This is a genomic window from Streptomyces sp. NPDC043878 (assembly GCF_056435735.1).
Genome location: NZ_JBWKDW010000010.1, coordinates 177,099 through 266,668, shown reverse-complemented (window position 1 = coordinate 266,668; position 89,570 = coordinate 177,099). Strand labels below are relative to the sequence as shown.

Sequence of the window (89,570 nt, the reverse complement as noted above, 5' to 3'; positions counted from 1 at the left end):
CCTCCCCCTCCCCCTCGCTTTCTTGCCCCTTCCTCCCCTACAAGAGAAGGAGAAGGCTGGCTGGTGAACCCTCCGGCCCCCCCCCCCCCCCCCCCGGGGGCGGGGCCCCCCCCCCCCCCCCCCGCCCCCCCCCCCCCCCCCCCCCCCCCCCCCCCCGCTGCCGCCCATGCACCGCGCACTCGCCGGCGTACTCTCCCGGCTCCCCGAACTCCCGCAGTCCGCAGGCGACTTCGCCACGCGGAGCTGGTGGGCCCCGCCGAGCGGCCCGTCGCCCGGCTCGGCGAGGCACCGGCTCCCGCCGCTCCGCCCGCCCGGGGAACCGGCGCCGAGTCCCACCCCGGCCTCCTGCGGCGGCCCCCCGCGTGCGGCGTCCAGCACCGGGCGGCCGTCCGCCGCGGACGTGGAGCGGGTGCTCGACGCCCTCACCGCGACGGGACCGCTGTGCGCGCCGCCGCCCCGGCCACCGTCGCCGCCCGCCCGTGCGGGACCCCGCGAGCACCCGGGCCGGATGCCGTCCCGTCCGGTCTCACCGGTAGCCGGTCACGTCCGCCGGCCTGCCCGCGTCCTGGACCTCGACCATGTAGCGCCAGGCGTCGGGGCGGCTGCCGTCGAGGTCCGTGAAGCCGTACTCCCGGGCCAGTGAGCCGCTGGAGAGGGACGCGCCGTTCCAGCGGGCCCGGTCGGGGTCGGCGGCCAGGGCGGCGACGGCCCGGCCGACGTAGCGCGGTGTCTCGGAGATCGCGAAGTGCGGGACGCGTCCGAGCGCGTCGCGCCAGTTGTCCTCGCGCACCCCGAACGTGTCGAGCATCATCTCCGAGCGCAGCCAGCCCGGGGTGAGCGCGACCGCGGTGGCCCCGCGCGGTCCGAGTTCGTGGCCCAGGGCGAAGGCCATGCGCAGGACGGACGCCTTGGCGAGGTCGTAGAAGAAGGACACGCGGTAGGTGTCGCGGTTGTACTCGGCGGTTCCGTCGGTCATCTCGACCACCAGGCCGCCGGGCCGGCGCAGGAGCAGGGGCAGGGCGTGGTGGCTGGTGATCGCGTGCGTCTCGACCGCGAGCCGCAGCAGCCGGAGCCCCTTGTCGAGGTCGTGCTCCCACACCGTGCTGTCCCACTCGAAGAGGGTCTCGCCGCCCCAGATGTCGTTGACGAGGACGTCCAGGCGGCCCTGCTCCGCGGCGACGCGGTCCACCAGGGTGCGGACCTGGGCCGGGTCGAGGTGGTCGGTGGGGACGGCGATGCCGTGGCCGCCGGCCTCGGTGACCAGGTCGGCGGTGTCCTCGACGGTCTCGGGGCGGTCGTACTCCGAGCGCCGGGCGCGGGTGGAGCGTCCGGTGACGTAGACGGTGGCGCCGGCCGCCCCCAGCTCCACGGCGATGCCCCGGCCGGCTCCCCGGGTGGCCCCGGCCACCAGGGCGACCCTGTCCTCGAACGATGGTGACATGTCCGGCCTCCCGGCCCTCGGCTGCGCTGTCCCTGAGAGGGTGACGGGCGAACCGGACATCTCCTGTCGTGTTTTCGCGTCGGCCCTCGCGCTTCCGCGGAGGATCACCCGGCCGGGCGACAAGCCCCGCTGCCGCCGGCGCCCCGGGCTCAGTGGCCGCGGGCGATCCACTCCTCCAGGTGCGGTGCCTCTGCGCCGATGGTGGTCGGCTCGCCGTGCCCGGTGAGCACCTTCGTCTCCGCCGGGAGCGTCAGCAGGCGCTCGCGGATCGACCCGACGATCGTCGGGAAGTGGGAGAAGGAGCGGCCGGTGGCGCCCGGGCCGCCCTGGAAGAGGGTGTCGCCGGTGAAGACGGTCCCGAGCCCCGGGTCGTACAGGCAGACCGCGCCGGGCGCGTGTCCGGGGGTGTGCAGGACCCGCAGGTCGGCGCCGGCGGCCTCGATGACCTGGCCGTCGAGCAGCCAGGCGTCGGGCTCGCGGTCCGGGTGGGTCTGCTTCCACAGCGGCAGGTCGTCCTGGTGCAGCCAGATGGTGGCCCCGGTGCGGTCGGCGAGGGCGGGGGCCGCGTCGACGTGGTCGTTGTGGGCGTGGGTGCACACGATGGCCGTCAGCCGGCGCTCCCCCACCGCCTCGGCGATGGCGTCGGCGTCGTGCGCGGCGTCGATCACCACCACCTCGTGGTCGTCGCCCACCAGCCAGACGTTGTTGTCGACGTCCCAGGTGCCGCCGTCGAGCGTGAACTGGCCGGAGGTGACGAGGCGTTCGATGCGTGCGGCCATCACAGCACCACCACCGAGCGCAGTACGTCACCGTGGTGCATCCGCTCGAACGCCTGCTCCACCTGGTCGAGTCGGATCGTCTCGGTGACGAACGCCCCGAGGTCCAGGCGCCCCTGGAGGTGCAGGTCGATCAGCATCGGGAAGTCCCGGCTGGGCAGACAGTCGCCGTACCAGGACGACTTCAGTGACCCGCCCCGTCCGAACACGTCGAGGAGCGGGAGCTCCAGCTTCATCTCCGGGGTGGGCACCCCGACCAGGACGACGGTGCCGGCCAGGTCACGGGCGTAGAACGCCTGCCGGTAGGTCTCGGGGCGGCCGACCGCCTCGATCACCACGTCGGCGCCGAAGCCGCCGGTCAGTTCCCGGATGGCCGCGACCGGGTCGCTCTCGCGCGAGTTGACGGTGTGGGTGGCGCCCATGGTGCGGGCGGTGGCGAGTTTACGGTCGTCGATGTCGACGGCGATGACCTTCGCGGCGCCGGCCAGGGCCGACCCGGCGATCGCGGCGTCGCCCACACCGCCGCAGCCGATGACCGCGACCGTGTCGCCCCGGCCCACGTTGCCGGTGTTGACGGCGGCCCCGATGCCCGCCATCACGCCGCAGCCCAGGAGCCCCGCCACCTGCGGTGCCACCGACGCGTCGACCTTGGTGCACTGGCCGGCGGCGACCAGGGTCTTCTCCGCGAACGCGCCGATCCCGAGGGCCGGGGACAGCTCGGTGCCGTCGGTCAGGGTCATCCGCTGCGAGGCGTTGTGGGTGTCGAAGCAGTACCACGGGCGTCCTCGCCGACAGGCCCGGCAACGCCCGCACACCGCACGCCAGTTGAGGATCACGAAGTCGCCCGGGGCCACGTCCGTGACGCCCTCGCCGACCGACTCCACGACGCCCGCCGCCTCGTGGCCGAGCAGGAAGGGGAACTCGTCGTTGATGCCGCCCTGCTTGTAGTGCAGATCGGTATGACAGACCCCGCAGGCCTGCACCTTCACCACGGCCTCACCGGGTCCCGGATCGGGCACGACGATCGTCTCGATCCGGACCGGCTCGTCCTTACCCGGTGCGATCACGCCGCGTACTTCCTGCGCCATCGTGCTGAACCCTTTCGTCGGCCGAAGTCCCTCGTGGCGACCCTACGCGTGACTGATCGGTAAGGGCACGGAACGCACCCGCGGCCGGCCTCCTCGTGTCACCCGGTCAGGACGCGGGCCGAGGGGTGGGGAAGAGCCGTACCGGCCCGTGTCCGGGCGAGTGCGGCGACGTAGCCTGGGGGCTCCGCCCGACCCGTGGTCCGAAGGAGCGTCGTGAGCATCGCAGAGACGGAGACCGGGCCGCCCCCCTGGCGGCTGCTCCTCGGCTACGTACGACCGCACCGCTGGGCCCTGCTCACCGGTGCCCTGCTCTCGCTCGTCACCGGGGCCACCGGACTGCTGCTGCCGCTGGTGGCACGGGAGTTGATCGACGACCTGTCACACGACCGCGCCATCACGGGCGCGTTGGTCCTCATGTCGGGCCTGGTGATCACCAACGCGGCGCTGGGCGGCGTCGGTTCGTACGTGCTGCGGCGCACCGCGGAGTCGGTGGTGCTCGGCGCGCGGCGCGCCCTGTCCTCGTACCTGCTGCGGCTGCGCGTCCCGGCCGTGGACCAGAGCGAGCCGGGCGACCTGATGGCGCGCATCACCTCCGACACCACCCTGCTGCGCGAGGTCACCACCGACTCGCTGGTCGGCCTCGGCACCGGCGGCCTCACGCTCGTGGCGACGGTGGTCATGATGGGGCTGGTCGACCCGGTGCTGCTCGGAGTCACGCTGGCGGTGATCCTGGGCGCGGGGACGGTGCTCGGCGTGATCGTGCCGCGCATCAACCGGGCGAGCCGGCGGGCGCAGGACGCGGTCGGGGTGATGGGCGCCTCGCTGGAGCGGATACTCGGCGCGCTGCGCACGGTGAAGGCGTCCGGGGCCGAGCACCGGGAGGAGCGCACCCTGCACGCGGCCGCCGAGGAGTCGTGGCGGCAGAGCGTGCGCGCCGCCAAGTGGTCGGCGGCGGCGGGCAACACGGCGGGACTGGCGATGCAGATCGCGTTCATCACGGTGCTCGCGGTGGGCGGGGCGCGGGTCGCGACCGGCGCGATCGAGGTGGGCACGCTGGTCGCGTTCCTGCTGTACGTCTTCTACCTGATGTCGCCGATCCAGCAGGTCGTCGGAGCGATCACGCAGTACCAGACGGGCTCGGCGGCCCTCTCCCGCATCCAGGAGGCGCTGCGTCTGCCCGCCGAACCGGCGGGCGAGCCCGCGCCGTTGCCCGCCCCCGGCGCGCTGCCCGCCGCCGTCGCCTTCACCGACGTCCGCTTCCGGTACGCCGAGGACCTGCCGTACGTCCACCACGGCGTGACGTTCGAGGTGCCGGCGCGGGGCATGACGGCCTTCGTCGGCCCGTCCGGCGCGGGCAAGACCACCGTCTTCTCCCTCATCGAGCGGTTCTACGAACCGGAGTCCGGGACGATCACCCTTGACGGGCGTGACGTCGTGGACTGGGACCTGCCGGCCCTGCGGGCGGCGATCGGGTACGTGGAGCAGGACGCGCCGGTCCTGTCGGGCTCGCTGCGGGACAACCTGCTGCTGGGCAACCCGGACGCGGACGAGGACGCCCTCGCCGAGGTGCTCAAGACGACCCGCCTCGACGGTCTGGTGGCCCGGCTGCCCGCCGGCCTCGGCACCCTCGTCGGGCACCGCGGCACCAAGCTGTCGGGGGGTGAGCGCCAGCGCGTGGCCATCGCCCGCGCCCTGCTGCGCCGCCCGCGGCTGCTGCTCCTCGACGAGGCCACCTCGCAGCTGGACGCGGTGAACGAGGCGGCGCTGCGCGACACCGTCGCCGACGTGGCGCGGACGACCACCGTCCTGGTCGTCGCCCACCGGCTGTCCACGGTGACCATGGCCGACCGGATCGTCGTGATGGACGCGGGGCGCGTCCGCGCGGTCGGCACCCATCGCGAACTGGTGGCCGCCGACCCGCTGTACGCGGAACTGGCGGCGACGCAGTTCCTGGCCACGGCCGGCTGAGGGGCCGCGGCGCTCACACGTGCGAGGGCCGCCCCGACTCGCTGGTCGGGGCGGCCCTCGGTACGCGTGACGGCACGCGGCTAGCCGACGGCGGGAAGGACCCCGGTGACCGGCGCGACCAGGTCCGTGAGCTGGTGCAGCGCGCTCAGGTCCCTGAGGCCGTCGACCTGGTTGAGCTGGGCGAGCTGCTGGGACACCCGGGGGACCGCGGCCCGGTGCTCGGCCGGGATGTCGCTCACGGCGAGCGAGTCGAGCGTGGCGATCGGGTTCAGCTGCCCGGCGGCGGGAGCCGGGACGGCGGCGTTCGCGAGCGGCGCGGCGAGAGCGGTGACACCGGCGGCGAGACCGACGGCTGCGACGATACGGCGAGTTGAGATCATGCACTGAGCAACGCGAGCGGGCCGCGCGTGGACACGGGCAGCGCCTGCCGCTCACCCGTCAGGCGGAGGGGACCGGCTGCGCTTGCCGACCCGTCCGGGGCGGAGGAGTCTCGGAGGAGGGGTCCTTCGCGGCCCGACTCCTCAGCGGGCCGCGGCCCCTCGAAGGAGGTCAACATGGGTACCGCGGCAGGCCCCGGGTTCGACAGCGAAGCCCTGCGCCGGGGCATCGAAGGACACACTGCGGCGACACTTCTGTCGCTCTACGCGGACGACGCGGAGATCCGTGTCGTGGACCGCAACACCCAGCCGAGCCGGCCCATGGTGCTGCACGGCCGTGCCGAGATCGGCAGGATGCTGGAGGACGTCTACGGACGCGACATGTCGCACAAGATGGAGCAGTGCGTCGTGCAGGGCGACAGTGCCGCCTTCAGCGAGTCCTGTCTGTACCCGGACGGGGTCCGTGTGCTGTCCGAGTCGATGATGTCCCTGCGCGACGGCAAGATCGTCCAGCAGACCATGATCCAGGCATGGGACGAGTAGGGAGGAGGCCGCCGAGTGCGGATCACGTCGGCTTCGGCTCGGCCGTCGAGCGGGCCTCGCTGATCACCCCGGTGCCGGGCGGCGGCGGCCCGATGACGGTCGCCGTCCTGGAGCAGACCGTCGAGGCCGCGGGCCGGCAACTCGGGGCGGCGGTCCGGCAGCTCGAGGCGGCGGTCCGGGGCTGACGGGACGGCCCCGGCGCCGCCGGGCTCAGCGCATCCAGGCGCTGTAGTCCATCACGTCGCCGGCTTCGAGGCCGTACCCGGGCTCGGCCTTCACGACGGTGGACTCCAGGCCGAGGACGGTGCCGGTGGCCGGGTCCATGATCAGCATGCGCCGGAAGCCGTCGCCCTGGTACACGTACGCCTGCCCGGGCCGTCCGAGCCGGTCGGTCACCTGACCGACGGGGCGCAGACCGCCGGTGTCCGCGAGGAGCCGGGCGAGCGTGGCGGACTCGTGGGCGCCGAGGGTCCAGTGGTCGAGCAGGAGACCGACGGCGTCGAGGACTTCGACGGTGGACGGCCGGGTGCGGAGGTGGGCGGCCTCGTACAGGTAGGCCCGCAGCCGCGTGACGTCGTGCGGCGGGGGTGCCTCGGGCGGTGCGTCGCTCCAGCTCGGCGGGTAGGTCTGCCGGCTGATGACGTGGCCGTCCTCGACCAGGTGCGGGACGTCGTCCGCGTCGCTGAGGACGGGGCGGCCCGGGTGGCGCGGGTCGGTGGCCACGACGAGTTCCGTGTGGCTCGCGTCGGCGTGCCAGCGCACGACACGCTCCTGGGGCAGGGTGATCGGGGGTTCGTTCTCGCTCATGCCGAGGCTCCAGGACTGCACGTGGGTGCCCCTGGTCAGGCGTGGCAGGCCGTCGGCTGCGGCCTCCTCGGCCCGCGCGGCCAGCACCTTCAGCGGTACGGGCGTGGAGTCGGCCCGGACGACCAGCGGGCGGGGCGCGGCGACGGCGGGCGGCGTGCCGGGCCCGCTCACGACCAGGGTCAGTGTGACGGTGGTGACGACCGCCGCGGCCACCAGTCCCCAGGCCAGCCGGGCGCGGTGACCGCGGGCCGGGCCGTGCGGGAGCCGGATCCGCAGGGTGTCCGGCCACCTCAGGCGGACCAGGGTGCGCTGCTGCAGCAGTTCGTCGAGGCGTTGTTCGGCGCGGTGGTCCAGCGGTCCGTCACCGTAGTGGGGGCCGTCGACCGGCGCCGGGTCGGCGCGGCGCAGGAGTTCGAGTTCGTCAGCCATGGTGGTGCTCCTTCGTGGCTGTCCCACTGGCGGTGACTGCGGGGCGCATCCGGTCTATCTCTGCTCTCAGTCGCCCCCGGGCCCGGTGCAGCCGCATCGACGCGGCCCGCTGTCCGCAGCCGAGGGCGACGGCGACCTCCTCGATACCGAGTTCCTCCCAGGCCGTCAGCCGCAGCACCTCCTGGTCGGCCGGGGAGAGCCGGGCGAGCGCCTCGTGCACCCAGCCGCCCGGGGTGTCGGCGTCGGGGCCCGCCGTGACGTGCCGGCCGTGCGCGGTGTCGTCGTTGCCCAGCCGGGCGACGAGCCGGCGCAGGCGTCCCTGGCCGCGCACGGTGTTGGACAGGCAGTTGCGGGCCACGCCGTACAGCCAGGGGAGGGGGTTCGGCGGCAGGTCGGCCCGGCGGCGCCAGGCGATCGTGAACACCTCCGCGACCACCTCCTCCACCTCGTTCGTGGCCCCGCCCAGCCGTCGCGCGACGTAGCGGCTGACCGCCCAGTAGTGCTCGCGATAGGCAGCGGCGAACGTCTCGTCGTTGCTCATGTCCGGCCTGTGTCCGGCACCCGCCCGATCGTCACAGCCGTCTCGCGTGATCCACCTCGCATCCGGAAAGTGTGACGTCCCGGCCGGGTGCGGACACAGGCGGGGCGTGAGAGACCTCAACGTCAACATCAAGAGCGTCAAGTGGCTGACGACCACCGACCACAAGACGATCGGCACGCTGTACCTGGTCACGTCGTTCGCGTTCTTCTGCATCGGTGGCGTGATGGCGCTGTTCATGCGCGCCGAGCTGGCCCGGCCGGGTCTGCAGATCATGTCGAACGAGCAGTTCAACCAGGCGTTCACGATGCACGGCACGATCATGCTGCTGATGTTCGCGACGCCGCTGTTCGCCGGCTTCGCCAACTGGATCATGCCGCTGCAGATCGGCGCGCCGGACGTGGCGTTCCCGCGGCTGAACATGTTCGCCTACTGGCTGTACCTGTTCGGCTCGACCATCGCGGTCGGCGGCTTCCTCACCCCGCAGGGCGCGGCCGACTTCGGCTGGTTCGCCTACTCCCCGCTGTCGGACGCGGTCCGCTCGCCGGGCATCGGCGCCGACCTGTGGATCATGGGTCTGGCCTTCTCCGGCTTCGGCACCATCCTCGGCGCGGTCAACTTCATCACCACGATCATCTGCATGCGCGCGCCCGGCATGACGATGTTCCGCATGCCGATCTTCGTCTGGAACGTGCTGCTGACCGCCGTCCTGGTCCTGCTCGCCTTCCCCGTGCTCGCCGCCGCGCTGTTCGCGCTGGAGGCGGATCGGAAGTTCGGCGCTCACGTCTTCGACGCGGCCAACGGCGGAGCGTTGCTGTGGCAACACCTCTTCTGGTTCTTCGGCCATCCGGAGGTGTACATCATCGCCCTGCCGTTCTTCGGCATCATCTCCGAAGTGATCCCGGTGTTCTCCCGCAAGCCGATGTTCGGCTACATGGGCCTGATCGCCGCGACCATCTCCATCGCCGGCCTGTCCGTGACCGTGTGGGCCCACCACATGTACGTCACCGGCGGTGTGCTGCTGCCGTTCTTCTCCTTCATGACGTTCCTCATCGCGGTCCCGACCGGCGTGAAGTTCTTCAACTGGATCGGCACCATGTGGAAGGGCAGTCTCTCCTTCGAGACGCCCATGCTGTGGGCGACGGGCTTCCTGCTCACCTTCGTCTTCGGCGGCCTCACCGGCGTCATGCTGGCGTCCCCGCCCCTGGACTTCGCGACCTCCGACTCGTACTTCGTGGTGGCGCACTTCCACTACGTCGTCTTCGGCACCGTCGTCTTCGCGATGTTCTCCGGCTTCCACTTCTGGTGGCCGAAGATGACCGGCAGGATGCTCGACGAGCGCCTCGGCAAGATCACCTTCTGGACGCTGTTCATCGGCTTCCACGGCACCTTCCTGGTCCAGCACTGGCTGGGCGTGAACGGCATGCAGCGCCGCATTCCCGACTATCTGGCGGTGGAGGGCCTGACCACGCTCAACACGGTGTCGACGATCTTCTCGTTCCTGCTCGGCCTGTCCTTCCTGCCGTTCTTCTACAACGTGTGGAAGACGGCCAGGTACGGCAAGCCGGTCGAGGTGGACGACCCGTGGGGCTACGGCCGTTCGCTGGAGTGGGCGACCTCCTGCCCGCCCCCGCGGCACAACTTCGTCCGGCTGCCGCAGATCCGCAGCGAGTCTCCGGCGTTCGACCTGAACCACCCGGAAACCGTCGGGCGGGAGAAGGAGTTGACGCGCGCGTGACCACCGTCGACAGCCGGGCGCTGCTCAACGAGATCGAGGGGCATCTGCTGATCGCCGCCGCCCGTGAGGAGGGCCGCAGGGCCGCGGCGGACTTCTGCGCCCCGCTCCCATGGCTGACGGAACATCAGCGGGCGGAGCTGGAGCGCCGGTTCGAGGCGGAGTACCTGGCCCTGGCCCGCACCTCCTGGCAGCGCACGGCGGACCGTGCCCGTGAGGTGCGGGCCGAGTACGAACGGACCTACCGTGGCCTGCGGCGCCGCCTGCTGGCCGGCTGGCTGCTGGCGTGCGCCGCGACCACGGGGTTCCTGGTACTGGTTCTCCTGGCGGTGAGGCCCTAGACCGGTTCTACGTCAGCGTCCACTTCTGGTTGTCGCCGGCGCCGCACGACCACAGGTCCAGCGGACTGCCGTTGGCGGTGGCGTTGTTGTGGACGTCCAGGCACAGACCGGCGTTGACGTTGGTGATCGTGCCGTCGCTGTTCACGTTCCACTGCTGGTTGCTCTGGCCGTTGCAGTCCCAGATGACGACCTTGGTGCCGTTGCTCGTACCGAGGTTGTAGGCGTCCAGGCACTTGTTGCCGTACAGCACGAGTTCCTTGCGGGAGGTGTACGTCCAGGACTGGTTCTGGCCGCCGTTGCAGTCCCACAGCTCGGCCTGGGTGCCGTTGCCGGTGGTGTTGTCGTAGAGGTCGAGGCAGCGGCCGGACTGCTTGCCGACGGCGAGGGTGCCGTTCGCGCCGGGCAGCGGTCTGACCGTGAGGGAGTCGAGCGCCGGACCGCCGGTGAAGGTGAGCTTGTTGGCGGAGCCCTTGGCCAGGGCGACGGCGACCGAGACCGTACCGGCGCTCGACCCGGTCGGCGGGAAGGACACCGTGGTGGTGTTCTGGCCGTTGACCTGGAGCGTCGCCGTACGGGCGGTGGAGCCGGTGTTGGTGTAGGACACGTCGACGGTCTTCAGGCCGGTGCTGCCCGCGACCACGCCGGTGAAGCTCGAACTGCCCGTGTACGTGCTGCTCGCCGCCTCGGTGCCGCCGGTCACCGTGAGCAGCACGGAGCCGCCGGCCGGGACGCTGGTGGTGTAGCCGGTGCCGTAACTGCCCACGGTCGTCCGGCTCCACAGGTCACGGACGGTCGCGGAGGCGTTGGTCAGGCCGAGGTCCGACCAGCGCACGGTGATGTTCCTGGCGGCGGAGGTGCGGTTGAGCAGCACGACCGCGCGCTTGCCGGTGCCCGACAGCACCTTGCCGTAGACCTGCGCCCCGGTGGTGTCCTCGGCGACTTTCACGCCCTGGAGACCGCGCGCGTCCTGGTCGACGGCGATGACCTCGGGGTTCTTCAGGACGGCCGCGGTCTCCGACGTGAGCGTCGTCAGGTCGTTGCCGGCCAGCAGCGGGGCGCCGGAGATCGCCCACAGGTTCATGTGCGTGCGGTTCTGGGCGGCGGTGAGGCCGTCCATGCCGACCATCAGCATGTCGGGGTCGTTGTAGTAGCCGGTGTGCTGGGCCGTGGGGTGCAGCGTCTGGTCGAAGTTGGACAGCAGGCTGCTCATCGACGGCTTGTTGCCGTAGTAGATGATGTCGGTGCTGGTCCGCCACATCGGGGCCTGGCCCGGCGCCCAGTTCCAGGGGTTGTGGTAGCCCCAGTTGCAGACCGAGAGCGTCAGCGGACGGCCGGTGGCCGCCGTGGCCCTGGCGACCGAGTCGCTGATGGCCTGGTACGTGCTCTTCGCGTCGAGTCCCTCGGCGTCGCCGCCGCACCAGTCGACCTTGACGAAGTCGAAGCCCCACGTGGAGAACTGCCGCATGTCCTGGTCGTAGTGGCCCTCACTGCCCGAGCCGGGCGCGGCGGGGCGGCCGGTGGGGTAGTAGTAGCCGCAGCCGTCCTTGCCGGCGTCGGTGTAGATGCCGGCCTTGAGGCCCTTGCTGTGGATGTAGTCGGCGATGGCGGCCATGCCGCCGGGCCACTCGGCGGTGTCGACGGTGATGTTCCCGGCGCTGTCGCGGGTGCCCTGCCACCAGCCCTCGTCGATGTTGATGTACTGGTACCCGGCCGCCGGCAGACCGGCCGCGACGAACGCGTCGACCTGCTTCTTGATGACGCTGTAGTCGATCTTGGCGGCGAAGCTGTTCCAGGAGGCCCAGCCCATGGGGGCGGTCGGCACCGGTACCTGGCGGGTCGTCGCCGCCTGGGCCGGGCCGGGGCCGGCGAAGAGCAGCGCCGCGGCCACGGCGAGGACGAGCACCAGGGCGCGTACGGCGGCGGCCCGGGAGCGCCGCGGAAGATCTCTGGCGGCCGGGCGCGGCGGGGCGGACATGCGGGGGGACATGCGGCTCCTTCATGTGGGAGGACCCACCATGAGTTCGGTATTTCGGACACGGATCGGTTAACCGAACGTGTCGCGGGGCGAACGTAGAACCGCGGAAGGGCAAAGTCAACGGCTGCGACAAGGGTGCACACTGTCGCGAACTCGCCACGCGCGGGGGGCCGTTGCCGCACGGTCGGCGCCGCCGCACGGCCCACGGCGGGTCCCGGGAGGGGTCACGGCCGACGGCCGTCGCCGAGACACGCCCCCACCCCGACGTCGCACGGCCCACCACGGCGGGTCCCGGCGTCATAGCCGACGGCCGTCGCCGAGGCACACCCCCCGCCCGACGTCGTACAGCCCACCGCGGCGGGTCCCGGGGTCACGGCCGACGGCCGTCGCCGGGGCGCGCCCGCGCCCCGACGGGCGGAGCCGGTCAGTCTCCGGCCGGCTGCCATCCCGGTGGCCGCAGGATCGCCAGCAGCTGCCGGACCAGTTCGTCGACGACCTCGTCGAGGGTCGCGTCCACCCAGCCGGCGTTCCAGTCGTGCAGCAGGCCGTTGACGCTGCCGATGAAGGCCGTGGCGGCCAGCCGGTAGTCGCGGGGCGCCGCCTCACCCCGTTCGACGGCCGCCGCGGCCTCGGCGCACACCAGGTTCACCCAGCGGGCGCGGCGGGCCAGCCGCTGCTCCTCCAGCCGGGGGCTGACGCCGATGATCTCGACGAACGTGATCCGGACCCGGCGCGGGTCGGAGGTTACGTTCGCGGCGTACGCCCGGAAGATCGCCGCCGCGCGCTCGGCCAGCGGCACCGGCCCGATACCGCTCACCGACGCCAGGACGGCCTGCTCGGCCCACCCGTTCACCTGGAGGTGCAGGGCGGCCAGGACGTCCTCCAGGGTGCGGAACTCCTCGTAGAACTGGCGGGTGGACAGACCCGCGGCCTCACTGAGGGCGGCGACGGTGGTGGAGCGGTAGCCGGGGACGTCCCCGAACAGCTGGAGCGCGGCGTCCAGGAAGCGCCTGCGCCGCTCCGCCTGGCGCTCCTCGGCGGACTTGCCGCCGTAGCGGCCGGTCGCCGCCCTGAGCCTGCCCGTCACCCGCGCCTCCCTCTCTCGTCACCGATGGTTCCACGGATCGGTCCGACAGCCGATTTTGTCCTGTCCGCAGTCTTGTGGAGAAGGCCCCCCCTTCCTTACTTTGCAGTAAGTTCACTCTGAATGCGCTCGTGTTCAGATTCGGCACCGTCTTGGCGTGTTCCACTCATGACGCCCCACTCCAGAGGAGAGAGCACTCATGCCTGCTATCAGAACCAGGCACCTTTGCTCCGTAGCCGCCGCCCTCGTCCTGACCCTCACCGCTCCCGCGACCGCCGCGACGGCCGCGACCCCCGCCGCCCTGCGCGAGGTGCTGTTCGTCGGGAACAACTGGGACGGCACGGCCGACGTCATCAAGTCGTCCGGTGACTTCGCGAAGGTCGGCCGTGTCAACGTCATCCCCGACAAGGACGCGCGGATGGCGGCGATCAACGCCGACCCGATCAAGTGGATCTACTTCATGGCGATCCGCAACGGCGTCGGGGAGGGCCACGACCAGTTCGCCGACGACATGTACTCCACGCCGGACGGCAGGTCGGTGGTCGTCTCCCGGCCGAGCTTCGCCGACGTCGTCTCCATCGACCTGGCCACCGGGAACATCAACTGGCGCTTCGCCGTGTCGGGTTACCGCTCGGACCACATGGCCGTCTCCCCCGACGGCACCCGGGTGGCGGTGTCGGCCTCGACCGCCAACACCGTGCACGTCCTCGACATCAACAGCGGCAAGCAGCTGGGCTCGTTCGCCACCGGGGACAAGCCGCACGAGAACATCTTCACCAAGGACGGCAAGTACATCTGGAACATGGCCATCGGTGACGTCAACACCGACCTGGACGACCCGGGCTGGGACTGGACGAAGGGCGACCGGCACATCACGGTCGTGGACGCCACCACGTTCAAGCAGGTCAAGGTCATCGACATGCGCTCCCGCCTGGACGCGATCGGCCTCAAGGACTTCTCCGACGCGGTACGGCCCGCGGTGTTCTCACCGGACGAGTCGAAGCTCTACTTCCAGGTGTCGTTCTTCAACGGCTTCCTGGAGTACGACGTCGCCGGCGACAGGATCACCCGGGTGAAGACGCTGCCGAAGAACCCCGCGACCAGCGAGGACCGTACGACCTGGGTCAACGACTCGCGTCACCACGGCCTTTCGATGAGCCCCGACGGCAGCAAGCTGTGCGTCGCCGGCACGATGGACGACTACGCGACGGTCGTCGACCGGGCCACCCTCCAGGAGGGTCCCCTCAACACCGTCTCCAAGCCGTACTGGGCCACCGTCAGCGGGGACGGCAAGGACTGCGTGGTGTCCGAGAGCGGCGCCGACCAGGTCACGGCGATCGACTTCGCCACCGGCAGGAAGACGGTGTCGGTGCCGGTCGGCGACCACCCGCAGCGGGTACGGCTGGGTCATGTGCTGGCCAACTGGGCGGGCCCGTCGGCGGGTTGACGATCCCGTGCGCCCTGCGCCTGCTCCTCCACCGGCACCGGTCCGCGACAGCGGCCGGTGCCGGCGGGGGTGGCGGGCCGCGGTGTCAGAACTTGGAGGCCGCCCACGCCGCCAGTTCGGACCGGGCCGCGCTCAGCACGCCCGCGGACGGCGCCGTCGCCCCGTTGGTCACCAGCGCGTAGTGCAGGACCCCGGAGTCCTGGTCGGTGAGCAGCAGGCGGCGGCTGCCCGTGCCGCCGGGTTCGCGGGCCGCCGCGACCGGTGTCGAACTCGCGTATGCCGGCGGGCTGTAGGCCGTGCCCAGGTCGGAGACCACCGTCGTGGACGCCGTCGGGAAAGTCGCCGGCAGGTGCAGTTCGGTGGGCGCGGAGCCGGCCCCGGAACGCCACACCAGGAGCCCGTACTGTCCGGAGCCGACGAGGTTCGCCACGTTCGGCAGTGAACCGGGGACCGGGTTCCAGGTCAGGGTCGTGGAGCCGTCGCGGGAGCGGTCCTCGTAGGTGAAGGCGACGGTCGAGCCGGAGGTGGCGCTCGGGTAGACGCGGTCGAGGAGCCTGGTGTCCTGACGCAGGACCGCGTTGCCGGAGTCGTCGAGGCGGACGGCCGACAGGTCCTCGTCGTTCCAGGCGTCCCCGGAGGTCAGCACCTTGCCGGCGTTGTCGTTCATCAGCTCGTGGTGACGTCCGTTGTAGAGGTCCCACTGCCACTGGGTGCCGGACAGGACCGGGCCGGAGGTGGCCGGCGACGACCACCAACTCGCGCCCTTCACACGGGAGTCGAGGGACTGGTACATCGCCTTGAGGACCGTCGGGGCCTTGTCGGCGACGGTGCCCGCCAGCGGGTGGCCGAACTCGCTGACCACGGCCGCCGTCCCGGCCGCCGCGGCCCGGTCGCGGATCGCGCCGAAGTCGGTGACGTACTGCCCGTCGGACGCCTTGCCCCACATCAGGATGCCCGAGATGGCCTTCTGGTCGTAGAAGTGGGTGTTGAGGACGTACCGGGAACCGAGCGTGCCCGCGTCGAGGAGACCGCCCTCCTGCTTCTGCGCGTCGATGTTGGCGTTCCAGAAGAGGTTCGGCTCGACCAGAGCGGGCTTGTCCTGCCAGCCGGCCGCGTCCATCCGGGCCCGGAACCTCACGTAGAAGGGCCACAGCAGGTCGCGTTCCCAGACGCGGCTGGTCTGGCTCGAGTCGTAGGTGCCGGCGAACGGCTCGTTGTACGGGTCGAAGCCGACGACGCCGGCGAACTCCTCGGCGCTCAGGTGCTCCCTGACGTAGGTCATGGTCTGCTGGGCGGTCGCCAGGAAGGCGTCCTGGAGACCGTGGGCGTTGTGCCAGAAGTCGTGCTGGGCCCCCGTGACCGCGCCGTTCTGGGTGATGTTCTGCCCCCAGAAGAGGCAGATGCCACAGGACTCGTCAGGATAACCACCCAGGTCCACAGCCCACTTGGGGGCGCCGTCGCCCGTGTACCAGCTGTCGTCGTCGAACAGCCAGCGGGAGTAGAGGTCCTGGTGGAAGTCGGGGTAGACACGGATGCCCGCGTCGAGGAACGCGCGCATCTGGTCGGTCGCGGCCGCCAGGTAGGCGGTGTCGACCTGGCCCCGGGCCGGTTCGGCGTAGGCCCAGGAGAGCAGGAACCGCACGGAGTTGCCGCCGCCGAGGGCGCGCAGTGCCGTCGCCGACTTCCTGGCGTCGGCGACGGACGCGAAGGGCAGACCCTTGTTCTCCGCCAGCTTGGTCTCACCGGAGACGTTGTAACCGCGCAGGACGACCTCGCGGCCGTTGCCGTCCACGAAGCGGCCGTTCGACACGGTGAGCGCCGTGCCGTCGAAGGGGAGGGAGTCGGGGAGGGTGGCGGCCGTGGCGGTCGGAGAGCCCGCCACCGTCAGGAAACCGCAGAGTCCGCAGAGGACAACCAGAACAACGAGCAGACGTGCCCGGATATTCGGCATGTCCACTACAGTCGGGCGATTTCACGACACCGTCAATACTTCTGACTCACAGGTAAGTTCAGTACCTCGCAGCTCAGTTGCCCGTCCTGCCGGTCACGTTCAGCAGGTACTCCTTCCGGTCGAGCGGATTGTGGTCGGTGCGCGGACGCTCGGGGACGGCCCCCCGGACGACGGGCGCGTAGTGGTCGAAGGCGCTCTCCCACTCGCCCTCGCCACGGGTCAGCCCCGGCAGCCGCTGTTCGAGACCGTGCACCAGGGCGGCCGGAACCGTTCCCTCCAGCAGGCCCAGACCGTCCCGCGTGCCGGCCGTGCGGGGCACCGCCCGCGAGGCCGCGAGCACCGGCAGCAGGGCGCCCAGCGTGTCCGCCGGGGCCTCGACACGGAACCGGTGCATCGGCTCGTACACCCGGGTGCCCGCCCGCCGCAGCGCCTCGGCCAGCACCAGCGGGGTCAGACCGCGGAAGTCGGCACCCGTGCTGGACATGCTCTTGTCGAAGCCCTGGTGGGCGTGGCTCTGCCGGGGTGAGTAGCCGCAGTGGGTCATGGTGACCGTGCAGTCGGTCACCTGCCAGCCGTGCAGGCCCTGGCCGAGGGTCTCGCGCACGGTGTCCTCGACGGCCTTGAAGAAGGCGTACGGCATGGCGCCGAGCTCCACCTCCAGCCGGAAGGTCACCCCCGCGCCGGGCGGCGCCGGCTCCACCCGCAGTCCGACCGTCGCCAGGAACGGGTTCGGGTGCTGCTTGTTGACCTCGACCGCGGCGCCCGTCCCGGCCGGCCGCTCGACGCACAGGGGCGTGGTCCCGCGGAAGGAGACCTCCAGGCCGAACTCCTCCGCGAGGGTCGCCTGGACGACCTCCTTCTGCACCTCGCCGTAGAGGGACACCGAGATCTCCCGGCGCACCTCGTCGTGCCGCAGTCCGATCAGCGGGTCCTGCTCGGCCAGCCGGGTGAGCGCGAGATGCAGGGCCCGCCGGTCCGTCCCGGGGCCCGCGACGACGACCGTCTCCAGGGTCGGCGGCGCGAAGAGACGCGCCTCCCGCCGGCGGGGCCCGCCGAGCGCGTCACCGATCCGGGCGCCGGAAAGACCCCACAGCCTGGCGATCCGGCCGGCTTCCACCGCCTCGGCGCGGACGTCGTCCCCGTGCTCGAAGACGGAGATCCCGGTGATCCTGCCCTCCGGCCTGCCGGGAGCGGCCTCGCCTTCCCGCCGTGCACCGCCCCGCGCGTCCCCGGACTCCTCGCCGAAGGGGACGCGGTCGCGGACACGCAGCGTGCCGGAGAAGATCCGCGCGTACGCCACCTTCTCCCCCGCGGGACCCCGCTCGACCTTGAACACGGTTCCCGAGAGCGGCCCGCCGGGGTCGCCGTCGGCGGCCGGGAGCAGCGTCCTGATGCCCGTGACCAGGTCGTCCACGCCCGCGCCGGTGGCGGCGGAACCGAAGTACACGGGGTGCACCAGGGCCTCGGCGGTCTGTACGGCGAGGGCCGCGCCGATCCGCTCAGGGGTGAGGGTTCCCTCGACATAGGCGGTCAGCAGCTCGTCGTCGCGGTAGGCGAGGACGTCGAGCGCGGCCGGGCCGGGTCCCGGGACGAAGCGGGCGGCGGGGGTGCCCAGTCCCTCGGTCGTCCCCATCGGCACGACCGCGGCGGACAGCCGGCCGGTGATCGCCCGCAGGACGCCGTCGTACCGCGCCCCGCGCCGGTCGATCTTGTTGACGAAGACGAGCGTGGGAATGGCCAACCGCCGCAGGGTCCGCATCAGGACACGGGTCTGCGCCTGTACGCCCTCGACGGCGGAGACGACCAGGACGGCGCCGTCGAGCACGCCGAGCACGCGCTCCACCTCCGCGATGAAGTCGGGGTGTCCCGGGGTGTCGATGAGGTTGACCGTCATGCCGTAGACGGCGAAGGAGACGACGGCCGACTTGATGGTGATGCCGCGCCGGCGTTCCAGCGCGAGGGTGTCGGTGCGGGTGGTGCCGTCGTCGACACGGCCGATCTCGTCGGTCACGCCGACCGTGTGCAGCAGGCGTTCGGTCAGGCTGGTCTTCCCCGCGTCGACGTGCGCGAGGATGCCGAGGTTGAGCAGGTGCACGAAGCGTCATGTCCTCTGAAGAGTGGGGGTGTTCCTTCCGGGCGGGACATGGACGGTGTGCGCATGACTGCTCCTGGTTCTTGACGGGTCTTCGCGGGTCTTCGCGGTGGGGGATCACGGCCAGTGCAGCAGCCGCCGGGGCGCGGCCGCAACGGATTAACGCCCGGGCGCGACCGTCCCGCGTGCGCCTCCGGCACGCGGCCGTGGCGGGCGCGTGGCGCTCCGGAGCGGACGCGACGCGGTCGCGAGACCTGCACGGACCTGCACGGACCTGCACGGACCTGCCCGCCCGGCCCCGGGGACGCGCCGCGGGCACCCTGGGGAGAGGTGCCCGCGGCGGAGGCGTCCGCCAGTCCCGGCCGGCCGGCCGCCGTGGACCGGCCGCCCGGCTGTGGACCGGCCGTACCAAGGTCTGCGGGGCACCGACACCGACGGGCGCACCCCGATCGCGTGAGCGTCGGGGCGGCGGCTGCGGCAGCACCGGCACAGGCGGCAGCGGCTGCGGCACCGGCCGACCGCGGGAAGGTCCGCGGTCCGCGTCACCGCGCCGACGAGCACCCGCACGGCCGCCCCGCGCTCACCGGGAGCCGGCGCCGCCCTGTGACCCTCACGCGCCCACCGCGCCCGCCGCGCCCACCGCCGCCCACCGCGCCCGCGCCCGCCACCCGCGCTCGCAGGCGCCCGCACGCCTCCTCCGTGCCTACTCGCGCCGGCAGCCGGTGCGAGCACGGGCTCGTCGCGCTCATCACCGGCGCCGGCCGCCCCACGCCCGCCCCTCTCGCGCTCAACGCGCCGGCAGCCGGTGCAGCTCGACGTCCGTCAGGCCGCCCTCCGCCACGGTCGCCGTCAGGTAGGTGCAGTGGGGCTGGCGGCGGCGGTCGGTCGGGGAGCCGGGGTTGAGCAGCCGCAGGCCGGTGGCGGTGGTGGTGTCCCAGGGGATGTGACTGTGCCCGAAGACCAGGACGTCCAGGTCGGGGAAGCGGGCGGCGCATCGCGCCTCCCGGCCCTGGGCGGCGCCCGTCTCGTGCACGACGCCGAAGCGCAGGCCGCCGAGCTCCGCGTACGCCACCTCGGGGAGCCGGGCCCGCAGCTCCCGGCCGTCGTTGTTGCCGTACACGGCGACGAGCCTGCGGCTGCGGCTCTCCAGCAGATCGAGGGTGGCGGTGTCGACCCAGTCCCCGGCGTGGAACACGACGTCGGCGAGCGCGAGCTCGTCGAGCACCTGCCGCGGCAGCACCTTGGCGCGTTTGGGAAGGTGGGTGTCGGAGACCAGGAGGAGGCGCACGCCACCAGCGTAAGAGCGACCTCTTACCCTGGTCGGCACAACCTTCGTGTCACGGTGGCCGTCTCCGTCAGTGGGTGCGCAAGGGACAACCCGCCCGATGGGGATAATATCTGGCCACCCACAGCAGTCGTACGCCCACGGCAAGCAACCCACGGAAGCCCGGAGCCACATGCCGGTCAAGGTCAGCGTCATCGTTCCCGTCTACAACCCGGGGACATACATCGAGGACTGCATCTCCTCGCTGCTGAGGCAGTCACTGCCTCCCGAAGAGTACGAAGTGATCTTCGTGGACGACGGCTCAACCGACGGCTCACCCGCCCGGCTGGACGCCCTCGCCGCGGAGAACTCCCGGGTGACGGTCGTCCACCAGGAGCCCTCGGGCTGGTCGGGCAAGCCCCGCAACGTCGGCATCGCCGCCGCCGTGGGTGAGTACGTCATGTTCGTCGACAACGACGACTACCTCGGCGACGAGGCCCTGGAACGGATGTACGACTACGCGATCGCCAACGGCGCCGACGTGGTCGTGGGCAAGATGGCCGGCCGGGGCCGCCCGGTGCCCGTGGAACTGTTCCGCCACAACCATCCGCGCGCCACCGTCGAGAACGCCCCGCTCATCGACAGCCTCACCCCGCACAAGATGTTCCGCCGGGAGTTCCTCGACAAGATCGAGCTGCGCTTCCCCGAGGGCAGGCGGCGGCTGGAGGACCACGTCTTCGTGACGGAGGCGTATCTGCGCGCCGACGGCGTCTCGGTGCTCAGCGACTACGTCTGCTACTACCACGTCAAGCGGGACGACGCCGGCAACGCCGGCTTCCAGCGCTTCGACCCGGTCGGCTACTTCAAGAACCTCCGCGAGGCCCTGGACGTCGTCGAGCGCTACACCGACCCGGGTCCGCTGCGCGACCGGCTCTTCCGGCGCTGGCTGCGCAACGAGATGGTGGAGCGCATGCGCGGCCGGCGCCTGCTCGCCCTGCCCGACGACGGCTACCGCAGGCAGCTGTTCGAGGAGATCCGCGGGGTCGTCGTGGAGCGCTTCGGGCCCGGCGTCGCGGCCGGCCTGCCGCCGGCCCAGCGGGTCGTGGCCGGCCTGATCGCCGCCGACCGCTTCGACGACCTGGTCACCTTCGCCGGCTGGGAGGCCGGCATCGCCCCCACCGCGGCCCCGCTGGACGTGCGGTGGCAGGGCGACGCCCTGCGGATCGGCCTCACCGCCGAGTACGCCTCCGGCGGCAAGCCGATGACCTTCCCGGCCGACGGCGGCGCCGGCCGGTCGGCGAGCGCGCCCGAGGACGCCGCCGCGGCGACCGCCTGGGTGGAGGCCGACAGCGCGGCCGCGTTCGACAAGGCCACCGTCGACCTGCTGGTGCGGGAACGCTCCAGCGCGGCGCAGTACTTCCAGCCCGTGGAGTTCACCCGGGAGACCGTCGCGGCCGGCGAGGACGAGGACGGCCGCGTCCGGCTCGTGCTGCACGCGACCGCCACCGTCGACCCCGCCACCGCGGCCGGCGGCGCCCCTCTGGGCGGCGGCCTGTGGGACGTCTTCATCCGCGTCAAACTGGGCGGCTGGACCAAGGAGTGCCGGCTCGGACCGGTCCCGGAAGCGGGGCGGACGGCCGCGGCGCCCGGTGTCGTCGGCGGCCGGGTGGTCCTGCCGTACTGGACGAAACCGGCCGGCAACCTCGCCCTGGACGTCGACCGGGCGACCAAGCGGCTCGGCCTGACCCAGCTCGCCGCCGACGCCGTCACGGTGTCCGGCGGCCTGCTGCGCGCCCCCCTGCCGCTGTACGTCCCCGGTGACACCGAGGTGCTGCTGCGCCTCACCGCGGACTCGGTCATCGACGTGCCCGCCACCCTGTGCCCCGGCCCGGACGGTTCCGGGGCGGTCCTGGAGGCCGACCTGCCCGCCGCCGCCGACGTGCGGGGCTCCGCCTGGCGCGTCCAGCTCGGACCGGCCCCCGGCGCCGACGAGCCGCGCTTCCTGGCGCTGCCGCTGGTCCTGCGGGTGCGGGCCGGCCGGATCCTGGCGCGGCGGGCCGCCCCGGCGGGGCTCGTACGGCGGCTGGCGCGCAGGGCGCGACGCGCCCTCGGCGCGCTGCTGGGCAGGCAGACATCCGGATTCACCGCACGGAAGGCATGACGGAGTGCGATCACTGGGGATCAGCGGGGCCTGGGTACTGGAACCCAAGGTGTTCCCGGACGAGCGGGGCAGCTTCCACGAGTGGTTCCGCGGGGAGGAGTTCCGCGAGGCCACCGGGTACGACCTGGACCTCGCGCAGGCCAACTGCTCAGTGTCCCGCCGGGGCGTCCTGCGCGGCGTGCACTTCGCCGACGTGCCGCCCGGCCAGGCCAAGTACGTGACCTGTGTGCGGGGCGCGGTCCTCGACGTGGTGGTGGACCTGCGGGTGGGCTCGCCCACGTTCGGTCAGTGGGAGGCCGTACGGCTGGACGACGACAGCCGGCACGCGGTGTTCATCGCGGAGGGGCTCGGGCACGCCTTCATGGCGCTGACCGACGACGCGACGGTGGTGTACCTGTGTTCCACCGGGTACGCGCCGGGCCGCGAGCACGGGGTGAACCCCCTAGACCCGCAGCTGGCGCTCCCCTGGCCCGAGAACATCGAGCCCGTGCTGTCGCCCAAGGACGCCGAGGCGCCCTCACTGGCCGAGGCGGAGCGGTCCGGACTACTTCCGTCGTACGAGACCTGCTCCGCCCACTACGAGCGGCTGCGCGCCGGACGGCTCAGCGGCTGACGCTCAGCTGCTCCAGCGAACGGCGCAGCGGCTCCCAGCCGCGGGACCGCTTGGTCCCGCGGTTGCGGGCCCGCACGAGCGGCGCCCAGAACCCGGCCTCCAGCAGCTGCTCCGGCTTCACGGCCGACGCCCGCTCCAGGATGGTCTCCGGCACCTTCTGCGGGTCGGGGACCTCGTACTCCGCGATGATCTCGTCGTACTTGTCCTTGAGGACGGTGTTGCCGGGGTCGGCACCGAAGATCACCAGCTGGCCGGTGGGCGCCGTGTCGACCAGGACCGTCACCAGGTCGGGGCGGTACCGGTTGAGGATCTCGATGACCTTGTAGACGTCACCGGTCCAGGCGTTGGTGTGCCGGTCCCGGGCCGCCTCGTCCACACTGCGCGGCAGCATGTCGTCGAAGACGATCACGCTGGCCCAGTCGGAGTGCTTCTCGATGTTGATGAAGTCCCGCAGCGCGTACTCGAACAGGTGCATGCCGTCGATGAACGACAGGTCGAGCGTGGTGCGGCGCCAGTAGGCGAGCGGGCTGCGGTTGCGCGCGAGGTTCCGCAGCGGGTGACGGCCGCCCCTGAGGTGGGCCAGCGGGTTCTCGCGGGCGAAGAAGTCGTCGCTGGTGGCCTTGGCCAGGTGGACGTCGCAACGGATCTCCGTGACCACCTTGAAGGCGGGGTCGACGGCGACGCTCGGTACCCGGGACAGCGTCAGGCTCCGGCCGTCGTTGACGCCGATCTCCAGGTAGTTGCGGTTCGCGCTGGCCTTGTGGAGCCCCCGAAGGAACTCATGACGTTTCACTGGGAAATCTCCTTGCGGATGAGAGGCAGTGCTTCCTGCAGGGCGGCCCGCCAGTCCCGCGGCGGTGCCAGGTCGATCTCACGCCAGCGGTCGTGACCGAGGACGCTGTACGCGGGACGCGGTGCCGGCCGGGCGAAGGCCGCGCTGTCGGTGGGGCGCACCCGCTCGGGGTCCGCGCCGACGAGGCGGAACACCTCCTGGGCGAGGTCGCGCCAGGTGGCCTCGCCGGAGCCGGTGGCGTGGAAGACGCCGAGCGCGCGCTCGTCGTCGCCGAGCCGGGCGCCGAGGTCGGCGATCCGTTCGGCGACGTCGGCGCTCCAGGTCGGCTGTCCGCGCTGGTCGTCGACCACGTCGAGGGTGTCCCGGCGGGTCTCCAGGTCGAGCATCGTGCGCACGAAGTTCCCGCCGTGGACGCCGTAGAGCCAGGCCGTGCGCACCACGGCGCTCGCCCCGGGCAGCTCCTCCAGGACGGCCCGCTCCCCCGCCAGCTTGGTGCGGCCGTACGCGGTGCGCGGGGCGGTGGGGTGGTCCTCCGGGTAGGGGGTGGCGCGGGCCTCGCCGGAGAAGACGTAGTCGGTGGAGACGTGCACCAGTCGCGCACCGTGGGTGGCGCACGCCCGGGCGAGCAGGCGCGGGCCCTCGCCGTTGATCAGCAGGGCCCGGTCCTCGTCCTGCTCGGCGTCGTCGACGGCCGTGTACGCGGCGCAGTTGACCACCACGTCGGGTCGGTGCTCGGCGAAGGCGGCGGTGACGCTCTCGGGTGCGGTGATGTCGAGGGCGGCCCGGTCGGCCGCCGTGACCTGCTCACCGCGCCGCAGCAGTTCCTCGACCATGTCCCGGCCGAGCATCCCGCCCGCGCCGGTGACCAGCCATTTCATGCACGCTCCCCGCTGACGCGCCGCTTCAGGGGCTCCCACCAGGCGCGGTTGTCGCGGTACCAGGCGACGGTGTCCGCGAGTCCGGTGCGGAAGTCGTGGCGCGGCTCGTAGCCCAGTTCGGTGCGGGCCTTGGACCAGTCGACGGAGTAGCGCAGGTCGTGGCCCTTGCGGTCCTCGACGTGCTCCACCCGGTCCCAGCCCGCGCCGCAGGCCTCCAGGAGCAGGCCGGTGAGCTCGCGGTTGCTGAGCTCGGTGCCGCCGCCGATGTTGTACACCTCGCCGGCCCGGCCCCTGGTCCGGACGAGGTCGATGCCGTGGCAGTGGTCCTCGACGTGCAGCCAGTCGCGGACGTTGAGGCCCTCCCCGTACAGCGGGACCTTCTTGCCGTCGAGGAGGTTGGTGACGAACAGCGGCACGACCTTCTCGGGGAACTGGTGCGGGCCGTAGTTGTTGGAGCAGCGGGTCACCCGGACGTCCAGGCCGTGGGTGCGGTGGTAGGCCAGGGCGAGCAGGTCGGAGGACGCCTTGGAGGCGGAGTACGGGGAGTTGGGCTGGAGCGGGTGCGTCTCCGGCCACGACCCGGTCTCGATGGAGCCGTAGACCTCGTCGGTGGAGACGTGCACGAAGGTGCCGACGCCGTAGCGCAGGGCCGCGTCCAGGAGGGTCTGGGTGCCGAGGACGTTGGTGCGGACGAAGTCGGCGGCGCCGGTGATCGAGCGGTCCACGTGGGACTCCGCCGCGAAGTGCACGACCTGGTCCGCCTCGGCCGTCAGCTTGTCGACGAGTTCGGCGTCGCAGATGTCACCCTGCACGAACTCCAGCCGGGGATGGTCGAGTTCGAGGTTGTCCAGGGTGCCCGCGTAGGTGAGCTTGTCGAGCACGGTGATGCGCGGCGCGTCCGGCGGATCGGTGGCGAGCAGTGCGCGGACGTAGGCCGAGCCGATGAACCCGGCGGCGCCGGTGACGAGGAGGTTCATGTATGGATCTGCACCTTGCTGTGGTCTCCGAGTACGAAGCGGTGGGCACTGGGCACGCTGGGCGCCGGGGTCACCTCGACGTGCCGGCCGATCAGTGACGACTCGATCCGGCCCACCCCGTGGATCGAGGAGTCGCGCAGCACGATGGAGAACTCCACCTCGCTGTCGGTGATACGGCAGTTCTCCGCGACGGAGGTGAAGGGGCCGACGTAGGAGTCGCTGACCAGGGTTCCGGCGCCGATGACGACGGGGCCGACGATCCGGGAGCGCACGATGCGGGCCCCCTCCTCCACCACGACGCGCCCGATCGTCTCGGAGGCCTCGTCCACCTCGCCGTCGACGCGCGGCTCCAGCGTCTCCAGGACGGTCCGGTTCACCTCGAGCATGTCGACGACGTTCCCGGTGTCCTTCCAGTAGCCCTTGATGACCGTCGAGCGGACGTCCGCGTCGATGTCGATCAGGTGCTGGATGGCGTGGGTGATCTCCAGCTCGCCCCGCCAGGACGGCTCGATCGCGAGGACCGCGTCGTGGATGGCGGGGGTGAAGAGGTACACCCCGACCAGGGCCAGGTCGCTCTTGGGGTGTTCGGGCTTCTCCTCCAGGGAGACGACCTGCCCGCTCTCGTCGAGCTCGGCGACGCCGAACGAGCGGGGGTCGGGCACGCGGGTGAGGAGGATCTGGGCGTCGGGCCGGTTGGTGCGGAACTCGTCGACGAGGCCCGAGATCCCGCCGACGATGAAGTTGTCGCCGAGGTACATCACGAAGTCGTCGTCGCCCAGCCAGTCGCGGGCGATGAGCACCGCGTGGGCCAGGCCCAGGGGCTTCTCCTGGGGGATGTAGGTGATCCGCAGGCCGAACTTCGACCCGTCGCCCACCGCTTCCTCGATCTCGGCGGCGGTGTCTCCGACGACCACCCCGACCTCGGTGATACCGGCCGCGGCGATGGACTCCAGACCGTAGAAGAGTACGGCTTTGTTCGCCACGGGCACGAGCTGTTTGGCCGAGGTGTGAGTGATCGGCCGCAGTCGTGTACCGGCGCCTCCGGACAGCACGAGAGCCTTCATCTGCGTCACCTTAGCCCGTATCCGGCGGAACGGGGGCTTCACATGAACAGCTCAAACGACAAAGGACGGTGAGAACCGTGAGAGGAGGGCGGCCGCGGCCCGTCGGCGACCGGCTCGCGGGCCGGTCAGTCCTCGCCCCGCACGATGTTCCATTCGGGGGTGGTGTGCGCGGTGGGCGGGGCGCTCCCGTCCTCGACGGCCGGCAGGCAGGTCCGTAGGGCGGCCTGCTCGCGCAGGCGGCGGGCCCTGGACCAGCCCGTCTCGGCGCGGCGGGCGACGGGTTTTCCGGTGATCTGCGAGGTCACGGCGCTTCCACTTCCTTCTGCGTCCGGTAACGCTCCCGGCCCGCACCGGGCCGGGAGCAGCATCTTTGTTCGATCTCCGCCGGGTCCCCGGCGGCGGGCCCGTCAAACGCCGGGCGCGCGGCTCAGGTGTTGGGCCTGGCCACGCTGATGTCGCCGAGGGCCGACTCGGGGTCGCGTTCCATGGCCAGGTCGCCGAGGGCGACGATGCCCACGGGGCGCCCGTCCTCGACGACGGGGATGCGGCGCACGGCGTGCTCGCGCATCAGCTCGACGGCGTGGTCGAGGTCGTCCTCGGGGGTGACGGTGACCGGGTCGCCGCTGATCGCGTCGGCCACGGTGGTCCGCTCGGGGTCACCGCCCTCCGCGATCGACCGCACCACGAGGTCGCGGTCGGTGACCAGGCCACGCAGCCGGTCGTCGTCGGTGACCAGGACGGCACCCAGGTCCTGGTCCCGCATGATCCGGGCGACCTCCCGGACGGATGCCCGCGGCTCCACCGTCACCGGTGCCGCGGTCATGATGTCGCTGACGTGCTGGGACATGACGGATACCTCGCTCTTCGGCTCCGGCGGCGACGGTCCTCACCGCTCGGCCGCCGGGTACCCGCGCACAGGCGTCTGTCATCCGTTCAGCGCAATCTCGCTCCACACCTGTTTGCCCCCGCTGACGGGCACCGTCCCCCACACCGCCGACATCGCCTCGACGAGGAGGATGCCGCGTCCGCCCGTGGCCTCCCAGCCGATGCTGGTCGGCTTCACGGGGGTGCGGGGCGAGGAGTCGGTGACGGCGACGCGCAGCCGGTGGTTGACGAGGGTGAGATCCAGGCGGACCCGGCCGTCGGTGTGCACGAGGGCGTTGGTGACGAGCTCGGAGACCACGAGCAGCACGGGGTCCATGGCCTCGCCGGGCACGCCCCAGGTGCGCAGGGTGCGGCGGCTGAAGCGGCGCGCGTGCCGGACCGCCTCGGGGACCCGCCACACGGTCCAGCCCTCGCGCAGCGGACGGACGGCCATGCCGTCGTAGCGCATCAGCAGCAGGGCGACGTCGTCGCTGCGGCGGGCGTTGCCGAGCAGGACGTCGGCGACGAGACCGAGGTGGGCGGGGTCGGAGCCGGCCAGGCCCTGGGCGAAGCGGTCCATGCCCTCGTCGATGTCGGCCTCGTGGGTCTCCACCAGGCCGTCCGTGGTCAGCGCGAGGACGGTGCCGGGCTGGAGCCGCAGGGGGCTCATCGGGAAGTCGGCGCGCAGCACCACGCCCAGCGGCGGACCGCTTTCCGCCTCGGGGATCTCCGTTACGCCGTCCGGGTGACGCAGCACCGGGGGCAGGTGTCCGGCGCGCACGTACCAGGCGGAGCCCTCCTCCATGTCGACGTCGACGTAGCAGCAGGTGGCGAAGAGGTCGGTCTCCATGTCCATGAGGAGACGGTTGGCGTGCGAGACCACGACGTCCGGTGGGTGGCCCTCGACGGCGTAGGCGCGCAGCGCCGTGCGCATCTGGCCCATCAGGGTGGCGGCGCCCGCGCTGTGGCCCTGCACGTCACCGATGACGAGGGCCACGTGGTTGTCGGGCAGCGGGATCACGTCGTACCAGTCGCCGCCGAGTTCCAGTCCGGCCGTGCTCGGCAGGTAGCGGGCTACGGCGACCGCGCCGGGCAGCTTGGGCAGCCGGCGGGGCAGCAGCTGGCGCTGGAGCATGCCGACGAGCTCGTGTTCGGCGTCGAAGGCGTGGGCGCGCATCAGTGCCTGTCCGGCGAGGCCGGCGGAGGCCGTGAGCAGGGCGCGTTCGTCGGGGCCGAAGTCGTGCGGGTTGTCCCAGCCGATCAGACAGGCGCCCGCCATGTGCCCGGCGGCGGCCAGCGGCAGCACGGCGAGTCCACCGGGGCCGACCTCGGCCAGGGCGGGTTCCAGGGCGGTGCCGGCGGGCCAGATCTGGGCGCGGCCCTCACGCAGGGCGGCGCCCAGGGTGGGCATGGCGCGTACGGGCGCGTCCGGCCACTCGCCGCGCCACTCCAGGCGCCACAGCTCCGGCCACGCCTCCGGCTCGGGCGGGTCGAGGACGGTGACGACGAGCCGCTCGTTCTCCAGCTCGGCGAGGGCGATCCGGTCGGCCTGGAGCGGCTCGCGCAGGGCGGAGACGACGGCCTGGCTGACGTCCCTGACGGTCCCGGCGGTCGCCAGGGCCGCGGCCAACCGCTGGACCCGGGTCACGTCGGTGACCTCGGAGCGCAGGGAGGAGGCGTCCGTGACGGTCCCCACCAGCCGGGCCGGGTGGCCCTCGCCGCCGGACACCAGACGGCCGCGCAGCCGCAGCCACTTCGGCGGGCCGGTGGGCTGGAGGATGCGGAACTCCAGCTCCCGGTCGCCGATGGACATGTGGTCGGCCTCGACCACGGACATCAGCGAGGGCAGGTCCTCCGGCACGGTGCGGCCGAGGAGGGACTCCACCTTGCCGTCGAACTCGGGCCGGCCGAGGCCGAACAGGTCGAGGATGTCCTCGCCGACCTCGACCCGGCCGGTGTCCATGGCGAGACTGAAAGCGTTGGAGCGCAGTCGCTCACCCTCCCTCGCCGCGGCCGTGGGCGGGCAGACGACGGCGGCGGCGATCAGTGCCAGACAGGCGCGCTCCTCGTCGTCGAAGCCGCCCGGGTTTTCGCCGACGGCCAGCAGACAGGCCCGGTCGGCGTCCGCGAACGCGGGCAGCACGGCGAGGTGGAAGTCCCACGCGGGCCCACGCCGGGAGTCCGCGCAGGCGGCGAGTTCCCCGGGGTCCCGCCACACCGGCCGGCCGGTGCGCTGCGCCTCGGCCACCGGGGAGTGACCGTCCGTGGGATAGCTGTCGCGCAGTCCGTAGACGGTGCGCGGCACCCCGGCGGACTCGACCAGACCGAGCTGGCCGCCGTCCTCGCCGGGCGCGTAGACCGCGGCGAACGTCGCCCCGGCGAAGACGAGCGCCTGCTCCAGTACACGGCGCAGCCGTTGGGGTGAGTCGGGACCGTCCGACAGCGATCTGAGGGCAACTTCGGCTCGCAGTGTTCTCTTTCTGCGTCCGGTAGCGCCCTCACTGACCACGTTCGCCATTACAGCGCGTATCGGGCACCCGCGCAGCCCCTGGGACCGTTCCGTGGCGCGCCCGGGGCGTGCCGGGGAGTGCGCCCGGGGCGGCGGACGCTCGAAACCGCCCGAACATGTGTTGACCCATGCGTTCCGCACGGTGAGCTCGTGACAGTCGTGACTGTCCGTGGCCGGGGCCCGGCTGGAAGGCTCGGTGCCGGGCCCGAGAGGGGGACGCATGGACAAGCGCTACGAGGTGTACGCGCTCGCCGACAGACACTTCTACGAGACGCCGGACCGGCTGTCGGCGGACGGCCGGGACGCCGCTCCGCTGTACCGGACGGCCCGGCGCGAGGTCCCCGAGGGGTGGGCCTCGGCCCGGGTCGGGGACTGGCTGACGCTGACCCCGCTCGGCCCCGACGGGGAGGCCGAGGCCGGTCCGGCCCAGGGCTGGAAGATCCACGCCTCGGCGACCCGGCACGACGCCGAGAAGATCGCCGGCATCGTGTGGGACTACTGCGTGCCGCGCCGCATCCCGTTCAAGTTCGTGCCGGGCCCGCATCTGCTGCACCTGCGCAACACCAAGTACGCGGCCCGCGACGGCAGCGGCAAGTTCGTCACCGTCTACCCGGCGGACGAGGAACAGCTGCACGTCGTACTGCGCGAGCTGGGCGCTCTGCTGGAGGGCTTCGAGGGGCCGTACATCCTCACCGACCTGCGCTGGAACGAGGGCCCGCTGTACGTCCGCTACGGCGCATTCGCGCGCATGTTCGTCGTCGACGAGCGGGGATCGCTGGTGCCGGCGGTGCGGGACGGCGCGGGACAGCTGGTGCCGGACCGGCGGGCGCCGTCCTTCCAGGTGCCGGAGTGGGTGACGCTGCCCGCGTTCCTCCAGCCGCAGCTGGAGGCCCGCAACACCACCACGGTCGGCGAGCTGCCGTACCGCATCGAGAAGGCGCTGCACTTCTCCAACGGCGGCGGGGTCTACGCGGGCACCGACACCCGCGACGGGCGCCGGGTGGTACTGAAGGAGGGCCGGCCGCACGCCGGCCTCGCCTCCGACGGCGCGGACGCGATCGCCCGGCTGGAGCGGGAGAAGCAGGCTCTGGAGCGGGTGGCGGGCACCGGGGTGGTGCCCGAGGTGCGGGACTGGTTCACGCTCGGCGACCACCGGTTCCTGGTGATGGACTTCCTGGAGGGACGGCCCCTCAACGCGTTCTTCGCCGAGCGGCATCCGCTCCTCGCCACGGACCCCGATCCGGAGGCCGTGGCCGCCTACGCGGCGTGGGCGGTGCGCATCCACCGGGCGGTGGAGCGGGCGGTGGAGGCGGTGCACGCGCGCGGGATCGTCTTCAACGACCTGCACGTCTTCAACATCATGGTGGCGCCGGACGAGGAGTCGGTGTACCTGGTCGACTTCGAGGCGGCCGCCCCCGTCTCCGAACAGGGCCGCCAGGTGGTCGCCCACCCCGGGTTCTTCGCCCCGCCCGACCGTCGGGGCATCGACGTCGACCGCTACGCGCTGGCCTGTCTCCGACTCGCCCTGTTCCTGCCCGTCACCACGCTGTTCGTGGTCGACCGCGGCAAGGCCGCCCACCTGGCGGACGTCATCCGGGAGGAGTTCCCCGACGTACCGCGGGAGTTCCTCGACGAGGCGGTCGCCGAGATCACCCGGGACGTCGCCGGCGGCACCCGGCCGCCCTCGCCGCCCTCGTTCGTGGAACCCGGCGACTGGCCCTACAGCCGCGACTCCATGGTCAAGGCGATCCTCGCGTCGGCCACCCCCGAGCGCGACGACCGGCTCTTCCCCGGGGACATCGCCCAGTTCTCCGACGGCGGCGGCCTCGGCCTGGCGCACGGCGCGGCCGGTGTGCTGCACGCGCTGGCCGAGGCCGGCGGAGAGCGCTACGAGGAGGGCGAGCGCTGGCTCCTCGCCCGCACCGCCCCGCCGCCCGTGGGCACCCCGCTCGGCCTCTACGACGGTCTCGCGGGCGTCGCCCACGTCCTGGACCGGCTCGGGCACCGGCAGCGGGCCCTCGACCTGGTCGAGGCGATCCTCCGGGAACGCTGGCAGAACCTGTCCTCCGACCTGCACGGCGGGCTCGCCGGCCTCGGCCTGGTCCTGGGCTCACTGGCGCGCACCACCGGCGAGCGGGAACTCGGCGAGCGGGCCGCCGAGGCCGCGCACCTCCTCGTCCGCCGGCTCGCCGAGCCGCGCCCGGCCAAGCCGCGGCCGCGGGCCGGGCTGATGCGGGGCGCGAGCGGGCCGGCGCTGTTCCTGCTGCGGCAGTACGAGGCGACCGGCGAGCCGGAACTGCTGGCGGCGGCCGGCCTGGCGCTGCGCCGGGACCTCGAGGGCTGCGTGTTCCGCGAGGACGGCGCGCTGGAGGTCGACGAGGGCTGGCGGACCCTGCCCTATCTCGGCGACGGCAGCGTGGGCGTCGGCATGGTCCTCGACGACTACCTCGCCCACGCCGCCCACGACACCGGGGAGTTCCACCGGGCCCGCTCCGGCGCCCTGACCGCCGCCGGCTCCCGCTTCTACGCGCAGCCCGGCCTCTTCCAGGGCCGCGCCGGGATGATCCTGCACCTGGCCCGGACCACCGCGCCCGGCGCCACCGCGGACCGGCTCGCGCGCCAGGTCGCCGGCCTCGGCTGGTTCGCCATGTCCTACCAGGGCCAACTGGCCTTCCCCGGGCACCAGATGATGCGTCTGTCGATGGACCTGGGCACCGGAACGGCAGGGTGCCTGCTCGCGCTCGGCGCGGCCCTCGACCCGGGGAGCACCGCTCACCTGCCGTTCCTGCCGCCGCTCGGGCGGCCCACACCACGCGGCTCCGCGCACTGACGGAGTCGTGATCAGACCCCGTCCCCACGGGTGAACACCACGGAAACCACACGGAAGGAAGTAACAGACATGGCACTTCTCGACCTGCAGACGATGGAGTCCGACGAGCACACCGGAGGTGGCGACAGCACGGTCAGCCTGCTCTCCTGCATCAGCGCGGCGAGCGTCCTGCTCTGTCTCTGACGGACGCCGCGCAACCGGGGCCCCGGGCGACCCGCTCCCGCGAGGGAGGGGCCGCCCGGGGTCCTTCGCCCACCCCAGCCACCTCCTCGATCCCGGATGCGAGGGCCGCAGCCGTATGACGACCCGTGCGCCCACCCCCACGCTGCTGGGCCCCGCCACCCGCCACAGCGGCGGCCGTTGCCTGGCCCTGTGCCTGCTGAGCGTCGCGGCGACCGGGACCGGCCTGCTGCTGCCGGCCGCGCTCGGCCGCACCCTGGACCTGCTGCTGGCGCGGGACCCGGCCGGCCGCTGGGTGCTGTACTGCGCGTCGCTCGTCCTGCTGCTCGCCCTGCTCGACGCCTGCCAGACCGTGCTCGGCGCCACCGTCGACGCCCGCACCACCGCGTGGCTGCGCCGCCGGCTCACCGGACACGTACTGGCCGTGGGCCCGAGGGCGGCCGCCCGCTTCGGGCCGGGAGACCTCGTGGCGCGGCTCGTCGGCAACGCGGCCCAGGCCGGCACCGCGCCGGCCTCCCGCGCCGCCCTGCTGGCCGCGCTCGCCGGGCCCCTCGGGGCGACGGTCGCGCTCGGCCTGATCGACGGGTGGCTGGCGGCCGTCCTCCTCGCCGGGGCCCCCGTGCTCACGCTGCTGCTGCGCGCCTTCGCCCGCGACACCTCGCGGTGCGTGGAGCGCTACCAGCGGGCCCAGGGGCTGATCGCGGGCGCGCTGGCCGAGGCCGTCGACGGCCACCGCACCATCGCCGCGGCCGGTACGGCCGGCAAGGAGACGGCGCGCGTCCTGCGTCCGCTGCCGGACCTGTCCCGCGCGGGCCACGAGATGTGGCGGGTGCAGGGCCGGGCCGCGGGCCAGGCCGTCGCCGTCGCGCCGCTGCTCCAGCTCGGTGTCGTCGCCGTGGCGGGCGTCCTGCTCACCCGGCACCGGCTGTCCCTGGGCGAGGTGCTGGCGGCCTCCCGCTACGCGGTCCTGGCGAGCGGTGTGGGCATGCTGGTCGGCCGGCTCGCGGCGCTGGCCCGCGCCCGGGCGGCGGCCGTCCGCCTCGACGAGGTCATGACGGAACCGGCCCCCGCGCACGGCGAGCGCCGGCTGCCGCCCGGTCCCGGCCGGCTGGAGCTGCGCGGGGTGAGCGTCCGGCGCGGGGGACGCACCGTGCTCGACGGCGTCGACCTGGTCGTCCCCGGCGGGACGGCGCTCGCCGTGGTCGGCCGCTCCGGCACGGGCAAGTCGCTGCTGGCCGCGGTCGCCGGCCGCCTGACCGACCCGGACGCCGGGGAGGTGCTGCTGGACGGCGTCCCGCTGCCCGCGCTGGCCCACGACGAGCTGCGCCGGGCCGTCGGCTACGCCTTCGAACGCCCCGCCCTGCTGGGCGCCACCGTCGCCGACACGATCGGGCTCGGCCCCACGCCCCCCTCTGCCGCCCGGGTCCGGGAGGCGGCCCGCACCGCCCGCGCGGACGACTTCGTACGCCGTCTGCCCGAGGGGTACGCCACCGCGTGCGCCGACGCCCCGTGCTCCGGCGGGGAGGCCCAACGCCTCGGTCTGGCACGGGCGTTCGCCCACGGGGGCCGCCTGCTGATCCTCGACGACGCCCTCTCCAGCCTGGACACGGTCACCGAGGCGCACATCACCGACGCCCTGCTGAGCGGCGGCTTGGGCACCACCCGCCTGCTGGTCGCCCACCGCGCGACGACGGCGGCCCGCGCCGACACGGTGGCCTGGCTGGACGCGGGCCGCCTCCGAGCGATGGCCCCCCACACCCACCTGTGGCGAATCCCGGAGTACCGAGCGGCATTCGGCACCGACCCCCTCGAACCCGGCCCGCCCACCGACAGGGAGCGTGAAGCGGCGCCGGGCGAGCGCGGGGGCGGCGGCCCGGCGGAGGGCGGGGAGGCGGTCAGCAGCGGGGCGGGCGGAGAAGAGGCGGTCGCCGGCTCCACCGTCCGGGGTCCGGCGGCCGGGGGGCCGGCGTGAGGGGCGGGGTGTGGTGGCGGGGGGTCGGGTTTCTGCGGGAGCGGTGGGCGGTCGTGGTGCGGCTCGTCGGCTGGTCGGTGCTGGAGACCGGGCAGACGTTCCTCCTCGGCTACGCGCCCGCCCGCGCCCTCGACGACGGCTTCCTGCGGGGGCGTGCCGAGGCCGGAGTCGGCTGGCTCGCGGTGGCGGCCCTCGGCGTCGTCGCCGGGGCGTACGGCACCGCGCGCGTGTACGCCGCCGTCGCCGCGCTCGTCGAACCGCTCCGGGACCGGCTGGTCACGCGCGTGGTCGAGCGCGGGATACGGGAGGCGGACCGGGGCGCGCTCTCGGGCCTCACCCAGCAGGTGGAGATCGCCCGGGACACCTTCGCCGGACTGGTGATGGTCTCCCGGTCCTTCGTGTTCACCGCTGCCGGCGCCCTGGTCGGGCTGTTCTCGCTCGACCCGCTGCTGCTGCTCGTCGTCGGTCCGCCGCTGCTCGCCGGCGTCGGCCTGTTCGCGGCGACCCTGCGACCGCTGGCCCGCAGGCAGGAGTCCTTCCTCCGCGCCGACGAGGCCCTGGCCGACCGGCTGGGCGTGGTCGGGCCGGGACTGCGGGACATCACGGCGGCCGGGGCGGAGCACCGGATCGCCGCCGACACGGGGACCCTGGTGGACGCGGAGCTGCGGGCCGCCCGCTCCCTCGCCCGTTTCGGCGCGCTGCGGGTGGCCGCCCTCGCGCTCGGCGGGGAGCTGCCGATCGTGCTGCTGCTCGTCACCGCGCCCTGGCTCCTCGCCCACGGCGTCACGGCGGGCGGCCTGGTCGGCGCCCTCGCGTACGTCACGCAGTCCCTGCTGCCCGCCCTGAACAACCTGGTCCACGGCCTGGGCACGAGCGGCTCCCGCCTCGCGGTGGTCCTGCGACGTCTCGTACCGGACCGGTCCGGTCACCGGCCGGAGGTTCCGGCGGCCCGACCGGAGCGTCCGGAGCCGCACAGCAGCCCCCCTGGCCCCGATGACTCCGACGGCCCCGACGGCCCCGACGACTCGGACAGCCCCGACGACTCCGCGGGCCCTCCGCCTGCCGCCGTGCCCACAGCGCCCACGCGGCAGGCGTACCGCACCGCGCCCGAACGCGCCGGTGAGCGCGCCCCCGCCCTCACCCTGCGCTCCGTCACCTTCGCCTACGGGCCGGCCGCCGTCCCCGTGATCCAGGACCTGGACCTCGTCCTGCCGGCCGGAGCCCATCTGGCCGTGGTCGGTCCGAGCGGTATCGGCAAGTCGACACTGACGGCACTGGTGGCGGGCGTACTCCGGCCGCGTCACGGGACGATCCGGGTGTGCGGGTGGCCGGTGCCCGGCCGGCGGGCGGCCGCCCGCCGGGTGCTCATCCCGCAGGAGGCGTACGTGTTCACGGGCACCCTCGCCGAGAACCTCGGCCACCTGCGGCCGGACCCCGTGCCGGAGACGGAACTGCTCGCCGCGGCAGACGCGGTCGGTCTCACCCCGCTGCTCGAACGGCTCGGCGGCCCGCCGGCCCGGGTCGAGCCCGCCGCGCTGTCCGCCGGCGAGCGGCAGCTGATCGCGCTGACCCGGGCCTATCTGTCGTACGCCCCCCTGGTGCTGCTGGACGAGGCGACCTGCCACCTGGACCCGCGGGCGGAGCAGCGCGCGGAGGACGCGTTCGCGCGCCGGCCCGGCGGAACTCTGCTGGTGGTCGCGCACCGGATCAGCTCGGCCCGCCGGGCCGGCCGGGTGCTGGTGATGGACGGCCGGGACACGACGCAGGGGACCCACGACGAGCTCGTGCGGTGCTCGGCGCTCTACCGCGACCTGGTCGGCGGCTGGACGCCCGGGCCCGCCGGGCCGTCAGAGCCAGCCCTCCCCCTGCGATATCCGGATCGCGTCGATGCGGTTGCGGGCCCCGGTCTTGCGGGTGATGGCGGCCATGTAGTTGCGCACGGTCCCGTGGGACAGGTGCAGGTTGCCGGCGATCTCGGCGATGGAGGCGCCCTCGGCCGCGAGGGTTAGCACACTCAGCTCGCGGCGGGTCAGCGGCATCTCGGCGGCCTTGAGGAAGCCGAAGCCCAGCGAGTCGTCAACGAAACGTTTCCCCTTGGCGACGTCACGGATGCCGTTCACCAGGTGTTCCGGCGAGCCGCACTTGTCGACATAGCCGAGCGCGCCCGCCTCCAGCGCCCTCTTCAGCAGACCCGGCCGGTTCGCGTCGGCGAGCACCAGCAGCCTCGGCCTGGCCGGCCCCGGACCGCGCGCGCACAGCTCGCCGAGCGGCGGGAGGCCGTACGCCTCCTCGCACTCCAGGTCGGCCGCGCAGACGTCCGGCCGTACCGCCCGTACGCCGGTCGAAGCGCTGCGCCACGGAGTGTCGTACACCCCCAGGTCCGGTTCCCGGCGTAACCACTCCGCCAAAACCGATCTCACAAGACACGCGTCGTGCACCAGAAGCACCCGGATCACTGCCGCCCCTTCAGCTTGCCCGCCGGTTCTCGGTCCTCAACCAGTGCCCAGTTGTATAGGTCCGTGACCGCTGAAGGGCGCGAAGTTCCGGCCAACGGGGAGCGCGGGGGCGCACACACGGCGCCCGTACCGCTGGGCGCGCATCCAGCGAGGGGGAATGGGCGGGGCCCGTCGGGGTAGGCCGGCCACCGTCCCGCGTCCCGGGCATCGCCGTGTCCGGGCGCCGCCGCCGCGGCTCCCACCGTGCGCGACGGGCCGCCAGGAGGCAGATTTGTTCCCGGGACCCGTCGCGCGGCGGCGGTGTCGGTGGCGTCCGGTGCGCCGAACCCCGTGCCGAGGGAGGTGGTCGGCGTGTCCGACGGACGACCGTCCGCGCAGGCACCGGCGACCTCCCGGACGCGGGTGGGCCGGCCGCTGCTGTCCCTCGCCCTGGCCTCGATGATGGAGGAGGTCGACGCGCACTCGGGCGCGGTGTACCTGATGGCGGCCGACGAGCCCGTACTGGAGATGGCGGTCATGGCCGGGATGCCCCGGGCGTTCGCCGCGCCCTGGGAGCGGGTGGGCCTCAGCGCCCCGATCCCGGTGGCCGAGTCGGTGCGCGAACGGCGCCTGGTGTGGGTCGGCGGCGAGGAGGACATGGCGGCCCGCTATCCGCGGATCGCCGTGGTGCTGCCCTACCCCTTCGCCCTGGCCGCCCTGCCGGTCGCGACCGAGTCCACCGTGTACGGCGCGATCTTCGTGACCTGGCCGGGCTCGCATCCCCCCGAGCTGTCCGGCCGGGACCGCGACCATCTGACGGCCGCCTGCGACCGGCTCGCGGTCCGGCTGGAGCGGGCCATCGCGGAGAACCACCCGCTGCACCCCGAGCCGGATCTGCTCGCCGGGTCACCGCTCACGGGTGCGGCCGGCGCGCCCGGCACGCTGGAGGCGGCCCGGATGGTGGCGCGGCTGCCGTACGGACTGTGCTCGCTCGATCTGCACGGCCGGGTGAGCTTCGCCAACCCGGCGGCGGCCGAGTTGATCGGCGTACCGGTGAGCCGGTTGCTCGGCGCCCAGCTGTGGGCGTCGGTGCCCTGGCTCAACGACCCGGTGTACGAGGACCGTTACCGGGCCGCGCTGCTCAGCCAGGACACCACCTCGTTCGTGGCGCTGCGCCCGCCCGGCGCGTGGCTGTCGTTCCGTATGTACCCGAGCAGGACCGGGCTGAGCGTGCGCATCAGCCGGGCGCGGGCCGTGACGGAGATGAACCGGCGCGGGCCGCCCGAGCTTGGCGACGCCCCGTCCCGGCTGGTCACCATCTCCCAGGTGCTGTCGCTGGCCGGTGCGCTGACCGAGGCCGTGGGGGTGCAGGACGTGGTGCAGCTGGTCGCGGACGAGATCGCCCCGGCCGTCGGCAGTCAGGCGCTGGTCGTCCTCGGCTCCCGGAGCGGCCGGCTGCACGTGCTGGGCCACCGGGGCTATCCGGACGCGCAGCACATCGTGCGGCGGTTCGACGGGCTGCCGCTGGCCGAGCAGACGCCCGGCACGCAGGTCCTGAAGTCGGGGCTGCCCGCGTTCTTCGAGTCCCGGCAGCAGTTGGAACGCCTCTACCCGACCCGGTACGCGGCGCCGGACGGCTTCGCGGCCTGGGCCTACCTGCCGCTGATCGCCTCCGGACGCCCCGTGGGCACATGTCTGCTCGCCTACGCCGACACGCACCCCTTCCCCGCGGACGAGCGGGCCGTGCTCACCAGTCTCGGCGGGCTGATCGCGCAGGCCCTGGAGCGGGCCCAGCTCTACGACGCCAAGCACCAGCTGGCCCACGGCCTGCAGGAGGCCCTGCTCCCGCACTCCCTGCCGTCGCTGCCCGGTATCGACGCGGCCGCCCGCTATCTCCCCGCGACCCAGGGCATGGACATCGGCGGTGACTTCTACGACCTGGTGCCGACGCGGGGTGCGGCGGCCGCGGTGATCGGTGACGTGCAGGGCCACAACGTGACGGCGGCGGGGATGATGGGGCAGATCCGTACCGCCGTCCGCGCGTACACGACCGTCGGGCAGCCACCCGAGGAGGTCATGCGCAGCACCAACCGGCTGCTCATCGACCTGGGTTCCGACCTGTTCGCCAGTTGCCTGTACCTGCGGCTCGATCCGGCGCGCGGGCGGGCCGTGATGTCCCGTGCGGGGCACCCGCCCCCACTGCTGAGACGGCCGGACGGCCGGGTACGGGTGCTCGACCTCGCCGGCGGTCCGCTGCTCGGCATCGACGACTCGGCGACGTATCCGACGACGGAGGTCGACTTCGCCCCCGGCTCGGTGCTCGTCCTCTACACCGACGGGCTGATCGAGGCGCCGGGGGTGGATCTGGAGGACGCGCTCGCCGACCTCGGGCAGCGGCTCGCCGACGCCGGCGAGTGGCCGCTGGACGAACTGGCCGACCACGTCGTCCGGCACAGCGCGGCCACCCGGGAACGGCTCGATGACGTCGCGCTGCTGCTGCTCAGGGCGCGGGGGGCCGACTGAGCGGTGCCCCCTCACGCACAGCGGTCCGGCCCTCCCGCCGGAGGGCCGGACCGATCCACCGCCGGCCGGACCGCGGGCGGGTCCGGAACGGTGGAGCTGTGTGACCGAGTGACTCGGTGAACCAGTGACTCGGCTGAGTGGTTCGGTGAACCTGTGGCTCGGTGAACCTGTGGCTCGGTGAACCTGTGAGTCTCCGTGCCGGTGACTCGGCAGCTCGTGACGCGGCGGCCGAGGGGGCTCGGTGAGCCGGTGGCTCAGAGACCGGGATGGCTCACTGGGACTGCGTCGCCCCGGAGTCGTCCGCCGTGCCGGTACCGGTGCCGGTCTCGTCGCCGGTACCCGTGTTGTCGCCGGTACCCGTACCGGTTCCGGTGTCGTCACCGCCGACCACGTCACCGCCGGTCTGGTCACCACCGACCGCGTCGCCACCGGCCTGCTCGCCGCCGACCGCGTCACCGCCGGTCTGGTCACCGCCGACCGCGTCGCCACCGGCCTGCTCGCCCGCCTGGTCGCCGGCGCCGCCGGCCTGGTCGCCCGCGCCGCCGGCCGCGTCACCCGCGCCGAGGGTCGCGCCGACCGCCGTGAGGGCGGTGGTGACCGGCTGGAAGAACGTCTCGCCGCCGGCCGTGCAGTCGCCGCTGCCGCCCGAGGTCAGGCCGACCGCGCCGCCGGCCTGGGTGAACAACGAGCCGCCACTGTCGCCGGGTTCGGCGCAGACGTCGGTCTGGATGAGACCGGTGACGGTGCCCTCTGGGTAGTTCACGGTGGCGTCGAGTCCGAGGACCGTTCCGTCGTTGAGGCCGGTGGTGCTGCCCATCCGGAAGACCTGGGTGCCGACGGTGGCTTCCTCCGCCTGGGCGATCTGGACGGTCTTCCCACCGCCGACGTTGACCTCGCTCGGCGCCACGGTGGCCGGGTCGTCGTACTTCACGAGCGCGAAGTCGCCGTCGCCGGGGAAGGTGGCCTGGTCGACGGTGGCGATCGGCTGACCGTCCTGCGCGTCCGACCACGTCTTGGCCGCGACACCGCAGTGGCCCGCGGTGAGGAACGCCGGACTGCCGTCGCCCGCGGTGACGTTGAAGCCGAGCGAGCAGCGCGCGCCGCCGCCGAATATCGCGTCACCGCCCGAGACGAAGGTCTTGAACGTCCCGGCCGACTTCTTGATGGTCGCCATGTTCGAGCCGAGGCCCTGGACGGTCGACTCCAGCGTGTCCCACTTGCTGCCGGTGACCGTGCTGTCCGCGGTGACGAGGATCTTGTTCGTCTTGGGGTCGACGGCCCAGGCGGTGCCCGGGATGGTCGCCTCGGCCTTGAGCGTCTTCGCTCCGGCGGCGAGTTCGGCGAGGCTGTTGTCGACCTCGCGGACGGCCGCGCCGGCCTTCTTGGCCTGCACGATCACGTTGTTGTTGTCGCCGGGCACGACGTTCACGACGAGCTGCTTGCTGGCGGCGTCGTAGTACGAGCCCGCGAAGGCGTCGCCGAGCAGGTTCTGCAGCTGCGAGGCGAGATCCGAGGCGTCGTCCGCCTTGAAGGTCTTGACGGAAGCGCCGTTCGTTCCGCTGTCCTGGGACGCGTTGGCGTTCGGCAGCAGGAGAGCGGCTGCTCCCAGGGCGGCGACGCCGCCCACTGCGATGGCGGCCTTGCGCTTCGGAATTCGCTTGTGACTCAAACTTCTCGACCTCCTGAGGGACCGGAGTGTGTGCCGCCGTTCGGCAGCTTGTGTGGGGCGCCTGGATGGCTGTTGGTACGCACGGGCTCCGTGGGGCGTTCAATGCCGGACCCCGACAAACTTTGTGCGGATGCGAATCGGCCACGGTCCGCGTCCGGTCGGGCGGGGCCGGGAACACTCCGGCCGGCCCCGCTGACCAGGGCAGGAAGCGGGGTCGCGTGGCCCTCGCCCAAGGACTCGACACGCAGGCCCAGTTCGAGCGTCCTGGGAGCGGATCACGCCGGCTGACGAGGCGTCGGGCCCGCCCGGGGCGCGCGCCGCCACGGTGTGCGCGCCGTCGGACCGAAAGACGCCCGCGGGGCCAAGTGCCCACGGGATCACGGACGGAGGCGCTGAGTGACCAACTGGTCACCCGGCGTCCGTCAGGCGGAGCGGAATCCCGGCTTCAGCGAATCTGCACATCCCGTGCGCGACGGGCTCACCACGCTCGGGGGATCTGCACAAGCCGCCGGTGCCGCCCATGCCATTGGCGAGGTGTGTCGCATTCGCGCGCGCCCGGCAAGGGGTGGTACGCGGTGATGCCGTGCCACATGTGAAGAAGTCGCCGCCGAGCCGTGCGCACTCCTGCACGGTTCGGCGCCACGGGGACACAAATGCGCTGGTGGGACGTCTGGTTGATTGGATGCGCCGACCCGCCGCGTGCTTTGATCCATCGCACCGCGGGAGCCGCCAAGGGCTTCGGGACAACGGACGCCCGGCGCCCGCGGTCGCGGCCGTCATCTGTCCCCAGAGGGGGCCGCTCCCCCCTTGTGAACATCCGTATGAAGGGAAGTCCCCCCATGAACTCCACCCCCCAGGTTGAGACCGTCGAGATCTCCGACGCGGAGCTCGACAACGTCTCCGGCGGTCTGTCCCTGAACGCCGTCGGCACCGTCACCGGCCTGGTGGACGGCGTTGCCCCGGTCTCCGGCCTGGTCAACACGGTCGTCGGCACCGTCGAGGGTGTCACCGGCCTCAACACCGCCCCGGTCGCGGGCCTGGTCGCCGGTCTCTGACCGCACCTTGTTGCCGGGAGTCCCGGAGCCGTCACCGGCTCCGGGACTTCTCAACGTCGTAGAAGATCTCTCGCACAGGTGAGGGAAGTTCCTTGCAGTTCCGCCAACAGGCCCTCGCCAAGCTCCAGTCGCCCGAGGAGCTCGACCTTCCGGTGCGTTTCGCCCGCCCCCAGGGCTGGCTGGCCCTCGCCGTGACGGTGGCCGTCGTCGCGGCCGCCTCCGTCTGGGCGGTCACCGGTTCCGTCGCCTCCACCGTCGGCGCGCCCGCCGTCCTCACGCACGGGGAGGGCAGTTACCTCCTGCAGAGCCCCGCGGCCGGCCAGGTCACCGCGGTCCTCGCCGAGCAGGGCGAACGCCTGCCCGCCGGCGCGCCCGTCCTCAAGGTCCGTACGGCCAGGGGCGACACCGTCGTGCGCGCCGTCGCCGCGGGACGCGTGACCGCGCTCGCCGCGACCATCGGGCAGATCATCCAGACCGGCGCGAACGTCGCCGCGGTGGAGAAGGTCGCCCGCGCCTCGGACCCGCTGTACGCCACGGTGTACGTGCCCGCCCAGAACGCGGCCGCCATCCCCGCCGGCGCGGCCGTGGACCTGACCGTCCAGTCGGTGCCCACCCAGCAGTACGGGGTGCTCCGCGGCCGGGTGAAGTCGGTGGACCGCTCCCCCCAGTCGGCGCAGGAGATCTCCGCGTTCCTCGGCGACAGCCAGCTCGGTGAGCAGTTCACGAAGGACGGCAGGCCCGTCGCCGTCCTCGTCCGGCTGGAACGGTCGGCCGGCACGAAGAGCGGCTACCGGTGGTCGTCCGCCGGCGGGCCGCCGTTCGCCCTCACCTCCATGACCATGGCCACGGGTTCGATCCGGCTGGCCGACCAGCGCCCCGTCGACTGGCTGTTGCCGTGAGTGCCGCGCAGGAGACCCGGGGCAGGCGCCGTGCCGCACCGCCGCCGCGCCGCCCGGTGCCCACCAGGCGGGGGAAGAGCGTCCGCACGCCCACCGTGCTCCAGATGGAGGCCGTGGAGTGCGGGGCCGCGTCCCTCGCGATGGTCCTCGGCCACTACGGCCGGCATGTCCCGCTGGAGGAGCTGCGGATCGCCTGCGGGGTCTCCCGGGACGGTTCTCGCGCGAGCAACCTGCTGAAGGCGGCCCGCGGTTACGGCCTGACGGCCAAGGGCATGCAGATGGACACCGCGGCCCTCGCCGAGGTGCGCTCGCCCGCCATCCTGTTCTGGGAGTTCAACCACTACGTCGTCTACGACGGCATGGGCCGGCGTCTCGGCCGCCGCGGGGTGTACGTCAACGACCCGGCCAAGGGCCGGCGTTTCGTGCCGATGGAGGACTTCGACACCAGCTTCACCGGTGTGGTGCTGGTCCTGGAGCCGGGTGCGGACTTCGAACGGGGCGGGCGCAGGCCGGGGTTGCTCGGCGCCATGCCGGCCCGGATGCGCGGCACCGCGGGCACGATGCCCGCCGCGGTGCTGGCCAGTCTGCTGCTGGTGGCGGTCGGCGCGGCGGTCCCCGCGCTCAGCCGTACCTATATCGACATGTTCCTGATCGGTGATCAGACCTCTCTGCTGGGCGTGCTGTTCGCGTCGATGGGGACGTGCGTACTGCTCACGCTCGTGCTGACCTGGCTCCAGCAGGCGAACCTGCTGCACGGCCGGATCATCTCCTCGACGCTCTCCAGCGCCCGCTTCCTGCGCCATCTGCTGCGGCTGCCCGTCACCTTCTTCTCCCAGCGCAGCCCGGCCGACCTGGTGCAGCGCCTCCAGTCGAACGACGCCGTGGCCGAGACACTGGCCCGCGACCTGGCGGCGGCGGGCGTGGACGCCGTGGTCGTGGTGCTCTACGCGGTCCTGCTGTACACCTACGATCCGCAGCTGACCTTCGTCGGGATCGCCGTGGCCCTGCTGAACGTGGTGGCCATGCGGGTCGTCGTGCGGCTGCGCGCCACCCGTACCGCCAAGCTGCGCGCCGACAGCGCCCGGCTCACCAACACCGCTTACACGGGCCTGCAGTTGATCGAGACGATGAAGGCGACCGGCGGTGAGGACGGCTACTTCCGCAAGTGGGCCGGGCAGCACGCCACCACCCTGGAGGAGCAGCAGCGGCTCGGTGTGCCGAGCGCCTGGCTGGGCGTGGTCGCGCCGACCCTGGCGTCCCTGAACAGCGGGCTGATCCTGTGGATCGGCGGAATGCGGGCGTTGGAGGGCGGGATCTCGGTCGGTCTGCTGGTCGCCTTCCAGGCGCTGGTCACCCGGTTCACCGCGCCGATCACCCGGCTGAACGGCGTCGCGGGCCGCATCCAGGACTTCGCGGCCGACGTGGCCCGGCTGAAGGACGTCGAGAACTTCCGGGCCGACCCGCTCTACGGCCGTCCCGGCGCCGGCGAGTCCACGCGCCGCCTGCACGGGCACGTCGAGCTGGAGAACATCTCCTTCGGCTACAGCCCGCTGGACAAGCCGCTGTTGACGGGTTTCGACCTGACGGTCGGCCCGGGGCAGCAGGTGGCCCTGGTCGGCGGCTCGGGCAGCGGCAAGTCCACCGTCTCACGGCTGATCTCGGGTCTGTACACACCGTGGGAGGGCGTGATCCGCATCGACGGACGGCGCCTGGAGGACATTCCGCGCGGGGCGCTCGCGGCCTCCGTCTCCTTCGTCGACCAGGACGTGTTCCTCTTCGAGGGCTCCGTCCGCGACAACGTGACGCTGTGGGACCCCTCGATCCCGGACGAGGCGGTCGTGGACGCGCTGCGGGACGCCGCCCTGTACGACGTCGTCATGCGCCGCCCGGGTGGCATCCACAGCCGGGTCGGGCAGGACGGCCGTAACTTCTCCGGCGGGCAGCGCCAACGTCTCGAGATCGCGCGGGCGTTGGTGCGTGGGCCCAGCATCCTGGTGCTGGACGAGGTCACGAGCGCGCTCGACGCGGAGACCGAGCAGATCGTGATGGACAACCTGCGCAGGCGTGGCTGTGCCTGCGTGGTGATCGCGCACCGGCTCAGCACGGTGCGCGACAGCGACGAGATCGTCGTGCTCCAGCACGGCACGATCGTGGAGCGCGGGCGGCACGACGCGCTGGTGGCACACGGTGGCGCGTACGCCGCGCTGGTCAGGGAGCGGTGAGATGACGACCGTCGGCGAGGGCGATCTGGTGCTCGGGGCGCTGGGCGCGACGGGCACGCCCGTCGACTGCTCCGGCCTCAACCGGCTCGACCTGGAGGGGCCGCAGGTGCTGTGGCTGGTCGCGGCCGGCGCCGTCGACCTGTTCGCCGTCGACGCGCAGGAGCGGGGCCACTGGCACCACCTGGGCCGGCTGGAGGCGGGCGCGCTGCTGCTGGGCCCGGTCGCGGGGCCCCGGCACACGCTGGTGGCACGCCCGTTGCGCGACTGCGTGGTGCGCCGCATCGCCCTGCGCGAGCTGTACCAGCCCCCGCACCCGCAGACCTGGTCCTACGACGCCTACGGCAACCCCCAGTACGTACCGCCGGCGTCGAGCCCGCTGGAGCACGCCCTGGCGCTGGGCGTCGGCCGTGGTCTGACGGTCCTGTTCCAGGCGCCGACGGCCACCGAGGGAGCCACGGCCGCCTCGGACGACGACGTCTTCTGGATGCAGGTACCGCCGGGCAGTGTGCAGTACGGCTCGCTGTACGGCGCGGAGGCGGCGGCCGACCTGCTGACGGACCCGGCGGTCTGGCAGAGCATGGTCGACCAGCAGTACCGGCTGCTGACCACGCTGGACCGGTGGATCGAGCAGCGGGAACGCACCCACGAGACGCGGACCGCCGCGGGTATCAGGGCCGGTGAGGCGGTCCGCGCGCAGGCCGACCGGACACTGCTGGCGTCCATCGGCGGGCGGTCCGCGCACCGCGTGACGGCCGCCGACGCGGACGCCTCCTACGCGGCCTGCGCGCTGGTCGCCCGCGCGGCCGGGATCACCCTCGCCGAGCCCGCCCGGAGCGGCACCGAGAGCGACCGCCTCGACCCGGTGGAGCGGATCGCCCTCGCCTCCCGGGTCCGCGTCCGCTCCGTCCGCCTGGACGGCCGCTGGTGGCGCAACGACATCGGCCCCCTGGTGGGCCACCGGGCCCTGTCCGGCGCTCCGGTCGCGCTGCTGTGGCGGCGCGCCGGATATGTGGCGGTGCATCCGGCGACCGGCCGGGAGACACCCGTGGAGAAGGCCAACGCCGAGGAGTTCGAGCCGCGCGCGGTGATGTTCTACCGTCCACTGCCCGAGCGGCGGCTCGGGGCGCTCGGGCTGCTGCGGTTCAGCATGCGGGGCGTACGCGGCGACCTGACGAACCTCCTGCTGGCCGGCCTGGTCACGGTGGCCATCGGGGCGCTGGTGCCGATCGCCACCGGCAAGGTGCTCGGCGAGTACGTGCCGAAGGCCCAGCAGGGCCCGATCGCCCAGGTCTGTCTGGCGGTGATGATCAGCAGTGTGGTGGCGGCGGCCTTCATGCTGCTGGAGAACCTGACGATCCTGCGGCTGGAGGGCCGCATCGAGGCCACCCTCCAGCCCGCCGTGTGGGACCGTCTGCTGCGGCTGCCGACCAGGTTCTTCGCCGGGCGCTCGACGGGCGAACTGGCGAGCGCCGCCATGGGTGTCAGCGCGATCCGCAGGCTCCTGGCGGGAGTCGGGCCGGTGGTCGCGCAGTCGGTGACCGTGGGCGCGATGAACCTGGGGCTGCTGTTCTGGTTCAGCGCGCCGATGGCACTGGCCGCGATCGGCATGCTCGTCGTCATCGCCGCCGGGTTCCTCGGCCTCGGGCTGTGGCAGGTGCGCTGGCAGCGGCGGCTGGTGGTGCTCGGCAACAAGCTGAACAACCAGGCGTTCCAGACGCTGCGCGGGCTGCCGAAGCTGCGGGTGGCGGCCGCCGAGAACTACGCGTACGCGGCCTGGGCCTCCCAGTTCGCGCGCAGCCGTGAACTCCAGCAGAAGGTCGGGCGCATCAAGAACCTCACGACCGTGATGGGCGCGGTGTACCTGCCGCTGTGCACCCTGCTGATGTTCATGCTCCTCGCGGGTCCGGCACGCGGCGCGATGTCGGCCGCCGCGTTCCTCACGTTCAACACCTCTGTGACGATGCTGCTGACCTCCGTCACCCAGCTGACCGGCGCCTTCGTGTCGGCGGTGGCCGCGCTGCCGCTGCTGGAGGAGATCAGGCCGGTCCTCGACGCGACCCCCGAGGTGCGCACGGCGAGCACCCGGCCGGGACCGCTGTCCGGGGCGATCGAGACGCGCCGGCTGTCGTTCCGGTACGCCGACGACGGTCCCCTGGTCCTCGACGACGTCTCCTTCGAGGTCCGGCCGGGCGAGTTCGTGGCCGTCGTCGGCCCGAGCGGCTGCGGCAAGTCGACGCTGCTGCGGCTGCTCATCGGCTTCGACGACCCGGTCTCCGGCAGCGTGCTCTACGACGGCCAGGACCTCGGGGCGCTGGACCGGTCCGCCGTGCGCCGGCAGTGCGGTGTGGTGCTCCAGCACGCGCAGCCCTTCACCGGATCGCTGCTGGACGTCATCAGCGGCACCGAACCGTGCACGCCGGAGGAGGCGATGGCGGCGGCCGAGATGGCGGGGCTCGCGGAGGACATCAGGCGGATGCCGATGGGCCTGCACACGATCGTCTCCGACGGTGGCGCGATCTCCGGCGGCCAGCGCCAGCGCCTCATGATCGCTCAGGCGCTGATCCGCCGCCCCCGCATCCTCTTCCTCGACGAGGCGACCAGCGCCCTCGACAACGAGACGCAGCGCACCGTGATCGAGTCCACCAAGGCCCTCGACGCCACCCGGATCGTCATCGCGCACCGCCTGTCGACGGTGCTGGACGCCGACCGGGTCCTCGTCATGGACGACGGCAAGGTCGTCCAGCAGGGCCCGCCCGCGGCGCTGCTCGCGGACCCCGGGAGCCGGCTGCACGAGCTGGTGAGGCGGCAGCTGGCCTGACGTGCCGGCGCGGGAAGCAGCGGCGCGGGAGTGGTCCGCGGCCACGCGGAGGCGCCAGCGAAACGTTGCCGTTTCGCTGACAGTGGTCTAGCCTCGACGCGTACGAAACAGTTTCGTTCAAGTCCGGCCCGGTCCGACGGCATCCCTTGCGCGAGGCCCCCGCACGACTTCCCTGGAGTGGCTCCCCCATGTCCCAGAAGACCCTCGCCGACGGCACCCTCGAAGGTGTCGCCGGCGCACCACCCGAACCCTCGTCGAAGCGCTGGTGGATCCTCGCGGTCGTCGCCCTCGCGCAGCTGATGGTCGTCCTGGACGCGACCATCGTGAACATCGCCCTGCCCTCGGCCCAGGCCGACCTCGGCTTCTCCGACGGCAACCGGCAGTGGATCGTCACCGCCTACGCGCTGGCCTTCGCCTCCCTCCTGCTGCTCGGCGGCCGTATCGCCGACCTCTTCGGCCGCAAGCCCGCCTTCCTGATCGGTGTCGTCGGCTTCGCCGCGGTCTCCGCGCTCGGCGGCGCCGCCAACGGCTTCGGGATGCTGGTCACCGCCCGCGCCCTGCAGGGTGCCTTCGGCGCACTCCTCGCCCCCGCCGCGCTCTCCCTGCTCAACACCACGTTCACGGAGGCCCGCGAGCGGGCCAAGGCGTTCAGCGTGTACGGCGCCATCGCCGGCGCGGGCGGCGCGGTGGGCCTGCTGCTCGGCGGTGTCCTCACCGACGCCTTCGACTGGCGCTGGACCCTCTACGTCAACGTGGCCATCGCCGTCGTCGCCTTCGCGGGCGGCTGGGTCCTGCTGGACAACCACCGCGACGCCGCGAACTCCAAGCTCGACGTGCCCGGCACCCTCCTGGTCGCCGCGGGCCTGTTCTCCCTCGTCTACGGCTTCTCCAACGCGGAGACCCACGACTGGGACTCCGCGCGGACCTGGGGCTTCCTGACAGCGGGCGGACTCCTGCTCGCCGCCTTCGCCTGGTGGCAGACCCGGGCCGCGCACCCGCTGCTGCCCCTGCGCATCCTGCTCGACCGCAACCGGGCCGCGTCCTTCCTGGCGGTGCTGATCTCCGGCGCGGGCATGTTCGGCGTGTTCCTCTTCCTCACCTACTACCTCCAGCTGAACCTGGGCTTCAGCCCGACCAAGACCGGTGTGGCGTTCCTGCCGATGGTCGCGGCGCTGATGGTCGCGGCGCAGGTGGGCACCACGGTCCTGGTGCCGCGGCTCGGACCGAAGGCCGTCATCCCGCTGGGCTTCGCGATCGCCGCGGTCGGCATGGCCTGGCTGACCGGGATCGGTACCGCCTCCGCCTACACGTCCGCGGTGCTGCCGCAGCTGATCGTGATCGGCCTGGGCCTCGGCCTGGTCATGCCGCCGGCCATGCAGCTGGCCACCGGCGGGGTCGCCGCCGAGGACGCGGGCGTGGCGTCCGCCACCGTCAACGCCATGCAGCAGGTGGGCGGTTCCATCGGTACGGCGCTGCTCAACACCCTCGCCGCCACCGCCGCCACGAACTACCTGGCCGGGCGGGACGTGACGAGCAGGGCGGTCCAGGCCCAGGCGACGATCGAGAGCTACACCACGGCCTTCTGGTGGTCGGCCGGCTTCTTCGCCGCCGGTACCGTCATCGCCTTCGTGCTCTTCCGCCGCGGGGTGCCGCAGCAGGACCCGGACGCCGCTCCGGTCGTCCACATGTAGCACCGCTCGCCGAGGGGCCGCCGTCATCAGGGAGACGGCGGCCCCTTCGCGCGCCCGGCGCCCGGACGGAACCCGCGGCCCGCCTGGCTGGATGTGACCCACGACCCGCCGGTTCCGCTGTTGGGTCCCCGTGTAACCGGGTACTCACCGCTTCATGCGAATCAGCGTGGTGGATGTCGGATCGAACACGGTCAGACTCGTGGTGGCGGACACGGCCGGCGGGGTGCCCCTGCCGGTGCACACCGCCAAGTGGCGTCTGCGGCTGTCGGACGACGTGAAGCCGGGCGAGCCCGTCCCCGCGGAGGCCGTCGAACGCCTCGTCGGCGCCGTCGCCGAGGCGAGCAGGACCGCGACCCGGTGGGGCGCGGCCGGCCCCGTCGCCTTCGCGACCGCCGTGGTGCGCAGCGCCCCCAACCGGCAGGAGGTGCTCGACACCGTCCGGGAGCGGACCGGCGTCGACCTGTGCACCCTGCCCGGCGAGGTCGAGGCCGAGCTCACCTTCCTCGCCGCCCGCCGCTGGATGGGCTGGCGGTCGGGACCCCTGGCACTGCTGGACATCGGCGGCGGCTCACTGGAGCTCGCCTTCGGACGCGGCCGGCTGCCCGACTTCGCGGTGTCGCTGCCCCTGGGCGCGAGCCGGCTCACCCATGAGTTCTTCGAGGACCAGGACCCGCCCACGACCGAGCAGCTGCGGGCACTGCGCCGCAAGGTCCGCCACCAGCTGCGGGACGCGGCGGCGCGTATTCGCTGGGAGGGCCCGCGCCTGGCGGTCGCCACCTCCCGCACCTTCCAGCAGCTGGGACGGCTGTGCGGAGCCCCGCCCGGTCGACACGGCCCCTTCGTGGAGCGGCAGCTGCACCGCGCGGACCTCGGGACCGCCATCGGCCGGCTGGCCGCACTGCCCGCCGCCGAGCGCGCCCTGCTGCCCGGCATCTCCGCGCCGCGCTCCGGCCAGAGCCTGGCCGGCGCCCTGGTGGGCCACACCGCGATGAAACTGGTCGGCATCGAGTCGGTCACCATCTGCCCCTGGGCGATCCGCGAGGGCATCCTGCTGCGCCACATCGAGGACGGCGCCTCCTGGTGGGCGGAGATCTCCCGCCGCGACGAGGAGCTCGCCACCCCCGAACCGGTGCCCCTGCGCATCGCCACCCCGACCGGCTGACCCCGCGGTCGCACCCTGCCGCACAGGAGAGAGGAGCATCCCCATGCCAGCCCGGGACAAGCGGTCCGGCAAGCAGCCCGAAACAGCTGAAGGTCCTGAGCCACGGCTGCCGTCCGCGCGAGGCCCGGTCTCCGCCGCGGTGATGGCGTATCTGCTGGACACCGGCCCCCTGCCGCGCCACGAGGACGCCGTCGGCGCGGACGTCCACGGCGACGACCTCCAGCTGGCCCTGTATCTCTGCTACGAACTGCACTACCGCGGTTTCGCGGGCGTGTCCGGCGACCGCGAGTGGGACCCGGAGCTGCTGCGCACCCGCGCGGCCCTGGAGCACCGCTTCCTGTCCGCGCTGCGCGCGGACGCCGTGGCCCACGACAGCGTCGAGGACGCCCTCGCCGACCTGCTGGTCGAGCCGGTCGACGGCGCAGGCGTCTCGCACTTCCTGCGGGACAAGGGCGAGCTGTGGCAGGTGCGCGAGTACGCGGCGCAGCGCTCCCTCTACCACCTGAAGGAGGCCGACCCGCACGCCTGGGTGCTGCCGAGGCTGTGGGGCAGGGCCAAGGCGGGGATGGCGGCGGTGGAGTTCGACGAGTACGGCGGCGGCCGCCCCGACCGGGTGCACGCCCGCCTGTTCGCCGACCTGATGACGGACCTGGGCCTGGACACCACCTACGGCCACTACCTCGACGCGGCCTGCGCGGAGGTCCTGGCCACGGTGAACCTGATGTCCCTCTTCGGCCTGCACCGGGCGCTCAGGGGCGCCCTCGTGGGCCATTTCGCATCGGTCGAGATCACTTCCTCCCCCGGCTCGCGACGGCTGGCGGAGGCCATGCGCCGCACGCAGGCCGGCCCCGCCGCCGAGCACTTCTACGACGAGCACGTCGAGGCCGACGCGGTCCACGAGCAGGTCGTACGTCACGAGGTCATCGGCGGTCTGCTGGCCGAGGAGCCGCATCTCGCCGCCGACGTCGCCTTCGGCATCGACGCGACCGCCCTCGTCGAGGACCGGCTCGCCGCGCGCCTGCTCTCCGACTGGCGCGCGGGGCGGTCCTCGCTGCGCACGCCGCTGCCGTCGGCCGTCGCTTCGGGTTCCTCCCATATTTCCTGAATGCCTGGGTACCTGGGCGGGGTGAACTCACTGAGACCGCATCTGGCGCTCCCGGGCGTGTACGCCCCGCAGGAGGACACGGCCCTGCTGGCCGGAGCTCTGTCAGAAGAACCGCTCAGGCCGGGCGCCGACGTCCTCGACGTGGGGACCGGGACCGGCGCGCTGGCGCTGGCGGCCGCCCGGCGTGGGGCCCGGGTGACGGCGGTGGACGTCTCCTGGCGCGCGGTGTACACGGCCCGGCTCAACGCCTGGCTGTCCGGCGTGCCGGTGCGCATCCGCCACGGAAACCTCTTCGAGGCGGTGCGGGACCGGTCCTATGACCTCATCCTCAGCAATCCGCCCTATGTACCGGCGCCCACGGCGGCGGTACCGGCGCGCGGCCGGGCCCGGGCCTGGGACGCGGGCCACGACGGCCGGCTGGTCCTGGACCGGATCTGCGGGGAGGCACCCGGACTGCTGCGTCCCGGCGGGGTGCTCCTGATGGTGCACTCGGCGCTCAGCGATCCGGAGCTGACGGTGGGGCGTCTGCGCTCGGCGGGGCTGAAGGCCGCCGTCACCCGGCGCAGCCGTATCGACCTGGGGCCGGTCCTGCGCTCGCGGGCGGGCTGGCTGCGGGAACGCGGGCTGTTGTCGCCCGCCGAGGCGAAGGAAGAGCTGGTGGTCGTCCGTGCCGAACTCCCCGTCTGAGCCGCCGCGCCGGATCAAGGTCCAGCGCCGGGGGCCCCTGCTGGTGGAGGGCCCGGTGGAGGTGGAGCTGGAGGACGGGACCACGGTGTCCTCCGACCGTTTCCAGGTGGCCCTGTGCACCTGTCGCCGCAGCCGGCGCTATCCCTGGTGCGACACCAGCCACCGCGACCGCGACCGGCACTGAGCCCGGTCGAGGGCGTTCAGCCCGTCGGATCGAGGACGCTGAACCCGTCGTATCGAAAGCCGAGGTGCCGGCGGGTGGCCCCACTCCGCCCGCCGGCCCCCGGTGCGAGATCGCACGGCCCCGCGACAGGGACCCGCACTCCCCATAGGCGGGCCTCTTCGGCGCTCACGAGGCCCGCGCGATCCCGGTCTCAGAACGCGAAGACGCTCGCCCCGAGGGAGCTCTTCACGCACTCGTTGGCGAAGGTGCGCTCGTAGGAGACGCGCTTGCCGCGCCAGACTCCGTCCACCGTGATGACCACGGGGGCGTACTCCTTGGTGCACGTCACGTCGTCCCCGACCGCCAGGGCGTCGAAGTCGCCGTCGGCACGCCGGAGTTCCGCGCAGGCGAGCGCCGGGGCCGGGTGGGTGCCGGAGGCCGTCGGAGCGCAGCTCAGGGTGACCGCCCGTTCGGGGGTCACGCCGGCGGCGCCCTCGCCGTGGCCCATGGTGAGGACCAGGGCCGAGGGGGCGTAGAGCCCGGCCGGGGAGGCGGGCGGGGCGGCGAGGGCGGCGCCGGTGAGGGGCCCGCAGACGGCGGTGGCCGTGAGGGTGAGAGTCGCTGCCCAGCGCGCGGTGTTCCGCATTGTGTGCATCCTTCCGCTTGGTTCGGGAGTGGTGCCGCGTCGGGCCGGATGTGGCTCGGAGCGGCGAGCGCGAGTCTGCCGAGTCCGGCGCCGAATCTCACATCGACCCCATGGGTTTCAGTAACCTTGCGTATTGAATCAGTGGCAAGAAGTCACGGAATTCGAACGTTCCAATGCCGGAACCAGGCGGTTCTTGATCACGTCATGGCGCCAGATGGCCGGATCACCCCTGTTCGTTAATAGTCCTGAAACATTCCGCTTCAGCCCTGAGCGCACTCCGCCGCGAAGCCTTGCGTTCACGCTGCGGCCGAGTAATGGTCATTACATGATTACAACCGAGCAACGAGAGAAGCTGAGCGGCTGGTTCGCCGGCCGGCTGCCCGACGACCTGTTCGAGGCCCCGGCCGAGGTCACGGTCGACCGGGAGGAGATCACCGTGGTCGGCCGCATCCCGGCACCGCGGCTCGCCGGGAACGCACCCGCCACCGAACGGGACGCGGCCCTGGAGAGCCGCATCCAGGAGTTCCGTGAGCGCAGCAGGGAGGACCGGATCGCGGTGGCCCGCGAGGCCGAGCACCGCTTCGGCCGGAAGGTCTCCTGGGGCGTGGAGTGCGGTGACCGGCGCGCCCTGTTCACCCATGTGGCGGCCCCCGTCATGACCCGGCTGCGGCAGCCCGAGCGTCAGGTCCTCGACACCCTCATCGCCGGCGGGGTCGCCCGCAGTCGCAGCGACGCCCTCGCCTGGTGCGTGCGCCTGGTGCAGCGCCACACCGACGACTGGCTCGGCGAACTGCGCGAGTCCCTGGAACACGTGCGGCGGGTACGCGCCCAGGGACCGGACACCGACACCGGCACCGGCACCGGCACAGAGCCGCAGGACGCCCCCGCCGAGGCCCCCTCGAAGGACGCCCCCGAGGACTGAGCGGCCTCCGGACCAGCCGCCGTACGCCTCCGTTGGCAGGGGAGTCGTTCCACTCGGGCCGGCCGGGCGACCACCGACGACCACGCGGCGAGAGGCTGACGGACGAGCAGATCGCCATGCTCGTCGGCGGCGGCGCGCTGGTGCGCGACCACGGCCGGGAGCTGGTGCGGCTGTCCACCGGCCACTGGCCGATGATCTCCCGGCCGCGTGAACTGGCGCGTGTCCTGCGGGAATCAGCGGCCGGGGTCTGATCAGCCGCCCCGCATACCGCCCGGTATCGTCGGCGTGCGGCGCGTGTGCCGGCTGCGGCGCGTGCCCGACGACGAGAGGCGGGACGTACGCATGGCCAGGCACTGGGCGGACTTCCAGTACGAGATCTACCTCAACGGGATGTCGGGTGCGGTCCCCCGGCTGCCCACCGACCTGACCCGGCTGGAAGAGCTCACGGAGCGGCGCCTGGGCCCCGGCCCGGTCGGCTATGTGGCGGGCAGCGCCGGGGACGGAAGCACGGCGCGCGCCAACCGGGCCGCCCTGGAACGCCGGCGCATCGTCCCGCGGATGCTGCGGGACGTGCACGAACGCGACCTGTCGGTCGAGGTGCTGGGCCGCGCCCTGCCGGCCCCCCTGGCGCTGGCGCCGGTGGGCGTGCTGTCGATCATGCATCCGGACGCCGAGCCGGCCGCCGCCCGGGCCGCCGCCGCGCAGGGCGTGCCCTTCGTCCTGTCGTCCGCGTCGAGCACGCCGATGGAGCAGGTGGCCGAGGCGATGGGGGACGCGGAGCGCTGGTTCCAGCTGTACTGGCCGAAAGACCCGGAAGTGGCCCGGAGCTTCCTGCGGCGGGCGAAGGCGGCCGGGTTCACGGCGCTGTTCGTCACGCTGGACACACCGCTGCTGTCCTGGCGGCCGCGCGATCTCGACCAGGCGTACCTGCCGTTCCTGCACGGGGTGGGCACCGCCAACTACTTCTCCGACCCGGCGTTCCTGGCGGGTCTGGCGAAGCCGGTGCACGAGGACCCGAACGCGGCGGTCATGCACTTCGTCGGCATGTTCGCGGACCCCGCCAAGACCTGGCCGGACCTGGCGTTCCTACGGGAGAACTGGGACGGTCCGATCGTGCTGAAGGGTGTCCTGCACCCGGACGACGCCCGGCTCGCCGCCGACGCCGGGATGGACGGCGTGGTGGTCTCCAACCACGGCGGACGCCAGGTCGCCGGCTCGGTGGCGGCGGCCGACGCCCTGCCCCGGGTCGCCGAGGCGGTGGGCGACCGGCTCACCGTCCTGTTCGACAGCGGGGTACGCACCGGTGACGACGTCTTCAAGGCGCTCGCCCTGGGCGCGCGGGCGGTCCTCCTGGGCCGGCCCTACGTGTACGGTCTGGGCCTCGACGGCCAGTCCGGCGTGGAGCACGTGATCCGCTGCCTGCTCGCCGAACTGGACCTGACCCTCGCGCTGTCCGGACACGCCGGCCCGGCCACCGTCGGCCCCGCGGACCTCCACGAGCACTCCGGCTGAGCGCCCGCTGGGCCGTCCGCGGGGTCGCCCCTCAGGTCCTTCTCGCGAGTTCGACCGCCCGCGGGGACGGGGTGCCCCCGCTCTCGGTCGACAGCGAACTCGGACCGGCCGTCACGGAGGACTCGGTCAGCCAGCGCTGACCGGCGGAGCCGTCACGGACCTTGACGACCACGTCGGCCCCCGGGTCCGCGGTGGTGGAGGTGAGCGCGAGCCCTTCCTCCCGGCGGGGCAGCAACTCGCCCCGCACGGTGAGGTCGTAGCGCACGTCGTCGGCGCGCCGGGTCTTCTGGCCGGCGCAGGTGCCGAGGACGACCACCCCCGCGTCGGCGTGCGAGTCCAGGCACAGATCGGGGTCGGCGGCGCTGCGCAGCAGTCCGTCGGTCCCGTACGACCACTGCTGGGTCGCGGCGGCGGAGCAGGCGGCGAGTTCGGTCCCGGCGCCCGCCTTCACCTCGCCGCGGACGTCGAGGCACAGGTCGGCGCCGAGGTTGCGCAACCTGGTGCGTCCGGAGGCGGTCGGGTGCTGTGCGGTGCCCGGCGAGGCGGAGGAGGCCGCGGGCGGGTCCTGGGAGTACCTGCCGCCGCTCGCGCTGGTGGACGCGGCCGGGTCGGCGCCGTCGTCGGACGACCACAGCACGGCCACCAGCACACTCGCGAGCAGCCCGACGGAGGCCAGGCCGACCCCGGTGAGCAGCGCGCGCGAGGACCGCGGGGCCGGTGGGAGGCCCCGGCCGGGTACCGGGATCCACGGCGGCACGCGCCGGCGTGCGCGGCCGTGCCGGGCGGCGCCGCGCGGGCGGGGCTGCTCCCGCGGCCGGGTGCGGCGGGACGCGGCGTACCGGCCGGCGTTGCGGCCGAGTACCGCCTCGGCGATGAGGAGGCCCAGATCTCCCTCGAAATGACTCAGTTGTTCGGCGGCGTGCCGGCAGTAGGGGCAGGCGTCCAGATGCTGCCGGACATCCGGCAGCAGGTCTCCGCCGCGCCGGATCGGGACGTCGAGAAGACGGTTGTAAAACCGGCAGTCCTTCGTCGGCGCGAGTTCGCGATGGGCATGTACACAACCTTCGCGGAATTTCTCGCGCGCCTGTTCGCGTGCGGCCGAGGCGATGTCGATGTCCACACCGAGAAGAGCGGCCGGGACGCCGACCGGCTCGCCTTCGACCTCGGTGTGCCACAGCAGACACCGGGCGAGTCCGGGCAGGGACTGGAATGACCGCTCCGCCAGCTTGCGGTGGTCGGGAGTCATCGACATGGCTGTGCGGTCGCCGCGGCCGCGAGAGGGCTTCGCCAGGCCCGGCAGCACCGCGGACACGCGGTCCTCGGCCGCCCACCGCACGGCCGTGTCGCGGACGGCCACCAGCAGCAGGGGGCGCAGGGCGAGCGCCGGTTCGCCGAGTGCGAGCCGGTCCAGGACCTGGTGGAAGGCGGCCGCGGTGACCAGGGAGGCGGTGCCCTCCGGATCGGCGACGAAGCCGGCCGCGTAGGAGTGGGCCGCCTGCCAGTGCCGGGCCATCAGCAGCGCGACCGCGCGGGACACGTCCTCCTCGGAGCGGGCTCTCAGCCGGGCGGCGAGGTTCTCGTCGGATTCTCCGGGAACACCGCCGGGCGGAGGGTGCGGGGCCGGCGGGCGAGAAGGGTGGGGGGTGGGCACTGAAGGGATTCCTTTCCCACGCGCACGGGACACGCGGGGAGCCTGAATTCAACCGATGTCCCTCCGGCCCGGTTCCCCACGGGACGAATGCGACCCGGGCTTTACCCCCCGCACGGTGGTCAACCCTCGCACACGTCACTCACGGCCAACAAGGCACTCGGACAACCTGCCCCGCTTTGAAGGAAAGTCAGGAAGGGAAGTCGACAAAAGTCCGCCGCACGGGCTTTCGACATTCCATGGGCCCGGTGTGAAAAGGGCCCGCGGGCCGCGCCCCGTGTGAATCGCGCGCACCCGCCGGGACCCCGCGCACGCTCCCGGCGGCCGGCCCCGCGTAGTCCACTGGAGGCGGCCCTTCTCACCAGGCCCCGCGCGGGACGGCGGCTCTCCCCCGCGAAGCGGGCCGCCGACCCCGTTCCTCCCGCCCTCGGTCGGCGGCCCAGAGAAGGACTCCCACCGGTCGCCCGTGGCGGCCCCGGTCGGCACCGGGGCCGCCGCCGTCCGCCGGGCTATCGCTGGTCCGCCACGAAGGACGCCATCCGGGCCAGCGCCGCGTTCCAGTTGATCGCGGTCTCGTTCGTCGACCAGGACTGGATGTCGTCGATGTAGCAGAACTGACCGACACAGCCCTGGAGTCTGCTCTGCGCGTAGGGGTCCTGGATCGCGGAGTTGGGGCCGCCCGCGAGGGTGCCGGCCGGCGGGTCGGGGAGGCCGGGATCGAGTTCGTGGGCGTACCAACGGCTGTGCTGATGGTGGGAGTTGACCTCGCCGTAGCCGGTGACGTAGGAGATGTTCAGCGCGTTGCGGCCCAGGATGTAGTCCATGCTCTGCAGCGCGCCGTCGCGGTACTTCGCGGCGCCTGTGACGTCGTAGGCGGTGGCGAGGACGACCGCGTTGTTGAGGACCTGGTGGCTGGAGCCCCAGTCGTAGCGGTTGCCGTCGGGGGCGTAGGGCATGCCGTACGGCTGTCCCGCGAGGGTGGCGAGGTAGCCGTCGGCGGCGCGGACGACCGACCGGCGGACCTTGTCCCGGCCGGGGAGGGCGCTGGGCACCGTGGCGAGGTCCAGGCGTCCCGCCGCGGCCGTCCGGCTCCAGTCGAGGCCGAGGGGCCCGAAGATGTCGGCGGTGTGCAGCGGGGAGGCGAGGACGTGGTCCGCGAACCGCTTCTCGCCGGTGGTGAGATACAGCTCCGCGGCCGCCCAGTAGAACTCGTCGGTCGCGTCGGTGTCCGCGTAGGCGCCGCCTCCGGTGGCGTCGCTCTCCGGGGCGTACACGTCGGGATGGGCGAGCGCCGCCGACCAGGCCGTACGGGCGGCCGTCAGGGCCTTCGCGGCGAACCGGGGGTCGTAGGGCCGGTACAGTCGGGCGGCCTGCGCGGCCGTCGCCGCGAGGTTCAGGGTCGCCGTGGTGGTCGGCGGGTGCAGCTCGCGCTGCTGCGGGTCGTCGCTCGGCAGCAGCGGGAGGCCGGTCCACTGCGCGTCGTGCACCTTGTGGTGGACCATGCCGGCCTCCGGCTGCCCGGCGGGCACCTGCATCTTCAGCAGGAACTCCAGCTCCCAGCGGGCCTCGTCGAGGATGTCGGGCACCTTGTTGCCGCTCTCGGGGATGGCGAGGGTGCCGTCGCCCAGCTTCGCGGGGTGACCGGTGCGGGCCAGCAGGGAGCGTTCGTAGGTGCTGAGCAGCTCCCAGGTGGCGATGCCGCCGTTGACCACGTACTTGCCGTGGTCGCCGGCGTCGTACCAGCCGCCGGAGACGTCGAGGCGGTAGTCGCAGCCGCCGGGGACGCACGGCACGCTCAGGTCGCCCCGGTTGGGCGCCGCGTCGAGGTGGCCGGCGGGGCGGCCGTAGCCGGGGCGCAGGTCGTCGCGGATCGCGATGCCGCTGCGCTGGGTGTAGTAGTACTTCACTGCGTCCAGTCGCAGCTGTTCGTAGGCGCCCGTGCCGATGTCGAAGGGGCGGCTCGTCTCGCCGTCGGCGACCAGGGTGAAACCGTGGCCGCGGCCGCGGTAGCCGCCGAAGGCGATCGAGTGCACGTTCTGCCCGGAGGAGGCGTCCGTGCCGCGGGGCACGGTCCGGCCGTGGGCGACCACGGCGCCCTGTGCGTTCCTCAGCTGCCAGGGAAGCCGGGCGGTGGCGGCGGTGACCAGGGTCGCGTTCTTCGGTCCGGAGGGAAGATAGGCGACCTGGTTGACACGTACCCGCGGGCCGGTGTCCGGCTCGTACACCTCGGGCGGTACGCCGCCGAGCAGGGACACGTCGTCCATGCACAGGCGCCAGGCGTCGGCGCCGCCGCCGGCCTGGAGGGCGACCTGGCCCTGCGTGGTGTCGACGGGCGAGGTGAAGGTGTAGGAGTACGCGTCGCCCGACACGCTCAGCTGGGGAGTGACCTCGAAGTAGGTGTCGTACGGCGCCACCGAGAGGCCCACGATCGCGCGGACCGGGTGGCCGGCGGGCGAGCCGCTCGCGGTGAACGCGAACCGGTAGGACTCCCCCTTCACCAGGGTGATGTCGTTCTGGCCGACGGCGGCGTCCCAGCGGTTGGCGGTGCCGCCCGGCACGTCCGCGCACAGCTGTCCGTCGGACACGCCGGCGGTGACGTTGGGGGTGGTCCACCAGGGGGCGGTGGTGGTGTCGAAGGTGCCGTTCACGACCTGCTCGGTCCCCGCCGCGGCGGCCGGTCCGGCCGGAAGCGCGGTGAGGGCCGCGCCCAGCAGGGCCGCGAGGGCGGTGAGCACGGTGGTTCTGCGTCGTTTCACGTCTGGGCTCCTCGGGGGGAGGTGCGGGTGACGCTCCCATGGGAGCGCTCCCAGATGCGGACGCAGGCCATGCTTGTTGCAGGCATGACACCCAGTCAACGGTCCGGACGGGACTGGTTGCCGTCCGGACCGCTGACCTGGCCGCTCTACCCCGCCGGAATCTCCAGCCGGCTGACGCGCACCGCCCCGTCCGCCTCGCCCGGCCGGGCGCTGGTGAACGTCAGCCGCAGCCGTGAACCGCGTACCGCGTCGAAGGTCAGCACCGTCGGGGCGTCCGAGGCGGTGGCCCAGTCGACGCTCGCCCCGGTGACCGGCACGTAGCGGTGGCCGTCCCACACGGCGGCCTCGACCGCGGCGGGCCGGCTGTGCGTGGCGTCGACGGTGAAGGAGATCTCGGCCCGGCCGACGCTCCGGGCCCGTCCCCAGTCGACTGACACCCAGTCCGCGGGCCGGGCCCCGGCGAACGCGGGCAGCAGCGCGGTGGCCGACTTGGCGAAGGCGTTGGACCAGCCGGTGGCCGGGTCGCCGTCGAGCATCGCGGCCGGCAGGGTGTCGGGCCGGCCGGAGTAACCGGCGTCCGCGCGAAGGTGGTCCACCGGCGCCGGAGAGTCCGGCTCGAAGACGGCCGCGGGCGTGACGGCGGCCGAACGGGCGGGCGTGGTGCGTACGGTCACGGTGTCCGCCCGCAGCCCCTCCGCACGGGCCGACACCTTCAGGCCACCCGGCGCGGTGCCCGACCGGACGATGGCGAGCGCCTTGCCGCGGAAGGCGGTGCGCGTGCTCGCCTGGTAGCGCTCGGCGCTCTCCTGACGGCCGTTGTCGACTCCCGCGAGGGAACCGCCCGTCACCGCGAAGGAGATCAGGTCCTCGGCGTCGGGCACCGGCACACCGTGGGCGTCGACGACCTCGGCCGTCACGAAGAGCAGCGAACGGCCGTCCGCGGGCAGGGCGGTGCGGTCGGCCGTCAGCCGCAGGGCGTGCGCGGCCCCGGCGGTGCGCAGCACGTCGGTGGCCACCACCCTGCCGCCCCGTCGCGCGACGGCCTTCAACTCGCCCGCGCGATACGGCACGTGCCAGGTGAGGTGGAGCTTGCCCGCGCTGCCGTTCGGGCTGGTGTAACTGCCGGGGTGGGGGCCGTCGGTGAAGGTCTTGTCGTCGCCGGTGGCCTCGGTGGTCTCCAGGTACGTGCGGCCGTCGACGGTCTGCTTGGTGTCGAACGTCCGGGTGCCCAGGGAGGTGCCGTCGAGGAACAGCTCGACGGTGTCGACGTTGCTGTAGGCCCACACCTCGACCGTGTCGCCCGGCTCGTGGTTCCAGGTCATGGGCACCAGGTGGACCATGGGCCGCGTGGTCCACTGGCTGCGGAAGAGGTGGTACATGTCCTTGGGGAACCCGGCCGTGTCCACCGCGCCGAAGAAGGACGCCTTCACCGGGAACACGTCGTACGGCGTGGGCTCGCCGATGTAGTCGATGCCCGACCACAGGAACTGCCCGGCGAACCACTTCCGGTCCCGGTCCTTCTTGTGCCCGTACTCGCCGCTCATGGTCCAGGAGGCGAGGTTGTTGTCGTAGGAGGACGTGGCACGTCTGCCCGGCGTGTGGTTCTCCCCGGTGTTGAGGTGCTGCGGCTCCTGGTAGGTGCCCCGGGTCGAGGTCTCCGAGGAGGACTCCGACTCGAAGAGGAAGAGGTGCGGGTAGGCCTGGTGCAGGGCGTCCACGGACTTGGCGGTGTTGTAGTTGAGGCCGAGGCCGTCCAGCTTGGCCAGCATCAGGTCCGCCGCCGAGCCCTTCGCGGGCGGCCGGCGGTACTTGTCGGAGCCGATGACGAGCGGGCGGGTGTCGTCGGCGGCCCGGATCGCGGCGATGATCCGGTCGGCCATGACGAGTCCCGCGGTGGAGGTGGAGTCCGGGATCTCGTTGCCGATGGACCACAGCACCACGGCGGGCGAGTTGCGGGCCGCGAGCACCATCTCGGTCGCGTCCCGCTCGCACCACTCGTCGAAGAACCGGCCGTAGTCGTACCGCGTCTTGCCGGTGCGCCAGCAGTCGAACGCCTCCACCATCATCACGATGCCGAGTTCCTCGCAGACCTGGATCATCTCCGGCGAGGGCGGGTTGTGCGAGGTACGGAAGGCGTTGACGCCCATGGACTTCATGAGGGTCATCTGTCTGCGGACGGCGTCGGTGCTGACCGCCGCGCCGAGCGCGCCCAGGTCGTGGTGCAGGTCGACGCCCCGGATCTTGGCGTGGACGCCGTTGAGGTGGAAGCCCTCGTCCGGGTCGAAGTGGAAGGTGCGGATACCGAAGGGGGTGCGCCAGGTGTCCACCGTCCGGCCGCCGACGCGCAGTTCGGTCTCCAGCGTGTAGCGGAAGGGGTCGGCGAAGTCCCACAACCGGGGCCGTGGCACGAGAAGTTCGTGGGTCTCGGTCGCCCGGTCGCCGACGTCCACCGTGGTGGCGGTGTGGTCCGCGGTACGGCCGTGCGGTCCCCGGATCCGCGACCTGATCTCGACCGGGCCCGGTGCGCCGGACTCGTTCACCACGGAGGTCCGCACCCGGACCACGGCCCGCTCCCCGGTGACCTCCGGCGTCGTGACCTGCGTGCCCCAGCGCTCCACGTGCACCGGGTCGGTCACCACCAGGCGGGCCTCGCGGTAGATGCCGCTGCCCGAGTACCAGCGGCTGCTGGGCAGTTGGTTCTGCACCCGGACCGCGATGACGTTCGCGGTGGTGCCGTCGGTGTGCAGCAGGGCGGTGAGATCGAAGGCGAAGCCGGTGTAGCCGTAGGGGTGGTGGCCCACCTCGGTGCCGTTGCAGTGGACGGTGGAGTCCATGTACACGCCGTCGAACTCGACCGAGATGCGTCGGCCGGCCAGGGCGGGCGGCAGGGTGAACGCGAGGCGGTACCAGCCGAGGCCGCCGGGGAAGAAGCCGGTGCCGCTGGTGGTGCCGTGCTCGGTGGTGGGGGTCTGCTCGATGCTCCAGTCGTGCGGGACGGCGACCTCGCGCCAACCCGAGTCGTCGTACCCCGGGGCCGCGGCGCCAGCGTACGCGCCGGTCGGGTCGGTGATCCCGCCCGGGTTGACCAGCGCGAAGCGCCAGCCGTCGCGCAGCGCGACCGTGCTGCGGCCGCCGGCGGCCGCCGCCCCGGCGGCGGACGCGGCGTGCGCGCCCAGGAGCGTCCCGGCCGCCGGGGCGGCGGTGGAGGCGATCAGGACCGATCTGCGTGTGACCGTCATGGCGGCTCTCCCTCATCAGGGACCTTCAGGGGCCATCGGGCACCATCAGGGACCAGAAGTAATCACAACTCATCGTGAACAAACAGATTCTGACGGTGCGGCACGCGCGGCCGTCAAGGGTGCGGAGCGCCGCTTCCGTCCCGGACGCCACAACGGCCGAAATTCCCGCTTGACCGGCCATCGTCCGCCGCACAGCGCACCCACGGGGTTCACCGACACGCGGGTGCACGACCCACTACGCTGGAACCCAGGTGACGCGCCTGTTCACTGTGAGTGCGCGATGGAGTGGCGAGGATGAGCCTGGAGTACCCGTTCGATGAAGCCGCGACCGCGCGGGCCGTCGTCGACGACGACGGTGTACTCGTCGAGTGGAGCGCGGGCGCGCGGCGCCTGCTGGGCTGGTCCGCCGCCGAGGTCGTGGGCCGCCCGGCCGCCCGGCTCCTGGCCGGCGGGGACCACCGCGCGGACGGTGTCCCCGGCGGCCCCCGCTGGGACGGCGTCCTCACGCTCCGTCACCAGAACGGCGGCACGGAGACCGTGTGGCTGCTCGCCCACCGCAGACCGCCCGCCGACGGCGCCGCCGGCAGTTGGCTCCTGCTCACCCCCCTGGAGGGTGACGGCCCGCGCGCGCCCGACGACCCGCTGGAGACCGCCACGCTCCTCCAGTCACCCTGCGCCCTGGCGATCTACGACGACCGGCTGCGGCTGCGCCGGATCAACGCGGCCATGGAGGAGATCATCGGGCTGCCGGAGGAGCGGGTGCGGGGACTGCGCCTGCCCGAGATGAGCGGCAGACCCCAGACCGCGGAGAGCGAACGGCATCTGCACGAGGTGCTCGTCACCGGCCGGGGACACGACGTGCGGACCTCCGTGGAGGTCCGCGGCGACAGCGGCGTCAACACCTGGCTGGCCCGCATGGCGCCGGTCCGCGACGCGGCGGGGCGGGTCCTGGGCGTGAGCGTCACCATCCACGACTTCACCGAGCAGCACCTGGCGCGCGAGCGCCTGCAGCTCGTCAACGAGGCGAGCGTCCGCATCGGCACCACCCTCGACGTCACCCGGACGGCCCAGGAACTGGCCGACGTGTGCGTGCCCGCGCTCGCCGACTTCGTCAGCGTCGACCTGCTGGACCCCGCCGAGCCCGGCGGCGACCCGTTCAGCGGCCCGCCCACCCTCCCCGTCCACCTGCGCCGGGCCGCACACCGGTCGATCAACCCGGGCAACCCCGAGGCCGTGGCCGAGCCCGGCCAGGTGAGCGTCTACCCCGCCTCGTCGCCCCAGGCCGACTCGCTGCTGGCGGGACACACCATCGTGGCGTCCACCGACTCCGACGACCTCGCCGAATGGCTCTCCTGGGACACGGCACGCGCCCGGCGGATCAAGGAGTACGGCATCCACTCGACGATGTCGGTGCCGATCCGGGCCCGCGGCCTGACCCTCGGGGTCGCCGTCCTCACCCGCTTCCGGCGGCCCGGCACCTTCACCCCCGACGACGTGCTGCTCGCGGAGGAGGTCACCGCCCGGGCGGCCGTCTGCATCGACAACGCCCGCCGCTATTCCCGCGAGCGGGAGACCGCCCTGGCCCTGCAGCGCAGCCTGCTGCCCCGGACCCTGCCGCGCACGGCCGCCGTCGAGGCGGCCTCGCGCTATCTGCCCGCCGCGCGGGCCGGCGTGGGCGGCGACTGGTTCGACGTGATCCCGCTGTCGGGCCTGCGGGTGGCCATGGTCGTCGGTGACGTCGTGGGCCGGGGCGTCCAGGCCTCGGCGACCATGGGCCGGCTGCGCACAGCGGTACGCACCCTGGCCGACATCGACCTGGCCCCCGACGAGCTGCTCACCCACCTCGACGACCTGGTCGTACGGCTGTCCACGGAGGCCGGCAGCGAGGGCAGCCCCGGCGAGGTCGGCGCCAGCTGTCTCTACGCGGTGTACGACCCGGTGTCGCGGTGCTGCACGCTGGCCAGGGCCGGGCATCCCGCGCCGCTGATGACGCGCCCCGGGGGCCTGCCGGAACAGGTCGAGCTGCCCGCCGGGCCGGCCCTGGGCCTGGGCGGGCTGCCGTTCGAGTCGGCCGAGTTCGAGCTGCCCGAGGGAACCGTGCTGTCCCTGTACACCGACGGGCTGACCGAGGCCCGGGAGCGGGAGGCCGGGGACAGCCACGAACTGCTCCGCGCCTCCCTCGCGGCCCCCGCGGGCTCACTCGACGAGCTCTGCGACCGGGTGCTGCACGCCCTGCTCCCGCCGGGTGGCGCCGCCGACGACGTGGCCCTGCTGCTGGCCCGCACCCGGGGCCTGCCGCCCTCACAGGTGGCGACCTGGCACATCCCGGCCGACCCGGCGCTCGTCTCCCCCATCCGCAAGCAGGTCGTCGAACAGCTCGACAGTTGGTCGCTGAGCGAGGCCGCGTTCACGGCCGAACTGGTGGTGAGCGAACTGGTGACGAACGCGATCCGCTACGGCTCCCACCCCATCCGGCTGCGGCTCATCCACGACGCGACCACCCTGATCTGCGAGGTGTCCGACACCAGCCACACCGCTCCGCACCTGCGCCGTGCCAAGACCTTCGACGAGGGCGGCCGCGGTCTGCTGCTGGTCGCCCAGCTCACCGAGCGCTGGGGCAGCCGGCACACGTCCGACGGCAAGACGATCTGGGCCGAGATCGTCCTCCTCACCGACGAGGAGTGAACCGCTGCACCGCACGCGCGGGCATCGGATCCGCGCGGGCGGGGCACCAGTCGTCGTAGGCGTGTGCCGGGAGCCCGGCACGGCCGCGGCAGGCGGCGGAGCGGCCAGGAGGGGGAGCGACATGGCGAGGACGTCACCGCACGTGCACCGGGCGGGCCTCCTGGCGGGCGCGGTCGCGGCCGTCGGTCTGCTGACCGGCTGCGGCGGCGGGAACGACGGCGGTGACGCGAGCGCCGCGAGCACGCCTTCGACGCCGGCCCCCGCGAGCGCGAGTGCGTCCGCGTCCGGCGGCGGCGGTGACGCGAGCGCGTCGGGGACCGCCGCGAGCGGCACCCCCACGGTGTCCACCTCCGCCGCCGGCGCCCGTTGCCACACCTCGGAACTGCGCGCGTCGGTCGGCCGGAACAATCCGGGCGCCGGGCAGGAGAACTTCCCCCTGGTGCTGACCAACGCCTCCCACCAGACCTGCACCCTGCGCGGCTACCCGGGCGCCGCCTTCCTCGACGCGTCGGGCGGACAGCTGGGGCCCGACCCGAAACGGTCCGAGGGCACCCCCACCACCGTCACCCTCACCCCGGGCGACAGCGCGTGGGCGGGGATGTCCTTCGCCAACCCCCAGGTCAGCGAGGCACGCGCGGCCACTCCCGCGGCCGTGCTGGTCACCCCGCCGGACGAGCGGGACCCGCTGAGGGTGGCGTGGACGGGCGGTCCGGTTCCCGTCGCGGGCAACGCGTCAGCGGTCGTACTGACGGTGTTCGACGCCGGCACCGGCCCCTGACACCCGCCCGGACACGGCGGGGACGCCTCGCTCAGTTCTCACCGCGGCCTGCTTTGATGGCCGGGGACCACCAGCTCGACCCACGAAGGACCAGCCCTGAACACCGCGCTCGCCGAAGCCCTGTCCGTGGCGCTGCTCGTCGCCGTACTCGCCTGGGCCGTGGTGCGGCCCTTCGGCTGGCCCGAGGCCGTGGTGGCCGTGCCCGCCGCGGGGGTGGCGGTGGTGTCCGGGGTGATCTCCCTGGAGCACGTCCGCGCGGAGGCCGAGCAGCTCGGACCGGTGATCGGTTTCCTCGCCGCCGTGCTGGTGCTGGCCCACTTCTGTGACGTCGAGGGGCTCTTCCAGGCGTGCGGCGCGTGGATGGCCCGCCGCGCGGCCGGCTCCCCGACCCGCCTGCTGACCTCGGTGTTCGTACTGGCCTCGGTGATCACCGCGGTCCTCAGCCTGGACGCCACGGTGGTGCTGCTGACGCCGGTGGTGTTCGCCACCGCCACCCGCATGGGGGTGCGGGCCCGCCCGCACGTCTACGCCTGCGCGCACCTGTCGAACTCGGCCTCGCTGCTGCTGCCCGTCTCCAACCTCACCAACCTGCTGGCGTTCGCGGCGAGCGGGCTGAGCTTCACCCGGTTCGCGGCCCTCATGGTGCTCCCCTGGCTGGTCGCGATCGGCGCGGAGTACGCGATCTTCCAGCGTTTCTTCCGCCGGGACCTGACAGCGTCCGACCACTCGCCCGCCCCCGTCGACACACCCCCGCTGCCCCTGTTCGCGCTCGTCACCGTGGGCTGCACGCTCGCCGGGTTCGTGGTGGCCTCGGCGGTGGGCGTCGATCCGGCCTGGGCCGCGGCGGCCGGGGCGCTGGTGCTGGCAGGACGCGCGCTGGTGCGGCGCCGGGCCACTCCGCTCACGGTGGTGCGGGCGGCTGCCCCGTCGTTCCTGGCGTTCGTGCTCGCGCTCGGGATCGTGGTGCGGGCGGTGGTCGACAACGGGCTCGCCGACGCGCTGCGCCACGTCCTGCCCGAGGGGACCAGCCTGGTCGCGCTGCTCGGCATCGCCGCGCTCGCCGCCGTACTGGCGAACCTCATCAACAACCTGCCCGCGGTGCTGGTGCTGCTGCCCCTGACCGCGGCGGCCGGACCGGGCGCGGTCCTCGCGGTGCTGCTCGGGGTGAACCTCGGCCCGAACCTGACCTACGCCGGGTCGCTGGCCACCCTGCTGTGGCGGCGCATCGTGCACGGGCACGGGCACGGCGTCGACCTCAAGGAGTTCACCGGCCTTGGCCTGCTCGCCGTGCCGGCCTCCCTGCTCGCGGCCGTACTCGCACTGTGGGCGTCACTTGAGGTCCTCGGGACCTGAGGGCAGCGTCTTCGGGTTCTGGGCGACGGCGTCCTCGGGCCCTGGAGACCGCGTCCTCGGGGACCAGACCGGCCGCCTCCGGTCAGCGTCCTCCGCCGCCGTAGCCACCGCCGTACCCGTACCCGTAACCGCCGCCGTACCCGTAACCGCCGCCATAGCCGCCGTACCCCGGCCGGCCGTTCGCCGAGCAGGAGAACCCGTAGCAGGGGGCGCCGGTGGAGGCGGAGACCGTCGGCGTCGGCGTCGAGGGCTGTGCCGACGGGGTCGCCGAGGGCTTCGGCGTGGACTTCCTCAGGGTCTCCGGCGTGGGGGTGGCGACCGGCTCCGACGAGGTGACGCCGCTCGCGTCCCAGTTGACCACCTTCATCTGGAGGTCGGTCTTCGAGATGTCGAACACCCAGTGCTGCTCGGTGCCGTCGTCGCGGTTCTTCACGACCAGCGCGCCGCCGCCGTCCGTGGCGGCCGGGGCCAGCGCCAGGTCCTGGTTCCAACGCGGCACGAGCGTGCCCTGCAGCGTGAAGTCGTAACGGATGCTCTTGGCGGCCGACTTGCCGCCCGTGCACGGGGCGAGACGCACCGAGTAGCCGAGGTGCGAGTCCAGGCACAGGCCGGGGTCCGCGATGCTGCGCAACAGTCCGTCGGTCTCGTACGACCACTGCTGGCCGGCCGCCGAGGAGCAGTCGGCGAGTTCGGTCTCGGCGCCGGTGACGGCCTTCTCGCCGACGACGCCGACGCAGAGCCCCGAGGCGACGTTGTGCAGCCTGCCCTGGAGGTCGCCCTTCGCGGCCTCCGCGGCACCGGCCCAGGACGGTCTGCCGCTCGCGGTGCCCGCTTTGGCGCCGGGGGCGTCCGAGGGCTTGGCACCGCCGGCCGTCGAGGAGCCGTCCGAGGAGGAGAGGGCCGACCACAGGACCAGGGGCAGCACGATCAGCGCGCTCACCGTCAGGGTCGCCACGGCGACGTTGCGGCGGCGGGCGGCGGCCCGGCGGGCGGCCTTGTGGGCCGAGCGGCGCGAGCCGGTGCGCGGGCCGGAGGGGACGGTCGGGAACGCCTCGCCTGCGAAGGCCGGCCGCGCCGCTCCGGCCTCGTCCGCGAGGCCCTCGGGACTGCCGGCCCTGGCCTCGACATAGGCCCGGGCGCCCCAGCCGAGCACCGCCTCGGCGAGTGCGGTGCCGAGGTCGCCGTTGAACTGGTCGAGCTGGTCGGCGGTGTGACGGCAGTGCCTGCACCGGTCGAGGTGGGCGCGCAGGTCCTGGTCGAGGTCCACGCCGCCACGCCGGTAGGTGACGTCCAGCAGCCGCAGGTAGTGCCGGCACTCCTGCTCGGGGGCGAGCTCGCGGTGGACCTGGAGGCACTCGTCGCGCAGCCGCTCGCGGGCCCGGCGCAGTTCGACGCCCGCGTCCTCCTCGCCGAGGCCGAGCAGCGCGGCCGGCACCGTGAGCGGTTCGGACTCCACGTCGGTGTGCCACAGCACGCAGCGCGCCGACTGGGGCAGCCGCTGGAACGCCCCCGACAGCAGGCGCCGGCCGGCGGGCGGCAGCAGCCGGGCCGCCAGGCGGTCGCCGCCGCCCTCCGACCGCAGCTCGGGGTGGAGTCCCTCGCGCCGGTGGTCGGTGTCCCATTCGGCGGCTATGCGGCGCACGGTGACCAGCAGTTGGGGCCGCCACGCGGCTGTCGGCCCGTTGTGGCGCAGTGACTCGCCGAAGAGCCGGGTGAACGCCGCGGTGGTGAGCATGCCGGCGGGGCGGGGACCGTCGGTGCACAGCCGGGCGTAGGCGAAGGCCGCTTCCCAGTGCCGGTCGAGGAGTTCACCCACCGGTTGCAGCGCGGGCGTCGTCCCCGTCCACTTCTTGAGCTCCGCGCTCAGTTCCTCGTCCGTGGCGTCGGACGGGCGGGCGGGAGTCGGGGAATTCGACAGGCCTGCGTCATTCACAGCGGCATTCCTCCCGAGGGCATGCGGCATAAAAGTCCATACCAATAGGTATGCGGACCTGTCGAGGATGCGACGGTCCTTGCGTACAGGATTCGGCATCTCGAACGCCCGCCTGGGGCGGCACTTTTGGAGCGTGGGGGGCGAACGGGAGGAGCCTCGCGCGCACGGCGGAAAAGTACTGGCCCGTGCGCCGACAACGCACACCTTTACACAGGTCAGCGGGATGGAACAAGCGGCCCCCCCGGTTTTGCGCAATGCGCGGGGACCGAAGATGTTTGACAAAACGTCAACACGGACCGGGCACCGAATGCCGTTGTATCGGGCCGGTAATCGGAAGCGTTATCGGGCCGGGTTCGCGCCACCTCGGCCGAAACCATTGCAGGGGGCCCGCGCCGCAGGTCGGGCCGGTTCACCGGGCCTCGCCCCAACCATTGGGCGGCGGCCCGGTGTCCGCCGGGCGCCGGGCTCAGTGGCCGGCGACGGGACGCACGGTGTAGGGCCGCGCCAGTTCCTCGATCTCCTCGTCGCTGAGCCGCAGTTCGACGGCTGCCACCGCGTCCTCGATGTGCCCCGGCCGGCCCGCGCCGACGATCGGCGCCGCGACCGTGTCCTGGTGCAGCAGCCAGGCGAGAGCGACCTGGGCGCGCGGGACGCCCCGTTCGCCGGCGATACGGGTGAGGGCCTCGACGATGGTCCGGTCGCCCTCCTGGTAGAGCCGGCTGCCGAAGTCGTCGCTCGCGCTGCGCTCGGTGACGGTGTTCCAGTCCCGGGTGAGGCGGCCGCGGGCGAGCGGGCTCCAGGGCAGCACGCCGACGCCCTGGTCCGCGCACAGCGGCAGCATCTCGCGCTCCTCCTCGCGGTAGAGGAGGTTGTAGTGGTTCTGCATGGACACGAACGTCGTCCAGCCGTGCCGCTCGGCGGTGTACTGCATCTTGGAGAACTGCCAGGCGTACATCGAACTCGCCCCGATGTAGCGCACCTTGCCCGCCCTCACCAGGTCGTGCAGCGCCTCCATCGTCTCCTCGACCGGGGTGTGCGGGTCGAAGCGGTGGATCTGGTAGAGGTCGACGTAGTCCGTGCCGAGGCGGCTGAGGCTGTGGTCGATCTCGGTCATGATCGCCCTGCGGGACAGGCCGCCGCCGTTGGGCCCGGGGCGCATCCGGCCGTGCACCTTGGTCGCGAGGACTATCTCGTCGCGGTGGGCGAAGTCGCCGAGCGCCTTGCCGACGATCTCCTCGCTGGTGCCGTCGGAGTAGACGTTCGCGGTGTCGAAGAAGGTGATGCCGGCCTCCAGCGCCTGCCGGATCAGCGGACGCGAGGCATCCTCGTCGAGGGTCCACTCGTGCGTGCCGCGGTCGGGCAGGCCGTAGGACATGCAGCCCAGACAGATCCGCGACACGTCCAGACCCGTCGAACCGAGCTTCACGTACTGCATCGTTGCTGCTCCTGCCTGCAAGGGGGATGTGCCCGCGAGCCTACGGCGCGGCCGGTACCGGGTCTCCCCCGTTCGGCCCGGCACACCCGCCCGCTCACGGAGTTCCCGCACGCCCGGGTGGCCGCCCGCCTCGGCCGAGCAGATCCAGCGCCCGCGCCCAGCCGAAGTCCGGTCGCCCGCCGTCCGCCGCCGGCTCGCCCGAGTACGGCTCGCCGAATCGGACGCCCATCCCGCGCAGCCGTATCAGGCTGTCCTGGTAGGCGGGATGGGCGGCGAGCGCGTCGGACACGCAGGGCAGGACGGCGACGGGAACGCCCAGTCCGTACGCCTCGCACAGGGTGGCCACGGCGAGGGTGTCGGCCAGGCCGGACGCCCACTTGTTGACCGTGTTGAAGGTGGCCGGGGCGACCACGACGGCGTCCGGGGGCGGGAAGGGGCGCGGATCGCCGGGCGTGCGCCACGCGGAGCGGACGGGCCGGCCCGTCCGCTCCTGGACGGCGGCGACGTCGAGGAACCCGCCGGCCAGCGCGACCGGCGTCGCGAACACGCCCACGTCCCAGCCGTCCTCGTGGGCCGCGGTGATCAGGTCGCCGACGTCCGCGGCGATGCCGGCGGCGCAGACGACGACGTACAGGAAGGGCTTCGCGTCCGGTGGGGTCACGCGGGAACCCTATGCGCGGCCCGGCCCGGCCTGTCCGGACACGGTGATGGCACTGACCGGGCAGGCCCGGGCGGCCTCCCGCAGCATCGGGTCGCGGGGCGGGTCCTGGCCGCCGGGCAGCAGCGTGCTGAAGCCGTCGTCATCCTGGGTGAAGACGCCCGGGGCGGCCAGCACGCACTGGCCGGCGCCGATACAGGCGTCCCTGTCGATGTCGATGCGCACGACGCGAGCCTCCTACCAGGTCACGGGGAGCTCCAGCATCCCCTGGATGGTGTCGCCGGGCTTGAAGGGGATCTCCTCCGCCGGGGCGGCCAGGCGCAGCGCGGGCAGCCGGGTGAAGAGGGTGCGCAGCGCGATCTCCAGTTCGGCGCGGGCCAGGTTCTGGCCCAGGCACTGGTGGATGCCGAAGCCGAACGCGACGTGATGGCGGGCCGGCCGGTGCCAGTCGAGGGAGTCCGGGTCGGGGTAGGCGTCCTCGTCGCGGTTGATCACCGAGGTGGCGAAGACCACGGCGTCCCCGGCGCGGATCGTCGCGCCGCCCACCTCGATGTCCTCGGTCGCCGCCCGCAGCAGCCCGTCGGCGATCGACAGCATCCGCATCAGCTCCTCGACCGCCGCGGGCAGCAGCGTGAGGTCGGCCCGCAGTTCGCGGAGCCGCTCGGGGTGCCGCAGGAGGGTGTAGGTGCCGAGGGAGATCATGTTGGCGGTCGTCTCGTGGCCGGCGACCAGCAGGATGGTCGCCAGCGAGACGACCTCGGCGCGCTCCGGCGTGCCCTCCCGCAGCCACTGGTGGACGAGCTGGTCCAGGAGGCCGTCGCCCGGCTCCGGCTGCTTCTGCTTGTGGTCGATCAGCTCCTCGAAGTAGGCGTTCAGCCGGTCCCTGGCGTCGAGGGTGTCGGCTCCCGTCGGGCCGCGCAGCAACCGGCGGGACTGCCCCTCGAAGAACGCGTGGTCGGCGTAGGGGACGCCGAGCAGCGCGCAGATCACCATTGACGGCACGGGCAGCGCGAAGGCCGGCACGAGGTCGGCGGGCGGCCCCTCCTCGATCATCGCGTCGAGCCGCTCGTCCACGACGCGCTGGATCTCCGGGCGCATCGCGGTGGCCTTCTTCAGGGTGAAGCCGGGGATCATCATCCGGCGCTGGTCGCGGTGCACGGGGTCGTCCACACCGAGCAGGGCGACCCTCCGGTTGCGGGCGGCGGCGAAGCGCTCGGTGGTCGCCGGGAAACCGGGGCGGGTGCGGTCGGTGGACAGGCGCCGGTCGGCCAGCAGGGTGCGGGCGACGGCGTGTCCGCTGACCAGCCAGGCCGGACGGCCGTCGTAGAGCGTGATCCGGGTCAGCGGACGGTCGGCGCGCAGCGGGTCGTAGGCGGCCGGCGGGTGGTAGGGACAGGTCCGGTCCTGGGGGTAGGCGACGGGTTCCGTTTCCGTCATGGCAGACCTCGCAGACGAAGGGTGCGTCGTGCAGATCCCCATTAGATGCCCGGGGCATCTATAGGGGGACGCGATGTTCGGCCAGATCGGTGGCGCGGCCGATCTGGCCGGGGGTCGCCGCCTCCGCGGAAAAACGGTTGTCGCGACACCGCGCTCGGCCGCAGGATCGGGCCATGTCCACGAACCCCGCCCCGCTGTCGCCGACCGTCACCGTCACCGGTCCGGTGCGCGGCCGACAGCAGCCCGGCCGACCGGGAGGGCCGACGCCGCCGCGGTCATGACCGCCGCGCTCGTCGCGGGACTGCTCGCGGGCTACGGCATCGCCATGCCGGTCGGCGCCGTCGCGACCTACCTCGTCTCCCTCACCGCCCGCACGTCCCTGCGCACCGGCGTCTGTGCCGCCCTCGGGGTGGCGACCGCCGACGGGCTGTACGCCCTGTTGGCCATCGTCGGCGGGTCCGCCCTGGCCGCCGTGCTGCGGCCGTTCCTGGGTCCGCTGCGCTGGGCGTCCGCCGCGGTACTGCTCGCGCTGGCGGCCCGGGGTGCGATCACGGCCGTACGCCGGCATCGCGACCGCCGTGCGGCCGCGATGACCGATCCGCCGCCGCCGAGCCCGGCGCGGGCGTACGGCGCGCTGCTCGCGCTCACCCTGCTCAATCCCACGACGGTGATCTACTTCGTGGCCCTGGTGCTCGGCACCCGCTCCGGCGGCTCGGTACGCCCGCTGGAGCAGGGCGTGTTCGTCCTCGCGGCCTTCACCGCGTCCGCGAGCTGGCAGGTGACCCTCGCGAGCGGCGGCGCCCTGCTCGGCCGGGTGCTCACCGGACGCCGGGGGCGGCTGGTGACGGCGCTGGTGTCGAGCGGGGTGATCGCGGCGCTGGCCGTGCGGATGACGGTGGCGCCCTCGTGACCTGCGACGGCCCGGACGGGGCGGGTGGTCCGCCGGAACGGCGGCCGTCGAGGGTACGGTCCGTCCCGGACGCCCGGTCCGGCCGGGCCCCACGGCCGGCAGTGCGGCTGGCGGAATGCGGGCGCCCGGTTCCGGCCGCTCGGCGGGCGGTGGCCGAAGTGGCGGGTGTCGAAGGGCGTCACGGCGGTACGGATGAATCATGGACGTGCCGGTGTTGGCACCGGTGCGAGCCGACCGGAACACACTGACGATGGGACGGATGCCATGCCTATCGAGGGCGAGTACGAACCCAGTCCGACGCAGCGGGTGCGTGAGCAGGTGGAGCTGTACGAGAGCTCCGGCGGCACCGAGGGAACCACCCTCGCGGACACGGGGCTGCCCGTGATCGTGCTGACGACACTGGGCAGCAAGAGCGGCAAGATCCGCAAGACGCCGCTGATGCGGGTGGAGCACGAGGGGCGGTACGCCGTCGTCGCCTCGCTCGGCGGGGCGCCCAAGCACCCCGTGTGGTACTTCAACGTCAAGTCGAACCCCCTGGTCGAGCTCCAGGACGGCCCGGTGAAGCGGGACATGAGGGCCCGTGAGGTCACCGGCGCGGAGAAGGACGCGTGGTGGGCGCGTGCCGTCGAGGCGTACCCGAGCTACGTCGACTACCAGAAGAACACCGACCGGGAGATCCCGGTCTTCGTGCTCGAACCGGTCAACGGGAGCTGACCCGGGGACGGCCGGTCGTCCCCGGGATCCCGGGGACGGCCGGCCGGAAGAATCTCGACCCGGTACGCATGGACCGGTGAACGCCGGGCAGGCGAACGTCAGGCCCCGCCGCGCTCCCCCGTCGCGGCGGGGCTTTCATGGCTCCGGGTCGCCGCCCGGTCCGCCACGTCGAGGAAGATCTCGCCCGCCTCCGGCACCATGCCGGCCACGGACCGCTTGATGCGGACGGCGACCTCCTCCACCCGCTCGCTGTCCAGACCGGGCACCAGGTCCACCCGGGCGGCCACCAGCGTCGAGTCGAGACCCACCTTCATCGTCAGCAGTGCCTCCACGCTGTCGATCTCGGGCTGCGCGCGCAGCAACTCGCGGATACGGCCGGTGGTCTCCGGGTCCATGGCCTCGCCGATCAGCTGGTCGCGGGCGTCGCGGCCCAGCCGGTACGCCACGTACACCAGCAGCACGCCGATGGCGAGCGAGGCGGAGGCCTCCCACACGACCTGCCCGGTGATCATGTGCAGGGCCATGCCGATCATCGCGAGGGTCACACCGAGGACCGCCGTGCCGTCCTCGGCGACGACCGTGCGCAGGGCGGGGTCGCGCAGGCCGGCCGTGCCGCCCTGCCGGCGTACCTGGTGCAGGGCCCGCAGCAGCGAGACGCCCTCGGCGACGAGGGCGACCGCCAGCACGACCAGGCCCACCACATAGCCGCTCAGCTCCTCCTCCGCGCCGTTGCGCAGGGCCTCGACGCCCTGGAAGAAGGAGAAGCAGCCGCCCATCACGAAGATCCCGACGGCCGCGATGAGCGACCAGAAGAACCGTTCCTTGCCGTAGCCGAAGGGGTGCCGCTGGTCGGCGGGGCGGCGGCTGCGGCGCAGCGCGGCCAGGAGGAAGACCTCGTTGAGGCTGTCGGCCACGGAGTGCGCCGCCTCCGACAGCAGCGCGGGCGAGCCCGCGAAGAGGCCGCCCACCGCCTTGGCGAGGGCGATCACGAGATTGGCCGCGAGCGCCACCAGCACGGTGACGCGGGTCCTGCTGTCTGCCTGTTCGTCCGTCGCTGTCCCAGTCACCCCCGCCGAATGCCCCGGCCGCCGCGACTCACACCGTGCCGTCGGCTGATTTCGGGGAACGCGTCCACCAGGGACGTACGGCCGGGACGGACGGACGTCAGGGATACGGCGGGGACACGACAGGGAGGCGGCGATGGGCGGCGCGGAGGACGGCAGCGGCTCCTGCGGGAGGGAACGCCGTCACCCACGGCTGCCCGCGCGTCACCCTCTGCCTCGCCACCGAATGGACGGCCCCGCACCGGGAAGGAGCACCGGGCCTGTACCCGCCGGCGCCGCGGGGCGAGATCCCCGAGGTGATGGCGGGCATCCGTGAGGACGCCGACAACGGCGTGCATCCGGATCCCTCCGGCCGGCCGAATCCGCCGGATCCCTCCGGCCGACCCCGCGTCACCGTGCGGAACCAGGCGGCCGTCCCTTCGGTGACGGGACGTCGCCGCCGGTCCGCGCCGGGGAAAGGATCCCGGCCCGGGGCAGGCTCCGAGCCGCGGCGCACCGCACGCGGCACCCATCGAGACAAGGAGACACACGTGGCCAAGAACAAGAAGAAGAAGCTTCCGCTCGCCTACAAGCCCCTCGGGTTCGTGCTGGGCTGGACGAGCGGTACCCTCGCCGGTCTCGCCTTCCAGAAGACGTGGAAGGCGATCCGGCACGAGGACAACGCGCCCGACGCGCTGGACCAGGACCGCGGCTGGGGGGAGATCCTGCTGGCCGCGGCCGTCCAGGGCGCCCTGTTCGCCATGGTGCGCAGTGCGGTGGACCGCACGGGCGCGAAGGCCATCGAGCGGTCCACCGGTGTCTGGCCGGCCACCGACAAGGGCGGCCGCGACTGACTCAGCCCTGTTTCGGGGCGGTCGACGGGGTGAGGCGCAGGGTGAAGGAGTGGCCCGCCGGGTCGGCGTAACCGCGCTCCTCGAAGGGCCCCGACGCGTCCTTGGTTTCCAGCGGGCGTCCGCCGAGACCGACCACCCGGCGCTCCGCCTCGTCCAGGTCCTCGACCAGGAAGTCCAGATGGGCCTGGAGGGAGTTCTCCGGACGGGGCCAGCTCGGCGGCGTCGCGTTCACGTCGCGGCGGAACGCCAGCCGGGTCCCGTCCCCTGCCCTGATCTCCACGCGGTTGGCACTCTCGTGCGTCTGCTCGGCCTCCAGCAGCTCCTTGTAGAACACGGCGAGCTTCTCGGGCTCGGAACAGTCGAGCACGACCACCCCCGCTTTCACCAGTGCCATGTCTCCTCCGAAGGGTCGGCGCGCGGGGCGTTCGTGCCCCGCGCCCTGCCCCCTCGGATATCCCGGCAACGCCGATTCAGTCGGCGGCGGCCGCGTCCGGAGGTGCGCGGGGCCCCGTCGGCCGGCCGCCCGCGCGCACCGGACGGGCAGGTTCTGGACACCTGTCCATGTATGCTGGACACCTGTCCATGTGAGTGCGAGGAGCCGGCCCGGTATGGAAACAGTCGCGAACGTCCTGGTGGGCCTGGTGGCCGCCCTGCACGTCTACATCCTGGTGATGGAGATGTTCCTGTGGCAGAGGAAGCCCGGCCGGGGGCTGCACGGCTTCGACCCCGAGCTGGCGCGGGCCACCGCCCCGATGGCCGCCAACCAGGGCCTCTACAACGGCTTCCTCGCGGCCGGCCTGGTGTGGGGGCTGATCGCCGCCGACCCCACCGGCTTCCGCGTCCAGGTGTTCTTCCTGTGCTGCGTCGTGGTGGCCGGAGTGTTCGGCGCAGCCACGGCCAACCGGCGCATCCTGTTCGCCCAGGCACTGCCCGGCGCGCTCGCCCTGGCCGCCGTCCTCGCCGCCCGGTGAACGACGGCGGGCCCCGGGACCCGCGGGCCGCGCGCACCCGGGCGAGGTTGCGCCGGGCCCTCCTGGAGGAATGCGCCGAGCGGCCCCTCGGCGAGGTCGGCGTCGCCGCGCTCGTGCGCCGCGCCGGAGTCGGCCGGGCCACGTTCTACCTGCACTATCCCGACCTGGAGGCGCTGGCGGTCGACGCCTGCGCGGACGTCGTACGAGAGGCGGTGGAGGCGCTGCACGCCTGGCGCGGCCGGCCCGATCCGGTGCACGCGCCGCCCGCGCTGCCGGAGTTCTTCGCCTCGCTCACCCCACACGCCGGGCTGTACCGCGCGCTGTTGAGCCCGGGCGGGGGCGGCCCGCTCGGCCGGGTGCTGCACCGGGATCTGCGCGCCTACAGTCTGCGCGAGCGGGAACTGGCGGGCGCGGCGGACGCCCCGCTGGTCGCCTCCGCCGTCGCGGCCACCTTCGCCGGGGTGCTGGCCGACTGGCTGCACGGGCTTCTCGAAGCCGACCCCGCGGAAATCGCCGACCAGGTCTGGCAGTTGCTGGTCACGCTGCACACGAGCCGGTGAACGAGGCCCTCCCGTGAGCGGGTTCTCACATGCAGGCGACGAACCGCTTCGCCCGCGGCCAGGCCTCCACACCGCCGGGCGTGCGCACGTACGCCGTCGACCTGTCGTCCGTGAGCCACAACTGCCGCTCGCCGAGGCGGTATCCGGTGTCGTGGGCGTCGCCGGGCAGCCGGGCCTTCCCGACGTACGCGCCGGTGAGGCTGTCGCTCTCCAGCACCCCCTCGGGATCACGGACGTACTGTCGGACGCCTTTGCCCCGCCCCATGGCCAGGAAGCGGGCGCTCCGCCAGCCGCAGTGCTCCGCGCCGGCGTAACCGCTCAGCGTCGTGGTGGGAACCCGGTGCCCGGCCGCGTCGGTCCAGATCTCCAGGTCCAGGCCCTCGGTGAAGCTCGCCGGCAGCTCCGCCGGGTCGCAGGAGGCACTGCTCTCCGGCCCCCAACCGGGCGCGTTCGTACGGTCCTTGGCGACGACGACGGCGACCTTGGTCCTGCCGTCGACGTCGTAGGAGAACAGGACCCGCCCCGCCTCCCCGCGCTCCACGCGGTAGCCGTGGCGCGGAACCTCCGGCCCGTCCATGTCGAAGTACGCCGTCAGCCCCTCCTCCGGTGTCCTACCGCCGTCGCCCGCGCCCCATTCGCCGCCCGCGCCTCCGGAGTAGATCTCCCCGTCGCACTCCAGGGCCCGGCCCGCGGCGCCCGCCGACAGCCGGACGGCACGCGCGCTGTCCTGGTCGAGGTTCCGGGAGGCCACGTACAGCGGACCGCCGTACGGCGTGGCGGGCGGCGTTCCCTCCACGAGAGGGCCGGTCCCCCCGCCGGCACACCCCACGGCCGTCATCGCCGTCAGTACCGCCGCCACCGCGAGTCCTCTGCGCATACCCACCCCTGTCCGCCGTCAGCCTTCCGGTCCTTCGACGCGGCGGGGCGGCGACACGTTCGCCGATCAGCGGACCGCCGCCCGGAACGTACGCCGGTACGCCTGCGGTGACACCCCGATGGACGCGTGCAGGTGCTGGCGCAGGGAGGCGCCGGTCGCGAACCCCACCCGGCCGGCGATCTGGTCCACGGACAGGTCGCTGGACTCCAGCAGGTGGCGGGCCCGGACGACCCGCTGCTGGATCAGCCAGCGGCCGGGACTGAGGCCGACCTCGTCGTGGAAGCGGCGGGCGAAGGTCCGCAGGCTCATCCGCGCGTGCGCGGCGAGGTCGGTCAGCGTCAGCGGTTCCCCGAGGCGGCCAAGGGCCCAGGCGCGGGTCGCGGCGGTGGTGGCCGCGCCCTGCTCGGGCACCGGCTGTTCGATGTACTGCGCCTGTCCGCCGTCGCGGAAGGGCGGGACGACACAGCGGCGGGCGACCTTGTTGGCCAGCTCGCTGCCGTGGTCCTTGCGCACCAGGTGCAGGCAGACGTCGACACCGGAGGCGGCGCCGGCCGAGGTCAGGACGCGGCCGTCGTCGACGAACAGGACGTCCGGGTCGAGCGCGACCCGCGGGTACATGTCCCGGAAGAGGTCGGCGACCTGCCAGTGGGTGGTCGCGCGATGGCCGTCGAGCAGTCCCACGGCCGCCAGGACGAAGGCGCCGGTGCAGATGGAGACGATCCGGGCGTCGGGGCGGATGTGCGCGAGGGCCGCCGCGACCTCGTCCGGCAGGTCGGCGGTCACCTTCGCGGGCGAGACCGGCGCGATCACCACCGTGTCCGCGGTGGCCAGCGCCTCGGGCCCGTGCTCGACGGTGATGCCGAAGTCCGCGTTGCTGCGCACCGGCTGCCCGTCGACGCTGCACGTGAGCACCTCGTACCGGCCGTCGGCGGCGCCGAGGATCCGGCTGGGGATGCCCAGTTCGAAGGGATAGACGCCGTCCAGCGCCAGGACCACCACTCGTTCCACCCGCTGCATGGCACGATCATATCGAAGGTTGGCAATTCTGCCATTTCCTCGCCGGGACGTCACCGGCAGGCTGGTCGCCATGAGCACTGTGAACACCATGCGAGTCATCAGCCAGCACACCCTCGGCGGCCCCGAGGTCCTCGACGTGGTCGAGGTGGAGCGCCCCTCGCCGCGGCCGAACGAGGTACTGGTGCGGGTCAGGGCGGCCGGCGTCAACCCCACCGACTGGAAGCACCGGGCCACCGGGGGCTTCCTCGGCGAGCCGCCGTTCGTCCTCGGCTGGGACGTGTCCGGCGTGGTCGAGGCCGTGGGCATCGGCGTCGCCCGGTTCGCGCCCGGCGACGAGGTCTTCGGCATGCTGCCCTACCCGTTCGGGCACGGCTCCCACGCCGAGTACGTCTCCGCGCCCGCCCGCGCCTTCGCGCCGAAGCCCGCCGGGATCGACCACGTCCAGGCCGGCGCGCTGCCGCTGGTCTCACTGACCGCGTGGCAGGCCCTGGTCGAGACGGCCGACCTGCGGCCGGGACAGCGGGTGCTGGTCCACGCGGCGGCCGGCGGGGTCGGGCACGTGGCCGTGCAGATCGCCAAGGCGCGGGGCGCGTACGTGATCGGCACCGCGAGCGCGGGCAAGCACGACTTCCTGCGGAGGATCGGCGCGGACGAGACCATCGACTACCGGGAGACCGACTTCACCGAGGCCGTGAAGGACGTCGACGTCGTCCTCGACACGATCGGCGGCGAGCACTCCACGCGCTCGCTGCGCGTGCTGCGCCCCGGCGGGATCGTCGTCTCGATCCTTCCGGTCGGTTCGGACGAGTTCCACCAGGAGGCCGAGCGGCTGGGCGTGCGGGCCGTGCGGATGCTGGTGGACGCCTCCCGGACCGGCCTGGGGGCGATCTCCGAACTGGTCGAGGCGGGGAAGCTGCGCGCCGAGATCGCCGGCACGTTCCCGCTGGCCGATGCCGCCGAGGCGCACGCGCTGGGCGACACCGGCCGGACCACGGGCAAGCTGGTCCTGGTGGTCGACTGACCGGGTCCGGTCAGAAGGTGAGCACGGGTTTGACGGTCTTGCCCGTGCTCATGTCGCTCACCGCCCGGTCGATGTCCGCGAACGGATAGTGCCTGATCAGGCGGTGCAGCGGCAGCCGCCCGTCCTTGACCATCCGGACCAGGGCGGGGATGACGGTCCGCGTCTCGCTGTCGCCGAGGGTGAGGCCGACGATCCGCTTGCCGCCGAGCAGCCCGTTGACGTCCAGGGAGACCTCGGTGCCGAAGGGCGGGGCGCCCACGACGACCAGGGTGCCGCGGGCGGCGAGCGCGTCGACGCCCTGGCGCAGCACGGCGGCGCTGCCCGTGGTCTCCACGACTCCGTCGGCGCCCCGACCGTCCGTCAGCAGGGCGATCGCCTCACCGAGGTCGGCGGCGCCGGCGTCGACGGTGTGGGTGGCTCCGAGTTCCCTGGCCAGCGCCAGCCGCTCCCCCACCCGGTCCACGGCGATGATCCGGGTGGCCGGGGTGAGGGCGGCGGCCATCACCGCGCAGAGGCCGACCGCGCCGGCGCCCAGGACGACGACGGTGCTGCCGATGGCGGGCTCCAGCACGTTCCACACGGCGCCGGCCCCGGTCTGCACACCGCAGCCCAGCGGGGCGATCGACTCCAGCGGCACGTCCCGGTCGACGGGGACGAGGCTGCGCTCGTCCACCAGGGCCCGTTCGGCGAACGAGGACTGGCCGAAGAAGTGGCCGCCGAGCGGCTCGCCGTCCCGGCTGATGGTGCTGGTGCCGTCGGCGCGGCGGCCACCGATCAGGTTCAGCGGCAGCCAGGTCGCGCAGTACGCCGGGTGGCCGCCCCGGCAGTTGCGGCACTCCCCGCACGAGGTGAAGGACAGCACGACGTGGTCGCCGGGGACGACGCCGGTGACGGCGGAACCGACCGCCTGGACGACGCCCGCCCCCTCGTGGCCGAGGACTCCGGGCAGCGGGAAGGGCAGTCCGCCCCCCGCCACGCCCAGGTCTGTGTGGCACAGGCCGGCGGCGACCATCCGGACGAGCGCCTCGCGCGGACCGGGCTCCTCCAGTTGTACGTCGGAGAGGGTGAAGGGCGCTCCGCCTGACTCGACGACGGCGGCGCGGGTGGTGAGGGACATCGTGGAACTCCCCTGCGACTAGGTGGGCGCGCTCAGCCGAGCGAGACGACGACGGACTTGACCTGGGTGTAGCCGGCGAGCGCCTCGGGCCCGTACTCACGGCCGAAGCCGGAGTCCTTGACCCCGCCGAAGGGGACGGCGGGGTCGAGCATCGCCCAGTCGTTGATCCACACGATGCCCGCCCGCAGCCGCTCCGCGATGCGGTGGGCGCGGGCGAGGTTGGTGGTCTGGATGCCCGAAGCGAGGCCGTACGGCGTGGAGTTGGCCAGCGAGACGGCCTCGTCCTCGGAGTCGAAGGGCTGCACGGTCAGGACCGGTCCGAAGACCTCCTCCTGGACGACCCGGGAGTCGTTGGGCAGGTCGGCGATGACGGTGGGCTTGTAGTAGTAGCCGCCGTCGAGGTCGAGGCGCTCGCCGCCGCAGACGATCCGGCCGCCGTCCTTGCGGGCCAGTTCGACGTACTCCTCGACCTTCCGCAGATGCCGCTCCCCCGCCATCGGGCCTACGACGGTTCCGGGCAGCCGGGGGTCGCCGACCGGCACCCCGGGGACGGCGTCGGCGAGGATCCCCAGCAGGGTGCCGTACACCGGGCGCGCCACGAGCAGCCGCGGACCGCCCATGCAGAACTGGCCGGTGTTGAACACGAAGCCCTTGATGATCGCGCCGACCGCCTTCTCCAGGTCGGCGTCCTCGAACACGAGGTGGGCCGCGTTGCCGCCGAGCTCCATGGTGACGGGCTTGAGGGCCTCGCCGGCGACGCTCGCGGCGTGCCGGCCGACCGCGGTGGAACCGGTGAAGGCGATCTTGTCGACCCCGGGGTGGCGCAGCAGCGCCTCGCCGGCCACCGGGCCGGTGCCGGTGACGACGTTGACGACCCCGTCGGGGACCCCGGCCCGCTGGAGCAGACCCGCCATGTACAGCGCACTGAGGGGCGTCTCGTCGGCGGGCTTGTGGACGACCGTGTTGCCTGCGGCGAGCGCCGGGGCGAGTTTGGAGCCGGCCAGGATCAGCGGGAAGTTGAACGGGGTGATCGCGGCCACCACTCCGAGCGGCTCGCGCCGGGTGTAGGCGAGGGCGCCGAGCGGGGTGTCGCGGTTCGCGCCGTGCAGGGAGTGGGCGAGCGCGGCGAAGTGCTCGTAGTCGTTGGCGGCGTTCGTGATGTCGACGGCGCGGCACAGCGAGATCGGCTTGCCGACGTCCAGGCTCTCCAGTGCGGCGAGGTCGTCGGCGTGCTCACGGATCAGTTCGGCGACGCGGTGCAGCACCCGGCCGCGCTCGCGGCCGCTGAGTCCGGACCACTCACCGGAGTCGAACGCCTCGCGGGCGGCGCGTACGGCCGCGTCCACGTCGGCGGCCCCGGCCTCGGCGACGGTGGTGAGGACCGTGCCACGGGACGGGTCGATCACCTCGGTGCGCGCTCCGTCGGCCGCCTCGCGCCACCGTCCTGCGACGAACAGCCGGCCGGGTTCGATCTCGAAGGTGGTCATCACCACTCCTCAGCGTCATTGCCAAGATTTCAACCAACAGGATTCCTGTTGGTTCATCGTCTGCTGCGCAGTCTCATTAACGACAGGTTTCCTGTCAATGCTCTAGGGTGAACCCATGGCCGGCACGCAGACAACGAAGACGCACCCGTCGCTTCTCTACATGGTGAAACAGGTGGAGCTGGTCGTGCGATCCCACCTGGACGAGCTGGTCAGACCCTCGGGCATCACCGCGCTGCAGTACACCGCGCTCACCGTCCTGGAGCGGCACGACGGACTCTCGGCCGCCCAGCTGGCCCGCGACTCGTTCGTCACCGCCCAGTCCATCGCCGACCTCGTCCGGTCCCTGGAGGGCCGCGGCCTGGTCCGCCGGGAACGCAATCCGCGCAACCGGCGCGAGCTGCTGATCCTGCTGACCGAGACGGGCCGCGAGCTGCTCGCCCGGCACGCCGGGCCGGTCCGCGAGCTGGAGGAACGGATGGTCCGGGAGCTCACGCCGCACCAGACCGAGCAGTTGCGCCAGGCGCTCTCCAGGGCGTGGCACGCCCTGTCGTAGATCGCGGTCATGCGCAATTCACAGACATATGTCAATCGAACATGCTCAAATACGGTCCATCGAGGGTAACTTGCAGGGCGGGGAACGGAATTGCGCTCACGCGGGGCCCCATGACACGTCTGCGTCCGCACGCGCGCCGCGCGATGTCAGCCAGGCCCCGGTGATGCAACCCCACCGCTCTGGGAGCCGGTTCGAAGGGACGTCGTCGTGCAGCAGGAACCCGCGGCGCTCAGTCGGCATCTGCGTGTCCGCCGGGACCGGGGACACACCGTCCTGGAACTCCGCGGCGAGATCGACATCGCCGCGGCCGTGGAGATCATCCCGCACCTCGACCGGGTGACCGCCCGCCCGGAGTCCCGGATCGTGATCGACCTGCGCGGGGTCGAGTTCTTCGACTGCTCGGGCCTGCGCCTGCTCTACCGCGCCCGAAGCCGGGTCCTGGACCGCGACGGACAGCTGTACGTCGTCTGCACCCACCCGCTCACCCTGCGGGTCATGCGGGCCACCGGTCTGGCCAGGCTGCTGCCCCCGCATCCGACCCTGGAGTCCGCCCTGGACCGGCCCGAGGCGGCCTCCGGCTCCCTGTGACCGGCCCTCGCGGCACTAGTGGCTGCGCGGCGCGTCGAAGAGGGCGCTGACCGACTCGCCGTTGTGGATGCGCCGTACCGCCTCGGCCAGCGCCGGGGCGATGGACAGGATGCGCAGCTTGTCCGTCCGCTCCTCCTCGGGAACCGGCACGGTGTTGGTGCAGACGATCTCCAGCACGTCGGGCTGCTCGCCGATCCGCTTGAGGGCGCCCGCCGCGAACAGCCCGTGCGTGCACGCCACCCGGATCGACCGCGGCCCCAGTTCCCGCAGCCGCTCCAGCAGCTCCAGGACCGTGCTGCCCTTGGCGATCTCGTCGTCCAGCACGATGACGTCACGGCCGGTGACCTCGCCGATGACCGCGTTGATGCTCACCCGGTCGTCCGCGAACCGCTGCTTGGCGCCGGCGGCCACCTGCGCGCCGATCATCCGCGCGAACGCGGCGGCCTCCTTGGCGTTGCCGAGGTCCGGCGAGACGACGGTGGTGCGCGAGAGGTCGTAGCGGCGGAAGTGCGCGGTCAGCTCGCGCAGCGCGTGCAGGTGGTCGACCGGTACCGAGAAGAAGCCGTGCACCTGCGGGGAGTGCAGGGTCATGGCGAGGACACGGCTCGCCCCGGCCGCCACCAGGAGGTCCGCGACGAGCCGGCCGCCGAGGGAGATGCGGGGCTCGTCCTTCTTGTCGGAGCGGGCGTAGGAGTAGTGCGGCATCACCACGGAGATCCGGCCCGCCGACGCCCCGCGCGCCGCGTCGCACATCAGCAGCAGCTCGACGAGGTGCTCCTGGACGGGCCTGACCAGCGGCTGGATCAGGAAGACGTCCCGTTCCCGGCAGTTGGCCTGGAGCTGTACCTCCAGGCAGTCGTTGGCGAACCGGCTGACCCGGGTGGGGCTGAGCGGCACTCCGAGATGCGCGCAGACCTCCTGGGCGAGCTCGGGGTGGGCGCTCCCGCTGAACACGGCGATGTCTCGCACGATCCGCTCCTCGCGTGATCATTTCCGGCTGCCGGGCTCATGCTACGGCCCTGCCCCGGCCGCGGCCCGCCACGGGTGAGGGCCGAGGGCCCGCGCGCCCTGTCCGGCGGCCCCCGGGTCGCCCGGTCGTTCCCGGGCCCGTTCCGGCGCACCGGAACGGGGTCCTCCTCGCGTCCGTGCGCCCCGCCTGCCTCCGTCCCGAGCGGCATTCGGCCAACAGCACGGTCTGACGCGGGATTTGAGGGGCATGTGGTCTGTAGGAAGGAGGGCCGTCGCCATGACGACTCCCATCAGGCGCGTGTCCAGAGGCATGCCCGGCTGGGCGAAGGCGGTGAGTGCCGTCGTGCTGGTGCTTGTCGTGTTCTTCGCCGGTATCCGGCTGAGCGTGCTCCCTGGCCTCAAGGACCTGTTCGGCACCGAGACCCACGACCGTTCGGGTCCGGCACTGCTCCAGTCCATTCAGGACATCAGCCGTTACGACGCCGCCTCCGGCAACTTCCAGGTCGTCGTGGACCTGGAGAAGGACACCAAGTACCTGCCCGACGCGATCCGCGGCTCCCGCACCCTGTACGTCGGGGCGGGCACCGTCGACGCCTATGTCGACCTCGGGAAGGTCGGCGACAACGACGTGACGGTCGACAAGGACCGCACCAAGGCCACCCTGCGGCTGCCGCACGCGGCGCTCGGCAAGCCCGCGCTGGACCCCGACCGCTCCTACGCGGTCTCCAAGCAGCGCGGCCTGCTGAACCGGCTCGGCGACCTGTTCTCCGACAACCCGAACGGCGAGCAGGCGGTGCAGAAGCTCGCCGTACGGCACATCGGCGACGCGGCCAAGGAGAGCGGTCTGACCACCCGTGCCGAGAAGAACACCACCGGCATGCTGCAGGGTCTGCTGCGCTCCCTCGGCTTCAAGGAGGTGCACGTGACCTTCGGCGCGTGACCGACCCGCGGCGCGCGCGACGGGGGCTCGGCAGGCCCGGCACCGGCATGGTGCCGGGCCGCTCGCGTGCGGCGTCCGTACCTGACGGCGCCCGCCGCCGCCCCCGGCCGGATGCCCGTCGCGGTGTACGGCGGCGGCCCCGCCCGTGAACCCCGCGGGCGGACCCGGCGGGGAGCCCCGCCGACAGCGCCCGTCCCGGGGTGGGCGCCGGCGCTCCGCACCCGGCCGAATCCGGCGGCATCGTCGGCGCGTTCGGGGGTAAGCGGCGTGGACACAGGGAAGTTGGCGACTGGAGGACACATGGCCTGGGCAGCCTCACGCGCGAGAACGGCTTTGCGGACACGCGCCGCCGGAACCGGGCGTCCGCCGCGGAAGTCGCAGCCGACGCCCAAGCCTGAGCCGGAACGGCGCCCGCTCCCCTGGCCGCTGCGGATGCTGGCGATGCTCGCGGCGTTCGCCGTGATGGTGGCGTTCGCCGTGGTCCTGGCGCGACTGACCCTGGAGCCCTCCCCCGCGTCGGTGGCGCTGACGCACACCAACCTGCACCCGGGCAGTTCCCTGCGGGCCTATCTGGACCAGCCCGCGATGCGGGACGCGATGAAGCAGATCGGCGGAAACCTGCTGCTGGGCGTGCCGTTCGGCGTCCTGGTGCCGATCGTGGCGCCGCGGACGCGCAGCATCCTGAAGGTGCTTCTGCTGACCGCGATCGTGATGCTGCTGGTGGAGTTCGCGCAGGGTGCGCTGATCACCGGGCGCGCCTTCGACGTCGACGACGTCATCCTGAACACCACCGGTGCCCTGATCGGCTACCTCCTCCTGGGCCGCCGGCTGAGCCGGGCGGTGCACGCCCGCCGGCGCAAGGCGTGACCGCCGAGGTGTGACCGCCGGGGAGCGACCGGATGCTGGGCGACGACATCGGACAGGTCGGCCGGCCCGACCCGGGCGGGATCGACGTCATGGAGAACGTCGGCTTCGAGCCCTCGACGGTCCACGGCACGCTGCACGGCCCCGGCCACTCCGGCTCCGGCGGCATCGGCGCGGGCTACTCCCTGCCCGGCGGCCGGCCCTTCGCCGGCGCCTTCCACACCTTCGCGGTCGACTGGGCGCCCGGCTCGATCACCTGGACGGTGTACGGCACCGTCCACCAGCGCCGGACCCCGGCCGACCTGGGCGGCCGTACCTGGGGGTTCGACAAGCCGTTCTTCCTGATCATGAACCTCGCGGTGGGCGCTACTGGCCGGGCGACCCGGACGGGTCCACGGCCTTCCCCCGGCAACTCGTCGTGGAGCCGGTGTCGGTCACCACCGCCGACACGGCCACCGGCGCGCCGATCAGGGGACTGTCCGGCACGTGCGTGGACGTGGCCGGGGCCGACCCGGCCAACGGCACACCGGTACAGCTCTACGACTGCAACGGCACTCCCGCGCAGCAGTGGACCGCCGGCTCGGACGGCACCCCGCGGGCCCTCGGCAAGTGCCTGGACGTCACCGGCGGTGGCACCGCCGACGGCACGACCGTCCAGCTGTGGGACTGCACGGGCGGGCCGAACCAGAGGTGGTCCGTCAGCGCCGCACACGACATCGTCAACCCGCAGGCCGACAAGTGCCTCGACGTGAGCGGCAACAACCCGGCCAACGCCACCCGGCTGCAGCTGTGGACGTGCACGGGCGGCGCCAACCAGAAGTGGACCCTCGGCCGGCGGGACCCCGCCGGCCGGTCCGGCGCCGGGGGGGTAGCCCCGGCGATACCACGACGGTAAAGAGACCCGTCCCACACGAAGAGGGGGCCGGTTGGGGGCATCCTCCCATCGACGTCGTTTCG

General features: G+C 73.0%; 72 protein-coding genes and 3 pseudogenes. 39 read left to right on the top strand and 36 right to left on the bottom strand.

From position 1 onward, the window contains the following. Positions 1–526 precede the first annotated feature (526 nt). The 3 genes from AC07AZ_RS16810 to AC07AZ_RS16800 form a co-directional block, all read right to left on the bottom strand. A complete protein-coding gene (locus tag AC07AZ_RS16810) occupies positions 527–1,441 on the bottom strand; it encodes an SDR family oxidoreductase (RefSeq protein WP_478848261.1) in 915 nt (304 codons plus the stop codon). A gap of 149 nt (positions 1,442–1,590) precedes the next feature. Further along, positions 1,591–2,220, bottom strand: a complete 630-nt coding sequence (locus AC07AZ_RS16805) for an MBL fold metallo-hydrolase (RefSeq protein ID WP_478848259.1) — start codon at positions 2,218–2,220, stop codon at positions 1,591–1,593. Further along, positions 2,220–3,305 carry an S-(hydroxymethyl)mycothiol dehydrogenase gene (locus tag AC07AZ_RS16800; RefSeq protein ID WP_478848257.1) on the bottom strand — a complete coding sequence of 362 codons (1,086 nt, stop codon included), beginning with the start codon at positions 3,303–3,305 and terminating at the stop codon, positions 2,220–2,222. Before AC07AZ_RS16800 ends, AC07AZ_RS16805 begins: the two co-directional genes overlap by 1 nt. 213 nt (positions 3,306–3,518) lie before the next feature. Here AC07AZ_RS16800 and AC07AZ_RS16795 point away from each other — a divergent pair, with 213 nt between their 5' ends. Then, positions 3,519–5,273 (top strand): ABC transporter ATP-binding protein, encoded by a 1,755-nt coding sequence (locus AC07AZ_RS16795; protein WP_478848255.1) that lies wholly within the window; start codon positions 3,519–3,521, stop codon positions 5,271–5,273. A gap of 80 nt (positions 5,274–5,353) precedes the next feature. On the opposite strand, the gene AC07AZ_RS16790 is transcribed toward AC07AZ_RS16795, so the two are convergent. Further along, entirely contained in the window at positions 5,354–5,653 is a 300-nt protein-coding gene (locus AC07AZ_RS16790; protein ID WP_478848253.1) for a hypothetical protein, read from the bottom strand. Positions 5,654–5,827: 174 nt separating this feature from the next. Here AC07AZ_RS16790 and AC07AZ_RS16785 point away from each other — a divergent pair, with 174 nt between their 5' ends. Together AC07AZ_RS16785 and AC07AZ_RS16780 are read left to right on the top strand one after the other, a co-directional pair. Next, positions 5,828–6,193, top strand: a complete 366-nt coding sequence (locus tag AC07AZ_RS16785; protein WP_478848251.1) for a nuclear transport factor 2 family protein — start codon at positions 5,828–5,830, stop codon at positions 6,191–6,193. Between the two features lie 32 nt (positions 6,194–6,225). Further along, positions 6,226–6,378 (top strand): annotated as a pseudogene (locus tag AC07AZ_RS16780) (hypothetical protein); the annotation flags it as partial. Positions 6,379–6,403: 25 nt separating this feature from the next. Here the strand turns inward: AC07AZ_RS16780 and AC07AZ_RS16775 are convergent. Beyond that, entirely contained in the window at positions 6,404–7,429 is a 1,026-nt protein-coding gene (locus AC07AZ_RS16775; protein ID WP_478848249.1) for a CU044_5270 family protein, read from the bottom strand. Beyond that, complete coding sequence (locus AC07AZ_RS16770; RefSeq protein WP_478848247.1) at positions 7,422–7,970, bottom strand: RNA polymerase sigma factor; 549 nt, start codon at positions 7,968–7,970, stop codon at positions 7,422–7,424. Before AC07AZ_RS16770 ends, AC07AZ_RS16775 begins: the two co-directional genes overlap by 8 nt. Before the next feature lie 106 nt (positions 7,971–8,076). On the opposite strand from AC07AZ_RS16770, the gene ctaD reads away from it, so the two are divergent. Further along, the gene (gene ctaD, locus AC07AZ_RS16765; protein WP_478848245.1) at positions 8,077–9,705 is read left to right on the top strand and encodes an aa3-type cytochrome oxidase subunit I; all 1,629 of its coding nucleotides are present in this window, start codon (positions 8,077–8,079) and stop codon (positions 9,703–9,705) included. Beyond that, a complete protein-coding gene (locus AC07AZ_RS16760; RefSeq protein ID WP_478848243.1) occupies positions 9,702–10,043 on the top strand; it encodes a hypothetical protein in 342 nt (113 codons plus the stop codon). The genes ctaD and AC07AZ_RS16760 overlap by 4 nt, the downstream gene beginning before the upstream one ends. A 7-nt stretch (positions 10,044–10,050) precedes the next feature. On the opposite strand, the gene AC07AZ_RS16755 is transcribed toward AC07AZ_RS16760, so the two are convergent. Both AC07AZ_RS16755 and AC07AZ_RS16750 read right to left on the bottom strand, forming a co-directional pair. Further along, positions 10,051–12,018, bottom strand: a complete 1,968-nt coding sequence (locus AC07AZ_RS16755) for a ricin-type beta-trefoil lectin domain protein (RefSeq protein ID WP_478848286.1) — start codon at positions 12,016–12,018, stop codon at positions 10,051–10,053. A gap of 424 nt (positions 12,019–12,442) precedes the next feature. Then, on the bottom strand, positions 12,443–13,105 hold the full coding sequence (locus tag AC07AZ_RS16750) for a TetR/AcrR family transcriptional regulator (RefSeq protein ID WP_478848241.1): 663 nt from the start codon (positions 13,103–13,105) through the stop codon (positions 12,443–12,445). Between the two features lie 196 nt (positions 13,106–13,301). Here AC07AZ_RS16750 and AC07AZ_RS16745 point away from each other — a divergent pair, with 196 nt between their 5' ends. Beyond that, on the top strand, positions 13,302–14,549 hold the full coding sequence (locus tag AC07AZ_RS16745; protein WP_478848239.1) for a YncE family protein: 1,248 nt from the start codon (positions 13,302–13,304) through the stop codon (positions 14,547–14,549). Positions 14,550–14,634: 85 nt separating this feature from the next. Here AC07AZ_RS16745 and AC07AZ_RS16740 read toward each other — a convergent pair whose 3' ends face one another. The 3 genes from AC07AZ_RS16740 to AC07AZ_RS16730 form a co-directional block, all read right to left on the bottom strand. After that, complete coding sequence (locus tag AC07AZ_RS16740; protein WP_478848237.1) at positions 14,635–16,500, bottom strand: cellulase family glycosylhydrolase; 1,866 nt, start codon at positions 16,498–16,500, stop codon at positions 14,635–14,637. A 73-nt stretch (positions 16,501–16,573) separates the two neighbouring features. Continuing rightward, positions 16,574–18,595 (bottom strand): GTP-binding protein, encoded by a 2,022-nt coding sequence (locus tag AC07AZ_RS16735; RefSeq protein WP_478848235.1) that lies wholly within the window; start codon positions 18,593–18,595, stop codon positions 16,574–16,576. A gap of 784 nt (positions 18,596–19,379) precedes the next feature. Further along, complete coding sequence (locus AC07AZ_RS16730) at positions 19,380–19,880, bottom strand: metallophosphoesterase family protein (RefSeq protein ID WP_478848233.1); 501 nt, start codon at positions 19,878–19,880, stop codon at positions 19,380–19,382. Between the two features lie 169 nt (positions 19,881–20,049). Here AC07AZ_RS16730 and AC07AZ_RS16725 point away from each other — a divergent pair, with 169 nt between their 5' ends. Together AC07AZ_RS16725 and rfbC are read left to right on the top strand one after the other, a co-directional pair. Next, positions 20,050–22,017, top strand: coding sequence for a glycosyltransferase family 2 protein (locus tag AC07AZ_RS16725; RefSeq protein WP_478848284.1), 1,968 nt, complete (start codon positions 20,050–20,052; stop codon positions 22,015–22,017). A 4-nt stretch (positions 22,018–22,021) separates the two neighbouring features. Continuing rightward, positions 22,022–22,630: a dTDP-4-dehydrorhamnose 3,5-epimerase gene (gene rfbC / locus AC07AZ_RS16720; protein ID WP_478848231.1), complete on the top strand. Its 609-nt coding sequence runs from the start codon at positions 22,022–22,024 to the stop codon at positions 22,628–22,630. Here rfbC and AC07AZ_RS16715 read toward each other — a convergent pair. The 7 genes from AC07AZ_RS16715 to AC07AZ_RS16685 form a co-directional block, all read right to left on the bottom strand. Next, on the bottom strand, positions 22,620–23,423 hold the full coding sequence (locus AC07AZ_RS16715; protein WP_478848229.1) for a class I SAM-dependent methyltransferase: 804 nt from the start codon (positions 23,421–23,423) through the stop codon (positions 22,620–22,622). The two genes, rfbC and AC07AZ_RS16715, sit on opposite strands and share 11 nt — an antisense overlap. Beyond that, the gene (gene rfbD / locus AC07AZ_RS16710; protein WP_478848227.1) at positions 23,420–24,301 is read right to left on the bottom strand and encodes a dTDP-4-dehydrorhamnose reductase; all 882 of its coding nucleotides are present in this window, start codon (positions 24,299–24,301) and stop codon (positions 23,420–23,422) included. The genes AC07AZ_RS16715 and rfbD overlap by 4 nt, the downstream gene beginning before the upstream one ends. Beyond that, a complete protein-coding gene (gene rfbB / locus AC07AZ_RS16705; protein WP_478848225.1) occupies positions 24,298–25,278 on the bottom strand; it encodes a dTDP-glucose 4,6-dehydratase in 981 nt (326 codons plus the stop codon). Before rfbB ends, rfbD begins: the two co-directional genes overlap by 4 nt. Next, on the bottom strand, positions 25,275–26,342 hold the full coding sequence (locus AC07AZ_RS16700; protein WP_478848223.1) for a glucose-1-phosphate thymidylyltransferase: 1,068 nt from the start codon (positions 26,340–26,342) through the stop codon (positions 25,275–25,277). Before AC07AZ_RS16700 ends, rfbB begins: the two co-directional genes overlap by 4 nt. 125 nt (positions 26,343–26,467) lie before the next feature. Then, a complete protein-coding gene (locus AC07AZ_RS16695; protein WP_478848221.1) occupies positions 26,468–26,647 on the bottom strand; it encodes a hypothetical protein in 180 nt (59 codons plus the stop codon). Between the two features lie 122 nt (positions 26,648–26,769). Continuing rightward, entirely contained in the window at positions 26,770–27,189 is a 420-nt protein-coding gene (locus tag AC07AZ_RS16690; protein WP_478848219.1) for a CBS domain-containing protein, read from the bottom strand. Positions 27,190–27,267: 78 nt separating this feature from the next. After that, on the bottom strand, positions 27,268–29,724 hold the full coding sequence (locus AC07AZ_RS16685; RefSeq protein WP_478848217.1) for a SpoIIE family protein phosphatase: 2,457 nt from the start codon (positions 29,722–29,724) through the stop codon (positions 27,268–27,270). A gap of 211 nt (positions 29,725–29,935) precedes the next feature. Between AC07AZ_RS16685 and lanKC the strand changes: the two genes are divergently transcribed. The 4 genes and pseudogenes from lanKC to AC07AZ_RS16665 all read left to right on the top strand — a co-directional run. Continuing rightward, positions 29,936–32,545, top strand: coding sequence for a class III lanthionine synthetase LanKC (lanKC, locus tag AC07AZ_RS16680; RefSeq protein ID WP_478848215.1), 2,610 nt, complete (start codon positions 29,936–29,938; stop codon positions 32,543–32,545). Between the two features lie 69 nt (positions 32,546–32,614). After that, a complete protein-coding gene (locus AC07AZ_RS16675; protein WP_478848212.1) occupies positions 32,615–32,728 on the top strand; it encodes a SapB/AmfS family lanthipeptide in 114 nt (37 codons plus the stop codon). Between the two features lie 115 nt (positions 32,729–32,843). After that, the gene (locus tag AC07AZ_RS16670) at positions 32,844–34,697 is read left to right on the top strand and encodes an ATP-binding cassette domain-containing protein (protein WP_478848210.1); all 1,854 of its coding nucleotides are present in this window, start codon (positions 32,844–32,846) and stop codon (positions 34,695–34,697) included. A gap of 380 nt (positions 34,698–35,077) precedes the next feature. Continuing rightward, positions 35,078–36,304 (top strand): annotated as a pseudogene (locus tag AC07AZ_RS16665) (ATP-binding cassette domain-containing protein); the annotation flags it as partial. Between the two features lie 240 nt (positions 36,305–36,544). Here AC07AZ_RS16665 and AC07AZ_RS16660 read toward each other — a convergent pair. Then, positions 36,545–37,153, bottom strand: coding sequence for a LuxR C-terminal-related transcriptional regulator (locus tag AC07AZ_RS16660; RefSeq protein WP_478848207.1), 609 nt, complete (start codon positions 37,151–37,153; stop codon positions 36,545–36,547). Between the two features lie 342 nt (positions 37,154–37,495). Between AC07AZ_RS16660 and AC07AZ_RS16655 the strand changes: the two genes are divergently transcribed. Next, complete coding sequence (locus AC07AZ_RS16655) at positions 37,496–39,655, top strand: PP2C family protein-serine/threonine phosphatase (RefSeq protein WP_478848282.1); 2,160 nt, start codon at positions 37,496–37,498, stop codon at positions 39,653–39,655. 271 nt (positions 39,656–39,926) lie between these two features. On the opposite strand, the gene AC07AZ_RS16650 is transcribed toward AC07AZ_RS16655, so the two are convergent. Next, complete coding sequence (locus AC07AZ_RS16650) at positions 39,927–41,324, bottom strand: S1 family peptidase (protein WP_478848205.1); 1,398 nt, start codon at positions 41,322–41,324, stop codon at positions 39,927–39,929. An 839-nt stretch (positions 41,325–42,163) separates the two neighbouring features. Here AC07AZ_RS16650 and AC07AZ_RS16645 point away from each other — a divergent pair. The 9 genes from AC07AZ_RS16645 (at position 42,164) to AC07AZ_RS16605 (ending at position 53,147) form a co-directional block, all read left to right on the top strand. Then, positions 42,164–42,379: a type A2 lantipeptide gene (locus AC07AZ_RS16645; RefSeq protein WP_478848203.1), complete on the top strand. Its 216-nt coding sequence runs from the start codon at positions 42,164–42,166 to the stop codon at positions 42,377–42,379. A 92-nt stretch (positions 42,380–42,471) separates the two neighbouring features. Continuing rightward, the gene (locus AC07AZ_RS16640; RefSeq protein ID WP_478848201.1) at positions 42,472–43,278 is read left to right on the top strand and encodes a hypothetical protein; all 807 of its coding nucleotides are present in this window, start codon (positions 42,472–42,474) and stop codon (positions 43,276–43,278) included. Next, positions 43,275–45,500, top strand: a complete 2,226-nt coding sequence (locus tag AC07AZ_RS16635; protein WP_478848199.1) for an NHLP family bacteriocin export ABC transporter peptidase/permease/ATPase subunit — start codon at positions 43,275–43,277, stop codon at positions 45,498–45,500. Before AC07AZ_RS16640 ends, AC07AZ_RS16635 begins: the two co-directional genes overlap by 4 nt. 1 nt (position 45,501) lies before the next feature. Further along, positions 45,502–48,318, top strand: a complete 2,817-nt coding sequence (locus AC07AZ_RS16630; RefSeq protein WP_478848197.1) for an NHLP bacteriocin export ABC transporter permease/ATPase subunit — start codon at positions 45,502–45,504, stop codon at positions 48,316–48,318. Between the two features lie 188 nt (positions 48,319–48,506). After that, positions 48,507–50,009 (top strand): MFS transporter, encoded by a 1,503-nt coding sequence (locus AC07AZ_RS16625; protein ID WP_478848195.1) that lies wholly within the window; start codon positions 48,507–48,509, stop codon positions 50,007–50,009. 154 nt (positions 50,010–50,163) lie between these two features. Next, positions 50,164–51,171 (top strand): Ppx/GppA family phosphatase, encoded by a 1,008-nt coding sequence (locus AC07AZ_RS16620; protein ID WP_478848194.1) that lies wholly within the window; start codon positions 50,164–50,166, stop codon positions 51,169–51,171. 43 nt (positions 51,172–51,214) lie between these two features. After that, positions 51,215–52,276, top strand: coding sequence for an iron-containing redox enzyme family protein (locus tag AC07AZ_RS16615; protein ID WP_478848192.1), 1,062 nt, complete (start codon positions 51,215–51,217; stop codon positions 52,274–52,276). Further along, the gene (locus tag AC07AZ_RS16610) at positions 52,277–52,963 is read left to right on the top strand and encodes a HemK2/MTQ2 family protein methyltransferase (RefSeq protein ID WP_478848190.1); all 687 of its coding nucleotides are present in this window, start codon (positions 52,277–52,279) and stop codon (positions 52,961–52,963) included. Further along, a complete protein-coding gene (locus tag AC07AZ_RS16605; RefSeq protein ID WP_478848188.1) occupies positions 52,944–53,147 on the top strand; it encodes a CDGSH iron-sulfur domain-containing protein in 204 nt (67 codons plus the stop codon). Before AC07AZ_RS16610 ends, AC07AZ_RS16605 begins: the two co-directional genes overlap by 20 nt. A 190-nt stretch (positions 53,148–53,337) precedes the next feature. On the opposite strand, the gene AC07AZ_RS16600 is transcribed toward AC07AZ_RS16605, so the two are convergent. After that, positions 53,338–53,772, bottom strand: coding sequence for a protease inhibitor (locus tag AC07AZ_RS16600; RefSeq protein WP_478848186.1), 435 nt, complete (start codon positions 53,770–53,772; stop codon positions 53,338–53,340). Between the two features lie 325 nt (positions 53,773–54,097). Here AC07AZ_RS16600 and AC07AZ_RS16595 point away from each other — a divergent pair, with 325 nt between their 5' ends. The 3 genes from AC07AZ_RS16595 to AC07AZ_RS16585 all read left to right on the top strand — a co-directional run bounded on the left by AC07AZ_RS16595 (position 54,098) and on the right by AC07AZ_RS16585 (position 56,206). Continuing rightward, on the top strand, positions 54,098–54,694 hold the full coding sequence (locus tag AC07AZ_RS16595; RefSeq protein ID WP_478848184.1) for a hypothetical protein: 597 nt from the start codon (positions 54,098–54,100) through the stop codon (positions 54,692–54,694). A gap of 32 nt (positions 54,695–54,726) precedes the next feature. Further along, positions 54,727–54,945 carry a hypothetical protein gene (locus AC07AZ_RS16590; RefSeq protein ID WP_478848182.1) on the top strand — a complete coding sequence of 73 codons (219 nt, stop codon included), beginning with the start codon at positions 54,727–54,729 and terminating at the stop codon, positions 54,943–54,945. 91 nt (positions 54,946–55,036) lie between these two features. Next, the gene (locus AC07AZ_RS16585; RefSeq protein ID WP_478848280.1) at positions 55,037–56,206 is read left to right on the top strand and encodes a lactate 2-monooxygenase; all 1,170 of its coding nucleotides are present in this window, start codon (positions 55,037–55,039) and stop codon (positions 56,204–56,206) included. Positions 56,207–56,237: 31 nt separating this feature from the next. On the opposite strand, the gene AC07AZ_RS16580 is transcribed toward AC07AZ_RS16585, so the two are convergent. From AC07AZ_RS16580 to AC07AZ_RS16570, 3 genes are all read right to left on the bottom strand, one after another. Further along, positions 56,238–57,857 (bottom strand): RICIN domain-containing protein, encoded by a 1,620-nt coding sequence (locus tag AC07AZ_RS16580; RefSeq protein WP_478848180.1) that lies wholly within the window; start codon positions 57,855–57,857, stop codon positions 56,238–56,240. 506 nt (positions 57,858–58,363) lie between these two features. Continuing rightward, positions 58,364–60,610 carry a glycoside hydrolase family 9 protein gene (locus tag AC07AZ_RS16575; protein ID WP_478848178.1) on the bottom strand — a complete coding sequence of 749 codons (2,247 nt, stop codon included), beginning with the start codon at positions 60,608–60,610 and terminating at the stop codon, positions 58,364–58,366. Between the two features lie 146 nt (positions 60,611–60,756). Continuing rightward, positions 60,757–63,849, bottom strand: a complete 3,093-nt coding sequence (locus AC07AZ_RS16570) for a glycoside hydrolase family 2 TIM barrel-domain containing protein (protein ID WP_478848176.1) — start codon at positions 63,847–63,849, stop codon at positions 60,757–60,759. Positions 63,850–64,143: 294 nt separating this feature from the next. On the opposite strand from AC07AZ_RS16570, the gene AC07AZ_RS16565 reads away from it, so the two are divergent. The 3 genes from AC07AZ_RS16565 (at position 64,144) to AC07AZ_RS16555 (ending at position 68,665) form a co-directional block, all read left to right on the top strand. Continuing rightward, the gene (locus tag AC07AZ_RS16565; protein WP_478848175.1) at positions 64,144–66,534 is read left to right on the top strand and encodes a SpoIIE family protein phosphatase; all 2,391 of its coding nucleotides are present in this window, start codon (positions 64,144–64,146) and stop codon (positions 66,532–66,534) included. 121 nt (positions 66,535–66,655) lie between these two features. Beyond that, the gene (locus tag AC07AZ_RS16560; RefSeq protein ID WP_478848173.1) at positions 66,656–67,312 is read left to right on the top strand and encodes a DUF4232 domain-containing protein; all 657 of its coding nucleotides are present in this window, start codon (positions 66,656–66,658) and stop codon (positions 67,310–67,312) included. Positions 67,313–67,408: 96 nt separating this feature from the next. Further along, on the top strand, positions 67,409–68,665 hold the full coding sequence (locus tag AC07AZ_RS16555; RefSeq protein WP_478848278.1) for an SLC13 family permease: 1,257 nt from the start codon (positions 67,409–67,411) through the stop codon (positions 68,663–68,665). An 82-nt stretch (positions 68,666–68,747) separates the two neighbouring features. On the opposite strand, the gene AC07AZ_RS16550 is transcribed toward AC07AZ_RS16555, so the two are convergent. The 5 genes from AC07AZ_RS16550 to AC07AZ_RS16530 form a co-directional block, all read right to left on the bottom strand. Next, positions 68,748–70,598 (bottom strand): RICIN domain-containing protein, encoded by a 1,851-nt coding sequence (locus AC07AZ_RS16550; protein WP_478848171.1) that lies wholly within the window; start codon positions 70,596–70,598, stop codon positions 68,748–68,750. Positions 70,599–71,064: 466 nt separating this feature from the next. Continuing rightward, positions 71,065–72,033, bottom strand: a complete 969-nt coding sequence (locus tag AC07AZ_RS16545) for an aldo/keto reductase (protein ID WP_478848169.1) — start codon at positions 72,031–72,033, stop codon at positions 71,065–71,067. Positions 72,034–72,127: 94 nt separating this feature from the next. Beyond that, complete coding sequence (locus AC07AZ_RS16540) at positions 72,128–72,694, bottom strand: flavoprotein (protein WP_478848167.1); 567 nt, start codon at positions 72,692–72,694, stop codon at positions 72,128–72,130. A 9-nt stretch (positions 72,695–72,703) separates the two neighbouring features. After that, positions 72,704–72,916 carry a ferredoxin gene (locus tag AC07AZ_RS16535; protein WP_478848165.1) on the bottom strand — a complete coding sequence of 71 codons (213 nt, stop codon included), beginning with the start codon at positions 72,914–72,916 and terminating at the stop codon, positions 72,704–72,706. Positions 72,917–72,928: 12 nt separating this feature from the next. Continuing rightward, on the bottom strand, positions 72,929–74,128 hold the full coding sequence (locus tag AC07AZ_RS16530) for a cytochrome P450 (RefSeq protein ID WP_478848163.1): 1,200 nt from the start codon (positions 74,126–74,128) through the stop codon (positions 72,929–72,931). A gap of 277 nt (positions 74,129–74,405) precedes the next feature. On the opposite strand from AC07AZ_RS16530, the gene AC07AZ_RS16525 reads away from it, so the two are divergent. Continuing rightward, positions 74,406–75,038, top strand: coding sequence for a LysE/ArgO family amino acid transporter (locus tag AC07AZ_RS16525; RefSeq protein WP_478848161.1), 633 nt, complete (start codon positions 74,406–74,408; stop codon positions 75,036–75,038). 264 nt (positions 75,039–75,302) lie between these two features. Continuing rightward, positions 75,303–75,752 carry a nitroreductase family deazaflavin-dependent oxidoreductase gene (locus tag AC07AZ_RS16520; RefSeq protein ID WP_478848159.1) on the top strand — a complete coding sequence of 150 codons (450 nt, stop codon included), beginning with the start codon at positions 75,303–75,305 and terminating at the stop codon, positions 75,750–75,752. 98 nt (positions 75,753–75,850) lie between these two features. On the opposite strand, the gene AC07AZ_RS16515 is transcribed toward AC07AZ_RS16520, so the two are convergent. Then, positions 75,851–76,819 carry a cation diffusion facilitator family transporter gene (locus AC07AZ_RS16515; protein ID WP_478848157.1) on the bottom strand — a complete coding sequence of 323 codons (969 nt, stop codon included), beginning with the start codon at positions 76,817–76,819 and terminating at the stop codon, positions 75,851–75,853. 527 nt (positions 76,820–77,346) lie between these two features. Here AC07AZ_RS16515 and AC07AZ_RS16510 point away from each other — a divergent pair. Further along, a complete protein-coding gene (locus AC07AZ_RS16510; protein WP_478848155.1) occupies positions 77,347–77,649 on the top strand; it encodes a DUF4235 domain-containing protein in 303 nt (100 codons plus the stop codon). Between the two features lies 1 nt (position 77,650). On the opposite strand, the gene AC07AZ_RS16505 is transcribed toward AC07AZ_RS16510, so the two are convergent. Next, complete coding sequence (locus tag AC07AZ_RS16505) at positions 77,651–78,043, bottom strand: VOC family protein (protein ID WP_478848153.1); 393 nt, start codon at positions 78,041–78,043, stop codon at positions 77,651–77,653. Positions 78,044–78,257: 214 nt separating this feature from the next. Here AC07AZ_RS16505 and AC07AZ_RS16500 point away from each other — a divergent pair, with 214 nt between their 5' ends. Then, positions 78,258–78,620: a DUF1304 domain-containing protein gene (locus AC07AZ_RS16500; protein WP_478848151.1), complete on the top strand. Its 363-nt coding sequence runs from the start codon at positions 78,258–78,260 to the stop codon at positions 78,618–78,620. Beyond that, entirely contained in the window at positions 78,617–79,180 is a 564-nt protein-coding gene (locus AC07AZ_RS16495) for a TetR/AcrR family transcriptional regulator (protein ID WP_478848149.1), read from the top strand. Before AC07AZ_RS16500 ends, AC07AZ_RS16495 begins: the two co-directional genes overlap by 4 nt. Before the next feature lie 25 nt (positions 79,181–79,205). Here AC07AZ_RS16495 and AC07AZ_RS16490 read toward each other — a convergent pair whose 3' ends face one another. Both AC07AZ_RS16490 and AC07AZ_RS16485 read right to left on the bottom strand, forming a co-directional pair. Then, complete coding sequence (locus tag AC07AZ_RS16490; protein WP_478848148.1) at positions 79,206–80,057, bottom strand: hypothetical protein; 852 nt, start codon at positions 80,055–80,057, stop codon at positions 79,206–79,208. A gap of 66 nt (positions 80,058–80,123) precedes the next feature. Further along, complete coding sequence (locus AC07AZ_RS16485) at positions 80,124–81,074, bottom strand: GlxA family transcriptional regulator (protein ID WP_478848146.1); 951 nt, start codon at positions 81,072–81,074, stop codon at positions 80,124–80,126. Positions 81,075–81,144: 70 nt separating this feature from the next. Here AC07AZ_RS16485 and AC07AZ_RS16480 point away from each other — a divergent pair, with 70 nt between their 5' ends. Further along, positions 81,145–82,095, top strand: a complete 951-nt coding sequence (locus AC07AZ_RS16480) for an NADP-dependent oxidoreductase (RefSeq protein WP_478848144.1) — start codon at positions 81,145–81,147, stop codon at positions 82,093–82,095. Positions 82,096–82,105: 10 nt separating this feature from the next. Here the strand turns inward: AC07AZ_RS16480 and AC07AZ_RS16475 are convergent, their stop codons facing one another. Both AC07AZ_RS16475 and AC07AZ_RS16470 read right to left on the bottom strand, forming a co-directional pair. Continuing rightward, the gene (locus AC07AZ_RS16475) at positions 82,106–83,212 is read right to left on the bottom strand and encodes an NAD(P)-dependent alcohol dehydrogenase (protein WP_478848142.1); all 1,107 of its coding nucleotides are present in this window, start codon (positions 83,210–83,212) and stop codon (positions 82,106–82,108) included. Between the two features lie 32 nt (positions 83,213–83,244). After that, positions 83,245–84,699, bottom strand: coding sequence for an aldehyde dehydrogenase family protein (locus tag AC07AZ_RS16470; protein ID WP_478848140.1), 1,455 nt, complete (start codon positions 84,697–84,699; stop codon positions 83,245–83,247). A 115-nt stretch (positions 84,700–84,814) separates the two neighbouring features. Between AC07AZ_RS16470 and AC07AZ_RS16465 the strand changes: the two genes are divergently transcribed. Then, positions 84,815–85,252 carry a MarR family winged helix-turn-helix transcriptional regulator gene (locus AC07AZ_RS16465; RefSeq protein ID WP_478848138.1) on the top strand — a complete coding sequence of 146 codons (438 nt, stop codon included), beginning with the start codon at positions 84,815–84,817 and terminating at the stop codon, positions 85,250–85,252. A gap of 207 nt (positions 85,253–85,459) precedes the next feature. After that, positions 85,460–85,840: an anti-sigma factor antagonist gene (locus tag AC07AZ_RS16460; RefSeq protein WP_478848136.1), complete on the top strand. Its 381-nt coding sequence runs from the start codon at positions 85,460–85,462 to the stop codon at positions 85,838–85,840. 15 nt (positions 85,841–85,855) lie between these two features. Here the strand turns inward: AC07AZ_RS16460 and AC07AZ_RS16455 are convergent, their stop codons facing one another. After that, positions 85,856–86,809 (bottom strand): ribose-phosphate diphosphokinase, encoded by a 954-nt coding sequence (locus AC07AZ_RS16455; RefSeq protein ID WP_478848134.1) that lies wholly within the window; start codon positions 86,807–86,809, stop codon positions 85,856–85,858. A 277-nt stretch (positions 86,810–87,086) separates the two neighbouring features. Between AC07AZ_RS16455 and AC07AZ_RS16450 the strand changes: the two genes are divergently transcribed. The 3 genes and pseudogenes from AC07AZ_RS16450 to AC07AZ_RS16440 form a co-directional block, all read left to right on the top strand. Further along, positions 87,087–87,749 carry a DUF4230 domain-containing protein gene (locus tag AC07AZ_RS16450; RefSeq protein ID WP_478848132.1) on the top strand — a complete coding sequence of 221 codons (663 nt, stop codon included), beginning with the start codon at positions 87,087–87,089 and terminating at the stop codon, positions 87,747–87,749. A 300-nt stretch (positions 87,750–88,049) separates the two neighbouring features. Then, on the top strand, positions 88,050–88,616 hold the full coding sequence (locus AC07AZ_RS16445) for a VanZ family protein (RefSeq protein ID WP_478848130.1): 567 nt from the start codon (positions 88,050–88,052) through the stop codon (positions 88,614–88,616). A 32-nt stretch (positions 88,617–88,648) separates the two neighbouring features. After that, positions 88,649–89,445, top strand: a pseudogene (locus tag AC07AZ_RS16440) (ricin-type beta-trefoil lectin domain protein); the annotation flags it as partial. Between the last annotated feature and the right edge of the window lie 125 nt (positions 89,446–89,570).

Excerpts from the sequence above, each read along its gene's own strand:
- AC07AZ_RS16800 (WP_478848257.1), bottom strand. The coding sequence starts at position 3,305 with ATGGCGCAGGAAGTACGCGGCGTGATCGCACCGGGTAAGGACGAGCCG.
- AC07AZ_RS16770 (WP_478848247.1), bottom strand. The coding sequence starts at position 7,970 with ATGAGCAACGACGAGACGTTCGCCGCTGCCTATCGCGAGCACTACTGG.
- AC07AZ_RS16585 (WP_478848280.1), top strand. The coding sequence starts at position 55,037 with ATGGCCAGGCACTGGGCGGACTTCCAGTACGAGATCTACCTCAACGGG.
- AC07AZ_RS16485 (WP_478848146.1), bottom strand. The coding sequence starts at position 81,074 with ATGCAGCGGGTGGAACGAGTGGTGGTCCTGGCGCTGGACGGCGTCTAT.
- AC07AZ_RS16520 (WP_478848159.1), top strand. The coding sequence starts at position 75,303 with ATGCCTATCGAGGGCGAGTACGAACCCAGTCCGACGCAGCGGGTGCGT.
- AC07AZ_RS16600 (WP_478848186.1), bottom strand. The coding sequence starts at position 53,772 with ATGCGGAACACCGCGCGCTGGGCAGCGACTCTCACCCTCACGGCCACC.
- AC07AZ_RS16475 (WP_478848142.1), bottom strand. The coding sequence starts at position 83,212 with ATGTCCCTCACCACCCGCGCCGCCGTCGTCGAGTCAGGCGGAGCGCCC.
- AC07AZ_RS16670 (WP_478848210.1), top strand. The coding sequence starts at position 32,844 with ATGACGACCCGTGCGCCCACCCCCACGCTGCTGGGCCCCGCCACCCGC.
- AC07AZ_RS16545 (WP_478848169.1), bottom strand. The coding sequence starts at position 72,033 with ATGCAGTACGTGAAGCTCGGTTCGACGGGTCTGGACGTGTCGCGGATC.
- AC07AZ_RS16755 (WP_478848286.1), bottom strand. The coding sequence starts at position 12,018 with ATGTCCGCCCCGCCGCGCCCGGCCGCCAGAGATCTTCCGCGGCGCTCC.
- AC07AZ_RS16805 (WP_478848259.1), bottom strand. The coding sequence starts at position 2,220 with ATGGCCGCACGCATCGAACGCCTCGTCACCTCCGGCCAGTTCACGCTC.
- AC07AZ_RS16610 (WP_478848190.1), top strand. The coding sequence starts at position 52,277 with ATGCCTGGGTACCTGGGCGGGGTGAACTCACTGAGACCGCATCTGGCG.
- AC07AZ_RS16565 (WP_478848175.1), top strand. The coding sequence starts at position 64,144 with ATGAGCCTGGAGTACCCGTTCGATGAAGCCGCGACCGCGCGGGCCGTC.
- AC07AZ_RS16685 (WP_478848217.1), bottom strand. The coding sequence starts at position 29,724 with ATGGCGAACGTGGTCAGTGAGGGCGCTACCGGACGCAGAAAGAGAACA.
- AC07AZ_RS16790 (WP_478848253.1), bottom strand. The coding sequence starts at position 5,653 with ATGATCTCAACTCGCCGTATCGTCGCAGCCGTCGGTCTCGCCGCCGGT.
- AC07AZ_RS16645 (WP_478848203.1), top strand. The coding sequence starts at position 42,164 with ATGAACTCCACCCCCCAGGTTGAGACCGTCGAGATCTCCGACGCGGAG.
- AC07AZ_RS16745 (WP_478848239.1), top strand. The coding sequence starts at position 13,302 with ATGCCTGCTATCAGAACCAGGCACCTTTGCTCCGTAGCCGCCGCCCTC.
- AC07AZ_RS16775 (WP_478848249.1), bottom strand. The coding sequence starts at position 7,429 with ATGGCTGACGAACTCGAACTCCTGCGCCGCGCCGACCCGGCGCCGGTC.
- lanKC (WP_478848215.1), top strand. The coding sequence starts at position 29,936 with ATGGACAAGCGCTACGAGGTGTACGCGCTCGCCGACAGACACTTCTAC.
- AC07AZ_RS16500 (WP_478848151.1), top strand. The coding sequence starts at position 78,258 with ATGGAAACAGTCGCGAACGTCCTGGTGGGCCTGGTGGCCGCCCTGCAC.
- AC07AZ_RS16450 (WP_478848132.1), top strand. The coding sequence starts at position 87,087 with ATGACGACTCCCATCAGGCGCGTGTCCAGAGGCATGCCCGGCTGGGCG.
- AC07AZ_RS16690 (WP_478848219.1), bottom strand. The coding sequence starts at position 27,189 with ATGTCCCAGCACGTCAGCGACATCATGACCGCGGCACCGGTGACGGTG.
- AC07AZ_RS16615 (WP_478848192.1), top strand. The coding sequence starts at position 51,215 with ATGCCAGCCCGGGACAAGCGGTCCGGCAAGCAGCCCGAAACAGCTGAA.
- AC07AZ_RS16490 (WP_478848148.1), bottom strand. The coding sequence starts at position 80,057 with ATGCGCAGAGGACTCGCGGTGGCGGCGGTACTGACGGCGATGACGGCC.
- AC07AZ_RS16570 (WP_478848176.1), bottom strand. The coding sequence starts at position 63,849 with ATGACGGTCACACGCAGATCGGTCCTGATCGCCTCCACCGCCGCCCCG.
- AC07AZ_RS16620 (WP_478848194.1), top strand. The coding sequence starts at position 50,164 with ATGCGAATCAGCGTGGTGGATGTCGGATCGAACACGGTCAGACTCGTG.
- AC07AZ_RS16560 (WP_478848173.1), top strand. The coding sequence starts at position 66,656 with ATGGCGAGGACGTCACCGCACGTGCACCGGGCGGGCCTCCTGGCGGGC.
- AC07AZ_RS16740 (WP_478848237.1), bottom strand. The coding sequence starts at position 16,500 with ATGCCGAATATCCGGGCACGTCTGCTCGTTGTTCTGGTTGTCCTCTGC.
- AC07AZ_RS16675 (WP_478848212.1), top strand. The coding sequence starts at position 32,615 with ATGGCACTTCTCGACCTGCAGACGATGGAGTCCGACGAGCACACCGGA.
- AC07AZ_RS16595 (WP_478848184.1), top strand. The coding sequence starts at position 54,098 with ATGATTACAACCGAGCAACGAGAGAAGCTGAGCGGCTGGTTCGCCGGC.
- AC07AZ_RS16470 (WP_478848140.1), bottom strand. The coding sequence starts at position 84,699 with ATGACCACCTTCGAGATCGAACCCGGCCGGCTGTTCGTCGCAGGACGG.
- rfbD (WP_478848227.1), bottom strand. The coding sequence starts at position 24,301 with ATGAAATGGCTGGTCACCGGCGCGGGCGGGATGCTCGGCCGGGACATG.
- AC07AZ_RS16530 (WP_478848163.1), bottom strand. The coding sequence starts at position 74,128 with ATGACGGAAACGGAACCCGTCGCCTACCCCCAGGACCGGACCTGTCCC.
- AC07AZ_RS16630 (WP_478848197.1), top strand. The coding sequence starts at position 45,502 with ATGACGACCGTCGGCGAGGGCGATCTGGTGCTCGGGGCGCTGGGCGCG.
- rfbB (WP_478848225.1), bottom strand. The coding sequence starts at position 25,278 with ATGAACCTCCTCGTCACCGGCGCCGCCGGGTTCATCGGCTCGGCCTAC.
- AC07AZ_RS16465 (WP_478848138.1), top strand. The coding sequence starts at position 84,815 with ATGGCCGGCACGCAGACAACGAAGACGCACCCGTCGCTTCTCTACATG.
- AC07AZ_RS16810 (WP_478848261.1), bottom strand. The coding sequence starts at position 1,441 with ATGTCACCATCGTTCGAGGACAGGGTCGCCCTGGTGGCCGGGGCCACC.
- AC07AZ_RS16725 (WP_478848284.1), top strand. The coding sequence starts at position 20,050 with ATGCCGGTCAAGGTCAGCGTCATCGTTCCCGTCTACAACCCGGGGACA.
- AC07AZ_RS16445 (WP_478848130.1), top strand. The coding sequence starts at position 88,050 with ATGGCCTGGGCAGCCTCACGCGCGAGAACGGCTTTGCGGACACGCGCC.
- AC07AZ_RS16625 (WP_478848195.1), top strand. The coding sequence starts at position 48,507 with ATGTCCCAGAAGACCCTCGCCGACGGCACCCTCGAAGGTGTCGCCGGC.
- AC07AZ_RS16480 (WP_478848144.1), top strand. The coding sequence starts at position 81,145 with ATGAGCACTGTGAACACCATGCGAGTCATCAGCCAGCACACCCTCGGC.
- AC07AZ_RS16505 (WP_478848153.1), bottom strand. The coding sequence starts at position 78,043 with ATGGCACTGGTGAAAGCGGGGGTGGTCGTGCTCGACTGTTCCGAGCCC.
- AC07AZ_RS16785 (WP_478848251.1), top strand. The coding sequence starts at position 5,828 with ATGGGTACCGCGGCAGGCCCCGGGTTCGACAGCGAAGCCCTGCGCCGG.
- AC07AZ_RS16525 (WP_478848161.1), top strand. The coding sequence starts at position 74,406 with ATGACCGCCGCGCTCGTCGCGGGACTGCTCGCGGGCTACGGCATCGCC.
- AC07AZ_RS16700 (WP_478848223.1), bottom strand. The coding sequence starts at position 26,342 with ATGAAGGCTCTCGTGCTGTCCGGAGGCGCCGGTACACGACTGCGGCCG.